At 62.6% G+C, this 115,343-nt stretch carries 106 protein-coding genes and 1 tRNA gene (2 of these 107 only partly in view); 77 read left to right on the forward strand and 30 right to left on the reverse strand.

The annotated features are described in order from the left end of the window. From ftsW to IGW03_RS01140, 8 genes are all read left to right on the forward strand, one after another. A protein-coding gene (gene ftsW / locus IGW03_RS01105; protein ID WP_194720658.1) for a putative lipid II flippase FtsW crosses the window boundary here: on the forward strand, positions 1-17 show its end. The gene continues 1,192 nt to the left of window position 1, outside the view; only the last 17 of its 1,209 coding nucleotides appear in the window; its start codon lies off the left edge, out of view; the stop codon is at positions 15-17. Continuing rightward, positions 14-1,108, forward strand: coding sequence for an undecaprenyldiphospho-muramoylpentapeptide beta-N-acetylglucosaminyltransferase (gene murG, locus IGW03_RS01110; protein WP_194720659.1), 1,095 nt, complete (start codon positions 14-16; stop codon positions 1,106-1,108). The genes ftsW and murG overlap by 4 nt, the downstream gene beginning before the upstream one ends. Next, the gene (gene murC / locus IGW03_RS01115; protein WP_194720660.1) at positions 1,105-2,487 is read left to right on the forward strand and encodes a UDP-N-acetylmuramate--L-alanine ligase; all 1,383 of its coding nucleotides are present in this window, start codon (positions 1,105-1,107) and stop codon (positions 2,485-2,487) included. Before murG ends, murC begins: the two co-directional genes overlap by 4 nt. A gap of 100 nt (positions 2,488-2,587) precedes the next feature. Then, complete coding sequence (locus tag IGW03_RS01120; RefSeq protein ID WP_194720661.1) at positions 2,588-3,559, forward strand: D-alanine--D-alanine ligase; 972 nt, start codon at positions 2,588-2,590, stop codon at positions 3,557-3,559. 17 nt (positions 3,560-3,576) lie between these two features. Continuing rightward, the gene (locus IGW03_RS01125; protein WP_194720662.1) at positions 3,577-4,350 is read left to right on the forward strand and encodes a cell division protein FtsQ/DivIB; all 774 of its coding nucleotides are present in this window, start codon (positions 3,577-3,579) and stop codon (positions 4,348-4,350) included. A 2-nt stretch (positions 4,351-4,352) separates the two neighbouring features. Beyond that, positions 4,353-5,585, forward strand: coding sequence for a cell division protein FtsA (gene ftsA / locus IGW03_RS01130; protein ID WP_194720663.1), 1,233 nt, complete (start codon positions 4,353-4,355; stop codon positions 5,583-5,585). A gap of 101 nt (positions 5,586-5,686) precedes the next feature. Next, positions 5,687-6,871: a cell division protein FtsZ gene (gene ftsZ, locus IGW03_RS01135; protein WP_194720664.1), complete on the forward strand. Its 1,185-nt coding sequence runs from the start codon at positions 5,687-5,689 to the stop codon at positions 6,869-6,871. 214 nt (positions 6,872-7,085) lie between these two features. Next, the gene (locus IGW03_RS01140) at positions 7,086-7,592 is read left to right on the forward strand and encodes a peroxiredoxin (protein ID WP_194720665.1); all 507 of its coding nucleotides are present in this window, start codon (positions 7,086-7,088) and stop codon (positions 7,590-7,592) included. A gap of 78 nt (positions 7,593-7,670) precedes the next feature. Here the strand turns inward: IGW03_RS01140 and IGW03_RS01145 are convergent, their stop codons facing one another. Continuing rightward, entirely contained in the window at positions 7,671-8,438 is a 768-nt protein-coding gene (locus IGW03_RS01145; protein WP_194720666.1) for a DeoR/GlpR family DNA-binding transcription regulator, read from the reverse strand. A 150-nt stretch (positions 8,439-8,588) separates the two neighbouring features. Here IGW03_RS01145 and glpD point away from each other — a divergent pair, with 150 nt between their 5' ends. From glpD to lpxC, 9 genes are all read left to right on the forward strand, one after another. Further along, on the forward strand, positions 8,589-10,130 hold the full coding sequence (glpD, locus tag IGW03_RS01150) for a glycerol-3-phosphate dehydrogenase (RefSeq protein WP_194720667.1): 1,542 nt from the start codon (positions 8,589-8,591) through the stop codon (positions 10,128-10,130). A 75-nt stretch (positions 10,131-10,205) separates the two neighbouring features. Beyond that, the gene (locus tag IGW03_RS01155) at positions 10,206-11,306 is read left to right on the forward strand and encodes an ABC transporter ATP-binding protein (protein WP_194720668.1); all 1,101 of its coding nucleotides are present in this window, start codon (positions 10,206-10,208) and stop codon (positions 11,304-11,306) included. Positions 11,307-11,308: 2 nt separating this feature from the next. Beyond that, a complete protein-coding gene (locus IGW03_RS01160) occupies positions 11,309-12,394 on the forward strand; it encodes an ABC transporter ATP-binding protein (RefSeq protein WP_194720669.1) in 1,086 nt (361 codons plus the stop codon). A gap of 1 nt (position 12,395) precedes the next feature. After that, on the forward strand, positions 12,396-13,265 hold the full coding sequence (locus IGW03_RS01165) for a carbohydrate ABC transporter permease (protein ID WP_194720670.1): 870 nt from the start codon (positions 12,396-12,398) through the stop codon (positions 13,263-13,265). Continuing rightward, complete coding sequence (locus tag IGW03_RS01170; protein ID WP_194721184.1) at positions 13,265-14,068, forward strand: carbohydrate ABC transporter permease; 804 nt, start codon at positions 13,265-13,267, stop codon at positions 14,066-14,068. Before IGW03_RS01165 ends, IGW03_RS01170 begins: the two co-directional genes overlap by 1 nt. A 1-nt stretch (position 14,069) precedes the next feature. Beyond that, positions 14,070-14,354 (forward strand): DUF2160 domain-containing protein, encoded by a 285-nt coding sequence (locus IGW03_RS01175; RefSeq protein WP_194720671.1) that lies wholly within the window; start codon positions 14,070-14,072, stop codon positions 14,352-14,354. An 88-nt stretch (positions 14,355-14,442) separates the two neighbouring features. Continuing rightward, positions 14,443-16,167, forward strand: a complete 1,725-nt coding sequence (locus tag IGW03_RS01180) for an ABC transporter substrate-binding protein (protein ID WP_194720672.1) — start codon at positions 14,443-14,445, stop codon at positions 16,165-16,167. A 124-nt stretch (positions 16,168-16,291) separates the two neighbouring features. Further along, positions 16,292-17,776, forward strand: a complete 1,485-nt coding sequence (glpK, locus tag IGW03_RS01185) for a glycerol kinase GlpK (RefSeq protein WP_194720673.1) — start codon at positions 16,292-16,294, stop codon at positions 17,774-17,776. Positions 17,777-17,936: 160 nt separating this feature from the next. Beyond that, positions 17,937-18,872 carry a UDP-3-O-acyl-N-acetylglucosamine deacetylase gene (gene lpxC, locus IGW03_RS01190; protein WP_194720674.1) on the forward strand — a complete coding sequence of 312 codons (936 nt, stop codon included), beginning with the start codon at positions 17,937-17,939 and terminating at the stop codon, positions 18,870-18,872. A 66-nt stretch (positions 18,873-18,938) separates the two neighbouring features. On the opposite strand, the gene IGW03_RS01195 is transcribed toward lpxC, so the two are convergent. Continuing rightward, a complete protein-coding gene (locus tag IGW03_RS01195; protein ID WP_194720675.1) occupies positions 18,939-19,451 on the reverse strand; it encodes a DciA family protein in 513 nt (170 codons plus the stop codon). Positions 19,452-19,503: 52 nt separating this feature from the next. On the opposite strand from IGW03_RS01195, the gene IGW03_RS01200 reads away from it, so the two are divergent. The 8 genes from IGW03_RS01200 to IGW03_RS01235 all read left to right on the forward strand — a co-directional run bounded on the left by IGW03_RS01200 (position 19,504) and on the right by IGW03_RS01235 (position 29,910). Next, positions 19,504-20,457, forward strand: a complete 954-nt coding sequence (locus IGW03_RS01200; protein WP_194720676.1) for a M23 family metallopeptidase — start codon at positions 19,504-19,506, stop codon at positions 20,455-20,457. Positions 20,458-20,673: 216 nt separating this feature from the next. Next, positions 20,674-23,439, forward strand: coding sequence for a preprotein translocase subunit SecA (gene secA, locus IGW03_RS01205; RefSeq protein WP_194720677.1), 2,766 nt, complete (start codon positions 20,674-20,676; stop codon positions 23,437-23,439). 167 nt (positions 23,440-23,606) lie between these two features. After that, entirely contained in the window at positions 23,607-24,845 is a 1,239-nt protein-coding gene (argJ, locus tag IGW03_RS01210) for a bifunctional glutamate N-acetyltransferase/amino-acid acetyltransferase ArgJ (RefSeq protein ID WP_194720678.1), read from the forward strand. Between the two features lie 17 nt (positions 24,846-24,862). Further along, positions 24,863-25,738 carry an ATP-binding protein gene (locus IGW03_RS01215; RefSeq protein WP_194720679.1) on the forward strand — a complete coding sequence of 292 codons (876 nt, stop codon included), beginning with the start codon at positions 24,863-24,865 and terminating at the stop codon, positions 25,736-25,738. Between the two features lie 12 nt (positions 25,739-25,750). Next, complete coding sequence (locus IGW03_RS01220; RefSeq protein WP_194720680.1) at positions 25,751-26,158, forward strand: NUDIX domain-containing protein; 408 nt, start codon at positions 25,751-25,753, stop codon at positions 26,156-26,158. A gap of 272 nt (positions 26,159-26,430) precedes the next feature. Next, positions 26,431-27,726, forward strand: a complete 1,296-nt coding sequence (locus tag IGW03_RS01225) for a D-amino acid dehydrogenase (RefSeq protein ID WP_194720681.1) — start codon at positions 26,431-26,433, stop codon at positions 27,724-27,726. After that, positions 27,723-28,247, forward strand: coding sequence for an Rrf2 family transcriptional regulator (locus IGW03_RS01230; protein WP_194720682.1), 525 nt, complete (start codon positions 27,723-27,725; stop codon positions 28,245-28,247). Before IGW03_RS01225 ends, IGW03_RS01230 begins: the two co-directional genes overlap by 4 nt. Positions 28,248-28,332: 85 nt before the next feature. Then, complete coding sequence (locus IGW03_RS01235; protein WP_194720683.1) at positions 28,333-29,910, forward strand: sigma 54-interacting transcriptional regulator; 1,578 nt, start codon at positions 28,333-28,335, stop codon at positions 29,908-29,910. A 34-nt stretch (positions 29,911-29,944) separates the two neighbouring features. On the opposite strand, the gene yacG is transcribed toward IGW03_RS01235, so the two are convergent. The 9 genes from yacG to ispB all read right to left on the reverse strand — a co-directional run bounded on the left by yacG (position 29,945) and on the right by ispB (position 38,173). Further along, complete coding sequence (gene yacG / locus IGW03_RS01240; RefSeq protein ID WP_194720684.1) at positions 29,945-30,130, reverse strand: DNA gyrase inhibitor YacG; 186 nt, start codon at positions 30,128-30,130, stop codon at positions 29,945-29,947. Between the two features lie 8 nt (positions 30,131-30,138). Beyond that, positions 30,139-30,894, reverse strand: a complete 756-nt coding sequence (gene zapD, locus IGW03_RS01245) for a cell division protein ZapD (protein ID WP_194720685.1) — start codon at positions 30,892-30,894, stop codon at positions 30,139-30,141. A gap of 139 nt (positions 30,895-31,033) precedes the next feature. Continuing rightward, entirely contained in the window at positions 31,034-31,660 is a 627-nt protein-coding gene (coaE, locus tag IGW03_RS01250) for a dephospho-CoA kinase (RefSeq protein WP_194720686.1), read from the reverse strand. A gap of 20 nt (positions 31,661-31,680) precedes the next feature. Next, positions 31,681-32,547, reverse strand: coding sequence for a prepilin peptidase (locus IGW03_RS01255; RefSeq protein WP_194720687.1), 867 nt, complete (start codon positions 32,545-32,547; stop codon positions 31,681-31,683). Next, positions 32,547-33,779 carry a type II secretion system F family protein gene (locus tag IGW03_RS01260; protein ID WP_194720688.1) on the reverse strand — a complete coding sequence of 411 codons (1,233 nt, stop codon included), beginning with the start codon at positions 33,777-33,779 and terminating at the stop codon, positions 32,547-32,549. The genes IGW03_RS01255 and IGW03_RS01260 overlap by 1 nt, the downstream gene beginning before the upstream one ends. Before the next feature lie 16 nt (positions 33,780-33,795). After that, the gene (pilB, locus tag IGW03_RS01265; RefSeq protein WP_228534883.1) at positions 33,796-35,487 is read right to left on the reverse strand and encodes a type IV-A pilus assembly ATPase PilB; all 1,692 of its coding nucleotides are present in this window, start codon (positions 35,485-35,487) and stop codon (positions 33,796-33,798) included. Positions 35,488-35,716: 229 nt separating this feature from the next. Beyond that, positions 35,717-36,982 (reverse strand): HlyC/CorC family transporter, encoded by a 1,266-nt coding sequence (locus IGW03_RS01270; RefSeq protein WP_194720690.1) that lies wholly within the window; start codon positions 36,980-36,982, stop codon positions 35,717-35,719. A gap of 128 nt (positions 36,983-37,110) precedes the next feature. Beyond that, a tRNA-Pro gene (locus tag IGW03_RS01275) sits at positions 37,111-37,187 on the reverse strand. 35 nt (positions 37,188-37,222) lie between these two features. Further along, the gene (gene ispB, locus IGW03_RS01280) at positions 37,223-38,173 is read right to left on the reverse strand and encodes an octaprenyl diphosphate synthase (protein ID WP_194721185.1); all 951 of its coding nucleotides are present in this window, start codon (positions 38,171-38,173) and stop codon (positions 37,223-37,225) included. Positions 38,174-38,449: 276 nt separating this feature from the next. Here ispB and rplU point away from each other — a divergent pair, with 276 nt between their 5' ends. The 4 genes from rplU (at position 38,450) to proB (ending at position 41,507) form a co-directional block, all read left to right on the forward strand. Beyond that, positions 38,450-38,761: a 50S ribosomal protein L21 gene (gene rplU / locus IGW03_RS01285; RefSeq protein WP_057290114.1), complete on the forward strand. Its 312-nt coding sequence runs from the start codon at positions 38,450-38,452 to the stop codon at positions 38,759-38,761. Positions 38,762-38,797: 36 nt separating this feature from the next. Next, positions 38,798-39,055 carry a 50S ribosomal protein L27 gene (gene rpmA / locus IGW03_RS01290; protein ID WP_194720691.1) on the forward strand — a complete coding sequence of 86 codons (258 nt, stop codon included), beginning with the start codon at positions 38,798-38,800 and terminating at the stop codon, positions 39,053-39,055. 103 nt (positions 39,056-39,158) lie between these two features. Continuing rightward, the gene (gene obgE, locus IGW03_RS01295; RefSeq protein WP_194720692.1) at positions 39,159-40,268 is read left to right on the forward strand and encodes a GTPase ObgE; all 1,110 of its coding nucleotides are present in this window, start codon (positions 39,159-39,161) and stop codon (positions 40,266-40,268) included. 120 nt (positions 40,269-40,388) lie between these two features. Then, complete coding sequence (gene proB, locus IGW03_RS01300) at positions 40,389-41,507, forward strand: glutamate 5-kinase (RefSeq protein ID WP_194720693.1); 1,119 nt, start codon at positions 40,389-40,391, stop codon at positions 41,505-41,507. 90 nt (positions 41,508-41,597) lie between these two features. Here the strand turns inward: proB and IGW03_RS01305 are convergent, their stop codons facing one another. Together IGW03_RS01305 and IGW03_RS01310 are read right to left on the reverse strand one after the other, a co-directional pair. Further along, positions 41,598-42,134 carry a CNP1-like family protein gene (locus tag IGW03_RS01305; RefSeq protein WP_228534887.1) on the reverse strand — a complete coding sequence of 179 codons (537 nt, stop codon included), beginning with the start codon at positions 42,132-42,134 and terminating at the stop codon, positions 41,598-41,600. Positions 42,135-42,186: 52 nt separating this feature from the next. Next, entirely contained in the window at positions 42,187-42,762 is a 576-nt protein-coding gene (locus IGW03_RS01310; protein ID WP_194720694.1) for an RNA pyrophosphohydrolase, read from the reverse strand. Between the two features lie 197 nt (positions 42,763-42,959). Between IGW03_RS01310 and IGW03_RS01315 the strand changes: the two genes are divergently transcribed. Both IGW03_RS01315 and IGW03_RS01320 read left to right on the forward strand, forming a co-directional pair. After that, positions 42,960-44,684 carry a proline--tRNA ligase gene (locus IGW03_RS01315; RefSeq protein WP_194720695.1) on the forward strand — a complete coding sequence of 575 codons (1,725 nt, stop codon included), beginning with the start codon at positions 42,960-42,962 and terminating at the stop codon, positions 44,682-44,684. 50 nt (positions 44,685-44,734) lie between these two features. After that, complete coding sequence (locus tag IGW03_RS01320) at positions 44,735-45,301, forward strand: lytic transglycosylase domain-containing protein (RefSeq protein ID WP_194721187.1); 567 nt, start codon at positions 44,735-44,737, stop codon at positions 45,299-45,301. A 121-nt stretch (positions 45,302-45,422) separates the two neighbouring features. Here IGW03_RS01320 and IGW03_RS01325 read toward each other — a convergent pair whose 3' ends face one another. Then, complete coding sequence (locus IGW03_RS01325) at positions 45,423-45,929, reverse strand: SWIB/MDM2 domain-containing protein (protein ID WP_194720696.1); 507 nt, start codon at positions 45,927-45,929, stop codon at positions 45,423-45,425. A 398-nt stretch (positions 45,930-46,327) separates the two neighbouring features. Further along, positions 46,328-47,695 (reverse strand): signal recognition particle protein, encoded by a 1,368-nt coding sequence (ffh, locus tag IGW03_RS01330; protein ID WP_194720697.1) that lies wholly within the window; start codon positions 47,693-47,695, stop codon positions 46,328-46,330. 271 nt (positions 47,696-47,966) lie between these two features. On the opposite strand from ffh, the gene IGW03_RS01335 reads away from it, so the two are divergent. The 10 genes from IGW03_RS01335 to IGW03_RS01380 all read left to right on the forward strand — a co-directional run bounded on the left by IGW03_RS01335 (position 47,967) and on the right by IGW03_RS01380 (position 59,338). Then, the gene (locus tag IGW03_RS01335) at positions 47,967-48,776 is read left to right on the forward strand and encodes a cytochrome C assembly family protein (RefSeq protein WP_194720698.1); all 810 of its coding nucleotides are present in this window, start codon (positions 47,967-47,969) and stop codon (positions 48,774-48,776) included. Then, a complete protein-coding gene (locus IGW03_RS01340) occupies positions 48,773-49,033 on the forward strand; it encodes a PP0621 family protein (protein ID WP_194720699.1) in 261 nt (86 codons plus the stop codon). The genes IGW03_RS01335 and IGW03_RS01340 overlap by 4 nt, the downstream gene beginning before the upstream one ends. A 44-nt stretch (positions 49,034-49,077) precedes the next feature. Beyond that, positions 49,078-50,766 carry a sensor histidine kinase gene (locus IGW03_RS01345; protein ID WP_194720700.1) on the forward strand — a complete coding sequence of 563 codons (1,689 nt, stop codon included), beginning with the start codon at positions 49,078-49,080 and terminating at the stop codon, positions 50,764-50,766. Between the two features lie 29 nt (positions 50,767-50,795). After that, complete coding sequence (locus IGW03_RS01350; RefSeq protein ID WP_194720701.1) at positions 50,796-52,280, forward strand: sigma-54-dependent transcriptional regulator; 1,485 nt, start codon at positions 50,796-50,798, stop codon at positions 52,278-52,280. After that, positions 52,277-52,882 carry a 1,6-anhydro-N-acetylmuramyl-L-alanine amidase AmpD gene (gene ampD, locus IGW03_RS01355; RefSeq protein WP_194720702.1) on the forward strand — a complete coding sequence of 202 codons (606 nt, stop codon included), beginning with the start codon at positions 52,277-52,279 and terminating at the stop codon, positions 52,880-52,882. Before IGW03_RS01350 ends, ampD begins: the two co-directional genes overlap by 4 nt. Before the next feature lie 375 nt (positions 52,883-53,257). Next, complete coding sequence (locus IGW03_RS01360) at positions 53,258-56,215, forward strand: ribonucleoside-diphosphate reductase subunit alpha (RefSeq protein ID WP_194720703.1); 2,958 nt, start codon at positions 53,258-53,260, stop codon at positions 56,213-56,215. A gap of 89 nt (positions 56,216-56,304) precedes the next feature. Further along, positions 56,305-57,486, forward strand: a complete 1,182-nt coding sequence (locus IGW03_RS01365; RefSeq protein WP_194720704.1) for a ribonucleotide-diphosphate reductase subunit beta — start codon at positions 56,305-56,307, stop codon at positions 57,484-57,486. 113 nt (positions 57,487-57,599) lie between these two features. After that, the gene (locus tag IGW03_RS01370) at positions 57,600-57,779 is read left to right on the forward strand and encodes a hypothetical protein (RefSeq protein WP_194720705.1); all 180 of its coding nucleotides are present in this window, start codon (positions 57,600-57,602) and stop codon (positions 57,777-57,779) included. A 233-nt stretch (positions 57,780-58,012) separates the two neighbouring features. Beyond that, positions 58,013-58,699 (forward strand): histone, encoded by a 687-nt coding sequence (locus IGW03_RS01375; protein WP_194720706.1) that lies wholly within the window; start codon positions 58,013-58,015, stop codon positions 58,697-58,699. Positions 58,700-58,795: 96 nt separating this feature from the next. Further along, on the forward strand, positions 58,796-59,338 hold the full coding sequence (locus IGW03_RS01380; protein ID WP_194720707.1) for a YggT family protein: 543 nt from the start codon (positions 58,796-58,798) through the stop codon (positions 59,336-59,338). 142 nt (positions 59,339-59,480) lie between these two features. On the opposite strand, the gene IGW03_RS01385 is transcribed toward IGW03_RS01380, so the two are convergent. The 9 genes from IGW03_RS01385 to IGW03_RS01425 form a co-directional block, all read right to left on the reverse strand. After that, positions 59,481-59,939 (reverse strand): outer membrane lipoprotein, encoded by a 459-nt coding sequence (locus IGW03_RS01385; RefSeq protein ID WP_194720708.1) that lies wholly within the window; start codon positions 59,937-59,939, stop codon positions 59,481-59,483. Between the two features lie 23 nt (positions 59,940-59,962). Beyond that, positions 59,963-60,904, reverse strand: coding sequence for a carbohydrate kinase family protein (locus IGW03_RS01390; protein ID WP_194720709.1), 942 nt, complete (start codon positions 60,902-60,904; stop codon positions 59,963-59,965). A 47-nt stretch (positions 60,905-60,951) separates the two neighbouring features. Next, positions 60,952-62,142 carry a DUF3426 domain-containing protein gene (locus tag IGW03_RS01395; RefSeq protein WP_194721188.1) on the reverse strand — a complete coding sequence of 397 codons (1,191 nt, stop codon included), beginning with the start codon at positions 62,140-62,142 and terminating at the stop codon, positions 60,952-60,954. Between the two features lie 5 nt (positions 62,143-62,147). Beyond that, entirely contained in the window at positions 62,148-63,056 is a 909-nt protein-coding gene (prmA, locus tag IGW03_RS01400) for a 50S ribosomal protein L11 methyltransferase (RefSeq protein WP_194720710.1), read from the reverse strand. Positions 63,057-63,073: 17 nt separating this feature from the next. Continuing rightward, complete coding sequence (accC, locus tag IGW03_RS01405; protein ID WP_194720711.1) at positions 63,074-64,453, reverse strand: acetyl-CoA carboxylase biotin carboxylase subunit; 1,380 nt, start codon at positions 64,451-64,453, stop codon at positions 63,074-63,076. 102 nt (positions 64,454-64,555) lie between these two features. After that, positions 64,556-65,029, reverse strand: coding sequence for an acetyl-CoA carboxylase biotin carboxyl carrier protein (gene accB, locus IGW03_RS01410; RefSeq protein WP_194720712.1), 474 nt, complete (start codon positions 65,027-65,029; stop codon positions 64,556-64,558). Between the two features lie 81 nt (positions 65,030-65,110). Continuing rightward, entirely contained in the window at positions 65,111-65,548 is a 438-nt protein-coding gene (gene aroQ / locus IGW03_RS01415; RefSeq protein ID WP_194720713.1) for a type II 3-dehydroquinate dehydratase, read from the reverse strand. An 81-nt stretch (positions 65,549-65,629) separates the two neighbouring features. Beyond that, positions 65,630-66,154, reverse strand: coding sequence for a TlpA family protein disulfide reductase (locus IGW03_RS01420; protein ID WP_194720714.1), 525 nt, complete (start codon positions 66,152-66,154; stop codon positions 65,630-65,632). Continuing rightward, positions 66,151-66,765, reverse strand: a complete 615-nt coding sequence (locus tag IGW03_RS01425) for a hypothetical protein (protein WP_194720715.1) — start codon at positions 66,763-66,765, stop codon at positions 66,151-66,153. Before IGW03_RS01425 ends, IGW03_RS01420 begins: the two co-directional genes overlap by 4 nt. Positions 66,766-66,917: 152 nt before the next feature. Between IGW03_RS01425 and mpl the strand changes: the two genes are divergently transcribed. The 8 genes from mpl (at position 66,918) to corA (ending at position 75,284) form a co-directional block, all read left to right on the forward strand. Continuing rightward, positions 66,918-68,303, forward strand: coding sequence for a UDP-N-acetylmuramate:L-alanyl-gamma-D-glutamyl-meso-diaminopimelate ligase (mpl, locus tag IGW03_RS01430; protein WP_194720716.1), 1,386 nt, complete (start codon positions 66,918-66,920; stop codon positions 68,301-68,303). Beyond that, positions 68,300-68,884: a YqiA/YcfP family alpha/beta fold hydrolase gene (locus IGW03_RS01435; protein WP_194720717.1), complete on the forward strand. Its 585-nt coding sequence runs from the start codon at positions 68,300-68,302 to the stop codon at positions 68,882-68,884. Before mpl ends, IGW03_RS01435 begins: the two co-directional genes overlap by 4 nt. Beyond that, complete coding sequence (locus IGW03_RS01440) at positions 68,881-69,489, forward strand: chorismate--pyruvate lyase family protein (RefSeq protein ID WP_194720718.1); 609 nt, start codon at positions 68,881-68,883, stop codon at positions 69,487-69,489. Before IGW03_RS01435 ends, IGW03_RS01440 begins: the two co-directional genes overlap by 4 nt. 15 nt (positions 69,490-69,504) lie before the next feature. Then, on the forward strand, positions 69,505-71,496 hold the full coding sequence (locus tag IGW03_RS01445) for a ribonuclease catalytic domain-containing protein (protein ID WP_194720719.1): 1,992 nt from the start codon (positions 69,505-69,507) through the stop codon (positions 71,494-71,496). A 71-nt stretch (positions 71,497-71,567) separates the two neighbouring features. Beyond that, positions 71,568-72,470, forward strand: a complete 903-nt coding sequence (locus IGW03_RS01450; RefSeq protein WP_194720720.1) for a TonB C-terminal domain-containing protein — start codon at positions 71,568-71,570, stop codon at positions 72,468-72,470. Continuing rightward, on the forward strand, positions 72,467-73,285 hold the full coding sequence (gene aroE / locus IGW03_RS01455) for a shikimate dehydrogenase (RefSeq protein WP_194720721.1): 819 nt from the start codon (positions 72,467-72,469) through the stop codon (positions 73,283-73,285). Before IGW03_RS01450 ends, aroE begins: the two co-directional genes overlap by 4 nt. A 5-nt stretch (positions 73,286-73,290) precedes the next feature. Further along, entirely contained in the window at positions 73,291-73,986 is a 696-nt protein-coding gene (gene mtgA / locus IGW03_RS01460) for a monofunctional biosynthetic peptidoglycan transglycosylase (RefSeq protein WP_194720722.1), read from the forward strand. Positions 73,987-74,318: 332 nt separating this feature from the next. Next, a complete protein-coding gene (gene corA / locus IGW03_RS01465; RefSeq protein WP_194720723.1) occupies positions 74,319-75,284 on the forward strand; it encodes a magnesium/cobalt transporter CorA in 966 nt (321 codons plus the stop codon). Positions 75,285-75,350: 66 nt separating this feature from the next. Here the strand turns inward: corA and hemL are convergent, their stop codons facing one another. Beyond that, positions 75,351-76,640, reverse strand: a complete 1,290-nt coding sequence (gene hemL / locus IGW03_RS01470; RefSeq protein WP_194720724.1) for a glutamate-1-semialdehyde 2,1-aminomutase — start codon at positions 76,638-76,640, stop codon at positions 75,351-75,353. Positions 76,641-76,654: 14 nt separating this feature from the next. Then, the gene (thiD, locus tag IGW03_RS01475) at positions 76,655-77,488 is read right to left on the reverse strand and encodes a bifunctional hydroxymethylpyrimidine kinase/phosphomethylpyrimidine kinase (RefSeq protein ID WP_194720725.1); all 834 of its coding nucleotides are present in this window, start codon (positions 77,486-77,488) and stop codon (positions 76,655-76,657) included. Between the two features lie 96 nt (positions 77,489-77,584). Here thiD and IGW03_RS01480 point away from each other — a divergent pair, with 96 nt between their 5' ends. From IGW03_RS01480 to IGW03_RS37850, 6 genes are all read left to right on the forward strand, one after another. Further along, a complete protein-coding gene (locus IGW03_RS01480) occupies positions 77,585-77,737 on the forward strand; it encodes a rubredoxin (protein ID WP_151635843.1) in 153 nt (50 codons plus the stop codon). 189 nt (positions 77,738-77,926) lie between these two features. Next, positions 77,927-78,328, forward strand: coding sequence for a response regulator (locus IGW03_RS01485; protein WP_194720726.1), 402 nt, complete (start codon positions 77,927-77,929; stop codon positions 78,326-78,328). A gap of 24 nt (positions 78,329-78,352) precedes the next feature. Continuing rightward, a complete protein-coding gene (locus IGW03_RS01490) occupies positions 78,353-78,718 on the forward strand; it encodes a response regulator transcription factor (RefSeq protein ID WP_228534891.1) in 366 nt (121 codons plus the stop codon). A gap of 7 nt (positions 78,719-78,725) precedes the next feature. Next, the gene (locus IGW03_RS01495; protein WP_194720727.1) at positions 78,726-79,307 is read left to right on the forward strand and encodes a chemotaxis protein CheW; all 582 of its coding nucleotides are present in this window, start codon (positions 78,726-78,728) and stop codon (positions 79,305-79,307) included. Positions 79,308-79,371: 64 nt separating this feature from the next. Further along, positions 79,372-81,699 carry a methyl-accepting chemotaxis protein gene (locus IGW03_RS01500; RefSeq protein WP_194720728.1) on the forward strand — a complete coding sequence of 776 codons (2,328 nt, stop codon included), beginning with the start codon at positions 79,372-79,374 and terminating at the stop codon, positions 81,697-81,699. A 160-nt stretch (positions 81,700-81,859) separates the two neighbouring features. Then, entirely contained in the window at positions 81,860-88,102 is a 6,243-nt protein-coding gene (locus IGW03_RS37850) for a FimL-related protein (RefSeq protein ID WP_228534893.1), read from the forward strand. An 87-nt stretch (positions 88,103-88,189) separates the two neighbouring features. Here IGW03_RS37850 and IGW03_RS01515 read toward each other — a convergent pair whose 3' ends face one another. Then, positions 88,190-89,722 carry a cryptochrome/photolyase family protein gene (locus tag IGW03_RS01515; protein ID WP_194720729.1) on the reverse strand — a complete coding sequence of 511 codons (1,533 nt, stop codon included), beginning with the start codon at positions 89,720-89,722 and terminating at the stop codon, positions 88,190-88,192. 77 nt (positions 89,723-89,799) lie between these two features. Between IGW03_RS01515 and IGW03_RS01520 the strand changes: the two genes are divergently transcribed. The 6 genes from IGW03_RS01520 to IGW03_RS01545 are packed head-to-tail and all read left to right on the forward strand — an operon-like array spanning position 89,800 to position 94,373. Then, entirely contained in the window at positions 89,800-90,474 is a 675-nt protein-coding gene (locus IGW03_RS01520; protein ID WP_438943613.1) for a YqgE/AlgH family protein, read from the forward strand. A gap of 2 nt (positions 90,475-90,476) precedes the next feature. Continuing rightward, positions 90,477-90,866: a Holliday junction resolvase RuvX gene (gene ruvX / locus IGW03_RS01525; RefSeq protein WP_194720731.1), complete on the forward strand. Its 390-nt coding sequence runs from the start codon at positions 90,477-90,479 to the stop codon at positions 90,864-90,866. Further along, the gene (pyrR, locus tag IGW03_RS01530; protein ID WP_194721191.1) at positions 90,853-91,365 is read left to right on the forward strand and encodes a bifunctional pyr operon transcriptional regulator/uracil phosphoribosyltransferase PyrR; all 513 of its coding nucleotides are present in this window, start codon (positions 90,853-90,855) and stop codon (positions 91,363-91,365) included. Before ruvX ends, pyrR begins: the two co-directional genes overlap by 14 nt. Further along, positions 91,358-92,317: an aspartate carbamoyltransferase catalytic subunit gene (locus tag IGW03_RS01535; protein WP_194720732.1), complete on the forward strand. Its 960-nt coding sequence runs from the start codon at positions 91,358-91,360 to the stop codon at positions 92,315-92,317. The genes pyrR and IGW03_RS01535 overlap by 8 nt, the downstream gene beginning before the upstream one ends. A gap of 3 nt (positions 92,318-92,320) precedes the next feature. Next, the gene (locus tag IGW03_RS01540) at positions 92,321-93,607 is read left to right on the forward strand and encodes a dihydroorotase (protein ID WP_194720733.1); all 1,287 of its coding nucleotides are present in this window, start codon (positions 92,321-92,323) and stop codon (positions 93,605-93,607) included. Positions 93,608-93,614: 7 nt separating this feature from the next. After that, entirely contained in the window at positions 93,615-94,373 is a 759-nt protein-coding gene (locus IGW03_RS01545) for a lysophospholipid acyltransferase family protein (RefSeq protein WP_194720734.1), read from the forward strand. 61 nt (positions 94,374-94,434) lie between these two features. Here the strand turns inward: IGW03_RS01545 and IGW03_RS01550 are convergent, their stop codons facing one another. Then, positions 94,435-95,259: a symmetrical bis(5'-nucleosyl)-tetraphosphatase gene (locus tag IGW03_RS01550; RefSeq protein WP_194720735.1), complete on the reverse strand. Its 825-nt coding sequence runs from the start codon at positions 95,257-95,259 to the stop codon at positions 94,435-94,437. A 221-nt stretch (positions 95,260-95,480) separates the two neighbouring features. Between IGW03_RS01550 and rfbB the strand changes: the two genes are divergently transcribed. From rfbB to IGW03_RS01605, 11 genes are all read left to right on the forward strand, one after another. After that, the gene (gene rfbB, locus IGW03_RS01555) at positions 95,481-96,560 is read left to right on the forward strand and encodes a dTDP-glucose 4,6-dehydratase (RefSeq protein ID WP_194720736.1); all 1,080 of its coding nucleotides are present in this window, start codon (positions 95,481-95,483) and stop codon (positions 96,558-96,560) included. After that, complete coding sequence (gene rfbA, locus IGW03_RS01560) at positions 96,557-97,444, forward strand: glucose-1-phosphate thymidylyltransferase RfbA (protein WP_194720737.1); 888 nt, start codon at positions 96,557-96,559, stop codon at positions 97,442-97,444. The genes rfbB and rfbA overlap by 4 nt, the downstream gene beginning before the upstream one ends. Further along, positions 97,441-97,998 (forward strand): dTDP-4-dehydrorhamnose 3,5-epimerase, encoded by a 558-nt coding sequence (rfbC, locus tag IGW03_RS01565; RefSeq protein WP_194720738.1) that lies wholly within the window; start codon positions 97,441-97,443, stop codon positions 97,996-97,998. The genes rfbA and rfbC overlap by 4 nt, the downstream gene beginning before the upstream one ends. Next, positions 97,995-98,876, forward strand: coding sequence for a dTDP-4-dehydrorhamnose reductase (gene rfbD, locus IGW03_RS01570; RefSeq protein ID WP_194720739.1), 882 nt, complete (start codon positions 97,995-97,997; stop codon positions 98,874-98,876). Before rfbC ends, rfbD begins: the two co-directional genes overlap by 4 nt. A 77-nt stretch (positions 98,877-98,953) precedes the next feature. Beyond that, positions 98,954-100,363, forward strand: coding sequence for a mannose-1-phosphate guanylyltransferase/mannose-6-phosphate isomerase (locus IGW03_RS01575; protein ID WP_194720740.1), 1,410 nt, complete (start codon positions 98,954-98,956; stop codon positions 100,361-100,363). Between the two features lie 649 nt (positions 100,364-101,012). Continuing rightward, positions 101,013-102,056, forward strand: a complete 1,044-nt coding sequence (gmd, locus tag IGW03_RS01580; protein WP_194720741.1) for a GDP-mannose 4,6-dehydratase — start codon at positions 101,013-101,015, stop codon at positions 102,054-102,056. After that, entirely contained in the window at positions 102,040-102,966 is a 927-nt protein-coding gene (locus IGW03_RS01585; protein ID WP_194720742.1) for a GDP-mannose 4,6-dehydratase, read from the forward strand. Before gmd ends, IGW03_RS01585 begins: the two co-directional genes overlap by 17 nt. 79 nt (positions 102,967-103,045) lie before the next feature. Continuing rightward, positions 103,046-104,191, forward strand: a complete 1,146-nt coding sequence (locus IGW03_RS01590) for a glycosyltransferase family 4 protein (RefSeq protein ID WP_194720743.1) — start codon at positions 103,046-103,048, stop codon at positions 104,189-104,191. A 46-nt stretch (positions 104,192-104,237) separates the two neighbouring features. Beyond that, the gene (locus IGW03_RS01595) at positions 104,238-105,128 is read left to right on the forward strand and encodes a glycosyltransferase family 2 protein (RefSeq protein WP_194720744.1); all 891 of its coding nucleotides are present in this window, start codon (positions 104,238-104,240) and stop codon (positions 105,126-105,128) included. An 11-nt stretch (positions 105,129-105,139) separates the two neighbouring features. Next, positions 105,140-106,297: a glycosyltransferase family 4 protein gene (locus tag IGW03_RS01600; RefSeq protein WP_194720745.1), complete on the forward strand. Its 1,158-nt coding sequence runs from the start codon at positions 105,140-105,142 to the stop codon at positions 106,295-106,297. Positions 106,298-106,322: 25 nt separating this feature from the next. Continuing rightward, positions 106,323-107,792 carry a flippase gene (locus IGW03_RS01605; RefSeq protein WP_194720746.1) on the forward strand — a complete coding sequence of 490 codons (1,470 nt, stop codon included), beginning with the start codon at positions 106,323-106,325 and terminating at the stop codon, positions 107,790-107,792. A 46-nt stretch (positions 107,793-107,838) separates the two neighbouring features. On the opposite strand, the gene IGW03_RS01610 is transcribed toward IGW03_RS01605, so the two are convergent. Beyond that, positions 107,839-108,018 (reverse strand): hypothetical protein, encoded by a 180-nt coding sequence (locus IGW03_RS01610; RefSeq protein WP_194720747.1) that lies wholly within the window; start codon positions 108,016-108,018, stop codon positions 107,839-107,841. Between IGW03_RS01610 and IGW03_RS01615 the strand changes: the two genes are divergently transcribed. From IGW03_RS01615 to waaA, 4 genes are all read left to right on the forward strand, one after another. After that, positions 108,017-109,147: an MraY family glycosyltransferase gene (locus IGW03_RS01615; RefSeq protein ID WP_194720748.1), complete on the forward strand. Its 1,131-nt coding sequence runs from the start codon at positions 108,017-108,019 to the stop codon at positions 109,145-109,147. The two genes, IGW03_RS01610 and IGW03_RS01615, sit on opposite strands and share 2 nt — an antisense overlap. A 75-nt stretch (positions 109,148-109,222) precedes the next feature. After that, complete coding sequence (locus IGW03_RS01620; protein WP_194720749.1) at positions 109,223-110,599, forward strand: phosphomannomutase/phosphoglucomutase; 1,377 nt, start codon at positions 109,223-109,225, stop codon at positions 110,597-110,599. Positions 110,600-110,620: 21 nt separating this feature from the next. Continuing rightward, positions 110,621-111,628, forward strand: coding sequence for a lipopolysaccharide heptosyltransferase I (gene waaC, locus IGW03_RS01625; protein WP_194720750.1), 1,008 nt, complete (start codon positions 110,621-110,623; stop codon positions 111,626-111,628). Between the two features lie 13 nt (positions 111,629-111,641). After that, positions 111,642-112,916, forward strand: a complete 1,275-nt coding sequence (waaA, locus tag IGW03_RS01630) for a lipid IV(A) 3-deoxy-D-manno-octulosonic acid transferase (RefSeq protein ID WP_194720751.1) — start codon at positions 111,642-111,644, stop codon at positions 112,914-112,916. Here the strand turns inward: waaA and IGW03_RS01635 are convergent. Beyond that, positions 112,913-113,935 (reverse strand): hypothetical protein, encoded by a 1,023-nt coding sequence (locus tag IGW03_RS01635; protein ID WP_194720752.1) that lies wholly within the window; start codon positions 113,933-113,935, stop codon positions 112,913-112,915. The genes waaA and IGW03_RS01635 overlap by 4 nt on opposite strands. A 557-nt stretch (positions 113,936-114,492) precedes the next feature. On the opposite strand from IGW03_RS01635, the gene IGW03_RS01640 reads away from it, so the two are divergent. Then, a protein-coding gene (locus tag IGW03_RS01640; RefSeq protein ID WP_194720753.1) for a protein kinase domain-containing protein crosses the window boundary here: on the forward strand, positions 114,493-115,343 show its 5' portion. Its footprint extends 451 nt past the window's final position; the window shows 851 of its 1,302 coding nt (coding positions 1-851); its start codon is at positions 114,493-114,495; its stop codon lies off the right edge, out of view.

Consider the following 115,343-nt stretch of genomic DNA (forward strand, 5'->3'; position numbering starts at 1 on the left):
GGGGAGGGCGCATATGACACAAGCCAAGCACCCCAAGCGCCTGATGATCATGGCGGCCGGCACCGGCGGCCATATCTTCCCGGGCCTCGCGATTGCGCAGACCATGCGCGCGCGCGGCTGGGAAGTCAGCTGGCTCGGCACCATGCACGGCATGGAGCGTGACCTCGTGCCCAGGCACCGCATCGAGATGGATTCGATCGACTTCGCCGGCCTGCGCGGCAAGGGCCTCAAGCACACCCTGCGCGGGGCCTTCAAGATGGCGGCCGGCTTCGCTTCCTGCTTCGGCATCATCGGCCGGCGCCAGCCGAGCGTGGTGCTCGGCATGGGCGGCTATGTGACGGTTCCCGGCGGCATGATGGCCAGGCTGCGCGGCGTGCCGCTGGCCCTGGTCAATGCCGATGCCGCGCTGCTGCTGTCGAACAAGACGCTGGCGCCGGCCGCTCAGAAAGTGCTGTTCGGCTTCCCGGCCGATTTCGGCAGCGCCGCCGCCAAGGCGCTGGTCACCGGCAACCCGGTGCGCCAGGAAATCATCGACGTGGCGCTGCCCGAGCAGCGCTATGCGGCGCGCACCGGCCCGCTCAAGCTGCTGGTGGTCGGCGGCAGCCTCGGCGCCAAGGCGCTGAACGATTGCCTGCCCGCCGCGCTGGCAATGATCCCGGAAGGCATCAGGCCGACCGTCACGCATCAGTCGGGCAAGCAGCATATCGATGTGCTGCGCACCGCCTACGGCAATGCGCAGGTGCAGGCGGAAGTGGTCGACTTCATCGACGACATGCCGCGCCGCTATGCCGAAGCCGACCTCGTGATCTGCCGCGCCGGCGCGATCACCGTGTCCGAACTCACCGCGGCCGGCGTGCCCAGCGTGCTGGTGCCGCTGGTCGCCTCGACCACCTCGCACCAGCGCGACAACGCACAGTGGATGGCCAAACAGCAGGCTGCCATCCATTTGCCGCAAGGCGAAATGACGCCCCAGAAAATGGCGGAACTACTGCAATCGATGACGCGCGAGCGCTGCCTTGCCATGGCGCAGGCCGCTTACCGCATCGGACGACGCGAGGCCAATGAAGCCATCGCGAATGTACTGGAAGAATTGGCAAACAAAGCATGAAGCACAAAGTCAAAAACATTCACTTCGTCGGCATCGGCGGTTCGGGCATGAGCGGCATCGCCGAAGTGCTGCTCAACCTCGGCTATACCGTGTCCGGCTCCGACCTCGGCAGCAATGCCGCCACCAAGCGCCTGGCCGAACTCGGCGCCAAGGTGACGCAGGGCCACGCCGCCGAGAACGTACAGAATGCCGACGCCATCGTCACCTCGACCGCGGTCAAGGGCGACAATCCGGAAGTCATCGCCGCGCGCGCCAAGCACATTCCCATCGTGCCGCGCGCCGTCATGCTGGCCGAACTGATGCGCCTGAAGCAGGGCATCGCGATTGCTGGCACCCACGGCAAGACCACCACCACCAGCCTGGTCGCCAGCGTGCTGGCCGAAGGCGGGCTCGATCCGACCTTCGTCATCGGCGGCCGACTGAATAGCGCAGGCGCCAACGCCAAGCTGGGCGCGGGCGACTTCATCGTCGCCGAAGCCGACGAGTCGGATGCGTCCTTCCTCAACCTGTCGCCGTGCATCGAAGTCATCACCAACATCGATGCCGACCACATGGAGACCTACGACCACAGCTTCGCCAAGCTCAAGCAGGCCTTCGTCGAATTCACCCAGCGCCTGCCGTTCTACGGCGTGGCCATGCTGTGCATCGACGACGCCAGCGTGCGCGAGATCATGCCCTTCATCTCCAAGCCCATCCTGACCTACGGCTTCCACCAGGACGCGCAGGTGCGCGCGGTGGATGCGCAGGCGGTCGACGGCAAGATGGAATTTACCGTGCTGCAGGAAGGCTACGCGCCGCTGGCGGTGCAGCTGAACCAGCCCGGCATGCACAACGTGCAGAACGCCTGCGCGGCGATCGCGATCGCACGCGAACTCGGCGTGGCCGATACCGCAACCCAGAAGGCGCTGCGCGAATTCAACGGCGTCGGACGCCGCTTCACCCGCTACGGCGACGTCAAGCTGCCCGACGGCGGCTCCTTCACGCTGGTCGACGACTACGGCCATCACCCGGTGGAAACCGCGGCCACGCTGGCGGCGGCGCGCGGCGCCTATCCGGGCCGCCGGCTGGTGCTGGCTTTCCAGCCGCACCGCTACACCCGCACGCGCGACCTGTTCGAGGACTTCGTCAAGGTACTGTCGAGCGCGGATGCGCTGGTGCTGGGCGAAGTCTATGCGGCGGGCGAACAGCCCATCGTCGCCGCCGACGGCCGCGCGCTGGCGCATGCGCTGCGCGTGGTGGGCAAGGTCGAGCCGATCTTCGTGGAAGACATCGCCGATATGCCCGGCACCATCATGAACATGGCCAGGGACGGCGACGTGGTGATCACGATGGGCGCGGGTTCGATCAGCGGCGTGCCGGGCAAGCTGGCGCAGGTTTAAGTCGTTGGAAAAGCATTCCCTTGCCGCGCAGGCGGCAGGGAAACAGGCAGCAAGACAGGCAGCAAGACAGGCAGCACAAACTTTATTGAGTGAGTTGGTAATGGCAAGTGATTTTGGAAAAGTCGGCGTTCTGTTCGGCGGTCGCTCCGCAGAGCGGGAAGTGTCGCTGATGTCCGGCAAGGGCGTCCTCGCGGCGCTGCGCAGCAAGGGCATCGACGCGCACGGCTTTGATCCGGCGGAGCGCAGCATCGCCGAACTGGCGGCGCAGAAGTTCGACCGCGTGTTCATCGCGCTGCACGGCCGCTACGGTGAAGACGGCACGCTGCAGGGCGTGCTGGAGCAGCTCGGCCTGCCTTATACCGGCTCGGGCGTGATGGCGTCCTCAATCGGCATGGACAAGATCATGACCAAGCGCATCTGGCTCAGCCACGGCCTGCCGACGCCGCGTTTCGCCGTGCTCGACGCCAAGGAGACCACGCGCGAAGACCTGCGCAAGGTGCCCGACGAACTCGGCCTGCCGTTGATGCTGAAGGCGCCGCATGAAGGTTCGACCATCGGCATCAGCAAGGTGATCGGCTATTCCGACATGCAGGACGGCTTCGACCTGTGTGCGAAGTACGACGAAGTGGTGCTGGCCGAGGAATTCATCACCGGCCGCGAACTGACGGTACCGGTGCTAGGCACCGGCCGCAATGCGCGCGCGCTGCCCATCGTCGAGATCCGCGCGCCGCAGGGCAACTACGATTACGAGCACAAGTACTTCAGCGACGACACGCAGTACCTGTGCCCGGCGCCGCTGGACGAGGAACTGACCAAGCGCATCCAGTCGCTGGCCGTGCGCGCCTTCAATGCGGTCGGCAGTTCCGGCTGGGCGCGCGTCGACTTCATGCTGCGCGCCGCCGACAACGAACCCTTCCTGCTGGAGATCAATACTTCGCCGGGCATGACCGGCCATTCTCTCGTGCCCATGGCGGCCAAGGCCGCCGGCGTGAGCTATGAAGACTTGTGCGTCGAGATCCTGCGTTCCGCGGACCTCGACCTGAAGCCGTCGCAAGACTGGAAACCGGCGTAAGGAAAAGAGCAGAAACCATGTGGCACGACGTCCGAATGCTCAACGCAACCACCAACACCCTGCTCGGGCTGCTGGTGCTGAGCCTGCTCGGCACGGGTTTGTGGTGGGTCGCGCATCGGCCGATGTTTACGCTCAAGACAATTCAGGTCGAAGGTGTCGGCGAAACGTCGCTGCGGCACGTTAATGCTTCCACGGTGCGCACGACCGCGCTGCCGCGCATCAAGGGCAACTTCTTCACCGCCGACCTCGACGATGTGCGGCAGGCGTTCGAAGCGGTGCCCTGGGTGCGCAAGGCGGCGATCCGCCGCGAATGGCCGAACAAGCTGATCGTGCAGGTGGAGGAGCATCTGCCGCTGGCTACCTGGGGCGACGACGGCAAGCTGGTGTCGGTCAAGGGCGACATCTTCACCGCCAACCTCGACGAGGCCGAAGAGGATGGCGCGCTGCCGGAGTTCGACGGACCGGACGGCAGCGAGAAGGAAATCGTGGCGCGCTACCGCGAGCTGACCGAATGGTTCAAGCCGGTCAGCCTGGTGCCCGAGAGCGTGCAGCTGTCGAGCCGCTATGCCTGGTCGGTGAAGCTGAACAACGGCATGACGGTCGAATTCGGCCGCGAACAGAGCAAGACGACCTTGAAGGACCGGGTCGACCGGCTGATCGGGATTTATCCGCAGCTTGTCAGCCGCCTGCAGGACAAGATTGAAAGTGTGGATATGCGGTACCCGAACGGATTGGCGTTGAAAGCGCCTGGCATCAAGTTCGCGCCGGAAAGCAAAAAAGCAAAGCGATAATCATGACAAAAGACGCAAAAAACCTGATCGTCGGCCTCGACATCGGCACCTCGAAAGTGGTGGCGGTGGTGGCCGAGGTAATGCCTAACGGGAGGCATGAGGTCATCGGACTCGGACAGCACGAGTCCAAGGGACTGAAGAAGGGGGTAGTGGTCAACATCGAGACGACGGTCGAGTCGATCCAGCGTGCGCTGGAAGAGGCCGAGCTGATGGCTGACTGCAAGATCAAGAACGTCTTCACCGGCATTGCCGGCAGCCATATCCGCAGCTTCAACTCCAGCGGCATGGTCGCCATCAAGGACAAGGAAGTCACGCCCACCGACGTGGCGCGCGTGATCGAAACCGCGAAGGCGGTCAACATCCCGACCGACCAGCAGCTGCTGCACACGGTGCCGCAGGAATTCATCGTCGACAGCCAGGACGACGTGCGGGAGCCGATCGGCATGAGCGGCATCCGCCTCGAAGTGAAGGTGCATATCGTCACCGGCGCGGTGTCGGCGGTGCAGAACATCGTCAAGTGCGTGCGCCGCTGCGGCCTGGAAGTCTCCGACCTGATCCTGCAGCCGATGGCATCCGCCGACGCGGTGCTCACGCCCGACGAGAAGGAGCTCGGCGTGGTGCTGATCGACATCGGCGGCGGCACCACCGACGTGGCCATCTTCACCGAAGGCGCGATCCGCCACACCGCCGTGATCCCGATCGCCGGCGACCAGATCACCAACGACATCGCGATGGCGCTGCGCACGCCGACCGCCGAAGCCGAAGAAATCAAGCTGCGCTTCGGCGTGGCCAAGCAGGTGCTGGCCGATCCGGGCGAGACGCTGGAAGTGCCCGGCCTCGGCGACCGCGGTCCGCGCAGCCTGTCGCGCCAGGCGCTGGCCGCCGTGATCGAGCCGCGCGTCGAAGAATTGTTTGCCCTCGTGCACCAGGTGGTGCGCGAGTCCGGTTACGAAGAAGTTCTGTCGTCAGGCCTGGTCCTGACCGGCGGCTCGGCGATGATGCCGGGCATGGTCGAACTGGCAGAGGATATTTTCCTCAAGCCGGCGCGGCTTGGAGTGCCCGAGTACAGCGGTCAACTGGCGGACGTGGTGCGAAGCCCCCGCTATTCGACCGTGCTCGGTTTGTTGCTGGAAGCGAAGAAGCAGTACCTGCGCGGCCACATCGTCACCAGCCAGGACGGTTCGGTGAAGGCGGTATGGCAGCGCATGAAAGAATGGTTTTTGGGTAATTTTTAACGTTTATTATTTTCGGCATCAACTGCAGTTTGCAGTGGCTAGTCGCCACACCGCGTGGTGATTATCGACTGAAAACTGCATCATCATCTAAGGGAGTCATCATGGAAATCGATATGATCGATAACGCAAACCTGGGCACGGTGATCAAGGTCGTCGGTGTCGGTGGCGCAGGCGGCAACGCAGTTCAGCACATGATCAACAAGGGCGTGTCCGGCGTTGAATTCATCGCGGCCAACACCGATGCGCAGGCATTGGCGGAATCGAAGGCCCACAACGTCATCCAGATCGGCGAAAGCGGCCTGGGCGCAGGCATGAAGCCGGAAGTCGGCCGCCAGCTGGCGGAAGAATCCCGCAGCCGCATCGTGGACGCGCTGCGCGGCGCGCACATGGTCTTCATCGCCGCCGGCATGGGCGGCGGCACCGGCACCGGCGCCGCACCGATCGTGGCCGAAGTCGCCAAGGAACTCGGCGCGCTGACCGTCGCCGTGGTCTCCAAGCCCTTCTCCTATGAAGGCGCGAAGTGCATGGAAATCGCCGACGAAGGCCTGGACGCGCTGTCCCAGCACGTCGATTCGCTGATCGTCATCCTCAACGAGAAGCTGGAAGAGATCTACGAAGACGACAGCATGATCGAATGGCTGCAGCATGCCGACGACGTGCTCAACAACGCAGTCGCCGGCATTGCCGAGATCATCAACGTGCCGGGCCACATCAATGTCGACTTCAACGACGTCAAGACCATCATGGGCGAGCAGGGCAAGGCGATGATGGGTACCGCCACTGCCAACGGCGTCGACCGTGCGCGCATCGCTGCCGAGCAGGCGGTCGCATCGCCGCTGCTCGACGGCATCGACCTGTCCGGCGCGCGCGGCGTGCTGGTCAACGTCACCGCCAGCCGCAGCCTCAAGGGCAAGGAAATCAAGGAAGTCATGGCCACCGTGCGCGCCTTCGCCGCTCCGGATGCGTCGATCGCGCAGGGTATCGCCTACGACGACGCCATGGGCGACAACATCCGCGTCACCGTGGTCGCCACCGGCCTGGGCCGCGCGCGCAAGAACGTGCAGCTGGTGCAGACACCGGTGCTGCGTACCGGCACCCACAACGAGCCGATCATGCAGGGCGGCCTGATGGGCCAGGGCGCTGCACAGGGCGCGGGTTCCTTCCAGGGCCTGAGCAAGCCGGCCGTCTGGCGCCGCGAGTCGGCTTCCGACACCGTGCGCGCACTGGAAAAGAACGGCATGGAAACCTACGACATCCCGGCCTTCCTGCGCAAGCAAGCCGACTAAGATCTCTTCCGCCCGAACCCGCCGGTCCGGCTTCATGCAGGACCGGCAATAACAGGGCATACTGCGGTCTGTACGCCGCGCTCCTCGTGAAAACGGGCGGCGCGGCGTTTTCATTGGCGCTGCCGCATCGGCGTATCGATGCAGGCCTTTGCGTCATACCCCGGCAACACCACAGACGCTATACAACACAAGACACATTACAAGAGGACACATCATGACCATCAAAGTCGGCGACAGCCTGCCTGAAGGCAATCTCTCGGAATTCATCGAAGTGGAATCGGAAGGCTGCTCGCTCGGCCCGAACACCTTCAACGTCGGCGAACTGGCCAAGGGCAAGAAAATCGCGATCTTCGGCCTGCCGGGCGCGTTCACGCCGACCTGCTCGGCCAAGCATGTGCCGGGCTATGTCGCCAATGCCGAACAGCTCAAGGCCAAGGGCGTGGACGAAATCTGGTGCATCTCGGTCAACGACCCGTTCGTGATGGGCGCCTGGGGCCGCGAGCAGAAGTCGACCGGCATCGTGCGCATGATGGCCGACGGCGATGCATCGTTCAGCCGGGCAATGGGCCTGGTCGCCGATGTGCCGCGCTTCGGCATGGGGACGCGCTCGCAGCGCTACTCGATGCTGGTCGAGGACGGCGTGGTCAAGCAGCTGAACGTGGAACAGCCGGGCAAGTTCGAAGTCTCCAATGCGGAAACCCTGCTGGGCCAGCTGGCCTGAGCTTCCGCCGAGCTGTGATTTGAAAGGCCGGAGGGCGCATGCTCTCCGGCCTTTGCTTTTTTTACGGCCGTAAAGGAATCAGGCGGCGGGCGCCACCACTACCTTCACCTGCGCCTCCTTCAGCACCTTCATCAGGGCTTCCGGCGGTTTTGCATCGGTGAACAGCATATCCACCTGCGACAGATGCGCCATCCTCACCAGCGCCTGCCGTCCGAACTTGTCGTGATCGGCCACCAGCCAGACTTCACGCGACTGCTCGATGATGGTCTGCGCGACCTTGACTTCGCGCGCATCGAAGTCGCGCAGCGTGCCGTCGGCCTCGATGCTGGAAATGCCGATGATGCCGATGTCGACCCTGAACTGCCGGATGAAGTCGATGGTCGCTTCGCCGACGATGCCGCGGTCGCGCCCGCGCACCACGCCGCCGGCAATGATGACTTCGCAGCCGGTGTTGTCGGCGAGGATGGCCGCCACGTTCAGGTTGTTGGTCACCACATGCAGGCCATGGTGATGCGACAGCGCCCGGGCCACTTCCTCGGTGGTGGTGCCGATATTGATCAGCAGCGAGCAGCCGGACGGCACCTGTTTCGCCACCTCGCCGGCAATGCGCCGCTTGGCGTCGATGTTCATGACCTGGCGCTGGCTGTAGTCGATGTTTTCCACCGACGACGGCAGGCCGACGCCGCCGTGATACCTCGCCAGCAGCTTGGCTTCCTCCATCTGCTTGACGTCGCGGCGCACCGTCTGCGGAGTGACGTCCAGTTCCTGCGCCAGTTCCTCCACCGACATCGTCACGCGCCGCCGTACCGCTTCCAGCAAGCGCCTTTGACGTGGATTAAGAGTCATTCCTTTTCTCCAACCTTGAGTGGTTTCCTACTTAAAATACCAAAACGAACAGAAACGAACAAATAAAAACAATAAAGCTGTTGATTTTGGTTCGAATGGCGTATCTTGTCGGTGTCATCTTACCGGGAATAAATATCAGGGGCGAGACGGATGGAAAACAGTCAGCACAGCCTGGAATGCGACCTGCTGGTCGTGGGCGGCGGCATCAACGGCGCCGGCATCGCGCGCGATGCCGCCGGCCGCGGCCTGAGTGTCATCCTGTGCGAAAAGGACGATCTCGCCGCACATACCTCGTCCGCCTCGACCAAGCTCATCCATGGCGGCCTGCGCTACCTGGAACACTACGAATTCAACCTCGTGCGCAAGGCGCTGATCGAGCGCGAAGTGCTGCTGCGCTCGGCGCCGCACATCATGTGGCCGCTGCGCTTCGTGATGCCGCATGACAAGGGCCAGCGGCCGGGCTGGATGATCCGCGCCGGGCTGTTCCTCTACGACCGCCTCGCCCGGCGCGAACTGCTGCCCGGCTCGGAGAGCATCGACCTGCGTACCCATCCGGCGGGCGCGCCGCTCAAGCCCGAATTTACGCGCGGCTTCGTCTATTCCGACGGCTGGGTCGACGACGCCCGCCTGGTGGTCTTGAATGCAATCGATGCCGCCGAAAAGGGCGCCAGGGTATTCACCCGGATGGCCTGCGAATCGGCCAGGCGCGAGGGCGGGCACTGGATCGCGCGGCTGCGCGGGCCGGACGGAGCCGCCGTCCATGTCAGGGCGCGCAGCCTGGTCAACGCCGCCGGGCCCTGGACCGCGCATTTCCTGCAGAGCGCCGCGCAGCGCCCTTCGGCCAAGTCGCTGCGGCTGATCAAGGGCAGCCATATTGTCGTGCGCCGCCTGTTCGATCATCCTTACGCTTACATCTTCCAGCATCCCGACGGCCGCATCGTGTTCACCATTCCCTACGAACAGGAGTTCACGCTGGTCGGCACCACCGACATCGATTACCAGGGCGACGCCGGCAAGGTCGCGATCGACCAGCAGGAGATCGGCTACCTGTGCGAACTGGCCAGCCGTTATTTCCGCACGGAGATTACGCCCGACGACGTGGTCTGGAGCTATTCCGGCGTGCGCCCGCTGGTCGAGGACGAAGCCGCCAGTGCTTCCGCCGTGACGCGAGACTACCGGCTCGAGCTGGATGGCGAAGGAGACAGCGCGCCGCTGCTGTCGGTGTTCGGCGGCAAGATCACCACCTTCCGCAAACTGGCCGAGGAAGCGGTCGACATGCTGGCCTCCCGCTTGCCGGTCCGTAACGGCGCATGGACGGAACAGGCCTGCCTGCCGGGCGGCGACCTGTTCGGACCCGAGCCCAACAACCGCGCGGTGAGCGAATTCGACAGCTTCGTGCATGCTGTGCAGCGCGAATATGCATGGCTGCCGCCACTGCTGGTGACGCGCTATGTGCGCGCCTACGGCACGCGCATCCATGCATTGCTGAGCGGGTGCACCCGCATCGCCGACATGGGGCAGGAAATCGCTCCCGGCCTGTTCGCCGCCGAGGTGAATTACCTGATGCGCAAGGAATGGGCAACGACCGCCGGCGACATCCTATGGCGGCGCTCCAAGCTCGGCCTGCACGTGCCGGCCGGTACAGAAGCCGTGCTGGATGCCTGGATGCAGGCGAGGAGGGTGGCGGCATAAGGAAAGGCAAGAACCAGAGGGACGGATTACGCAAGCAAGGATAACAACCGACAAGAACCCGAGGAGACAGACAGCGTGCATCTGGCATTGGAAAACGTGAGCAGGAAGCAGGGCGCGGAAGATCACATCTATCCGCTGTCGCTTGCGCTGGAACCCGGCACCATCAACGTGCTGCTGGGCACCACGCGCGCCGGCAAGACATCGCTGATGCGGCTCATGGCGGGACTCGACCGGCCCAGCGGCGGACGCGTGCTGGCCGACGGCCGCGACGTCACCGGCGTGCCGGTGCGCGAACGCGACCTGGCCATGGTCTACCAGCAGTTCATCAACTATCCCTCGTTCACCGTTTTCGACAACATCGCCTCGCCGCTGCGCATCAAGCGCGTGCCGGAAGCCGAAGTGAAGAAGCGCGTGACCGCCATGGCCGAGCGCCTGCACATCACGCCTTACCTGCAGCGCTCGCCGGCGGAACTGTCCGGCGGTCAGCAGCAGCGCACCGCGCTGGCACGCGCGCTGATCAAGGATGCGGGCCTGCTGCTGCTCGACGAGCCGCTGGTCAATCTCGATTACAAGCTGCGCGAGGAACTGCGGCGCGAACTGACCGAACTCTTTTCCGAAGGCAGGACCACGGTCGTGTATGCGACCACCGAGCCGCTGGAAGCGCTGCAGCTCGGCGGCCATGTCGCCGTCCTGCATGAGGGACGGCTGCTGCAGAACGGCCCGACGGTCGACGTCTTCAACACGCCCAACTCCATCCAGTCGGCGCGCACCTTCAGCGATCCGCCGATCAACCTGATTCCGGCCAGCATCGATGCCGACGGCCGCGCGCGCCTCGGCAACGAACTGGCGATACCGCTGAACGCCGCGCAGCTGCAGGCGGCCGCAAGCCATCCTCACCTCATGGCCGGCATACGCGCGCACAGCCTGCGCCTGCAGGCCCGCCATGCCGACGATGCAGCCATCGATGCGCAGGTCGAGCTGTCCGAGATCAGCGGTTCGGAAACCTATCTCCATGTGCATCGCGGCGACATCAAGCTGGTCGCGCAGCTGCCCGGCGTGCACGACCTCGAACTCGGTTCGCGCTGCAGCATGCATTTCCGGCCGGGCGAGCTGTTCCTCTTCGCTTCCGACGGCACGCTGCTGTTCGCGCCGTCGCAAGTTTCGGCGGGAGCATAGGCATGGCCCGCATCGAACTCAAGGACCTGGCCCATGCCTACAAGCCCAATCCCGCCGGGCCGGCAGACTATGCATTGCATCCGATGAACATGCAGTGGGACGACGGCGGCGCCTACGCGCTGCTCGGCCCGTCCGGCTGCGGCAAGACCACGCTGCTCAACATCATTTCCGGACTGGTGCGGCCCTCGCACGGCCGGGTGCTGTTCGACGGCAAGGACGTGACCGACCTGCCGCCGGAAGCCCGCAACATCGCCCAGGTGTTCCAGTTCCCCGTCATCTACGACACCATGACGGTGTTCGACAATCTCGCCTTCCCGCTGCGCAACCGCGGCTGGAAGACGGCCGACATCAACCGCCGCGTGCAGCAGGTGGCCGAGATGCTGGAACTGGCGCCGGACCTGAAGCATCGCGCCAGCGGCCTGTCTGTCGATGCGAAGCAGAAGATTTCGCTCGGCCGCGGCCTGGTGCGCCCGGACGTGGCCGCCGTGCTGTTCGACGAACCGCTGACCGTGATCGATCCGCACCTGAAGTGGCTGCTGCGCCGCAAGCTCAAGGAAATCCACCAGGAACTCAAGCTCTCGCTGATCTACGTCACCCACGACCAGGTCGAAGCGCTGACCTTCGCCGACAAGGTAGTAGTGATGACCCAGGGCGAAGTGGTGCAGGCCGGCAGCGCCCAGGAATTGTTCGAGCAGCCGGCGCATACCTTCGTCGGCTACTTCATCGGCAATCCCGGCATGAACCTGCTGCCCTGCCTGGTGCGCGACGGCGTTGCCCATGTCGACGGCGCCAGCATCGCGCTGGCGCCGGAAGCTGCAGGCAGACTGCAGGGTGCCCAGGGTGAGGTCAAGCTCGGAATCCGGCCTGAATTCATCGAGTGCGAAGCGCAGCCAAGGCCCGGCACGGTGGCCGCCACAGCCGCGACGGTACGCAATCTCGGCACCCACATCCTTGCCGAATTCCGGCTCGGCGACCATGTTCTCGCCGCCAAGCTGCGGCATCTCGATGCGAAGGCGGGCGATACCGTGCATCTGCGCCTGCCGCCGGAAAGAACGCTGTACTACGTCAACGACAAGCGGGTGGCCTGACATGAAAACCCAGAACAATCGCGCCTGGTTCCTGATCCTGCCGGTGATCCTCTGCGTCGCCTTCTCGGCCATCGTGCCGCTGATGACCATCGTCAACTACTCGGTGCAGGACATCCTGAGTCCGACCCAGCATGTGTTCGTCGGCACCGAATGGTTCAAGATGGTGATGCGCGACAGCGAACTGCACGGCGCGCTGTACCGGCAGATGCTGTTCTCGCTGTCGGTGCTCGCAATCCAGATTCCGCTGGGCATCCTGATTGCATTGAGCATGCCGGCGCAAGGCTGGAAGGCATCGCTGTCGCTGGTGCTGATCGCCTTGCCGCTGCTGATTCCCTGGAACGTGGTCGGCACCATCTGGCAGATCTTCGGCCGCGGCGACATCGGCCTGCTCGGCTACGGCATCAACAGCCTCGGCATGAACTACAACTACACCGGCGATTCGCTCGATGCCTGGATCACCGTGCTGGTGATGGATATCTGGCACTGGACGCCGCTGGTGGTGCTGCTGTGCTACGCCGGCCTGCGCGCCATTCCCGATGCCTACTACCAGGCGGCGCGCATCGACGGCGCCTCGCGCTGGGCGGTGTTCCGTTTCATTCAGCTGCCCAAGCTGCGCAACGTGCTGATGATCGCGGTGCTGCTGCGCTTCATGGACAGTTTCATGATCTACACCGAACCCTTCGTGCTCACCGGCGGCGGGCCCGGCAATGCCACCACCTTCCTGTCGCAGTACCTGACGCAGAAGGCGGTCGGCCAGTTCGACCTCGGACCGGCGGCGGCCTTCTCGCTGATCTACTTCCTGATCATTCTGCTGTTCTGCTTCCTGCTCTACAACTGGATGCAGCGCGTCGGCACGGGAGACCAGAAATGATGAGCAAACGCCTGACCGCACCGATCCTGATCGTCTACCTGCTGCTGTCGCTGCTGCCGATCTACTGGATGCTCAACATGTCGCTCAAGACCAATGAGGAAATCACTGGCGCGCTGACGATGTGGCCGAGCCACCTGACCTTCGACAACTTCAAGACCATCTTCACCGATCCGTCCTGGTATGACGGCTATATCAATTCCATCATCTACGTGGCCATCAACATGGTGCTGTCGGTGGCGGTGGCCCTGCCTGCGGCGTATGCGTTCTCGCGCTATACCTTCCTCGGCGACAAGCACCTGTTTTTCTGGCTGCTGACCAACCGCATGACGCCGCCGGCGGTATTCCTGCTGCCGTTCTTCCAGCTGTATTCGACGGTCGGCCTGATGGATACCCACCTGGCGGTGGCGCTGGCGCACATGGTGTTCAACGTGCCACTGGCGGTATGGATTCTGGAAGGCTTCATGTCCGGCATTCCGAAGGAGATCGACGAGACCGCCTACATCGACGGCTACAGCTTCCCGAAATTCTTCATCAGGATCTTCCTGCCGATGATCAAGTCGGGCGTCGGCGTGACGATGTTCTTCTGCTTCATGTTCAGCTGGGTCGAGCTGTTGCTGGCGCGCACGCTGACCTCGGTCAACGCCAAGCCGATCGCCGCGACCATGACGCGCACCGTGTCGGCGGCCGGCATGGACTGGGGCGTGCTGGCCGCGGCCGGCGTGCTGACCATCGTGCCCGGCGCGCTGGTGATCTGGTTCGTCCGGCACTACATCGCCAAGGGCTTCGCCATGGGGAGGGTGTGACATGGAAAACATGCTGGCCTGGATGGCCTGGACGCCGCCGGTGGCCGTCTTCTTCAGCCTGATCGTGCTGATGCTGATCGTCATGACGGTCTGGGAAATGCGCGTGCCGACGGTGGAGCGCAAGGGCTTTCTGCCCATCAGCACCACCCGCGGCGACCGCCTGTTCATCGGCTTGCTGACCGCCGCCTACATCAACCTGATCTGGGCCGGCCTGACCGACCTGCATCAGGCCGTCGGCGCGGTCATCGGATTTGTCGTGTTGTTGATTGTGATGCGCTGGGGCTGACCCAGGTTATGGGCTTGCCGGCGCGGGGCGGATTCCTTTCCGCCGCCTCGCGCTCCCTTCTGTGGGAAGGATATAAAAAGGTGGAGATATGAAACTCAAACTGACAGCATTTGCGGCGGCGGCCATGCTGGCTTCGGGCGCATCCTGGGCCGACATGCAGGCTGCCCAGAAATGGGTGGACCAGGAATTCCAGCCGTCCACGTTGAGCAAGCAGCAGCAGCTCGAAGAGATGAAGTGGTTCATCGCCGCCGCGGACAAGCTCAAGGCCAAGGGTGTCAAGGAAATCAGCGTGGTGTCGGAAACCATCGACACCCACGTCTATGAATCCAAGACCCTGGCCAAGGCCTTTACCGAAATCACCGGCATCACCGTCAGGCACGACCTGATCCAGGAAGGCGACGTCGTCGAGAAGCTGCAGACCTCGATGCAGTCGGGCAAGAGCATCTACGACGGCTGGATTTCGGATTCCGACTTGATCGGCACCCATTACCGCTACGGCGCGATCGAACCGCTGTCGGACTACATGAACGGCAAGGGCAAGGAATTCACCAACCCCAACCTCGACCTCAAGGATTTCATCGGCACCAGCTTCACCACTGCGCCCGACGGCAAGCTCTACCAGCTGCCCGACCAGCAATTCGCCAACCTCTACTGGTTCCGCGCCGACTGGTTCGAGCGCCAGGACCTGAAGGACAAGTTCAAGGCCAAGTACGGCTACGATCTCGGTGTGCCGGTCAACTGGTCGGCCTATGAAGACATCGCCAACTTCTTCACCAACGACGTCAAGGAAATCGACGGCAAGAAGGTCTACGGCCACATGGACTACGGCAAGAAGGACCCGTCGCTCGGCTGGCGCTTCACCGATGCCTGGCTGTCGATGGCCGGCACCGCCGACAAGGGCATCCCGAACGGGCTGCCGGTTGACGAATGGGGCATCCGCGTCGCCAACGACAAGTGCACGCCGGTCGGCGCCTCGGTTTCTCGCGGCGGCGCCACCAATTCGCCGGCGGCCGTGTATGCGCTGACCAAGTATGTCGACTGGATGAAGAAATACGCGCCGCCGCAGGCCAACGGCATGACCTTCTCCGAAGCCGGCCCGGTGCCGGGGCAGGGCGAGATCGCGCAGCAGATCTTCTGGTACACCGCCTTCACCGCGCCGATGACCAAGGCCGCCGCCGTCATCAACCAGGATGGCACGCCGAAGTGGCGCATGGCTCCCGGACCGCACGGCCCCTACTGGAAGGACGGCATGCAGAACGGCTACCAGGACGTCGGCTCCTGGACCTTCTTCAAGTCGACGCCGGATGACCGCAAGGCGGCCGCCTGGCTGTATGCGCAGTTCGTCAATGCCAAGACCACGTCGCTGAAGAAGTCGATTGTCGGCGTGACCTTCGTGCGCGACTCCGACATCCGCCATGAATACTTCACCAAGAATGCGGCGAAGTACGGCGGCCTGATCGAGTTCTACCGCAGCCCGGCGCGCGTGGCATGGACGCCGACCGGCACCAACGTGCCCGACTATCCGAAGCTGGCGCAGCTGTGGTGGAAGAATGTCGCCACCGCGGTCACCGGCGAGAAGACGCCGCAGGCGGCGATGGATACGCTGGCCGAGGAAATGGATCAGGTGATGGCGCGCCTGGAACGCGCGGGCATGAAGAACTGCGCGCCCAAGCTCAATCCGAAGGGCGATCCGAACAAGTACCTGTCCGATACCGGCGCGCCGTGGAAGAAGCTGGCCAACGAAAAGCCGAAGGGCGAAACCATTGCCTATGACAAGCTGCTGCAGGCCTGGAAGGAAGGCCGCGTGAAGTAATATCATGCGCTTTGGAAGTTGAAGCGCGAAGGCAGATGGCAGGTGCGGCGCAAGCCGTGCCTGCCGCTTACGTTGTCTGGTTTGTCCGTCGTTCCGCAATCGGCATCATCATGGAGTGTCACCGGTGACTCAATACATCCTTGCCCTCGACCAGGGCACCACCAGCTCGCGCGCCATCCTGTTCGACCATGCGGGCGTGCCGCGGGGCGTCGCGCAGCGCGAATTTCGGCAGATCTTTCCGCACTCCGGCTGGGTGGAGCACGATGCCGGCGAAATCTGGCAGAGCCAGCTGGCGGTGGCGCAGCAGGTGTTGAAGGAGAGCGGCGTCGCTGCCTCCGACATCGCAGCCATCGGCATCACCAACCAGCGCGAGACCGTCGTGCTGTGGGACCGCAGGAGCGGCGAGCCGGTCGCCAATGCCATCGTCTGGCAGGACCATAGAACCGCCGGCCTGTGCGATGCGCTGCGCGAACAGGGCAAGGGTGAAATCTTCCAGCAGAAGACAGGCCTGGTGGTGGATGCCTATTTCTCGGGCACCAAGCTGAAATGGCTGCTCGACAATACGCCCGGCGCCCGTGCGCGGGCCGAGCGCGGCGAACTCGCCTTCGGCACCGTCGATTCCTGGCTGATCTATAAGCTGTGCGGACGGCATGTGGCCGATACCAGCAATGCTTCGCGCACCCTGCTGTTCAACATCCACACCATGCAATGGGACGAGGAACTGCTGGCCCTGCTCGACGTGCCTGCCAGCCTGCTGCCCGAGGTCGTGCCGAGCAGCGGCATCGTCCGCGAATGCAATCCGGACCTGTTCGGCGCGGCGATTCCGATTGCCGGCATCGCAGGCGACCAGCAGGCCGCCACCTTCGGGCAGGCCTGCCACCGGCCCGGCATGGCGAAGAACACCTACGGCACCGGCTGTTTCATGCTGCTCAATACCGGCAAGCAGGCGATCGCCTCGCGCAACAACCTGCTGACCACGGTCGGCTGGACGATCGGCGGCCAGTCGGACTACATGCTCGAAGGCAGCGTCTTCAATGCCGGCGCGGCGGTGCAGTGGCTGCGCGACGGCCTCGGCATCATCAACACCTCGGCCGAGGTCGAGGCGCTTGCGCAGAGCGTGCCCGACACTGGCGGCGTCTTCTTCGTGCCCGCGTTCGCCGGCCTCGGCGCGCCGTACTGGGATGCCTATGCGCGCGGCACCATCGTCGGCATCAGCCGCGGCACTACCAAGGCGCATATCGCGCGGGCCACGCTCGCCGGCATCGCCTACCAGAGCGCGGATGTGCTGGAAGCGATGCAGCGCGACGCCGCGATCGAATTGACCGAGCTGCGCGTGGACGGCGGCGCGGCGCGCAACGACCTGCTGATGCAGTTCCAGGCCGACGTGCTCGGCGTACCGGTGGTGCGGCCCACCGTCACCGAAACCACTTCCCTGGGCGCGGCCTATCTGGCCGGGCTCGCGGTCGGCTACTGGCAGTCTCAGGAGGAAATCGCTTCGCAATGGCAGGCGGAAAAGCGCTTCGAACCGGTGATGCCGGCCGACGAGCGGGCCGAGCGGCTGGCGCAATGGCGGCGCGCGGTGCAGCGTTCCCAGCAGTGGCTGGAATGACATCCGGAAACTGCACAAACCGCATGGCGCGCACCCGCGCCATGGCATTGCCTGTCGTTTCACCAATGCTCTTGCCGGGAAGTACTTAATCGTGGTGTAAGTCCAACAGGGCTTACATCCCTTAACAACTGACCCATGGGTTAGTTGCTATACTTCCACGATGCTCACACAAAGAACCGTCAAACAACTTGTCAAGACCACCGGCGTCGGTCTGCACTCCGGCACCAAGGTCGAGCTCACCCTGCGCCCGGCGGCGCCGGATACCGGCATCGTCTTCCGCCGCGTCGACCTGAATCCTCCGGTCGACCTGCCCGCGAGCGCCACCGGCGTCGGCGATACCCGCATGGCTTCGGTGCTCGATCGCGACGGGGCAAGGGTTTCGACGGTAGAGCATCTGATGTCGGCCTGCGCCGGACTCGGCATCGACAACCTGTATGTCGACGTCACCGCCGAAGAAATCCCCATCATGGACGGCTCGGCCGCTTCATTCGTCTTCCTGCTGCAGCAGGCGGGGCTGCAGGAACAGAACGTTCCCAAGAAATTCATCCGGGTAAAAAAGCCGGTGGAAGTCCGCGAAGGCAAGGGCGCGCAGGAAAAGTGGGCGCGCCTCGAGCCATACGACGGTTTCCGCCTGAAGTTCTTCATCGAATTCAATCATCCCGCCGTCGATGCCACCGGCCAGTATGCGGAAGTCGATTTCGAGGCGGAATCCTATGTCAAGGAAATCGCGCGCGCCCGCACCTTCGGCTTCATGCAGGACGTGGAAACCCTGCGCGGCATGGGTCTGGCACGCGGCGGTTCGCTGGAAAACGCGATCGTGATGGATGAGTACCGCATCCTCAACGCCGACGGTCTCCGCTATGACAATGAATTCGTGCGGCACAAGATCCTCGACGCCATCGGCGACCTGTACCTGATTGGCCATCCGCTGCTGGCCAGCTATACCGCCCACAAATCCGGGCATACGCTCAACAATCTCCTGCTGCGCGAATTGCTGGCCCATCCCGATGCTTACGAGATCGTCACCTTTTCCTCGGTCGAAGGCGCACCGCTTGCCTATGCGCAGCAGACGCGGCAGGAATGGGCATTCAACTGATTTTATAAACTGATCAAGTCGTCACGCACCGCAGACGCGTCCTGCCTGTGCGGCGCCATGCGGCGCTCAGCGATTGCCGTGATGCCGCTTCACCATCGCGTCCAGCGCCGCCTTCAGCGCTTCGTTCTGCGGGGAATCTTCCAGCGATTCCTTGAGATTGGCGAGCGCCGACAGGGCCTGCGAAGGCAGCTTCAGCTGCTTGACCGGCCTTGGCCTTTCGACAGCCTTTCTGACTTGCACTTTTAACCTTATTGCGCTAACCTGCCAGCCCCGCTGCAGCAGGGCCTCTTGCAATTTCGGCAACTGCTGCTTGAGCCTTGCCGCAAGCGCGGCGTTCGGTATCGAAAAAACAAGTTGTCCGGCGTCGAACTGCACCACGGAACAGACGTCAAACACCGCGGGAAGAATTGCCCTGCAATCCTGTTGCAGAGCGGACATCCGTTTCACTGCAGGCAACAGCGCAGCCATCTTGTCATCGGCGCGCAAATAATCGGTTACGCCTTGAGCGGTTCGTTTAGATGAACCGCGCGTTGTTCTTGTGGCTGGCTGAAAGTTGAGAAATGAGGGCGGGCGAGTCATGCCCGGAACCTTATCACACCTCATCCATGATGGACGAATCGCAGGAGTCGTAATGCAAATTATCCTGTTGCACCCGCGTTTTAACGCCAAGTCTGTCACGCTTACCCATTGGCATCTGCTGCTTGCCGCATTGGCTTTCATCACCGCAGTCATCGCATCGGCTTCGCTCTTCTACTACTTCACCTTCCGCCACGCCACCGAACTTGATATTCCCCTGGTCAAGGAAGCACTGGTCTCCGCCACCCAGGACGACACCGACAGAAAAGACAGATACGTCAAGGAAAACCTGACGGCCATGGCCACGAAGCTCGGGGAAATGCAGGCCCAGCTGATGCGCCTCGATGCGCTCGGCGAGCGGGTGCAGGGACTGGCCGGCGTCAAGCCGCAGGAATTCAACTTCAGGGAATTGCCGGGGCGGGGAGGGGCCGAACCGTCGGGCGTCAAGGACAAGCCCCTGAGCATGAATGAATTCCAGCAACTGCTGGAAGCCACCGCAAAGGACGTGGAACACCGGGCGGACTACATGAACGTGGTGGAAAGCACGCTCATGAGCCAGAAGATCCGGTCCAAGCTGCTGCCTACCACCCAGCCGGTCAATGTCAGCTACAACGCTTCCGGCTTTGGCTGGCGCCTCGATCCTTTCACCGGCCGCAGCACCTTTCATGAAGGCATCGACTTCGCAGCGATGCCGGGCACGCCCATCGTGGCAGCCGCCGGCGGCGTCGTGATCGCGGCGGAATACCATCACCAGTTCGGCAACATGCTCGAAATCGACCACGGCAACGACATGGTCACGCGCTATGCCCATGCCTCCCGCCTGCATGCGAAGCTCGGCGACATCGTCAATCGCGGCCAGCATGTCGCCGACATTGGCTCGACCGGGCGCTCCACCGGCGCGCACCTGCACTTCGAAGTGCTGGTCAAGGGCGTGCAGCAGGACCCGCACAAATTCCTGGCCGCAGGTGCGGACCAGGCCAAGCTGGCTGCGCTGGCAGCCAGGAATTGATGCCGCCGGCGATATTGTCGATGCGGCTATTGTTTCCCGCCCATCAATCCCCATGTTCCCCTGCAACAAGCAGACGGCGCCCGCCTGCAAGGGTCTGATTCCGGATCAAGCTGAGCTTGGCGGGCTGCATGATAGAATCCGCAATTTAGCCAAGGTTCGGACACTGCGAGCTTATGCCACTCCCGAGACTCGCGGGCCATTAATCAGAATTCAAGCATGTCATTACTGACCCAGATTTTCGGCAGTCGCAACCAGCGACTGGTCAAGCAATACCAAAAGACCGTCCGCGAGATCAACGCGCTCGAGCCGGCCATGGAAAAGCTGTCGGATGCGGAGCTTCAGGCGAAGACGCCGGAGTTCAAGGAACGCATCGCCAAGGGCACTTCCCTCGACGACATCCTGCCGGAGGCCTTCGCGGTCTGCCGCGAGGCCAGCAAGCGCGTGCTCAAGATGCGCCACTTCGACGTGCAGCTGATCGGCGGCATGGTGCTCCACTACGGCAAGATTGCCGAAATGGGAACAGGCGAGGGCAAGACCCTGATGGCGACGCTGGCGGCCTATCTCAATGCGCTGTCCGGCAAGGGCGTGCACGTGGTGACCGTCAACGATTACCTCGCCCAGCGCGACGCCGAATGGATGGGCAGGCTGTACGGCTGGCTGGGCCTGACCACCGGCATCAACCTGTCGCAGATGGCGCATGACGTCAAGCAGGCCGCCTACGCTTCCGACATCACCTACGGCACCAACAACGAGTTCGGCTTCGATTATCTGCGCGACAACATGGTCTACGATACGAACGACCGCGTGCAGCGCAGCCTGAATTTTGCGATCGTCGATGAAGTCGACTCCATCCTGATCGACGAGGCGCGCACGCCGCTGATCATTTCCGGCCAAGCCGAAGACCATACCGACCTGTACGTCAAGATGAACGACGTGCCGCCGCAATTGACGCTGCAGATCGGCGAAGAAACGCCGGACGGCAAGGGCAAGGTCGAAGTGCCCGGCGACTATACCAAGGACGAGAAAGCCCACCAGGTGCTGCTGACCGAGGCCGGCCACGAGAAGGCCGAGCAGATCCTGACCCGCATGGGCCTGCTGCCGGAAGGCGCCTCGCTGTACGACCCGGCCAACATCACCCTGATCCATCACCTGTACGCCGCGCTGCGCGCCCACACGCTGTACCACAAGGACCAGCATTACGTGGTGCAGAACGGCGAAGTGGTGATCGTCGACGAATTCACCGGCCGCCTGATGACCGGCCGCCGCTGGTCGGAAGGCCTGCACCAGGCGGTCGAAGCCAAGGAACGCGTCAAGATCCAGAACGAGAACCAGACGCTGGCCTCGATCACCTTCCAGAACTACTTCCGCATGTACGGCAAGCTGGCCGGCATGACCGGCACCGCCGATACCGAAGCCTACGAATTCCAGGAAATCTACGGCTTGGAGACCGTGGTCATTCCGCCCAACCGTCCGAGCCAGCGCAAGGACCGCCAGGACCAGGTGTACAAGAGCGCGCAGGAGAAGTACAACGCGATGCTCGCAGACATCCAGGACTGCTACGAGCGCGGCCAGCCGGTGCTGGTGGGCACCACATCGATCGAGAACTCCGAACTCCTGTCGGGCATCCTGACCAAGGCGCAGCTGCCGCACAACGTGCTGAATGCAAAGCAGCATGCACGCGAGGCGGAAATCGTCGCCCAGGCCGGACGTCCGAAGATGATCACCATCGCCACCAACATGGCGGGCCGCGGCACCGACATCGTCCTGGGCGGCAATGTCGAGAAACAGATCCAGATCATCGAAAGCGATCCCAACCTGAGCGAGGCCGACAAGGCGGCGCAGGCGAAGACCCTGCGCGATGAATGGCAGTCGCTGCACGATCATGTCGTGTCCGCAGGCGGCCTGCATATCATTGGTACCGAGCGCCATGAATCGCGGCGCGTCGACAACCAGCTGCGCGGCCGTTCCGGACGCCAGGGCGACCCGGGCTCCTCCCGCTTCTACCTGTCGCTCGACGATCCGCTGCTGCGCATCTTCGCCGGCGACCGCGTGCGCGCCATCATGGACCGCCTCAAGATGCCCGAAGGCGAGCCGATCGAGGCCGGCATCGTGAGCCGCTCGATCGAATCCGCGCAGCGCAAGGTGGAAGCCCGCAACTTCGATATCCGCAAGCAGCTGCTCGAATACGACGACGTCGCCAACGACCAGCGCAAGGTGATCTACCAGCAGCGCAACGAGCTGCTGGAAGCGCACGAAGTCTCCGAGATGATCGCCGCGCTGCGCCAGGGCATGTTCAGCGACCTGTTCCGCGAATACGTTCCGGCCGACTCGATGGAAGAGCAGTGGGACATCAAGGGACTTGAGACCTTGCTGGCCAATGAGTGGCAGCTCGAGGTCCCGCTGTCGAAGATGCTGGAAGCCGAACCCAACCTGACCGATGAAGACCTGCTGGAGCGCGTGCTGAAGGCTGCCGACGATGCCTACAACGCCAAGGTCGAAGTCATCGGCAAGGAAGCCTTCGGCGGCTTCGAGCGCAGCGTCATGCTGCAGAGTATCGATACCCACTGGCGCGAGCACCTGGCGGCGCTGGACCATCTGCGCCAGGGCATCCATCTGCGCGGCTATGCGCAGAAGAATCCGAAGCAGGAATACAAGCGTGAAGCCTTCGAACTGTTCGGCCAGATGCTGGACCTGATCAAGAACGAGGTGGTGCGCATCGTGATGACGGTCCGCATCCAGTCGCGCGAGGAAATCGATGCCGTCGAGGAGCAGCTGTCGCATTCGCAGGTGGAAAACATGCATTTCCAGCATGCCGACTTCAATCCGAATGCGGCGCCGGAAGAGCTGATGGCGCCTGTGGCGACCGCCGACGAGGCGCAGCGGCAGGCCGAAGCCGCGAACCTGCCCAAGGTCGGACGCAACGATCCCTGCCCCTGCGGCAGCGGCAAGAAGTACAAGCAGTGCCACGGCAAGCTGAGCTGATCGTCGCAGTTGCACTGCGCGAATGAAGCAGGCATGAAAGGGCAGGGCAACCTGCCCTTTTTTCATTGCCGGCCTCGCATGCGCCTGATGCTGCAGCACCGGCGCATCAAGCGCCCGATGCGTTTACAATAACGCTCTTGTCCAATTGCCCCGCGAGCAACGCTGCCATGGCCGTCAATCTTCCGCTTCCCGTTCCCGCCAACCTGAAACCCGTCGCCGGCATCGAGCTCGGCCATGCCGAGGCCGGCGTCCGCAAGGCCAACCGCAAGGACCTGCTGGTGATGCGTCTGGCGCCGACGGCAACCGTTGCCGGCGTCTTCACCAAGAACCGTTTCTGCGCGGCACCCGTGCAGATCTGCAAAACGCATCTCGAAAAACTGGCATCGTCCTCCGCGCCCATCCGCGCGCTGCTGATCAACACCGGCAATGCCAACGCCGGTACCGGCGAGACCGGCCTGGCCAATGCCAATGCCACTTGCGCCGCGCTGGCGGAACTGCTCGGCTGCGATGCGTCGCAGATCCTGCCGTTCTCCACCGGCGTGATCCTGGAACCCCTGCCGGTCGACCGCATCAAGGCCGGCATGCCGCAGGCCATCGCCAATCTCAAGACCGACAACTGGTACAACGCGGCCGAGTCCATCATGACCACCGACACGCAGCCGAAGGCGGCATCGCGCACCGTGACCATCGCCGGCAAGAGCGTCACGATGACCGGCATCAGCAAGGGTGCAGGCATGATCAAGCCCAACATGGCCACCATGCTCGGCTATCTCGCGATGGATGCGAAGGTGCCCCAGCCGCTGCTCGAGCGCATGGTGAAGGAGGCTGCCGACAAGTCCTTCAACTGCATTACCATCGACGGCGATACCTCGACCAACGACTCCTTCATGCTGATCGCCACCGGCGCCGGCCAGCTCGAAGTGACCGATGCCGGCTCGGCCGAATATGCGGAGCTGTCAGCCGCGGTCACGGCGATTTCGCAGGAACTGGCACAGATGATCGTGCGCGACGGCGAGGGTGCGACCAAGTTCATGACCATCACGGTGGAAGAGGGCAGCAGCACCGACGAGTGCCGCCAGATCGCCTATTCGATCGGTCACTCGCCGCTGGTCAAGACGGCGTTCTACGCCTCCGACCCCAACCTCGGCCGCATTCTCGCGGCGATCGGCTATGCGGGCATCGGCGATCTCGACGTCAGCAAGATCAACCTCTATCTGGACGATGTCTGGGTCGCCAAGGATGGCGGCCGCAATCCCGACTACAAGGAAGAAGACGGCCAGCGCGTGATGAAGCAGAGCGAAATCACGATCCGCGTCAGGCTGGCGCGCGGCAGTGCCGCGGCGACCATCTGGACCTGCGACCTGTCGCATGACTATGTCAGCATCAACGCCGATTACCGTTCCTGACCGTACCGATCGACTCCATGACGCAACTCGACCAGTTCCTGGCGCGGGCAGAAGCGCTGCTCGCCCGCATAGAAACCTATCTTCCCTCTGCCACCCCGGCACCCGACTGGAACGCGGGCACCGCATTCCGCTGGCGCAAGCAGGGCGGCAAGAATGGGCGCGGCTACCTGCAGCCAGTGGCCCATCCGGCGCGCATCGCGCTGTCCGACCTGCACAACATCGAAGCGCAGAAGCAGCAGATCGAGCAGAACACCCGGCAGTTCGTCGAAGGCCGCCCGGCCAACAACGTGCTGCTGACGGGCGCGCGCGGCACCGGCAAGTCTTCGCTGATCAAGGCCTGCCTGAACCAGTTCGCCGACCGCGGCCTGCGCCTGATCGAAGTCGACAAGGATGATCTCGGCGACCTGCCCGACATCGTTGACTTGGTGGCGTCCCGCCCCGAGCGCTTCGTGATCTTTTGCGATGACCTGTCCTTCGAGGAAGGCGAGAGCGGCTACAAGGCATTGAAGGTGGCGCTCGACGGCAGCATCGCCGCACAGTCGGACAACGTGCTGATCTATGCGACGTCGAACCGCCGCCACCTGCTGCCCGAGCGCATGTCTGACAACGCCGGCTATACCCATACCGAAGACGGCGACCTGCATCCCGGCGAAACGGTGGAAGAGAAGATTTCCCTGTCCGAGCGTTTCGGCCTGTGGGTCTCGTTCTACCCGTTCAAGCAGGACGACTATCTCGATATCGTCGCCCACTGGCTGCGCCATTTCGGCTGCAATGACCGGCAGGTCGAGGAATCCCGCGCCGACGCGCTGCGCTGGGCGCTGCAGCGCGGTTCCCGCTCCGGCCGCGTCGCGTTTCAATTCGCCCGCGACCACGCAGGCAAGACGGCACGCTAAGCTGTTTTTCTCATGACCGCCAAGTCCGCTTCACCCATCGACGTCGCCGTCGGCATCCTGATGAAACCCAACGGCGACGTTCTGCTCGGCCAGCGTCCGGACGGCAAGCCTTATGCCGGTTACTGGGAATTCCCGGGCGGCAAGGTCGAGCCGGACGAATCGATACTCGATGCGCTCAAGCGCGAGTTCGTCGAGGAACTGGGTATCGACATCGTTTCGGCCGAGCCCTGGTGCGGCGTCGAGCATGTCTACCCGCACGCCCATGTCCGTCTGCATTTCTACATCAGCCGCGAATGGGCCGGCGAGCCGCAAAGCTTGGAAGGCCAGGCGTTTGCCTGGCAGGGCACGCTCGGTGTCGAGCCTCTGCTGCCCGCTACCATTCCTCTCATCGAATGGCTGGACAAGGTGCGTTACGCCTGAATCCTTCCAACCTCATCACATGCTGTATTCATTTCAATACGCTGTACACATACGTATACGCGCGTCCAAGCCATTGAAACAAAAGAGAAAAATGGCCAAGAGAACAGCGGTGTATCGATTCGTGTACGGCTGATCCGCGCCGCTGTCCGGGTTTCTTGACTAAGTCCTTGAATCCGCAAGGGTTTTTCCTTTGGCACATATGTTGCTGAAATGCTTTCCAACGGCGCGGCCGGTTTCCGTCACGGCCGCCAACACTGATTGGGGAAAGCATTGTGAAAATCATCGTACTCGGCAGCGGCGTGATCGGCACCGCCACGGCGCATTACCTGGCGAATGCCGGACATGAAGTGACCGTCATCGACCGCCAGCCGGCGGCCGCGCTGGAAACCAGCTATGCCAATGCGGGAGAAGTTTCTCCCGGTTATTCCGCGCCCTGGGCGGCACCCGGCATTCCGGTCAAGGCCCTGAAGTGGCTGCTGATGCGCCACAGCCCGCTGGTGATCCGCCCTTCGCTGGACCGCGACATGTGGCGCTGGGTTTTCCAGATGCTGCTCAACTGTACCGCCGCCCGCTACGAAACCAACAAGGGCCGCATGGTGCGCCTGGCCGAGTACAGCCGCGACTGCCTGATCGACCTGCGCGCCGCAACCGGCATCCGCTATGACGAGCGCACCCAGGGCACCCTGCAGCTGTTCCGCACCCAGAAGCAGCTCGACGCATCGGCACAGGACATCGCCGTGCTGCAGCGCTATGGCGTCCCCTACGAAGTGCTCGACCCGCGCGGCTGCATCGGGGTGGAGCCGGCGCTGGCCCATGTGCAGGGGAAATTCGTCGGCGCGCTGCGCCTGCCGAATGATGAAACCGGCGACTGCTTCAAGTTCACCCAGCGCCTTGCGGAACTTGCCGAAGCGGCGGGCGTGAACTTCCGCTATGGCGTGTCGATCGAGCGGCTGATTGCGGAAGGCGGGCGGATCACCGGCGTCAGGACCGCGCAGGGCGACCTGAAGGCCGACAGCTATGTGGTGGCGCTCGGCAGCTATTCTCCGCTGCTGCTGCGCGATATCGGCATCCGCATTCCCGTCTATCCGATCAAGGGCTATTCAATCACGGTACCGATTCATGACGCCGCCCATGCGCCCGAATCCACGATCATGGATGAAACCTACAAGGTCGCGATCACCCGCCTCGGCGACCGCATCCGGGTCGGCGGCACGGCCGAGATCGCCGGCTATGACCTCAGCCTTCACAATTCGCGGCGCGAAACTCTTGAACATTCGGTAGTGGACCTGTTCCCGCTCGGCGGCGACGTGGCGCGTGCCGAGTTCTGGTCCGGCCTGCGGCCGATGACGCCCGACGGCACGCCGGTGGTAGGTCCGACGCCTTACCGCAACCTGTTCCTCAATACCGGCCACGGCACGCTGGGCTGGACCATGGCCTGCGGATCGGGGCGCCTGGTGGCGGATCTCGTTTCGGGCAGACGGCCGGAAATCGATACCGAAGGCCTCTTCCTCAACCGCTACGGCAGCGCCGGCGCGTCCATCTCCTCACCGCAAGAGGCGCATGCATGAACGCCCGCGCCATGGAACCCGTCCTGCAGGAATTCATCCTTGGTGATTTGTTGTTGCACACACGTTTTTCCATGGCGATCGAACTGCTCGCCCGCCTTGTGCTGGCCAGTCCGCGAGCATTGACGGCGGGGCAGCTGGCCGAAGCCTGCGGGCAATCCCCGCGTACCGTGCGGACTCTGCTCGCCTCCCTGCGCGAATCCGGCCTGGTCATCGTCGACGGCAAGTGCAAGGATGCCTGGAGCTGTCCCTGCGCACCTGAATCATTCACGCTGGCCGACGTCTTTCTTTCCGTGTCGGCGGCAAAGACCGAGCCGCCATCGGCAAGAAAGCGCAGTGACGCGGACGGCGCAGCCCATGCCGGCGTCGAGCTGCTGCTGATGCAGGCCACCATGGCCGTCAACCAGCTCGTCCTGCAGCATCTGCAGTCGTTCGACCTGTCGCGCCTGAAAGCGATGTCGCATGCCTCCGGCTGGCATGCCGGCCTGTCGGCGTCGCGCGGCTACCAGACCGAGCCGATATAGAGAATCCGCCGGACTTGCCCTATGATGGCAGTCACATTGCAGGTGCCGTAAAAGGCACCGCCTGCGCAACCTCATACCGGAACCCATGCGGATAGATGTCCAGTTTGCCGACCGCGTCGGCATCGCCCACGAGATCCTCGCCGTGCTCGCCCGCCGCAACATGAACGTGGTGGCGGTAGAGGTCGATTCCTCCGATGTCTTCATCGATATTCCGCAGCTGACTTCCGAACTGCTTCCCTCGCTGCGCCAGGACTTTCTCGGCATTGCCGGCGTACTCAATGTCGTTGTCGTCGACGTGCTGCCCGGCGCGCGGCGGCGCCTGCATCTCGATACGCTCATGACCGTGATGGCCGATCCGGTGATGGCGGTCGATGCGGCGGGGCGGGTCGTCGCCGCCAATGCCGCCGCGGCTTCGGTCACGCATCTGCAGGAGACTGAACTGGAAGGAAAGGCGCTGGAGGAGCTGTTCGGCGAGGCGGCGCTGCAGGAAGAACTCCTGGCCGGCAATTTCCTGGCGCCTGCGCGCGAAGTCCGGCTGCACGGCGAGCCCTTCCTGCTGGAAGTGACGCCGGTATCCGAGGCGCTCGACTCCGCGCTCGGCCAGACCATCGGCGGCGTCATCACCCTGCATGCGCCGCGCCGCCTCGGCGGGCGGCTGCATGCGCTGCAGCACGGCGGCGGCGGCTTCGATGTCCTCATCGGCGATGCGGAGCCGATACGGGCGCTCAAGGCCCGCGCCGCACGGGTGGCGACCGTCGATGCGCCCCTGCTGATCGTCGGCGAGACAGGCACGGGCAAGGAGCTCGTTGCCCAGGCTTGCCATGCCGCCAGCCAGCGCGCCAATGCGCCGTTCCTGGCATTGAACTGCGCGGCGCTGCCCGAGAGCCTGGCGGAGAGCGAACTGTTCGGCTACATGTCCGGCGCCTTCACCGGCGCCCAGCGCGGCGGCAAGCCCGGACTGATCGAAATGGCCGATGGCGGCACCGTCTTCCTCGACGAGATCGGCGAGATGTCGCTTTATCTGCAGGCCAAGCTGCTGCGCTTCCTGAACGACGGCAAATTCCGCCGCATCGGCAGCGACCGCGAGATCAGGGTCAACGTGCGCATCATCAGCGCCACCCACCGCAACCTGCGCAAGATGGTGGCCGAAGGCGCATTTCGCGAAGACCTGTATTACCGGCTCAATGTGCTGCAGCTCGAAGTGCCGCCGCTGCGCGAACGGCCGGATGACATCCTGCCGCTGGCCCGCCATTTCATCGAGCGCGCTTCCGCCCAGGCGCAGAAGCCTGTTTGCAGGCTGGGTGCGCAGGCCTGCGCCGCCCTGGTCTCCTACCACTGGCCCGGCAACGTGCGGCAATTGCAGAATGTAATGTTTCGCGCCATTACGATGACCGACAAGCGCGTGCTCGACGAAACCGATCTGGATCTCGCGGAAGGGGGAGTGCGCCCGGCGGCCGGCACGGAGCGGGGATGGGCAATGCAGGCGGCGCAGGCATCGGAAGACTGGGACAACTCGGTGGCGAATTTCGAGCGGAGCCTGCTGGAAAAGCTCTATCCGCAGTATCCGTCGAGCCGCAAGCTGGCGGTGCGGCTGAAGACTTCGCATTCGATGATCGCCAACAAGCTGCGCAAATATGGCATCCCGAAGGCATCGGGAAACTAGAAGTCGGCACGCCGGAAGCGGAGCCGATAGGCGATCAGCGCGGCGTGCCGTCTTCGTCGAAATCCTTCGGGGGATTCACCGCCGGAATCGAATATTTTTCCTCGGCCCAGGCGCCGAGGTCAATCTGCTTGCAGCGCTCCGAGCAGAACGGGCGATACTTGTTCGCTTCGGTCCATTCGACCTTTTTGCCGCAGGTCGGGCAATCCACTACGGTCGGCATCGCATACCTCAAAAATTGCAAAGAGTGAGTTCAAAAGGAATGTCGCTTTCGAACGGCTTGGGTTTCATGTCGCCGTCCTGCAGCGTAAATCGCACCCACAGCATGTACTTGTTGGCCGACATCTCCGGAATCGCACCCAGCGATTCATCGATGGTCAGGCGCAGCATCTGGTAGATCTTGCCTTGCAACATCTGCTGGAAGCTGCCGGCCTGCGCGATCATGGTCGTCGTCTTGCCGGACTCGCGCAGCAGGCGCAGCACCAGGCCGATCGCGTCGAACAGCGGCGCCAGCGGCGCAAACCAGCTGGAGATGTCGTCGTAGCGCTGCTGCGGGCTGCGATGCTGCCAGGCGTAATAGGACGGCAAATCGAACTCGCAGGCGCCGCCCGGAATGATGGTGCGCCCGCGGATGCTCATCAGCCATTCGTTGTCGCGGACGTTCTGCCCGGTCTTGCCCTGGGTGGAGATCAGCGCGGCGCTGCTGCGGTCGATGTCGGCAAGCACTGCATCAAGGCGCTCGGACAGCACGTTGGGATTGGCCTTGAAGCCGAGCAGCGTCTGCTTCTGGCGTTCCAGTTCCTGCAGCAGATCGGACTTGAGGTCCGCGCGGCCGGCGACTTCCAGCATCTCGAATATCGTCGACAGTGCGACATGGTGATGCTGCGGATGTTCCTGATGCAGGAAAAAAACGAATTTCTCGTACAGGTCTTCCAGCCGCAACAGTGTGCGAATACGCTCGTTGAAAGGGTATTCGTAGGTGATCAAAATGGCTTCCCTTTGGGCAAGAGGTGGGCTGGAAATAATTACGTGATTCTGAACGAAGCCATGAAAAAATACAAATAGACCGGACGCCGAAAAGAGTAACGAAACATGACCCGTGCGGTCATCCGCGCTGCCGGCGCGCTTATTCCCTTGCCAGCCTGCTATACAAGAGATGAAGCTTGTCGACCTGCGGTTCAAGCGCAGCGGTGTCGCGGTCGTTGTCGATGACATCATCGGCTGCAGCTAGGCGCTGCGCGCGCGTTGCCTGTGCCGCCATGATGGCGCGAACCTGCGGTTCGGGCAAGCCGCTGCGGCTGATGACTCGCCGCACCTGGGTTTCCTCGGAGCAGTCGACCACCAGCACGCGGGAGACGCGCGCCTTCCAGCCGGACGATTCCACCAGCAGGGGAACGACGAAGATCAGGTAGGCGGCTTGCGCCGCATGGGCCGTGTCCGCTGCGCGTTCGGTCTCGATGCGGATCAGCGGATGGAGAATTGCCTCCAGCCTCGACTTGGCCTGGGGATCGGAGAACACGAATTGCCGCATGCGGCTGCGGTCCAGCGCACCTTCGGCGGTCAGGAAGGCGGCGCCGAACTGGGCATGGATCTCGGGGATGGCCCCGCCGCCGGGAGCGGTCAGCTGATGGGCGATGAGGTCGGTGTCGATCAATGCCGCGCCGCGCTCGGCGAACATGTTCGCCACGGTCGTCTTGCCGCTGCCGATGCCGCCGGTCAGGCCGATCGAGAATCTGCGTTTGCCTAGTTCCATGCCCGCGATTCTACATGCCATTAAACCGCGAAGCCGAGATAGGCTTGCGTCAGCTGCTTGCCGTAGAGCAGCGCAATCATGCCGGCGACGGCGAGATAGGGACCGAAGGGAATGGGATTGTTGCGGCCGTGCTTGGCAAATGCAATCAGCGCGATGCCGACCGCCGCGCCGACCAGCGAAGACAGCAGGATGATAACCGGAAGCATTTTCCAGCCGAGCCAGGCGCCGAGTGCGGCCAGCAGCTTGAAATCGCCGTAGCCCATGCCTTCCTTGCCGGTGGCAAGCTTGAACAGCCAGTAGACCGACCACAGCACCAGATAGCCGGCAGCGGCGCCGATCACGGCGTCGGACAGCGGCACGAAGGTACCGTTCAGGTTGACCAGCAAACCGCACCACAGCAGCGGCAGGGTGAGGTCGTCGGGAAGCAGCTGGGTATCGGCATCGATGAAGGTCATCGCGATCAGCAGCCAGGCGAACAGCAGGGTTGCCAGGCCCGCCAGGCCGCTGCCGAAGCGCCAGATGAGGAACGCGGACAGTGCGCCCGTCAGCAGCTCCACGGCCGGATAACGCGCCGAGATCGGCGCCTTGCATTCGGCGCACTTGCCGCGCAGGACGAGGTAGCTCAACACCGGGATGTTCTCCATCGCGGTGATGCGATGGCCGCAATGCGGGCAGGCCGAGCGCGGCACCATCAGGTTGTAGCGGTCGGTGTGCGGCAGCGGCTTTCCGCTTTCATGGGCGACGTAGTTGTCGGACTCCCGCTGCATCATCCTGGGTACGCGGTGGATCACCACGTTGAGGAAGCTGCCGATCAGGAGGCCGAGCACGCCGGCGAATACGGTAGGAATGACGCTGGCCGGCGGTGCAAACAGATACGGATCGAACATCAGACCACGGCTCCCAGCTTGAAGATGGGCAGGTACATCGCAATGACGAGACCGCCGATCAGCACGCCGAGGATCGCCATGATGAGCGGTTCCATCAGGCTCGACAGCGATTCGACGGCTTCATCGACTTCCGCCTCGAAGAAATCGGCCACCTTGCCGAGCATCTGGTCGAGCGCGCCGGACTCTTCGCCGATGGCCACCATCTGCGTCACCATGTTGGGGAAGACGTTCGAATTCTGCATTGCTGCGGTCAGGCTGGTGCCGGTGCTGACTTCGGTCTGGATCTTCTTGGTCGCATCGATATAGATGGTGTTGCCCGAGGCGCCACCGACCGAGTCGAGCGACTCCACCAGGGGCACGCCGGCGGCGAACATGGTGGCCAGCGTGCGAGTCCAGCGGGCGATGGTCGCCTTGCGGATGACTTCTCCGAAAATCGGCGCCTGCAGCAGCACCTTGTCCATCACGCGCTGCACCTGGGGCGAGCGCTTCCACGACTGGAAGAACAGATAGAGGCCGGCAAACAGCCCGCCGAAAATGATGTACCAGTTGGCGACGAAGAAATCCGAAATCGCCATCACGAACAGCGTGGGCGCCGGAAGGTCGGCGCCGAAGCTCTTGAACACATCCTTGAACGCCGGCACCACCCAGATCATGATCACCGAGGTGACGACGAAGGCCACCACCAGAATGGAGACCGGATAGAACAGTGCCGACTTGATCTTGCCCTTGATGGCCTGGGTCTTTTCCTTGTAGACCGCGAGGCGGGTCAGCAGGTCTTCCAGGATGCCGGCCTGCTCGCCGGCGGCGACGAGGTTGCAGAACAGGCTGTCGAAATACAGGGGAAACTTGCGGAACGCCTGGTTCAGGCTGCTGCCGGTTTCGATGTCGGTGCGGATGTCGTGAATCAGCTTGGCGACGGAAGGATTGGCATGGCCCTTGGCCACGATGTCGAAGGATTGCAGCAGCGGCACGCCGGCCTTCATCATCGTTGCCAGCTGGCGGGTGAACAGGGTGATGTCCTTGTCGGTGATCTTCTTGCCGCTGGAAAAAGTCTTCTTCTTGACCTTGGTGACGAGGATGCCCTGGCGGCGCAGCGTCACGTTGACGATGGTTTCGCTGTTGGCGCGCAGCTCGCCCTTGACGATCTTGCCGGACTTGTCCTTGCCTTCCCACAGATAGACCTGTTCCTTGACGCCTGCGGCGCCGGCGCTTCTGCTGGCCGTGATTGCCATCGTTTTCTCCCTGTTGCTATTCGTTGGTGCAGCCGAGCACTTCTTCCAGGCTCGTCAATCCCTGCTTGACCTTGACCAGTCCGGATTCCCGCAGCGTCTTCACGCCGTCGCGCCGCGACTGCTCCTCGATTTCCATGGCCGTGCCGTGGGCGAGAATGATGCGCTCGATGTCCTCGGAGATCGGCATGATCTGGTAGATGCCGACGCGGCCCTTGTAGCCGCTGCCGCTGCAGCGCTCGCAGCCCACCGGCTTGTAGGGCGTCCAGGTGCCGTCCAGCTCGTCTTCCCTGAAGCCCGCTTCCAGCAGCGCCTCGTCGGGTATGACCACCGGCTGTTTGCAGGTGCACAGGCGGCGCGCAAGCCGCTGCGCGGTGATCATGATGACCGACGACGCGATGTTGAACGGCGCCACGCCCATGTTCATCAGGCGCGTCAGCGTCGACGGCGCATCGTTGGTGTGCAGCGTGGAAAACACCATGTGGCCGGTCTGCGCCGCCTTGATGGCGATGTCGGCCGTTTCGAGATCGCGGATCTCGCCCACCATGATGATGTCCGGATCCTGGCGCAGGAAGGCCTTGAGCGCAGCGGCGAAGGTCAGGCCGGCGCGGTCGTTGACATTGACCTGGTTGACGCCGGGCAGATTGATTTCGGCGGGATCTTCCGCCGTCGAAATGTTGATGCCCGGCTTGTTCAGGATGTTCAGGCAGGTGTAGAGCGAGACCGTCTTGCCCGAGCCGGTCGGGCCGGTCACCAGCACCATGCCGTAGGGGCGTTCGATTGCCTTGAGCAGCAATTCCTTCTGGTCCGGATCGTAACCCAGCGCATCGATGCCCAGCTGCGCCTGGCTCGGGTCCAGGATACGCATCACGATCTTTTCGCCGAACAGCGTCGGCAGCGTGCTGACCCGGAAATCGATCGCCTTGTTCTTGGAAACCACCAGCTTCATGCGCCCGTCCTGGGGCACGCGCTTTTCCGAGATGTCCAGCTTGGAAATGACCTTGATGCGCGACGCCAGCTTTTCCTTGATCGCCAGCGGCGGCTGCGCAATCTCGCGCAGGACCCCATCGACCCGGAAGCGGATGCGGTAGAACTTCTCGAACGGCTCGAAGTGCAAGTCCGATGCGCCCATGTTGATCGCATCCATCAGCACCTTCTGCAGGAACCTGACGACCGGGGCATCGTCGATATCTGCATTCAGCGTTTCGCCCGACGGCGGCGCGGCGGCCTCCACTTCACTGAGATCGATGTCGAGGTCGTCGCCGATCAGTTCGTCGAGGTTTTCCTCGGCGGTCTTGCCCAGCTTTTCGATCAGCTGCACCAGAACCGGATGTTCGACGATGATGGGTTCCACCGTCAGTTCGGTCTGGAACTTGATCTGATCCAGGATATGGGTGTTGGTCGGATCGGATATCGCGACCGCCACCTTGTTTCCGCGCTTGGAAAGGGCGATGACGCGCTGTTTCTGCGCCAGCTTGGCGTCGATGATGTTCTGCGGCAGATGATTCAGATTGAAGGCGGTGAAATCCGCCATCGGATAGCCGAAGGTCTCGGAGCAGAATGCAGCGAGCGCGCGGGCATCGATGCTGCCGCTTTGCAGGAGGACATCGATGAAGGGCAGCTTTTCAGCCGCAGCCTGCTTGCCGAGCGTGTCGGCCTGCTGCGAGGTCAGCTTGCCGGCTTGCACAAGCGCGCGCGCAAGGCCGGACATCACCGCATTTGCTGCCTGATTGGGGAGAACCGCCGCCATGGTGATAAGTGAGCCGGGATGAGGTCAGAGTCGTCCAAATTGCATTAGATGATGCCTATAGGCATCTGATTTGTAAAGTAAATGTGACAAACTGATATCAATAGTGCACGCCATCTGTCACATCCTGGGAACGATCCGCTTCCCCTGGACTGCCGCCTTGCGGGAAATGCCGAGCGCGCGGGAAGCGTGCTCAGGGCTTGATCAGCTTGACGACCTTGATCGCCTGGTTCTGGACCTGGATGATTTCAATGATGCAGCCGCTCATCTTGAGGCCGACGCTGGCTTCCGGAATGTCGCGCAGCTCTTCAAGAAGAAGGCCGTTCACCGTTTTCGGCCCGTCGAGAGGGAAATTCAGGCCGAGATGCTTGTTGAGGTCGCGCAGCGTGGTTACGCCTTCGACCAGGCATTCGCCTTTCTCGTCCCAGGCGAAGGCGTCCGCCCGCGTCGTGCCCGGCATCGAGGTGGTGAACTCTCCGATCATTTCCTCAATGATGTCTTCGAGCGTCACCAGGCCCTGCACCTCGCCGTATTCGTCGACGATGAGGCCCAGCCTTTCATGATTCTCCTGGAAGTACTGGAGCTGGGCAAAGACGCCGGTATCTTCGGGAATGAAGTAGGGCGGCGTCAGCAGCTGCCGGAAGTGCTCCGATGTCAGTTCGGCTTCCTGCTCGAGCAGCGCGATGGCCTTGCGCACATGCAGGATGCCGACGATGCGGTTGATTTCGCCTTCGTACACCGGCAGCTTGTTGTGATAGCAGGTGGCAAGCTGATGCCTGATGTCTTCGACCGGCATGGACAGGTTCAGCGCCTCGATCTGGGCGCGCGGCGTCATCACATCCTCGACCGACAGGTCTTCCAGCGCAAACAGGTTCAGCAAAATGCTCTTGTGCTTTTGCGGGATGAAATGGCCGCTTTCCAGCACGATGGAGCGCAGCTCTTCCGTCGACACCGAGCTCTCCGAACTTTTCTCGGGAATGCGCATCAGGCGCAGCAGGAACTTGACGATCAGGTTGGTCAGCCAGACCAGCGGATTCATCACCACCATCAGAAAGCGCAGAATCGGCGCGACGAACATGGCGATGTGTTCCGGATAGGCTGCCCCGATGACCTTCGGCGTGATCTCGGCAAAGATGATGATTGCGAACGACACGGCGGTCGACGCCAGCGCCAGCGCATACTTGCTTTCGCCGAAGTAGTAGATGGCAAATGTCGCCGCCAGTGCCGACGCGGCCGAATTGATCAGGTTATTGCCGAGCAGGATGACGCCGAGCAGGCGCTCCGTCTGTTCGAGAAGGTGCAGAACAAGCTTGGCGCGCCTGCTGCCGGCCGAAGCCAGATGCCGCATGCGAAAGCGGCTCAGCGCCATCATTGCCGTTTCGGATATGGAGAAAAAACCGGAAAGAAATAAGAGGAAGGCGAGACCCAGTAGCTGGGCCCATAAGGGGACTGAGTCCAACGGATCATCCGATGAAAGTGTGCATGAAGACCGCTTGAAAACGAATCCCGGCTGGTGGCTATACGGAAAAACCGTAATCGCCGGGAAGTTTTCTGTGGAAGTTTTGGAACTCCATGCCAATGCAAGATTGGTCGGGGTGAGAGGATTCGAACCTCCGGCCTCTACGTCCCGAACGTAGCGCTCTACCAGGCTAAGCTACACCCCGCTTGCAATTCGCCGAATCGGCCGTGCTAAAACCGGCTAGTGATTTCGGTCGACTGCGAAAGCGCACAATTGTAGCAAAGAATCCTTGAATTGGCTATTTCCGAATGCAGCAATCGCATTCGCGGCACGGTCGGCCGCTTTCTCGGCTTCCCGCTTCGTATAGTCGAGCGCGCCGGACGTGGTGATGGCGGAAAGAATTTCATCGAAATGCTGTTCATCGCCGTTCGTGATGCAGGCGCGCACCAGTTCCCGCTGCTGCGCGGTGCCGTGCTGCATCAGATGGATCAGCGGCAGGGTGGGCTTGCCTTCGCGCAGGTCGTCGCCGATGTTCTTGCCGATGTCGCCGGCATTGCCGGAGTAGTCCAGCACATCGTCGATCAGCTGAAAGGCGGTGCCGAGCGAGCGCCCGTATTCGGCGGCGGCGGCAATGTCCGTCTCGGAGGCGCCGGCAATCAGGGCGCCCAGTTCGGCGGCGGCCTCGAACAGCTTGGCGGTCTTGGAGCGGATGACCTGCAGGTAACGTTCCTCGGTCACATCCGGATCGTGCATGTTGAGCAGTTGGAGCACTTCGCCTTCGGCGATCACATTGGTTGCGTCCGCGAGAATCTGCATCACGCGCATGTTCTGCACCGCCACCATGATCTGGAAAGCCCTTGAGTACACGAAGTCGCCCACCAGGACCGATGCGGCATTCCCGAACATCGCATTCGCGGTTTCGCGGCCCCTGCGCATCGAGGACTCATCCACCACATCGTCATGCAGCAGCGTGGCGGTATGGATGAATTCCACCACGGCCGCGAGGTCATGGTGATGGGTGCCGCGGTAGCCGAATGCATTTGCGGTCAGCAGCACCAGCATGGGGCGGATGCGTTTTCCGCCGGCGCTGATGATGTATTCCGCAATCTGGTTGACCAGCGGAACCGTCGAATGCAGCTGCTGGCGGATAACGGTATTGACGGCCTCCATGTCGGAGGCAATCGGCTGGATGACGCTTTGTTGAAACGATGGCTGGGAGGGAGCAGACAAGATGAAACCTGCGAAATCATGAATTTCCGGAATTATACGATGACAAGCATCGCTGTCCGCGAACTGCTTCCCGGAGTTTTCGAAGCGTCAAGTACCGGCAGTATCGCCAAACGGAAGCTCAAAGCATTTTGACGCTCATCCTAAGTCCATGTATAATCAGGGGTTTTCCCGATTGCGGATATGCAAGTTTTCGCGGCGGGAGAAAAAGTTCTTTTATCCTATCTGATGAGGTTTCACATGTACGCGGTCATAAAAACCGGCGGCAAGCAATATAAGGTTGCAGCTGGCGAAAAACTTAAAGTAGAACAGATACCGGCAGACATTGGTTCCGAAATCACCCTTGATCAAGTGCTCGCAGTGGGCGCTGGTGACACCATCAAATTTGGTGCGCCGCTGGTTGAAGGTGCCAAGGTCCAGGCTACGGTAGTGGCGCACGGTCGCCACGACAAGGTGAAAATTTTCAAGATGCGCCGCCGCAAGCACTACCAGAAGCGCCAGGGCCATCGTCAAAACTACACCGAATTGCAAATCGTCTCGATCAACGCTTAATCGTTGACGAGCTAACCGGATACCAAGGAGTCTGAAATGGCACACAAAAAAGGCGGCGGCACCACGCGCAACGGCCGCGATTCCGAGTCGAAACGACTGGGCGTCAAGGTCTACGGCGGCCAGGCAATCAATGCCGGCGGCATCATCGTTCGTCAGCGCGGCACACGCCTGCACGCTGGTGAAAATGTCGGCATGGGCAAGGATCACACCCTGTTCGCGCTGATCGACGGCAAGGTGAAGTTCACCACCAAGGGCGCTCAGCAGCGTCACACTGTCATCGTCGAGCCGGCATAAGCCTGACAAGACGAAGCAGCAGCAAGGCGAAAGCCTTCCATCAAAAAGGCTCTGCCGGCGGTAGGGCCTTTTTAGTTTTTACAGCAATTTTTGGCGGCAAATCATGAAATTTATCGACGAAGCAAAAATTGAAGTCATTGCTGGGGACGGCGGTAACGGCGTCGCGTCGTTTTGCCGCGAAAAATTCCGTCCTTTCGGCGGTCCCGACGGCGGCGACGGCGGCAAGGGCGGCAGCATCTGGGCGGTGGCCGACCGCAACATCAATACGCTGGTGGATTACCGGTATTCCAAGCTGCACAAGGCGAAGAACGGGGAAAACGGCCGCGGTTCGGACTGCTACGGCAAGGGCGCCGACGACGTGACCCTGCGCATGCCGGTCGGCACGCTCGTCAGCGATTACAACACCGGCGAAATCATCGCCGACCTGACCGATCACGGCCAGACGGTACTGCTGGCCAAGGGCGGCGAAGGCGGCTGGGGCAATATCCATTTCAAGTCCTCGACCAACCGCGCTCCGCGCCAGAAGACCGACGGCAAGGAAGGCGAACGCCGTGAACTCAAGCTGGAATTGAAGGTGCTGGCCGATGTCGGCCTGCTCGGCATGCCGAATGCGGGCAAGTCCACTTTCATTACGGCGGTCTCCAACGCGCGCCCGAAGATTGCGGATTATCCGTTTACCACCCTCCATCCCAATCTCGGCGTGGTGCGCGTCAGCCATGAAAAGAGTTTCGTCATCGCCGACATCCCGGGGCTGATCGAAGGCGCGGCCGAAGGAGCGGGCCTGGGACACCAGTTCCTGCGTCATCTGCAGCGTACCCGCGTGCTGCTGCATATCGTCGATCTCGCTCCGTTCGAGGAAACGGTGGATCCGGTCAAGGAAGCCAAGGCGATCGTCAAGGAGCTGAAGAAATACGATGAATCGCTCCATGACAAGCCGCGCTGGCTGGTGCTGAACAAGCTCGACATGGTGCCGGAAGACGAGCGCAAGAAGCGGGTCAAGGACTTCATCAAGCGTTTCGGCTGGAAGGGACCTGTTTTCGAGATATCGGCATTGACGCGCGAAGGCTGCGAAGACCTCATCATGGCCATCTACGAATACCTCGCGGAGCAGCGGCAGCAGGAGTTCCGGTCCGAGGAGACCCAGATCGCCGAGCAGGCAAGGGCCATCAGCTCCATCGATCCGGATGACCCGCGCTTCAAAGTCATGGAATAATGTTTCCGGCCGGCTGGCCGAACGCGCGAATACGGCGCGTCGCGGCGCCGGTTCCCGGGGCTGCCGCTTCTGCGGCGAGGCCTCTGGCGTATTCTTCGCGTGTATCCGATTCCATTACCTATGAATTCTGTCATCCAGAAGGCCAAACGTCTCATCATCAAGGTCGGCTCCTCGCTGGTCACCAATGACGGCAAGGGGCTCGACGCCGCTGCAATCGCGAAGTGGGCGGAGCAGATTGCGCAGCTGCGCGCGCTTGGCAAGGAAGTGGTGCTGGTCAGTTCCGGCGCGATCGCCGAAGGCATGCAGCGTCTCGGCTTCGATCGCCGTCCGACCTCCATTCATGAACTGCAGGCCTGTGCGGCGGTCGGCCAGATGGGTCTTGCGCAAATCTACGAGACCAGTTTCCGGCACCATGCGCTGCGCACCGCCCAGGTTCTGCTCACCCATGCCGACCTGGCCGACAGGGAGCGCTATCTGAATGCGCGCTCGACCCTGTTCACGCTCCTGCATCTGGGCGTCATTCCCATCATCAACGAGAACGACACGGTAGTCACCGATGAAATCAAGTTCGGCGACAACGATACGCTGGGCGCCCTGGTCGCCAACCTGATCGAAGGCGATGCGCTGGTGATCCTGACCGATCAGAAGGGACTCTATACCGCCGATCCGCGCAAGGACCCCGCGGCGCAATTCGTGCACGAGGCCAAGGCCGGCGATCCGACGCTTGAAGCGATGGCGGGCGGGGCCGGCACCGGCATCGGGCGAGGCGGCATGCTGACCAAGATCCTGGCCGCCAAGCGCGCCGCGACCTCCGGAGCACATACCGTCATTGCCTGGGGAAGGGAAGACCAGGTGCTGACGCGTCTGGCGGGAGGCGAGGCCATCGGCACCCAGCTGGTCGCGCAGACGGCGCAGCTGACAGCCCGCAAGCAGTGGATGGCAGATCATCTGCAAACCGCAGGCCGGGTCGTGCTCGACGCCGGCGCCGTGCAGAAACTGACGGGCGAGGGCAAGTCGCTGCTGCCGATCGGCGTCATTGAAGTCGCCGGCGATTTCGGCCGCGGCGATGTCATCACCTGCATCGATGAACAGGGACGCGCAGTCGCGCGTGGCATGAGCAATTACACCAGTTCGGAAGCGCGGCGGATCATGCGGCGTCCTTCGACGGAAATCCTGTCCATACTCGGCTTCATGGAAGACCCGGAACTGATTCACCGGGACAATATGGTGTTGCTCTGAGCACACCAGCTCCCGGCTCCGGCTGAGTAAACATGCAAAAAAGCCGGACAAGCCGATCTGCGGCTTGTCCGGCTTTTCCTTTTTCAGGCGCTACTTGTAGAGCTGCGAGCTCATCGGCCGCTTGTCGCGGATTCTGGCCACCATCTGCTCTGCCGTTCCCGCTACGGTAAGCTGCTCGCAGAAATAATCCCTGGCCAGTACCGCATGCTGGCGCTGCAGCGTATTGTTGGAAATCCTTTCCCACTGATCCCGCCGGGAGCGGGACCAGGTGCCGTCGGCCTGCCCGAATGCATAGAGCTTGCGTTCGTAGTTCTCGCAGCGGATGCCTTCATAACTGACGTTGCGCGCTCCCCCATTGCTGACGGATACCAGCGTATAGCGCACGACATTGTCAGTCCCGCGCGAAACGGAAGCGGGATCGATGGCGAATGACTGGGTTCCGCTCTCGTTGGAGTAGAACGGCAACAGATTCTCGGGCTTCGGCGGGGCTGGCAGCTGAATGGCGATTTCCTGCCAGGGCTTGTCCTTGTCGTCGAATTCTTCCTCGAATCGGGACTGGCTTTGTGCGCTGGCGGCAAGAAGCATCAGGCCTCCCGCCACCGCCGCACGGAAACATCCTGCGGTCATTGAATATCCTCTCTGGAATGCGGTGCAGGCCGTGTGCACGGCCTGCCTGATCTCATTCTGTTTTCGGCTTGGCCGCGGGCTGCATGTCGATCGCATTGCGGCTGCCATGGTTCTGGCGCAGATAACGCGCGCCGCCATGCCGCTGGCCATGGGGCGGCCTGTTCAGAAAGCGCGACAATTCCTGCAGCGCCTTCTGGTAGACCTCGCGCTTGAACTCGATCACCACATCCAGCGGCACCCAGTAATCGTGCCAGCGCCACGCATCGAACTCGGGATGGTCGGTGCCCCTGAGATTGATGTCGCAGTCGCGGCCGACCATGCGCAGCAGGAACCAGATCTGCTTCTGCCCCTTGTAGTGTCCGCGGATCTCGCGCTTGATGAAGCGATCCGGGACTTCATAGCGCAGCCAGTCGCGCGTGCGACCGATGATTTTTACATGTTCGGCCTTCAGGCCAACTTCTTCCTCCAGTTCGCGGTACATCGCCTGCTCGGGAGTCTCCCCGAACTTGATGCCGCCTTGCGGAAATTGCCACGAATGTTCGCGCACCCTTTTACCCCACCACACCTCGTTATGGGTATTAAGCAGGATAATGCCGACGTTCGGGCGGAAGCCTTCCCGGTCCAGCATGTTGCACCTCAAAACTTTCTGCGGCTAGATGACCCTCATCGTTACAAATTTTGCATGCCCCGCGCCGCTGCGTACCTGCCTCGGCAGGACGGAAGCGCATGCGTGAATCAAATGTGTCGGTAATGGATGCATCAGCCAGCTAATCCTTTAAAATTGAGTCGATTATAACCCTCTCTTTTTAAAAAGAATTCACCGCCATGCGCGCATCACGATTTTTTATTTCCACTCTAAAAGAAGCTCCCTCCGACGCCGAAATCATCAGCCACAAACTGATGATGCGCGCCGGGATGATCAAACGTCTCGGTTCCGGCATCTATACCTACATGCCGATGGGCCTGCGCGTGATCCGCAAGGTGGAAAACATCGTGCGCGAGGAAATGAACCGTGCGGGCGCGGTGGAACTGCTGATGCCGGTGGTCCAGCCTGCGGAACTGTGGCAGGAGACCGGCCGCTGGGACAAGATGGGCCCCGAACTGATGCGCGTGAAGGACCGCCACGGCCGCGATTACGCGATCCAGCCGACCTCGGAAGAGGTGATCACCGATGTGGTTCGCACCGAAATCCGGTCTTACCGCCAGTTGCCCGTCAACTTCTACCATATCCAGACCAAGTTCCGCGACGAGCGCCGTCCCCGCTTCGGTCTCATGCGCGGCCGGGAATTCACGATGAAGGATGCCTATTCCTTCGACCGCGATGTGGAAGGAATGCAAGACTCCTACCAGGCGATGTACGACGCCTACGTGCGCATCTTCGACCGTTTCGGCCTGCAATTCCGGGCGGTGGCTGCCGACAACGGCGCCATCGGCGGCTCGGGTTCGCATGAATTCCACGTCATCGCCGATACCGGCGAGGACGCGCTGGTCTACTGCCCCGAATCCGACTACGCGGCCAATATCGAGGCGGCCGAGGCGCTGGCGCCCACGGGCAAGCGTCCCGCGGCAGCCCAGCCGCTGGCCAAGACGCCCACGCCGGGCAAGGCCAAGTGCGAGCATGTGGCCGAACTGCTCGGCCTGCCGCTGGCGCAGACCGTCAAATCCATCGTCCTCGCCGTGGAGAAGGAAGATGCGGAAAAGGAAATCTGGCTGCTCCTGTTGCGCGGCGACCATGAATTGAACGAGATCAAGGCGGCCAAGGTGGCCGGTCTTTCCGGCTACCGTTTCGCCAGCGAAGGCGAAATCCTGGAATGGTTCGGCACCAAGCCCGGCTATCTCGGCCCGATCGGCACGAAGAAACCGGTGAAGGTCGTGGCCGACCGCACCGTGGCGCAGATGGCCGATTTCGTCTGCGGCGCCAACGAGGAAGATTTCCACTATACCGGCGTCAACTGGGGCCGCGATCTGCCCGAACCGGTGGTGGCCGACCTGCGCAACGTGGTCGCCGGCGATGCATCCCCCGACGGCAAGGGCAGCCTCGCCATTCAGCGCGGCATCGAGGTGGGCCATGTTTTCCAGCTCGGCACCCGTTATTCCGAGGACATGAAGGCTACCTATCTCGACGAGACCGGCAAGCCGCAGCTGATGCAGATGGGCTGCTACGGCATCGGCGTCACCCGTATCCTGGGCGCCGCCATTGAACAGAATTTCGACGACAAGGGCATCATCTGGCCGGCGTCGATCGCGCCGTTCGAGATCGTCCTGTGCCCGATGGGCTATGACCGCAGCGAAGCCGTCAAGGCCGAAACCGACAGGCTGTACGAAGGCCTGCTGGCCGCGGGAGCGGATGTGATCGTGGATGACCGCGGCGAACGCCCGGGCGTCATGTTTGCCGACTGGGAACTGATTGGCGTGCCGCATCGCATCGTCGTCGGCGACCGCGGCCTCAAGGAAGGCAAGCTCGAATACCAGGGCCGGCGCGATGCTGCGGCAACGCCGGTTCCTGTAGCCGAGATGCTCGACTTCATCAAGGCCAAGCTCGCCTCCTGAGCCGCAGCGTGAAGTGTCTGTCCCTGCGCCGTCTGGCCGCGCTCGCGGCCATGGCGGCAAGTCTCTGCGCGCATGCCGGCAATCAGAAGGAGGAGGCGCTGGCCGATTCGGTCCGCCTCGCCCTTGCTCGGTCCATCAGCGATGCCCGTCCGCCGAAGCCGGAATTTCCCGATATCGAGGAGCGCATCAAGTATCTGCACTGGCTGGGAGAAATGTCCGAGCGGCTCAAGAAGCGCCTGCCCGACATGCAGGTCAGGCGGGAATTCCTGCAGACCGCCTGGTACGAGGCCAAGCGGGCCGGGCTCGATCCGGCCATGGTGCTCGGCCTGATCCAGGTCGAATCCGGCTTCCGCAAGTACGCGGTCTCGCATGTGGGTGCCCACGGCTACATGCAGGTGATGCCCTTCTGGACCCGCGTCATCGGCGACGGCGACCGCAGGAAGCTGTTCAACATGCAGACCAACCTGCGCTATGGATGTTCGATCCTGCGGCTCTACCTGGACATGGAGAAGGGCGACCTGTATCTGGCGCTCGGGCGCTATAACGGCAGCCGGGGCAGGCCCGAGTATCCCAATGCCGTGCTGGCGGCATGGAAGCGCTGGGAATTCAAGCAATAGGCAAACAATGAGGTGGGCCTGGCAGCGCTGTACCTGATGCACCCTACAAAGGCCGTCCCGCCCCACAAACAAAAACGCCCGCGCGATGCGGGCGTTTTTGTTTGGCTTCCGGAAAGACAAATTATTGCAGGTGGCTGGAAATGAGTTTGGTCATTTCGAACATCGACACTTGCTTCTTCCCGCCAAACACGGCTTTCAACTTGTCGTCTGCATTGATCATGCGCTTGTTCGCATCATCCTGCAGCTTGTTCTTCTTGATGTAGTCCCAGACCTTCTTGGTGACTTCAGTGCGAGGCAGCGGATTGGCGCCGATCACTGCGCCCAGCGTTTCGGACGGAGTCAGGGGCTTCATGAATGCAGCGTTGGGCTTGCGGGGCGCTTTCGCGGCCTTCTTTGCCGGAGCGGCTTTCTTGGCGGGTGCTGCGGCCTTCTTCGCCGGAGCGGCTGCCTTCTTCGCTACGGGCTTTGCTGCTGCCTTCTTTGCTGCCGGTTTTGCGGCTGCCTTCTTGGCGGGTGCCGCGGCCTTCTTTGCCGGAGCTGCTTTCTTTGCTGCGGGTTTTGCCGCTGCCTTCTTCGCTGCGGGCTTCTTGGCGGCCGTCTTGGCCGCGGGTTTCTTGGCTGTTGCCATCTTCAAGCCTCCTTCACAAAGTGTGTGGGAAATTGCGTCATATCACGCAACGCTAATAGTGGTGCGGTTTCACGTGGTATGCAAGTGTTTTTTGATCGTTTTGTTATGAATTCTCCAGAGGGCGTCAAGGCTTTTCTTCATAGGGGAAAACGCATGAATTCAAACGGTCTTCGGATGCGCTCCGTTCGGACCGAAAACAGGCATCCGATTCGATGAACCCGAGGGGCCGGAAAGCAGGAGGAAGCGACGACAAAGCCATCGCATGACGGGCAGGGCAGGTGAAGCCGAGGAGGCCGAGAGGAGGGGAAGAAACGAGGAAAAGCAGGGAAGAACGCGGGAGGGAAGGAAGGCCGCGGCGGCTCAGAAGGCCGCCGCGAATCAAGGAAGGCCGCTGGCGATTACCTCGCGCCGGGCATCATTCCCTTCATGCTGCGCATCATTTTCATCATGCCGCCGCCCTTGAGCTTCTTCATCATGGATTGCATCTGCTCGAACTGCGACAGCATGCGGTTGACTTCCTGGACCTGCACGCCGGCCCCCGCCGCGATGCGGCGCTTGCGCGATGCCTTGATCAGTTCGGGCTTGGCGCGTTCCTGCGGCGTCATGGAATTGATGATGCCCTCCATGCGGCGCACCTGCTTTTCCGCCTGGTCCATGTCGGCATTGCCTGCCGCCTGCTGGAATTGCGCGGGAAGCTTGTCGATGAGGCCGGACAGTCCGCCCATCTTCTTCATCTGGCTGAGCTGCGACTTGAAGTCGTTGAGGTCGAACTTGCCGCCGCCCTTGATCTTGTCGGCCAGATCCTTCGCGGCTTCGACATCGACGCCCTTGCGGGCTTCCTCGACCAGGGCCAGGATGTCGCCCATGCCGAGGATGCGATTGGCCATGCGGTTCGGATCGAAAGGCTCCAGACCGTCCAGCTTTTCGGCCACGCCGGCGAATTTGACCGGCTTGCCGGTGATGTGCCGCACCGACAGCGCCGCTCCGCCCCGGGCGTCGCCGTCGAGCTTGGTCAGCACGACGCCGGTCAGGGGCAGGGCGTCATTGAAGGCCTTGGCGGTATTGATGGCATCCTGGCCCAGCATGGCGTCGACGACGAACAGGGTTTCGATTGGCTTGAGCGCAGCGTGCAGGGCAGCGATTTCCTGCATCATCGCCTCGTCGATACCCAGGCGGCCGGCGGTATCGACGATCAGCACGTCGTGATAATGCTTCTTCGCATAGTCGAGCGCGGCGAGCGCGATGTCGACCGGCTTGTCGGTCGGCTGGGACGGGAAGAAGTCGGCGCCGACCTGGCCGGTCACCGTCTGCAGCTGGCCGATCGCGGCCGGGCGGTAGACGTCGGCGGAAACGGTGAGGACCTTTTTCTTCTTCTGTTCCCTGAGAAATTTGGCAAGCTTGCCGACGGTGGTGGTCTTGCCGGCGCCCTGCAGGCCGGCCATCAGGATGATCGCCGGCGGCTGGGTTGCAAAATTGAGCTGGGACGCTTCGGGACCGAGGTCGCCGCCCATGATGGCGGCCAGCTCGCGCTGCACCACGCCCACCAGCGCCTGGCCCGGCGTCAGCGAGCCGATGACTTCCTCGCCCATCGCCTTTTCCTTGACGCGGGCAATGAATTCGCGCACCGCGGGCAGCGCGACGTCGGCTTCGAGCAGCGCCAGGCGGACCTCGCGCAGCATCTCCGCGGTATTGGATTCGGTCAGGCGCGCTTCACCGCGCATCGTTTTGACGACTTTGGCAAGCCGTTGGGTAAGATTGTCGAGCATGGGAGGACGGGTTTTCTGCAGTTGAACGGGCGCCGCGCCGAAGGGGCAGCGGAAAACATTCATTCTACCCGATGCCGCTTTTTCCTCCCGCTGCAAGGCCCGTACGGTCTGCACGGTCTGCACGGTCTGCCCGATGTCACGCCGGCATGCCAGGATGCAAAGCCTGCAAGCGTGCCGCCGGCGGCCTTTCCGCCCGCACCTGACACACGCGGTGTAGTAAACTCACCCGGAACTCCAATGAATCCGGCCCCGGCCAATATCTCCCTGCATAATGCATACCTATTTTTTCGTACTGGCAGCCCTGCTCTATGCGGCCGGTGCCGCCCTGCCATCGAAGCAGCGCGTGGCCATTTCCGTGGCGACCGCGACCGGCTGGGCGCTGCACGGCGGAGCATTGTGGGCGGACATGCTCAGTCCGGGCACGCTGCGGATCGGCTTTGCCATCGTGCTGTCGGCCACCTTGTGGATTTCGGTTGCCGCCTACTGGCTTGAAAACCGCAATTTCTCGCTCGACGGCTTGCGCGTGCTGGTGCTGCCGACGGCTGCGCTGGCGGTCGTCCTTCCTGTTGTCTTCCCGGGCAGCCTGATACCGCTGGAGGGACGCTCCGCCCTGTTTCCGTGGCATGTCGCCATCGCCATCCTGGCCTACAGCTCGCTGACGATTGCCGCGTTTCATGCGGTGCTGATGGCCCTGCAGGAGTCGCAGCTGCATGCGCCGCCAGGAGAGGCGCGCGGCCGCTGGCTGGCGGTGGCGATCGAGCGCCTGCCGGCCTTGCTGACCATGGAAAGGCTGCTGTTTCGCCTGATCAGCTTCGGTTTCGCTCTGCTGACGCTGACGGTATTGTCGGGCGTGTTTTTCTCGGAAGAGCTGTTCGGCACCGCCTTCCGCTGGGACCACAAGACCATCTTCACCATGCTGTCCTGGGCGCTGTTCGGCCTGCTGCTGGCGGGCCGGTTCTGGCGCGGCTGGCGCGGCAAGACGGCGCTGCGCTTTACGCTGACCGGCTTCGCCACGCTGCTGCTTGCCTATGTCGGCAGCCGTTTCGTGCTGGAAGTGGTGCTTCACCGGAGCCTGGCATGAAGCTGCTGATCTGGGTGCTGGTTGCGGCGCTGGTCGTGTTCTGGATTTTCCTCTCGCGGAAAAAGCAGCAGGCATCCCGCAAGTCTGGTCCGGATCGGGCATCGCCCTCGGCCGGCCGGCCGGGTCCCGGCGATGGGGAAGTAATGATTGCCTGCACCCGATGCGGCATCTATCTGCCTTATTCCGAAGCCGTGATCGGCGCCACCGGCGCTCCCTTCTGCAGCGAAGATCACCGCCTTGAACATGAGCGGCGGTAGGTTCGGCCCGGCCGTGGTCCGGAAGCCGGCCGGACAATAATCCGATGCATCCGATTTCCGCCCTGCCGCTGGAAAGCCGCGATACGTTCTGGCGCACGCTCCAGACCTTCTGCATGACGCGCATTCTCATCACCGTGGTGCTGCTGGTCTATTTCGGCATCAGCGCCATCAGGGGAGAACAGGCGTCCGACCGGTTTGCCGACTGGCAAACCTGCCTGCTGTACCTGCTGCTTGCGATCGGTTTCGGCCTGATGTCGGCTTATGTGAAGCGGCGCTTCATGCTGCAGCTGCTGACCCAGCTGGTCATCGATATCGGGGCGATTTCATTGCTCTACGTCTTCGCCGGCGGCGCGCGCAGCGGTCTTGCGATTCTCTATCTGTTCCCGCTGTCGGGCGCAGCCATTCTCGCGCCGCTGGTAATAGCGCTGTTTTTCGTCTCCATCGTTACGCTGGTGCTGCTGGGCGAGAGCGTTTACCAGACGTTCACTTCGATGGCCGATGTCTCGCCGTCGCAAGCCGGACTGTATGGCGCGGCCTTCTTCGCCGCCATCTTCCTGATCAACCGTCTGGCGGCTCGGCTGATCAAGCAGGAGGCACTGGCAGCGCAGCGCGGCAGGGACCTGCAATTGCAGGAAGCCATCAACCGGCTGGTGATTGCCGACATGGGCGACGGCATTCTCGTGGTCGGCGACGACACCGAGGTATTCGCCGGCAATCCCGCGGCCGAACGCATGCTGGGCATGTCGGTTGCCTACGGCCGGCCTCGCTACAAGCTGGCCGACCTGCCCGCGCTGGGGCCGATCGCCGATGCGTTCGCAGCATGGCGCAAGGGCGATTCCCTGCGCATGGCGCATGACGGGTCATCGTCGATCTATGTCACCGTCAAGCCCGTGGGCGGCAACACGCGCGGCAATACCCGCGATGGCCGCCGCGATCTCGCCTCGCATCTCAAGCTGCGTTTCGCCACGGTCGAGGGTGTCGGCCTGACCAACGACCGCACCGTCATCTTCCTGCAGGACGTCAGCGAAATAGAAAACCAGGCGCAGCAGCTGAAACTGGCGTCCATGGGGCGCCTGACGGCCAGCATCGCGCATGAAGTGCGCAATCCGCTGTCGGCGATTTCGCATGCGGCGTCGCTGCTGGGTGAAGACGCGCTGGACCCGACCCAGAAGCGCCTGCTCAATATCGTCAGCGACAACGTGGTGCGGCTGAACCGCCTGATCGAAGACATCCTGAAACTGTCGCGCAAGGCACATGCGCAGACCGACCCCGTGCGGCTCGCGCCTTTCCTGTCCGAGCTCGTGAGCGAACTCGGCGCGACGCACAAGATGGCGCCGGGCCTGATCAGGCTGGAAGACACCGCACACCTGCAGGTGCGCTTCGACCCGCTTCATCTGCGCGAGATCGTCGTCAACCTGCTCACCAATGCGCTTCGCTACGCCAGCGGCCGGCCGGGCAGCATTTCCATCCATGCGGTGTTACCGACGGCCAACCGCCTGGAACTTCACATTCAGGATGACGGTCCAGCCATTACGCCCGAGGTCCGCGCGCATCTGTTCGAGCCTTTCTACACCACGTCGAGCAAGGGCACCGGCCTGGGTCTCTACGTCGCGCGCGAATTGTGCTTGAATAACGGCGCAATGCTGGATTACGAATACCGCACGGATCTGCCGGGCGGCGGACAGGATGCGGGCGAGCCCAGCGGACGCTTCGTGATCACCTTCGCCATCTAGGCTCCGGCCACCCCACTATATATATAGACATGACCGCACCCCGTATCCTGGTAGTCGATGATGAAGCCGACCTGCGCGAATTGCTCGAGATCACGCTGATCAAGATGGGCCTCGATGTCGACAGCGCCGATTGCCTGGCTGCCGCGCGCAGCCGGCTCATGCAAAACGAGTACGGCCTGGTCCTGACTGACATGCGCCTGCCGGACGGATTGGGCATCGAACTGGTGCGCGAGGTCAGCGCGCAATACAGGAATACGCCGATCGCGGTCATCACCGCCTACGGCAGCACCGACAATGCGGTATCGGCGCTGAAGGCGGGCGCCTTCGACTATCTCAGCAAGCCGGTGGCCCTCGACCAGCTGCGGCTGATGGTGCAGTCGGCCTTGCGCATCCGCAAAGCCGATGTCCCTGCCGGCGCGGCTGCGGCACCGGCCGGCGGAGTCGCATCGCCGCTGGTGGGGCAGTCCGCGGTGATGCAGGACCTGCGCGCGCAGATCGTCAGGCTCGCGCGCAGCATGGCGCCGGTCGCCATCACCGGCGAGTCGGGCAGCGGCAAGGAACTGGCCGCGCGCGACATCCATGCGCACAGCGCACGGGCGGACAAGCCCTTCATCGCCGTCAATTGCGGAGCGATTCCGGAAGCCCTGATGGAAGCCGAGTTCTTCGGCTACCGCAAGGGTGCATTCACCGGCGCCAACGACGATCGCGAAGGCTTCTTCCAGGCGGCCAATGGCGGCACGCTGATGCTGGACGAAGTCGCCGACCTGCCCCTGCCGATGCAGGTCAAGCTGCTGCGCGCGATCCAGGAGCGGCGCGTGCGCAAGGTGGGCGCAACCACCGAGGAGCCGGTCGACGTGCGCCTGGTCAGCGCAACGCACCAGAACCTGGCCGAGTGCGTCGAGCAGGGCAGGTTCCGCCAGGATCTCTACTACCGGCTCAATGTGATCGAACTGCGCCTGCCGCCGCTGCGCGAACGGCTAGACGACATCGCATTGCTCGCCGACGCGATTCTTGCCCGCCTCTCCGGTCCGGGCACGCCGACGGTATTGTCGCCGGCGGCATTGGATGCGCTGCGAGGCTATTCGTTTCCTGGAAACGTGCGCGAACTTGAGAACGTGCTCGAACGCGCGATCGCGTTTGCCAATGACGGCGTGATCGAAGTGGCGGACCTCGCACTCAAGCGCGGCGCCTCGGGAGTGCCCGATTCGCCCCAGCCCGCAGGCCGGCCGGCGGCGCCTGTGACGGCACCTGCTTCTGACCCTGCTCCCGCTGCGGCGCCATTGGCCGCTCAGGCAGCTCCTGCTTTGCCTTCCGCATCCGCAGTCGTTGCGGCTGAAGTGCCGCAGCCGGCTTCCCTGCTCGATCAGCTGGACAAGGTCGAGCGCCAGATCATCGAGCGCACGCTGCAAAGCGTAGGCTTCGACCCGTTGCAGGCGGCGGAAAAGCTCGGGCTGAGCCGCCGCCAGATGCAATACCGCATGCGACGCCTCTCGATTTCCCACTCAGAACAATGAAACGCTACTTCATCAACGAAGACGGCTGGGCAAGCGATGTCGAGCGCCAGCCTTCGCCGAATTTCGACGCGCGCCAGCCGGACACCGTCATCGACCTGCTCGTCATCCATAACATCAGCCTGCCGCCCGAACAGTTCGGCGGCCCCTATATCGCCGACCTGTTCGGCAATCGCCTCGACTGCGATGCGCATCCGTATTTCGATCTGCTGCGGACGCTGAAGGTCTCTGCGCATTTCCTGATTCGCCGCGACGGCCACATCATGCAGTTCGTGTCGGCCAACGACCGGGCGTGGCATGCAGGGCTGTCATCGTTCTGCGGCCGCGAGCGGTGCAACGACTTCTCGATCGGCATCGAGCTCGAAGGCAGCGACTTCCAGCCCTTCGAGCCGGCGCAGTATGAAGCGCTCTCGGCATTGACCTCGGCGCTGATGCAGCGCTATCCGCTGGCCGCCGTGGCGGGCCATGAACACATCGCGCCCGGCCGCAAGACCGATCCCGGTCCATTCTTCGACTGGGAGGGTTATCGCAAGTCATTGATTCATCAAACAGTCGGGCAAACGGCTGAACCATCCTCCTTAAAAACGCTCGTCTTTCCTGCGTGAATCGTGCAAAAAGTCAAGTCCAAAGCTTGTCTATTTTTATTGCGGATCAAACAAAAAGGGTTGCATACCTCCAAACCCGGCACTAGAATTAGTATCAATCGAGGCATGCACCACTAGATCTAGTAGTCACCCCCGATACTCCCCAACAAGGGCTGTTCAAGTAGTTCCTCAGTGTAAAACACGCAGTGACGGGTGGGCAGCGAACAGCTCTCCCATACGAATGCAAGCCGAACGGCACGATGCCAGACCCCGGGCAGGGCGTCGCTCGCGCCGCTGGGACCGGCTTGCTTCGGACACGCGAACGTTGCCTGCAAGGGGCGTTCTAATTGATAACCATCGCAGCTGCATAGCTGTCGCGATACGTCTGGAGGCGAGATGCACTCAACGCAAGAAGTTTCACAAAAGTCCGGCACCGAATTCGGCCTGGTCCCTCCTCATGCTCCTACCTCGGCTTCCACCGCCAACATGAACATCAACCTCGGCGACTACAAGATCATCCGCCGCAATGGCGCGGTGGTTGGCTTCGAGCCGTCGAAGATCTCCATTGCGATGACCAAGGCTTTCCTCGCCGTGAACGGCGGACAGGGCGCGGCATCGGCGCGCGTGCGCGAGCTGGTCGAGCAGCTCACCGCCGGCGTGGTATCGGCGCTGGTGCGCCGCCAGCCGGCAGGCGGGACCTTCCATATCGAAGACGTGCAGGACCAGGTGGAACTGGCGCTGATGCGTTCCGGCGAACATGACGTGGCCCGCGCCTACGTGCTGTATCGCGCCAAGCGCATGGAAGAACGCGCGCAGCAGCAAGCCGCCAAGCCGTCCGATGCGCCGCAGCTGCACGTGACCGAAGACGGCCAGCGCCGCCTGCTCGACCTCGGCGAAGTGCGCAGCCTGATCACCGCCGCCTGCGTCGGCCTGGAAAAGCACGTCGATGCGGAAGCCATCCTGGCCGAAACCGTCAAGAATCTGTACGACGGCGTCCCTGTCGAAGAGCTGTACAAGTCCGCCATCCTGGCTGCCCGCGCGCTGATGGAAAAAGATCCGGCCTACAGCAAGGTCACCGCTCGCCTGCTGATGCACACCATCCGCAAGGAAGTCTTCGGCCAGGAAGTCGCGCAGGCCGATGCCGCCGCGCACTACCTCGACTACTTCCCGAAATACATCAAGAAGGGCATCGAGGCGGAACTGCTCGACACCAAGCTGGCCCAGTTCGATCTCGCCAAGCTGGCCGAGGCGCTGCAGCCGGAACGCGACCTGCAGTTCGGCTACCTCGGCCTGCAGACCCTGTACGACCGCTACTTCCTGCACATCGAAGGCACCCGCATCGAAATGCCGCAGGCGTTCTACATGCGCGTCGCGATGGGTCTCGCGCTCAACGAGATCAACCGCGAAGCGCGCGCCATCGAGTTCTACAACCTGCTGTCCTCGTTCGACTTCATGAGCTCGACGCCGACGCTGTTCAATTCCGGCACACAACGTTCGCAGCTCTCGTCCTGCTACCTGACCACCGTCGCCGACGACCTCGACGGCATCTATGAAGCGATCAAGGAAAACGCATTGCTGGCCAAGTTCGCCGGCGGCCTGGGCAACGACTGGACGCCGGTGCGCGCGCTCGGCGCCCACATCAAGGGCACCAACGGCAAGTCGCAGGGCGTGGTCCCCTTCCTGAAAGTGGTCAATGACACCGCCGTCGCGGTCAACCAGGGCGGCAAGCGCAAGGGCGCCGTCTGTGCCTACCTGGAAACCTGGCACATGGACATCGAGGAATTCCTCGACCTGCGCAAGAACACCGGCGACGACCGCCGCCGCACCCACGACATGAATACCGCGAACTGGATTCCCGACCTGTTCATGAAGCGCGTGATGGAGAAGGGCGAATGGACGCTGTTCTCGCCCTCCGACGTTCCCGACTTGCACGAGAAATACGGCAAGGCCTTCGAGGAAGCCTACACCGGCTACGAAGCGAAGGCTGCACGCGGCGAGCTCAAGCTGTTCAAGAAGGTGCAGGCGCTCGACCTGTGGCGCAAGATGCTGTCGATGCTGTTCGAGACCGGCCATCCGTGGATCACGTTCAAGGATCCCTGCAATATCCGTTCTCCGCAGCAGCACGTCGGCGTCGTCCACAGCTCCAACCTGTGCACGGAGATCACGCTCAACACCAACGACTCCGAAATCGCGGTCTGCAACCTCGGCTCGGTCAACCTGCCTGCCCACATGAAGGACGGCAAGCTGGACCATGCCAAGCTGGAGAAGACCATCCGCACCGCGATGCGCATGCTCGACAACGTGATCGACATCAACTATTACGCGGTCAAGAAGGCGCGCGATTCCAACCTGCGCCATCGTCCGGTCGGCATGGGCATCATGGGATTCCAGGACTGCCTGCACATGATGCGTATCCCGTATGCATCGATGGATGCGGTGGAATTCGCCGACCGTTCGATGGAAGCCGTCTGCTACTACGCCTACTGGGCATCGACCGAACTGGCGGAAGAGCGCGGCCGTTACAGCTCCTATCGCGGCTCGCTGTGGGATCGCGGCATCCTGCCCCAGGATTCCCTGCGCCTGCTGGCCGAGGAACGCGGCGGCTATCTCGAGGTCGATACTACGGAGTCCATGGACTGGACGGCACTGCGCGCCCGCATCAAGGAGTTCGGCATGCGCAATTCGAACTGCGTGGCGATCGCGCCGACGGCGACCATCTCGAACATCATCGACGTGTCCGCCTGCATCGAGCCGACCTACCAGAACCTGTATGTGAAGTCGAACCTGTCGGGCGAATTTACCGAGATCAACGAACACCTGGTGCGCGACCTGAAGGCACGCGGCCTGTGGGATGAAGTGATGGTCGCCGATCTCAAGTACTTCGACGGCAGCCTCGCCAAGATCGACCGCATTCCGGAAGATCTGCGCGAGATCTACGCGACCGCGTTCGAAGTCGAGCCGAAGTGGCTGGTGGAAGCCGCATCGCGCCGCCAGAAATGGATTGATCAGGCGCAATCGTTGAACATCTACATGGCCGGCGCATCGGGCAAGAAGCTGGACGAGACCTACAAGCTGGCATGGCTGCGCGGTCTGAAGACCACCTACTACCTGCGCACCATCGGCGCCACCCATGCCGAGAAGTCGACCACCAAGGCCGGCGCGCTCAACGCGGTATCGGTGACTTCCGGCGTCGGCAGCGGCATGGCGGCAGCGGCATCTGCGGCATCTGCGGCATCCGCTTCGGCAGCTCCGGCAGTGCAGGCAGGAGCGGTCGCCGAAGAGGAGCTCGCAGGACCGGCGTGCATGCTGCGTCCGGGCGACCCCGGCTTCGATGAGTGCGAAGCCTGCCAGTAATATTCGGCATGAAGCCGGCGCGCAAAGTTTGCGGCGCCGGCTTGAACATCACGCTAGTACCACTACAATATTCGTAAGGAAGAACAACCATGCTCAGTTGGGATGACGAAGTAACTCCAGCCGCCAAACCCGCTCAGGCTCCGCAACCGATGCTGGCGCCGGCCGCTCCGTCGGCATCGCAATCCCTCGGCGCCCAGTTCGCCAGCGCCGGACTGAATCCGTCGCAGCCCACGGCTCAATCCGCGGATGCATCGCGCCGCGTCAATGCCGCCGACAAGCGCATCATCAACGGCCAGACCGACGTCAACCAGCTCGTCCCCTTCAAGTACAAATGGGCGTGGGACAAGTATCTGGCCGGCTGTGCCAACCACTGGATGCCGCAGGAAATCAACATGCAGCGCGACATCGAGCTGTGGAAGAATCCGAACGGCCTGACCGAAGACGAGCGCCGCCTCGTCAAGCGCAACCTCGGCTTTTTCGTGACGGCCGACTCGCTCGCCGCCAACAACATCGTGCTGGGCACCTACCGCCACATCACCGCGCCCGAGTGCCGCCAGTATCTGCTGCGCCAGGCATTCGAGGAAGCAATTCACACGCATGCCTACCAGTACATCGTGGAATCGCTCGGTCTCGACGAAGGCGAAATCTTCAACGCGTATCACGAAGTCCCGTCGATCCGCGACAAGGATGAATTCCTGATCCCGTTCATCGACGTGCTGACCAATCCGGAGTTCAAGACCGGTACCGTCGAAGCGGATCAGACGCTGCTGCGTTCGCTGATCGTGTTCGCCTGCCTGATGGAAGGCCTGTTCTTCTATGTGGGCTTCACGCAGATCCTCGCGCTCGGCCGTCAGAACAAGATGATGGGTGCAGCTGAGCAGTATCAATACATCCTGCGCGATGAGTCGATGCACTGCAACTTCGGGATCGATCTCATCAATACAATCAAGCTCGAGAATCCGCATCTGTGGACTGCCGAATTCCGCGAAGAGATTAAATCGTTGTTTTTGCGCGCTGTGGAGTTGGAATATCGCTACGCAGAGGATACAATGCCGCGTGGAGTGCTTGGTTTGAATGCGACGATGTTCAAAGGGTACCTGAGGTTCATCGCAAATCGTCGAGCACAACAGATCGGTCTTGATCCGATGTTCCCGCAGGAAGAGAATCCCTTCCCGTGGATGAGCGAGATGATCGACCTGAAGAAGGAGCGCAACTTCTTCGAGACTCGCGTGATCGAATACCAGACCGGTGGCGCACTGAGCTGGGAATAAAAAATCTCGACTCGTTATGAGCGAGGTGATGGAGATAAAGCGGTCAGCCAACAAGGTACCGGATGCGGAACAAGAAAAGCTGACCGATCACCCAAGGACTATCACCAAATTTGATGGACAGTAGACGAACGACAGGATCATCACTGTTAACGCCGCTGAGCCCGACGCTGTCGGGCAAGGCGGCTTTTTCTCTGAAAAATCTGGTGGTTTTTCAGAAAGCGTATTCCCTCGCCGGCATTGTTGCCGGCGTTTTTTTTGGCTACGGCAACCGCAGCGCCAATTGCGCGCGGTAAGAAGTCCTCCGTCATTGCTGACGCGCAGCAGTGATTTGCAGAAGAGAGGCGTAGCTGAAAGAGGCTGAAGTGCTGCATGTTTGAGGTGATGCAGCAGTTCAGCTGGTGCCGAATTCATTAGTGCAAGCAGACGCTTGCTTGTGCCGATGAATAATCCGCATGGCTCATCGCGATGGGACAGGCGGGTTTACAACCTCGAAGTTTGAATTTTCCATCACGTGAAGGAGAAACAAATGGCAACAGCAAAGAAAGCGGCTGCTAAGAAGGCAGCCCCGGCGAAGAAGCCGGCAGCAGCGAAGAAGGCAGCAGCTCCGAAGAAAGCCGCAGCAGCCAAGAAGCCGGCAGCAGCGAAGAAGGCAGCAGCTCCGAAGAAAGCCGCAGCAGCCAAGAAGCCGGTAGCGAAGAAAGCAGCAGCTCCGAAGAAAGCCGCAGCAGCCAAGAAGCCGGTAGCGAAGAAAGCAGCAGCTCCGAAGAAAGCCGCAGCAGCCAAGAAGCCGGTAGCGAAGAAGGCAGCAGCTCCGAAGAAAGCCGCAGCAGCCAAGAAGCCGGTAGCGAAGAAAGCAGCAGCTCCGAAGAAAGCCGCAGCAGCCAAGAAGCCGGCAGCGAAGAAAGCAGCAGCTCCTAAGAAAGCCGCAGCAGCCAAGAAGCCGGCAGCGAAGAAAGCAGCAGCTCCTAAGAAAGCCGCAGCAGCCAAGAAGCCGGCAGCGAAGAAGGCAGCAGCTCCTAAGAAAGCCGCAGCAGCCAAGAAGCCGGCAGCGAAGAAGGCAGCAGCTCCCAAGAAAGCCGCCGCTCCCAAGAAAGCTGCAGCAGCCAAGAAGCCGGCTGCCAAGCCTGCCGCCAAACCGGCTGCAGCGCCTGCAGTAAAGACTGTGTTGAACCCGGCAGCGGCCTGGCCGTTTCCGACCGGCACACGTCCCTAACGCTGAGCTTGCTCACGCGCCTGATTAACTTCAGGCAAAATGCCCGTTGCGTGGCCCTTAGCCGCACAACGGGCTTTTTCTTGTGGAGACCAGATAGTGCTGACTAGCATACTTACCTTGATCGTCGATACCATTGCAAGTGTATTGGGTGGTGTCCTGTTGCTGCGTTTTTGGATGCAGGTAGTAAGGGTAAGACCCCCGACTTCCCTCGGGCAGTTCATCTTTCAACTGACCGATTGGCTCGTGCGACCCCTGCGGCGCCTGCTGCCGGGCGTGGGCGGCTACGACTGGGCCAGCCTGATCGGTGCAGTCCTGATCATCGTGCTTTCGATCGCCATCGATCTTGCGATCGCATCCCGCCTCGCGCCGGATTTCCTCGTGGTGCTGTCGCTGCTGCGCCTCTGTGAATGGATCTTCTATGGCTTCATCGGCCTGCTCATCATCGAAGCCATCTTCAGCTGGGTGAATCCGCATGCGCCGCTCGCGCCTTTCATCCGTGCGTTGAACGACCCGCTGCTGCGTCCGCTGCGCCGTGTCGTGCCGCTGGTCGGCAATATCGACCTGAGCCCCCTGGTGGCCCTCATTCTTTTGCAGATTGCGATGATGGTGGCAAGGGCGGTGATTACTTCCCTGCTGTGAGGCAGACAGGCGCAGTCACATCGGTGCCGCGCCTGCGTGATGATGCTTCCGGCATCCGGCTGAAGGCGCCGCAGCCAGAGGCCAGTCGGCACGGCATGAGGTATGCCTTGCCGGCCCATTCCAAACCGTGAAAAGAAGCGAATCAGCGCGTGACGCGCACCACGCCATTATTGGTGGACACGCGCACCGTCTCGCCGACGCGGAAATTGTCTTCCGGTGCGACGGCATAAGTCCGGGCTTCTCCATTGTCCAGGCGCACCGTGACTTCCGTGCCGGTGGTCCTTGAACCCGATTGTTCGGCGTGCTGGCCGGCCATGCCGCCCGCGATCGCGCCGCCGATGCCTGCCACGGCGCTGCCGGTGCCGCTGCCTATGTTGCTTCCCGCGATGCCGCCGAGAATGCTGCCGACGAAGGAGCCGAGGCCCGTGCTGCGGCCGTCATGGCGGGTGATGTCCCTCACTTCGGTGACCTGCCCCGTCTGGACGACGGTGACCCCTTGGGTCGAGGAGGTGATGGGATGGGACGGCGGATTGGAAGTGCAGGAGGCCAGCGTGAATGCCGAGAGCAGTATCGCGGTCCGTGACAGACCCTTGACGCACATGCTTCCTCCTGCAAAAAAGTTGGTTACGCCGGTTGGAAACGGTAGCCGAATGCCTGTTCGAAGCGGGCCTCGATGTCGGCGCGCGTCGGCGCATGATTCTGGCCGCCCTGGTGCGCGATCTTGATCGCCCCCATGAGGCTTGCCAGACGGCCGGTGGTTTCCCAATCCATGCCGTGGCTCAGGCCGTACAGCAGTCCGGCGCGGAAGGCATCGCCGCATCCGGTCGGGTCGACCACGCTGTCGGCCTTCACGCAGGGAATCTCGACGTGCCTGCCGCCGGTGAAGATGTCGGCGCCTTGTTCGCCGCGCGTCACGATCAGTGCCGATACGCGTTCCGCGATCTGCGCGAGCGACAGGCCGGTCCGCTCGGTCAGCAGTTCCGCTTCATAATCATTGACTGCAACATAAGTGGCCAGTTCAATGAAACGTTCCAGCTCCGGGCCGTTAAACATCGGCAAGCCCTGACCCGGATCAAAAATGAACGGAATATCCAGGTCGGCGCAGTCCTGCGCATGCTGCAGCATGCCGTCGCGGCCATCCGGCGCGACGATCGCGATGCTGACCTTGCCGGCGTCGGCCACCTTGTTCTGATGCGACATGGTCATCGCTCCCGGATGGAAGGCGGTGATCTGGTTGTTGTCGGCATCGGTGGTGATGAAGGCCTGCGCGGTATAGGCATCGTCGACGAGACGGACGCAGCGGCGCGAAATCTGCAGCCGGTCGAGCCTTTCGATATACGGCGCGCTGTCCTGGCCGACCGTCGCCATAATCAGGGGATCGCCGCCCAGCAGCTTCAGGTTGTACCCGATGTTGCCCGCGCAGCCGCCGAATTCGCGGCGCATCTCCGGCACCAGAAAGGCCACGTTGATCTTGTGCAGCTGGTCGGCGAGGAGGGCTTCGGAAAAGCGTCCGCCGAACTGCATGATGGAATCGAACGCCAGCGAACCGCAGATGAGGGATGTCATGGTGATGTTATTCGGTGATGTAAAAAGGATGGGAACTGACGAAGCGGTCAGGGATAGAACACATACACGCGGTAACCGGCTGCTTTCAGCTGCGTGAGGCTGAAATGAATCTTGACCGCCTGTTCGGATTTTGCGGGGAAGCCCTGGTTCAGGTCCTGGCCCGTCGGCAGGTAATCGCGCGGCGAGAAAACGCGGCGCAGCAAGGGCTTTTCGGCAGCATCGTTGAGCGTCAGCTCGATACTGGGCCAGGCCTGGGCGGTATTGCCGCGGTTCCTCAGGAGCAGCGACAGGCTGAAGCTGTCGCTGTCGGGCGCCAGGGCCTGCAGTTCGCTGGACTCGATCGAAACCGCCTCGACCTGTGCTGGCAGGCCTACCTGGCATCCGCTGCGCTCGCAGGCCGCCGCGAGCAGAGGCTGGGCGCCCGGGAAGTAGGCGGCGATCTTGTCACGGAAGACGTAAGCTGCCTGGGCCAGGAATATTCCCAGCAGGAGCGCCGACGCCAGCACCATGAATATATTCAGGCCGCGCGAGATGCGCTGCTTGCGCCGCGCCTCGCGGACGAAGCCGGGCTCTTCGTAATCGGCGGCATCGGCCTGGTCGAGCGCATCGCCAGCATCCGATTCGACCGGTTTGCTTCTCCACGGCTTGGCTTGCAGATCGTCGATGGCCTGTTCCACCGGATCATGCGCGGCGTTCGCATCCGGCGCTTCCGTGTCGTCGCGGGAAGGGCGCAGCGGAAGGTGCGCGATATCCATCAGCGTCATGCGCAGCAGGGGGTCGGGCTTGTCTTCCGTTCCGGTTGCACCGTCCACTTGCGGCGCGCCGGCAGCAGCGGGTGCCGGGGGACCCTGTGGATCATCTGCATCGCTGCTGATGCTGGATGGCGCCGATGCCTGTTCCGCTGCGGGAGGAGAAAACTGGCCGCCTGCGTCCGGATCGGCATCTGTTTCCGCCGGCGCCGGCGAAGCCGAGGTATCGCCCCAGGCTTGTCCGGGTACAGGAGAATCGGCAGGCGGGGAGGGCGGCGTGGAGAAAGGCGTGGAACTTGGCGGCACTGCGGAGGTGGCACCTTGCGGCTTGCCGGCGGCCTGCAGTTCTTCCGGCCGCAGCAGGTTTTCGATGCCGTTGAAAATCTGCTTGCAGGCGCCGCAGCGTACCAGTCCGGCACGCAGCTTCAGTTGGTCATGCGCGACCCGGAATGTCGTATGGCAATGCGGACATTGGGTAGCAAGCGCCATTGCAGTCAGCGGCTGGCCACGCGGCCCACGAGCGCTATCCAGCCCTCGCGTTCCGCCCAGACCGACATGGAGAGGAAGGGCGCATAGGCCGCCGCGACTTCATCGGCCTGGCGCTCCAGGATGCCGGACAGCACCAGCATGCCGCCAGGCGCCACGCGTGACGACAGCATGGGGGCCATCAGTTTCAGCGGGCTGGAAAGAATGTTGGCAACGACGACGTCGAAGGTCTGCGGATGCTCCGCACCGGCGAAGGCCTCGGGCAGGTGGTACTCAATCTCGCAGTGATTGCGTTCGCTGTTGTAGCGCGCGGACTCGATCGCCTGCGGATCGATGTCGACGCCATACACCTTGTCCGCACCCAGCTTCTTCGCCACCAGCGCCAGAATGCCGGAACCGCAGCCGTAGTCGAGCACCGTGGCGCCTTGCGGCGGATGGCTTTCCAGCCACTCCATGCACAGGCGGGTTGTCGGATGGCTGCCGGTGCCGAAGGCGAGACCGGGATCGAGTTCGAGCACCAGGCCATTCGGATCGGGAGCGTCGTGCCAGCTGGGCACGACCCAGATATTCTTGCCGATATGGATGGGCTCGAACTGCGACTGGGTCAGCCTGACCCAGTCCTGCTCGGCCACCGGGCGCAGCACGAACTTCGGCGGCTCGATGCCGCAGGCGGCGGCCGCTTCGGCGACGATCGCACCATGGTCGGCATCCAGGTCCGACAGCGCAACCACGCGGCTGTGATCCCAGGCCGTTTCGGTAGGCTCCATGCCCGGCTCGCCGAAAAGCGGACGTTCGGCATCGGTGCCTTCGTCGGCATCCTCCACGGATACCGACAGCGCTCCGGCTTCCATCAGCGCGTCGGACAGCGCCTCCGCATGGTCGCGTGCCACTTCGATGACGATTTCAGTCCAGCTCATGATGCGCCTTGTCAGGGTTACTTGCCGCCCTTGGCGGTTGCCTTTTGCAGATCCGGCTTGGCGGCCAGCTTCTGCTCAAGATAGTGGATGTTGGTGCCGCCTTCGAAGAAGCGGGCATCGACCATCAGCTCGCGGTGCAGCGGGATGTTGGTCTGGATGCCCTCGACCACCATTTCCGACAGCGCGATCTGCATGCGGCGGATGGCCTGCTCGCGCGTGGCGCCGTAGGCGATCACCTTGCCGACCATCGAGTCGTAGGTCGGCGGCACGAAATAGCCGGCATAGGCATGCGAATCGACGCGGATGCCGGGGCCGCCCGGCGCATGCCATGCCACGATCCTGCCTGGAGAAGGCGTGAACTTGAACGGGTCTTCCGCATTGATGCGGCACTCGATCGCATGGCCGGACAGTTCGATGTCGCGCTGGCGGAAGCGCAGCTTCTCGCCGCAGGCGACGCGGATCTGTTCCTGCACCAGGTCGACGCCGGTAATCATTTCGGTGACCGGATGCTCCACCTGGATACGGGTGTTCATTTCGATGAAATAGAACTCGCCGTTCTCGTAAAGAAACTCGAAGGTGCCCGCGCCGCGGTAACCGATCTTGCGGCAGGCTTCCGCGCAGCGGTCGCCGATGCGCTCGATCAGCTTGCGCGGAATGCCGGGCGCCGGTGCTTCTTCGATCACTTTTTGATGGCGGCGTTGCATCGAACAGTCGCGTTCGCCTAGCCAGATCGCATTCTTGTACTCGTCGGCCAGGATCTGGATTTCCACGTGGCGCGGATTCTCCAGGTATTTCTCCATGTAGACCTCGGGATTGCCGAAGGCGGTGCCGGCTTCGGTACGGGTCATGGTGACGGCATTGAGCAGTGCGGCTTCGGTATGGACCACGCGCATGCCGCGTCCGCCGCCGCCGCCGGCCGCCTTGATGATGACCGGATAGCCGACCTTGCGGGCGATGCGGATGATTTCCTTCGGGTCTTCCGGCAGGGCGCCGTCGGAACCGGGCACGCAGGGCACGCCGGCCTTGATCATGGCCTGCTTGGCCGAGACCTTGTCGCCCATCATGCGGATCGATTCCGGACGCGGGCCGATGAAGACGAAGCCGGATTTTTCCACGCGCTCGGCGAAGTCGGCATTCTCGGAGAGGAAACCGTAGCCGGGATGGATCGCCTCGGCATCGGTGACTTCCGCGGCGCTGATGATGGCCGGCATGTTGAGGTAGCTTTGCGCCGAGGGCGCCGGGCCGATGCAGACCGATTCGTCGGCGAGCTTGACGTATTTCGCTTCGCGGTCGGCCTCGGAATGGACGACGACGGTCTTGATGCCCATTTCGCGGCACGCGCGCTGAATGCGCAGCGCGATTTCACCACGATTGGCAATGAGAATTTTTTCGAACATGGTGGGGGTGAATTGCGTTGTGATGCGTTGGTGTGCGTTCGGAGACTGTCTTGCGGTGCGGCGGGCGCCATGACGGCGTCATGGAGGCCCGCTGCCGAACGCTCAGCCGATCACAAACAGCGGCTGGCCGAATTCCACCGGCTGGCCGTTCTCCACCAGAATTTGCTTGATGACGCCGGAAGCGTCGGCGTCGATTTCATTGAGCAGCTTCATCGCTTCGATGATGCACAGGGTATCGCCTTCCTTGACCGTGGCGCCGACTTCGACGAACGGAGGATTGCCGGGAGCGGAGGCGCGGTAGAAAGTGCCGACCATCGGCGACTTGACCACGTGGCCTTCCGGCTCGGCTGCTGCGGCGGGAGCGACCGGCGCGCTGGCGGCCAGCGGAGCGGCGGCAGGCGCGGGAACCGAAACGGTCTGCGGCATGGACTGCGGCTGCATCATCACGACCTGGCTTTGCGGTGCTCCGGAGGATTTGACGATACGGACTTTGCTTTCGCCTTCTGTCACTTCCAGTTCGGCGATGTCTGATTCGGCCACGAGGTCGATCAGCGTCTTGAGTTTTCGTAGATCCATATAGAAATCCCTCAGATTAATATTTTTTTTACCAATTGGAGCCGCCACGATTATAAGTGGTTCGTGGCGAGATAAGGAAACTTAAAGCTTTTTGAGCGCGAAATCGATGGCAGCGCCATAACCGTCCACGCCCAGGCCGCAAATGACGCCCACGGCGATCCCGGACAGGAAGGAGTGATGGCGGAATTCCTCGCGCTTGTGGATATTGGAGATGTGGACTTCGACAAAGGGAATGGCGACGCCGGCAAGCGCATCGCGCAGCGCGACGCTGGTGTGCGTCAGGCCGGCGGGATTGATGATGATGGCATCGACACCTTCGTTGCGTGCGGCATGGATGCGGTCGATCAGCGCGCCTTCATGATTGCTCTGAAAGCTGGCAAGGACCGCGCCGGCAGCAGCAGCCTGGGCGGCGGCGGCATGCTCCACATCGGCAAGCGTCGTCGATCCGTACACCTCCGGTTCACGTGTGCCCAGCAGATTCAGGTTCGGGCCATTGACCAGAAGAAGTTTTTTTGCCATCTAGATCAGACTCCGTTTGACGACGATGCCGCATTTTGCCGCCAAATAATGCTGATTGGCAAGAAAAAGTTGGCGGCATGATTATAAGCTGGCGATATCCTTGCGCAACTCGTCCATTTTCAGCCGGCCGAGATAGGATTTGCGGACCTTGCCGTTGCCGTCGATGAGCACGGTGAACGGGAGGCCGCCGGCCTGGTTCCCCAGTTGCCTGGACAGCTCCGTGCCGCTGAGCCCCCCGACATAGATGGGATAGGCAATCTTGTATTTGCCGATGAATTCGGCGATGTTCGATGGTGAATCGATGCCAATGCCGATGATCTGGACTTTTTTCCCGGCATCGAGCTCGGTCTGGAGTTCGGACAGTTCCGGCATTTCCTCGACGCACGGCGCGCACCAGGTCGCCCAGAAATTCACGACCAGCGGACGGCTCTTCCATTGCGATAATTCCTGCGGCTTGCCGTGCGCATCCGGCATCGACTGCGACAGCAGCGACGCTACGGCCGCATTGTCGGCTTGCTGAGGAGAGGTCTGCTTATGTCCTATGAAAACGCCCAAACCGATGCAAATAACGGCAACTGCGGCGAAAATTCCCCAAGTTTTTTTCATGTCCCTTCGCTTTCCGCGATTAATTGACGCACCGCCTCGATGCTGGCGCGCGCCATTTTACCGTCGGACGGCAATTTCAGCGCACCGCGCAGATCATCGGTCTCGTAAAGAGCCAGATGCACGCCTTCGTTGTGCCACATGAAGCTGACCGTTTCCACCGGTTCGCCCCGTCCCTTGAAGTGGGCGGTTTCGGAAACCTCGAAGTCCATGTTCTTGTTGATCAGGAAAATTTCCACATCCTTGGCGCTTTCCGGGAACAGTTGCAGATGGATGTCCGAATGCTCGCCTGCGGTACCGTTGAGAACGGCGCCGGTGAGGTAAGGCGAAAAGGCTTGCAGATCCGACATCAGGCGCAACGCCAGCTTGCGCAGGTGCAGCAGGCGGGCCGGCTGGGTGTCGCCGAAGAACAATTCATTGTAGGCGCGCACTTCGTCTTCTATCTGGGCATTGTCCGGCATGTATTCACCACGCACCTTGGTGTTGCCCAGAAGCTGCTTGGCCGCCTTGCGCTTGGCGGTGGCATAGTCGGCGCCGTCTTCGGCGATCATGCGGGCGGCTGCGGCGGCGATTTCCGCGCGCAGCGTGTCGAGATTGTTATTAAATTGACTCATTTTGCTGATGATACTCTGTAAGGGGAGTGAACGCGGCGGGACGCCGGTCGGGTAAAATTCCGGATTCGCCGGCTTCCGCCGATTTGACCGTTTGCGATTGGACCTTTCTTCCGGCAATCCAGTCAGACTTCCTTTTCATTTGAAACAGCACAATGCATATCCACGTTCTCGGCATCTGCGGCACCTTTATGGGCGGACTTGCAGTTCTGGCAAAACAGGCCGGCCACAAGGTCACCGGCTGCGACGCCAATGTCTATCCGCCGATGAGCACGCAACTGCAGGCGCAGGGCATCGAACTGATTGAAGGTTTCGACCCCGGCCAGATCAGCCTCCAGCCCGACCTGTTTGTGATCGGCAATGTCGTCTCGCGCGGCAATCCCCTGATGGAAGAAATCCTCAACCGCGGCCTGGCCTATGTTTCCGGCCCGCAGTGGATAGGCGAGCACATCCTGCGCAACAAGTGGGTATTGTCGGTCGCGGGCACGCACGGCAAGACGACCACCTCCTCGATGCTGGCGTGGATACTGGAAGATGCCGGCTACGACCCCGGCTTCCTGATCGGCGGCGTGCCGATGAACTTCGGCATTTCCGCACGGCTTTCCGGCAAGGGCGGCGAGTCGCCGTTCTTCGTGATCGAGGCCGATGAATACGACACCGCCTTCTTCGACAAGCGCAGCAAGTTCGTTCACTACCGCACCAAGACCGCGGTCCTGAACAACCTGGAATACGACCATGCCGACATCTTTCCCGATCTCGGCGCGATCGAAACCCAGTTCCATCACCTGGTCCGCACCGTGCCCGGCGTGGGACGACTGATCGTCAACGGACGAGAAGAGTCGCTGCGTCGCGTCGTGGCCCGCGGATGCTGGAGCGAGCAGGAATGGTTCGGCGTCGGCGTTGATCAGGAGGGGCAGGGCTGGTCGCTCAAGGAGCATGAGGACGGCAGCTTCGACGTGCTGTTCAATAATGAATTGCAGGGCACCGTCAACTGGTCGCTCACCGGCGAGCACAACCGCATGAATGCGCTGGCTGCAATCGCCGCCGCGCGCCATGTCGGCGTCGTGCCGGCGATTGCCATCGAAGCGCTCTCGAAGTTCGAAAACGTCAAGCGCCGCATGGAAGTGCGCGGCGCGGTGCGCGAGATCACGGTCTATGACGACTTCGCCCATCATCCTACGGCGATTGCAACCACCGTCGCCGGCCTGCGCAGGAAAGTCGGCTCGTCCCGCATTCTCGCCGTGCTGGAACCGCGCTCGAACACGATGAAGCTCGGCACCATGAAGGAAGCGCTGCCGGGCAGCCTCGGCGATGCCGACCTTGTGTTCGGCTACGGCGCAAAGTCCGGCAAGGATGCGCTCGGCTGGAACCTGGGCGAGGCGCTGGCTCCGCTCGGACAGAAGGCGTCCGCCTATGACGATATCGGCGTGCTGGTGCAGGCGATCGTGAAGGCTGCGCGCCCGGGCGACCATGTGCTGGTGATGAGCAACGGCGGCTTCGGCGGCGTACATCAGAAGATCCTGGACGCACTGGCGCAATGATTCTCTACCTGCACGGCTTCCGCTCGTCGCCGCAGTCGTTCAAGGCGCGTATTCTGGCGCAGAGGATGCAGGCGCTCGGCCGTTCGTCAGAGTATGAATGTCCGCAGCTGCCGGCATCGCCGCGCGAAGCCGTCGCGCTGGCGCGCCGCATCGCCGGCGGCGCAAAGCCCGAAGAACTCACGCTGATCGGCTCGTCGCTGGGCGGCTACTACGCTACGCATCTCGCCGAAGCGCTAGGCTGCCGCGCGGTGCTGCTCAATCCTGCCGTGCAGCCGCCGCGCGACCTGGAGAAATATGTCGGCGTCACGACCGCCTATCATTCGGACGAGCGCTTCGAGTTCAAGCATGCATATATTGATGAACTGAAATCGCTGGCAGTGGAAAGAATCAGCTTGCCGCAGCGCTACTTTTTGATTGCCGCAACTGGCGATGAAGTGCTCGACTGGCAGGAAATGGTGGCGCATTATCCGGGAGCGCGGCACATCGTCATCAACGGCAGCGATCACGGCATTTCCGAATTCGAGGCATATGCCGACCGTGTCTTGCAGTTCTGCGGCATCGAGACTGGGTCGTCGCAGTGACCGCACGTTCCCTGACGCATGCGCGCTGGAGCGCGCATGTCAATGCCGTGCGTCCGGAACCGGCCATACGCGGCTGGCTGGTGGACGACATGTCGCTGACACAAAAGCTGTCGCACCGCGGGCAGTTTCGCGTGCAGCGCCTGCGCCAGGCGCGCGGCCCGTGCCTGCGGGATGAATATGCATTCGCGGGCTTGCCGCGTCCGCTGCAGGTGCAGGAGAGGGATGTGCTGCTGCGCTGCGACGGCCGGCCGGTCGTCTTCGCGCATACCGTCGTGCCTCTGGACGCGAGCGCGGCCGACTGGCCTTGCTTCGGCACTCTCGGCGAGCGCTCGCTCGGCACCACGCTGTTCGGCGATCCGCGCGTGGTGCGCGGCAGGCTGCATTATGCAAGGCTGCCTGCGCAGCATCCGCTGACCCGGCGCGCAAGCCGCGCACTCGAAGGGCAAGTATTTGCATCGCCGCTGTTTGCGCGCCGATGCCTGTATCAAAGAAACAAAGGCGTGCTGCTGGTGACCGAAGTCTTTCTTCCCGCCATCGCCGACCTCGAACCGTCCCAGGGCAGATGCCAGGGCGACACAACGAATCAAAACGCTGACATACGCTGACAAGCGAAGCCATCCATGAATCTATTTTTTGAAGAGTCCGGCGATTTCAAGGCCGGCGCGGTTCTTTCCCAGCAAGGCGAGGCCTATCAGGTCGAGATGCAATCCGGCAAGCGGACCAAGGTCAAGGCGCGCGATGTGCTGCTGCAGTTCTCCTCGCCCGACCCCGTGCAGCTGCTGGCCGATGCCAAGACCATCGCCGAGGAAATCGATCTGGATTTCCTGTGGGAAGTCGCCGGCCAGGAGGAATTCGGATTCGCCGAACTTGGTACCGAATATTTCGGTCACGACCCCAAGCCGCATGAAGCGGCCGGCCTGCTGCTGCGCCTGCATAACGCACCCATCTATTTCTACAAGAAGGGCAAGGGACGCTACAAGGCGGCGCCGGAGGATTCGCTGAAGGCGGCGCTGGCGGGCATCGAAAAGAAGAAGCAGCAAGCCCTGATCCAGGCGCAGTACGTGGAAGAGCTGAAGGCCGGCCGCCTTCCGGAGAGCTTCAAGCCCATCGTGATGCAGCTGCTGTTCAAGCCCGACAAGAACGGCATCGAATACAAGGCGCTGGACGCCGCCTGCTCGGAACTGCAGACCACGCCGCAGCGCCTGATGCTTGCCGTCGGCGGCCTCGACTCGGCAAAGCAGCTGCACATGATGCGCTTCCTGCAGGAGTATTTTCCCAAGGGCACGGGCTTTCCGTCCATCGCCATTCCGCAGGTATCGCAGCCATTGCCGGTGGCGGAGGTCAAGGCCTTTTCCATCGATGACGTCACCACGACCGAGATCGACGATGCCCTGTCGGTGACGGATCTGGGCGACGGCAAGGTCCGCGTCGGCATTCACATCGCTGCGCCGGGGCTGGGCATCCATCGCGGCGATGCCATCGATGCCATTGCCCGCCAGCGCATGTCGACCGTCTACATGCCCGGCGACAAGATCACGATGCTGCCCGATGAATTGGTCGATGCCTTCACGCTGGGCGAGGGCCGCAACTGTCCCGCACTGTCGCTGTATGCCACGCTCGATACCGCCGACTGGTCGGTCATCTCCACCGAAACGCGTGCCGAGGCGGTGCCGATTGCAGCCAACCTGCGCCACAACGACCTCGATGCGCTGGTGACCGAAGAGAATCTCGCTGCGGGTGCCGGCGACTATCCGCACAAGAGCGATATCGCGCTGCTGTGGCAATGGGCGCAGGTGCTCGAGCAGGGCCGCATGGTCAAGCGCGAGAGTTTCGGTCTCAAGCCGGAGCAGAACAACCGCGTCGACTTCAATTTCTATGTCGAGGACGATATCGTGTCCATCGTGCGCCGCAAGCGCGGCGCGCCGCTCGACAAGATCGTGGCCGAACTGATGATCTTCGCCAACAGCACCTGGGGCAAGCTGATGCACGACCACGGCGTGCCCGGCATCTACCGCAGCCAGGGCGCCTCCGGCGGCGGATGGGCCGCCAAGATGCAGGTGCGCATGGTCACCCATGCGGCGCCGCACCAGGGACTGGGCGTCGACCAGTATGCCTGGAGCACCTCGCCGCTGCGCCGCTATACCGACCTCGTCAACCAGTGGCAGATCCTGGCCTGCATCGAACACGGCGTGACCGCGCCGCTGGCGGCGCCTTTCAAGCCCAAGGACGCCGACCTGTTCGCCGTCGTGTCTGCCTTCGACGCCGCCTACGGCGCCTATGCCGACTTCCAGAACAACATGGAGCGCTTCTGGTGCCTGCGCTGGCTGTCGCAGGAGAACGCCAAACATGTCGACGCGGTCGTGCTCAAGGATGAGGTTCTCAGGCTGGTTGACATTCCGCTCATCATCCGCCTGCCCGGCATGCCGCAGGCCGCGCGCGGCACTCAGGTCAAGCTGGACCTGATCCGCTGGGATGAGGTCGACCTGCATATCGAGGCGCGCCTGATCGAACTGACAAGCGCCACCGTGCCGGAAGTTGAAAGTACGGAAACCATCGAGGGCGAAATTGCCACAAGCGAGACGGAAGCAGGCGCCGAGTCTGTTTCTGAGTGAAAAAGAGCGGTTGGGCGGGGCCGGCTTTATCGTAAAATCCCAAGCTCCTGCAATCGCTTTTTCCTAGCTGCGTGAAGTTACTTTTTCCACAAAACCGCACCCTGTCGATCGCCATCGCGGCTTCCGTGCTGGTGCACGGGGCGCTGCTGGCGGTGCGGTTCGCGGCCCCCGACGCCTTCAAGTTCAAGCCGGCTGACCCTGGCCTCGAAGTCATCCTGGTCAATGCCAAGCACGACCGCGCGCCGCTGAAGGCCGAGGCGCTCGCCCAGGCCAACCTCGACGGCGGCGGCAATGCCGAAGCCGGACGCTCGACGTCGCCGCTGCCCGACATGCGGCGCAGCGAAGACGGCGACGGCATGAAGACCATGCAGCGTCGCATCGAGGAACTGGAGAAGCAGCAGCGCATGCTGACCCAGATGAACAAGAAGTCCAAGGTGACGTCGCCGCCGAGCAAGGAGCAGCCCCATCCTCAGGTCGCCCAGCCCCAGCCGAACGCCGCCGATGCTGCCGAAAACGCCAAGGAAATCCTGCGGCGCGAGGCGGAAATCGCCAAGCGCATCGAAGACGAGAACAAGCGTCCGAAAAAAACCTTCATCTCGCCCAGCACGCGTGAAGTCGGCTACGCGATGTACTTCAACAGCGTGCGCGAGAAGATCGAAAAGGTCGGCACCGTCAATTTCCCGCAGAAGGACGGCAAGAAGATGTACGGCGAACTGACGCTGTCGATTTCCATCTTCCAGGACGGCAGCATCTACGTGAACGACAAGGACGAGGGCATCGCCGTCGAGCGGTCTTCCGGCAATCCGGCGCTCGATGACGCGGCCCGCCGCATCGTGCGCCGCGCCGCGCCGTTCGGTGCCTTCGCCAAGAACATGCGGTCGAGCGACAAGGAAGACGTGTGGGTCATGACCACCCGCTTCAAATTCACAAGAGAAAACGCGCTTGAAGCGGAAATGCAGGGAGGCAGTCATTGAGCGCAGCAGACCGTTACGGCGTGATCGGCAATCCGGTCGCGCACAGCAAATCGCCGGATATCCACGCGGCCTTCGCCAAACAGACGGCGCAGGCGCTGAGCTATGAACGGCTGCTCGCGCCGCTCGACGGTTTCGCGTCGACTGTGCGAAATCTGGTAGAGCAGGGCTTCAAGGGCGCCAATGTCACCGTGCCGTTCAAGCTTGAGGCCTTTGCGCTGGCAGACGTATTGAGCGAGCGCGCCGAGGCCGCGGGTGCGGTCAATACCCTGAAATTCGAAGGCGGCGGGATTGCCGCTGACAACACCGACGGCGTCGGTCTCGTCACCGACATCGTGGTCAATGCCGGCGTGGCGATGCGCGGCAAGCGCATCCTGCTGCTGGGCGCCGGCGGCGCCGCGCGCGGCGTGGTGCTGCCCATCCTGGCGGAGTCGCCGGAGCAGCTGGTAATCGCCAACCGCACCGAATCGAAAGCGGCGGAACTGGCGGCGCAATTTTCCGGCAAGGGAGCTGTCGCGGCCAGCGATTTTCCGTCGCTGCAGAGCCGCTTCGATGTGATCATCAATGCTACGTCGGCCAGCCTGTCGGCCGACCTGCCGCCGGTGCCGGCATGCGTGTTCGGCGAAAGCTGCCTGGCCTATGACATGATGTACGGGCCGGCGCCGACAGTCTTCATGGCTTTCGCGCAACAGCACGGCGCGGCGACGCGAGACGGACTCGGCATGCTGGTGGAGCAGGCCGCCGAATCCTTTCATGTCTGGCGCGGCGTGCGTCCCGATACCCGGACGGTATACGCCGACCTGCGCTCCAAGCTCTGAGCGCCATGAAATTCCTGCGCAAACTGCTGCTGTGGCTGATCGTCACGCCGATCCTCGTCGTGCTCGCGATGCAGCTGTATTTTCTTGTGCAGATCTGGTGGTGGATCGATCACAACCCCGGTTCGACCAGCTTCATGAACCGGCAGCTTGCGGTGCTGCGCGAAAAGAATCCGGATGCCAGGCTCAAGCACAAGTGGGTGCCGTACGACCGCATATCGAACCACCTGAAGCGGGCCATCATTGCCGCCGAGGACTCGAATTTTTCCGAGCATGAAGGTGTGGACTGGGAGGCGATGCAGAAGGCCTATGAAAGAAACACCAGGAAGGGCAAGGTCATCGCCGGCGGTTCCACCATCACCCAGCAGCTCGCCAAGAACCTGTTCCTGTCCGGCGAGCGCAGCTACCTGCGCAAGGCCCAGGAAGTGATCATTACCTACATGCTTGAAAACCTGATGGACAAGGAAAGGATCTTCGAGATCTACCTGAACGTCGTCGAATGGGGCGTCGGCGTGTTCGGCGCGGAAGCCGCAGCCCAGCATTACTACGGCGTGCCGGCCGCCAGCCTGAACGCTTACCAGGCCGCGCGGCTGGCGGTGATGCTGCCGCGCCCGCGCTTCTACGACAAGAACCGCAACTCCGCCTACCTCGCGCGGCGCACGGATCTGATCCTGCGGCGCATGGGTGCGGCGGCGCTGCCCTAGCACTGCCGCGGCGACCGGTATGAACCATCGCAAAGCCTGCTTCGACTTGCCCGCAACTCGCTTGCCTGCCGTCGCCTATCTCAGTACACTTGCGGAGTTTTCATTTCCGGAGACCCGTCTTGGGTAGTCCCAGTACACATAGTCGACCGTCGGATGGCGGTCAACCGGCGAGTTAGCGCTGCCCTTGCATCTCCAGCGTCTACTCGCCACACAAGCTGGTGGGCGGACGCGTCATGGCCAATCCCGTGGCCGCGTTCCCTGAAAAATCAATCAGCCTGCGGTCATCCCCGCAGGTGGCTGTAGCCTGACAGAGGCCGCAGCCGGGAGAGCACATGATTAATGTATTCGTCTTGCAGAACGGGCGCCTGAACCAGGTCAATATTGAATCCCGGAACGACCTGGAAAAGGCGGCGCCGGTATGGGTCGATCTGACCGATCCCAACGATGAAGAACGCGCGTGGGTCAAGAGCATCTACGGCGTGACGCTGCCCGGTGAAGACGAAGTCAAGGACATCGAAGCCTCGGCCCGTTATTACGAAGCCGAGAACGGCGATCTGCACCTGCGCACCGACTTCCTGCTGGAAGAAGACGACGGACCTTCGCGTGTCGTCACCGTGGCCTTTATCCTGGCGCGCAACATGCTGTTTTCAGTGCATAACGACGACCTGCCGGTATTCCGGCTGGTGCGCATGCGCGCGCGTTCGCGCCCCGGTTCGATCGGCGATTACAAGGATGTGCTGCTCGACCTGTACGCCACCGATGCCGAGTATTCCGCGGATGCGCTGGAAGGCATCTATCAAAGTCTCGAAGAAGTCAGCCGGCGCGTGCTGCAGAAGCAGCTGACCGACCAGAATGCCGCCGATGCCCTTAGCTCGATTGCGCAGGAAGAGGACTTGAACGGACGCATCCGCCGCAACATGATGGATACGCGCCGCGCCGTCAGCTTCCTGATGCGCGGACGGCTGCTCAATACCGAGCAGTTCGAAGAAGCGCGCCAGATCCTGCGCGACATCGAATCGCTGGACGGCCATACCGCCTTTCTCTTCGACAAGATCAACTTCCTGATGGATGCCACCGTCGGCTTCATCAACATCAACCAGAACAAGATCATCAAGATCTTCTCAGTGGCCAGCGTCGCCTTCCTGCCGCCGACCCTGATCGCCAGCATCTACGGCATGAACTTCCGCGTCCTGCCGGAACTGAACTGGAGCATGGGGTATCCGTTTGCGCTGACCCTGATGCTGGGCAGCGCGATTGCGCCGTTCTGGTATTTCCGCCGCCGCGGCTGGCTGAACTGATCCGCTACCGTTGAAGGTTGTGCCATGCCGGCGCCTCAGCGCCGGCATGGCTTTCAAGCTTGTGGGTTAGGCTTGAGCGATTTTCCCGAAAGCCTCGCGCGCCGCCTCGACGGTGGCGCCGATCGCCGCGTCGTCATGCGCGGCCGAGACGAAGCCGGCTTCAAACGCCGACGGTGCAAGATAGACGCCGAGATCCAGCATCGCATGGAAGAAGCGGTTGAACTTCTCCTTGTCGCACGCCATGATTTCCTTGAAGCTGGCAGGCACCTTTTCGCCGAAGTAGAGACCGAACATGCCGCCGACCGCATCCGCGCAGAAGGCGACTCCTGCTTCTGCGGCTGCCTCCGACAGACCCTGCGCCAGCTTCGCCGTCTGCGCCGACAGCGATTCGTAGAAGCCCGGCTGCTGGATCAGCTTGAGGGTGGCCATGCCTGCCGCGACCGCTACCGGATTTCCCGACAGCGTGCCGGCCTGGTACACCGGTCCCATCGGCGCGAGGAAATTCATCAGTTCCTTGCGGCCGCCGAACGCCGCCACCGGCAGGCCGCCGCCGATCACCTTGCCGAGCACCGTCAAGTCGGGCGTGATGCCGTACATGCCCTGCGCGCCGGTCAGGCCGACGCGGAAACCGCACATGACTTCGTCGAAGATCAGCACCGCGCCGTGCCGGCTGCACAGGCGCCGCATGGTTTGCAGGAATGCCTCCGTGGCGCGCACCAGGTTCATGTTGCCCGCGACCGGCTCCACGATGACGCAGGCGATCTGGTCACCCATCCGGCCGAACACTTCCTCGAGCTGCTGCGCATCGTTGTAGTCGAGCACCAGCGTATGCTTGGCGAAATCCTCGGGTACGCCCGCCGATGTCGGGTTGCCGAAGGTGAGCAGGCCGCTGCCGGCCTTGACCAGCAGGGAATCGGCATGGCCGTGATAGCAGCCTTCGAACTTGATGATCTTGTCGCGGCCAGTCGCGCCGCGCGCCAGTCGCAGCGCGCTCATCGCCGCTTCGGTGCCGCTCGAAACCAGACGCACCTGTTCCACCGACGGAAGAATGCGGCAGATCTCTTCCGCCATCACGATCTCGCCTTCGGTCGGCGCGCCGAAGCTCAGGCCGCGGGCGGCGGCTTCCTGCACCGCCCGGATCACGTCCGGATGCGAATGCCCGACGATGGCCGGTCCCCAGGAGCCGATGTAGTCGATGTAGCGCTTGTCATCGGCGTCCCAGAAGAAGGGGCCGTCGGCGCGGGTAATGAAGCGCGGCGTGCCGCCGACCGAGCGGAAGGCGCGTACCGGGGAATTGACGCCGCCCGGCGTGGTCGTCTGCGCACGGGCAAACAGGGTGTCGTTCTTTGAAGTCATACGTTCAACGGTGATTAGGAGGATTTGGTGTCGGCGTCGGATTCGCGTGCCCAGAAGTAACGGTCGGGCGTGAGCTTGCCCATGCCCAGACGGTGCGCATTCGACAGTGCGGCGTAGGTGAATTCCTGGGCTTCGAATACCGCTTCGGGCACGTCGACGCCGTTGGCGAGCAGGGCGGCGATCGTGGCCGACAGGGCGCTGCCGGCGCCGCTGAACGATCCGGGCAGGCGCTGCCAGGCATCCTGGCGCACCGCTCCCGATTCGTCGAACAGCGTATTGCTGACTTCATGCACGTCGCCGGGCGTGCCGGTGATGAGCAGGTATTCGCAGCCCATTTCGATGACCTTCATGACGTCGGCCAGCATGACGTCCTCGGAAGCCGGTTCGCGCCAGCTTTCGGCGAAGCGCCCCAGCTCCATGGCCGATGCGAGGAACAGGGTGGTCTGGGGAATCAGCAGCTCGCGGATGGCGATCAGCATGTCTTCGCTGTCCTGTCCCTGGTCCGGCATGGCCGCCAGAAACGGATCGAGAATCAGCGGAACGTCAGGGTAGTCGGAAACGACTTCGGCAATGACCGACACGTTTTCTATGCTGGAAACGGCGCCGACCTTGAAGGCGGCCACCGGCATGTCTTCCAGGATGACGCGCGCCTGGTCCGCGACCCAGTCGGCATCGATGGGCTGCACATCCTCGATGCGCGCGGTATCGCCGATCAGGATGGACGTGACCACGGAAAGACCGTGGCACCCCATGGCCGCGAACGAAGCGAGATCAGCCTGGATACCGAATGCGCCCACCGGATCGGTTGCGCCGAAGGTCAGTATCAGGGGAGGAGTTTGGTTTTGCACGGCGGGTAGATTAAGATATGCGACTTTGCATTTTACTTGATTGAAGGGCAGTCAACTGTGAGCAACGCGACACCGAACGAGGAATTCAAGACCTGGATGTGCCTGATCTGCGGCTGGGTATACGACGAGGAAGCCGGCTTGCCCGACGAAGGCATCGCTCCCGGCACGCGCTGGGCCGACGTGCCGATGAACTGGACCTGTCCGGAGTGCGGCGCGCGCAAGGAAGATTTTGAAATGGTAGCAATTTGATATTGTCTTTAATCAATATCAAATTTCCACGAAGTAATTCGTCATGATTCTCCATGGCAATGGTATGGTCGATTTCGTTTTCGCATAAATACCACGTTGCAAAAAAATCAACGGTAATATTGTTCTAAAGCATCTTGCTTTTTGTTAAAGTTGGATTCTATTTCGGCGAACGGCAAACGAGATTAGCTCATGACAACATCCGTGGAGAACAGCAGTCTCAAGATCATGGTGATCGACGACAGCAGCACCATTCGTCGGTCAGCAGAGATCTTTCTCGGACAGGCCGGGTATCAGGTGGTTCTTGCAGACGACGGTTTCGACGCGCTTGCAAAGATGAACGACCATCGTCCGGCCCTCATCTTCTGCGACATTCTGATGCCCCGGCTGGACGGCTATCAGACCTGCGCGCTGATCAAGAAAAGCTCCCGCTTTCATTCCACCCCGGTCATCATGCTGTCGTCGAAAGACGGCCTCTTCGACCGCGCGCGTGGCGCGATGGTCGGCTCCGATGCCTATCTCACCAAGCCGTTCACCAAGGACAGCCTGCTCAAGACGGTGCGCGAACACACGGCGCCCGCGCTTGCGCGGTAATTTTTCAGCTTCAAAGGTAAAAGAATGCCCATACAGAAAATTCTTGTGGTGGACGACTCTCCAACCGAGCGTTACTTCCTGACCGACATTCTCATCAAGAATGGTTTTTCGGTTTCCACCGCGGAGAGCGGCGAAGAGGCATTGCTCAAGGTCAAGGCCGACAAGCCGCAGCTGATCCTGATGGATGTCGTGATGCCCGGGCAGAACGGTTTCCAGATCACCCGCTCCATCGCACGCGATCCCGAAACCCAGGAAGTGCCGATCATCATCTGCACCAGCAAGGGACAGGAAACCGACCGCATCTGGGGACTTAGGCAAGGCGCGCGTGACTATATCGTCAAGCCTGTGAATCCCCAGGAGCTTCTGTCCAAGATCGCCGCGCTTGGCTGAGCCTGCCATGAGCGAGTCTTCTCTGGACAGCAGACCCCGGGCCGCACTGAAGGAGAGCGACGGCGGCGCGCGCCGCAATCGCCTTCGCGAATTCCAGGCTCAGCTGGTCGAGCGCATGCAGGCCGCCAGCAGCGGCGCGCAGACCCAGGCCAGCAAGCTCGGCGTGATGATCGGCGAAACGCGCTGGCTGCTCAATCTGCAGGAGGCGGGCGAGATCGTCTCCGTCGGCGCGGTGACGCCGGTTCCGCTCACCAGGGACTGGTTCCTGGGCCTGATCAATGTCCGGGGCAACCTTGTCAGCGTGATCGACCTGGCGCGTTTTCGCGGCATGGCGGCCACGCCGGTGGAGAAGGACAGCCGGGTCATCGCATTCGCGCCTTCCCTGTCGTTCAACTGCGGCCTCCTGGTGTCGCGCGTGATGGGCCTGCGCAATGTCGCCGACATGGAAATACAGGCGCAGCCGCAGGCACCTTCCGCAGACAGTCCCTGGATAGCGCAGCGCTATCTGGACCGTGATTCCCACGTCTGGAACGAACTCAATCTTTCTTTAATCGTGCAGGATCCGCAATTCCTGCAGATCGGTGTCTGAAGCGGCCTGCGCAACAACGTATGCCCGCCTTTCACCCCATTCCGTAATTCGAGGAGACCCCGCAATGGCGTTCAAAGTACCGTTCATGTCGAAAGAGAAGAAGCAGGACTCCAACGACGATGCCGTCACGGTTGCTGCATTCACGATAGACAGCACGCCCGCCGGGGCCGATTTTTCCATGCCCGATGCCGCGCCGTATTCGCCGGGCGGTGCGCAGCCGCACGCTCAGGTCCGTGCCGCTGCTGCGGAGCGCAGCATGAATGCAACCTTCATCGGAGACGCGCTGCAGAAGGGCGGTGACATCCGCCTGCCGTTCATCGGCAACCTGCCCCTGCAGCAGCAGGTGCGGCTGCTGCTCGGCACGCTGGGCGCCTCTCTGGTACTGGGCGCCGGCTTCGTCTGGATCAATTCGAATCATTCCTCGCTGACCTCGACGCAGACGCAGATCGCCGGCGACGCACTGATGCATTCGCAGCGCGTCGGCAAGGCCGCGCCCAACGCGATTCAGGGCAATCTGGCGGCGTTCAAGCAGCTCGAGGAGAGCCGCCGCGAATTCAATCGCGACCTGAGCGTGCTGCTGAACGGCGGCGACTACCAGGGCCGCGACGTCTCCGCGCCAAGCGCGGAAATGGAATATCTGCTGAAGGAAACACAGAAGGTCTGGGCAAGCTCGGACAAGGCAGCCGAAACCATCCTCAAGCTCAAGGAAGAGCTGACCGGTTTCGGCACCACGCTGCAGAAGCTGAACAGCCTGTCGCCGGTGCTGCTCGAATTGACGGAACAGATCGCCACCCTCAAGGCGCAGGGCGGCGCCACGCCGCGCGAGATTTCCGCCGCCGGCCAGCTTGTGATGCTGACCCAGCGCCTGGGCCGCAGCGCCAATGAATTCCTGACTTCCGAGGGCGTGAATCCGGAGACCGCCTTCCTGCTCGGCAAGGACACCAACACCTTCCGCGACATCACCGACGGCTTCCTCGCCGGCAGCGACGTGCTGCGTCTGGGTGCAACCAAGGATGCCGACACCCGTGAAAAACTGGAAGAGCTGAAGAAGGTCTTCGCCGAGTACCAGGAATCGGTGGCGGCGATCCTCGGCAACCTGCAAAACTTCATCGCCGCGAAACAGTCCGAACAGCTGATCTTCGCCGAAAACGAAACCCTCAAGCAGCGCATTACCAACCTGCAGAATGCCTACCGCGGAGAGGAGGATGCGCAGCACTGGTCTTCATGGCTGATGACGGTGAGCGCCGTAACGGCCCTGCTGTCCGCGCTCGGCATTGCACTGGTGCTGCTGCAGGATAGCCGCAACCGCACCAAGGAAGCGGACCAGCGCCGCCAGGAAGCGGAAGAGCAGCGTCTGCAGGCGATCCGGCAGGAAGAGGAAGCCAAGCAAGCCAACGACCAGAACCAGGCGGCGATTCTGCGCCTGATGAACGAATTGCAGGAAGTCGCCGACGGCGACCTCACGATCCAGGCAACCGTGTCCGAAGACATCACCGGCGCCATCGCCGACTCGGTGAACTACACCGTGGAGGAATTGCGCGGACTGGTAGGACGCGTTACCAAGACGGCCGAACAGGTTACCGCCGCATCCAACCAGGCGCAGACGATTTCCAGCGAACTGATGCAGGCGTCGCAGAAGCAGTCCCGCGAAATCCAGGAAACCGGCCAGGCGGTGCTGGAAATGGCGGTGCAGATTACCGACGTTTCGCGTTCCGCGACCGAGTCGGCAGAGGTTGCGCGCCAGTCGGTGTCCGCAGCCGAGCAGGGCGCACGCGCGGTGGAAGATGCGATCAAGGGTATGAACGAGATCCGCGAACAGATCCAGGAAACCTCCAAGCGCATCAAGCGTCTCGGCGAATCGTCGCAGGAGATCGGGGAAATCACCGAGCTGATCTCCGACATTACCGAACAGACCAACGTGCTGGCGCTCAATGCGGCGATCCAGGCCGCATCGGCCGGCGAGGCGGGACGCGGCTTCTCGGTGGTTGCCGAAGAAGTGCAGCGCCTGGCGGAACGTTCCGGCGAGGCGACCAAGCAGATCGGCGCGCTGGTGCGCACGATTCAGACCGATACGCACGACGCCGTGGCCGCGATGGAAAAATCCACCCAGGGCGTGGTCGAGGGAGCCAAGCTGTCCGACGCCGCCGGCGCCGCGCTGTCCGAGATCCGCAGCGTCTCGAACCGGCTCGCCGACCTGATCCAGAGCATTTCCGCCGCCACCGAGCAGCAGGCCACATCGGCCAATGGCGTGGCGCAGAGCATCCAGAACATCCTGAACGTCACCGAGCAGACGCAGCAGGGCACCAGGCAGACCACCGACTCGATTCGCGAACTGTCCAAGCTGGCCGAGGAACTCAAGAACTCCGTGTCGCGATTCCGTGTGTCCGCCTGACGTCCCCGGGCGACCGACTTCTGCATTGCCGTTCATGCCTGAAACGGAAACATCGTTATCGCGTTATCGTCGTGCGGCGCGCTCGCTGCGAGCGCGCCCATTCAAGTTGCATCGCGGTGAAGCCGCGCGACCCACCGCTTTTTGACCCCGCGAGGCAGTCATGACTACCTTTTCCTCCCTCTCACCGCAAGAAGCCAGGGAAACCTTCGACACCGGCCCGCTATCGTGGGTCATGGGAGAGATCCGCGAAGCATTGAACCGGTCCAGGGAATCGCTGCGTGAAGCTTCCGCGCAAGAGGCGGGCGTGCAGACCACGGCGTTGCGCCATGCCAAAAGCTATCTGCATCAGGCGCACGGCGCGCTGCAGATCGTCGATGTGGACGGCGTCGCCATCATCACCGAAACCGTGGAAGACCTGCTCGACCGCGCCGACAGCGGCCAGCTGACGATGAGCCCCGAACTGGCCGGCGTGATCGGCAACGCCTACCAGGCGCTGGTCGAGTATCTGGATGAACTGCTGGCAGGCTTGCCGCATCAGCCGGTGCGGCTGTTTCCCTATTACCGGACTCTGCTGGAAGCGCGCGGCGCCGAACGCATCCACCCGGCGGACCTGTTCTTTCCCAATCTCGCCGTTCGTCCCAGCTTTCCCGCGGCCACCCCCCCGGGCGAGGTACAGCCGGCTCACTATACCGGGCTGCGCCAGCGCTTCGAAAAGGCCCTGCTGCCTTTTCTAAAGAGCAGCGACCGCAGTGCCGAGCTGGCCAATGCCGCCGTCATGCGCGACGTGGTGGGGGAGATCGAAAACCTGCAGGCAAATCCGCAGGCGCGGGCGTTCTGGTGGGTCATGCACGGGCTGGCGGAAGCGGTTGCCGCCGACCAGATTCCGAATGAAATCTACGTCAAGCAGCTCTTCGCGCGCATCAACCTGCAGATCCGGCGCCTGTGCCAGGGTTCGTCCAGCATCGCGGAACGCCTGCTGCGCGATGCACTGTTTTTCATCGCCCGCATCAAGGAACCCGCCGAGCGCGGCAGGCAGATTCGCGAAACCTATCAGCTCGACGGGCTTGTGCCGGCCGATTATGAAAAGAAGCGCTACGGACAGGTGGACCCGGATATTCTGGCCGGTGCCAGGGAAAGACTGTCCCAGGCAAAGAACATCTGGAACCGCATCGCCGGCGGCGATGCCGGCATGGCCGATACCTTCGAGCATGAAATGCGCATGCTTGCCGATGCCGGCTCCCGTCTCAATTCCGCGCCGCTGTCGAAGCTGCTGCGCGAACTCAAGGGCATTGCTCGCCACGCGGCACACGCCAGGCCGGGTGAGATGCTCGGCCTGGAAATGGCGACCAGCCTCCTGTTCGTCGAAAACTCGCTGAACCAGATCGGACACCTGCCCGACAACTTCGCCGAGCGCGCCGACGCCATGACCGCGCGCCTGCTCGCCGTGGTCACCGGCGAGCAGCCGGTGCAGCCGGCCACATGGCTGGACGACATGTCGCGCCAGGCGCTGCAGCAGCAGACCATGACTGCGCTGGCAGGCGAAATGCAGGGCAATCTGCGCCAGGTCGAGAAAATGCTGGACGAGTTTTTCCGCGACCCCGCGCAGCATGAAGCCCTCGCTCAGCTTGCCCAGCTCGACCAGATGCTGCATCAGATCGAGGGCGCGATGGCCGTCCTCGACCAGCACGATGCCATGCAGGCGGTCCGCCATACGCGCGAGGCGGTGCGGCGCTTTCAGCCGGCGGGCGAAGCCGGCACGCATGCGGCCGATGTCGAGGAATTCCAGCATGTGGCCCAAAATATCGGCGCGCTCAGTTTCTTCATCGAGACACTGCAGCACCAGCCGGACAATGCAGGAAAGCGCTTCACTTTCGACCAGGAAAAGGGCCTGTTTCGCGCCAACCTGATTGAGCAGGGCGGCAAGCAAACCGCCGAGCAGGCGGAGAGCGAGGCTGTGCACGCTGCAGCGGATGCGCCGATCCTCGACGCCGGTACCGGCGACACGACGAGCGAAATGCCGCTATCGACGGTGGAAGACGAGCTGGCCTTCCACCAGCAGAAATCGGCCGAGATTGCCATGTCGCTGAGCGCCGAGCCGGACAACCAGGCATTGCAGGCGCAGCTCAAGGAGTCGCTTGAAAAGATCAGGATGGATGCCACCCTGGTCGACAATCCGGAAGCCAACGACCGCGCCCAGGCCGGCATTGATGCGCTGAAGCGGCCGGATTTCGCGGAGTCGACCGAAGCGCTGGCCGAGATCATCACCGCCACCGTGCCGGCGATGCCCGCAAGCGAAGCGCTGCCGCCCGTCATTGCTCCGGCGACGGACGAGGCCATCGATGCCGAACTGCTGGAAATCTTCCTGATGGAAGCCGAAGAGGTCCTGGGCGCGGTGCGCGAGACCATGCCGGAAGCCCGCAACCAGCCGAGCAACCAGGAACACCTGACGACCTTGCGCCGGTCTTTCCATACGCTCAAGGGCAGCGGACGCATGGTCGGCCTGACGGCCTTCGGCGAAGCGGCCTGGAGCATCGAGCAGGTGCTGAACCTGCGTCTGGCGGAATCCCGCGGCGGCGACCCTGAGCTGTTCGGCCTTCTCGACAAGGCGGCGGAAGTGCTCGACGCCTGGGTTCGGGACCTCAAATTGCACGGCAGGTCTGCCCGCACGCCGGATGCGATCGTGGCCGCCGCCGAGCGCATCAAATCCGGCGGACAGTTCCACTACGAAGAGACGGGGGAAGCTGCGGTAGAGGAAGACGCAGTGGAAACGGCAGTAACGGCAGACGAAGCACCCTTGGCAGCAGCGCAGGCCGAAGAGCAGGAATCGTTCGGCGATCACGCTGAGCAGCCGGATCAGGCGCCGGCGTCCGAACAGATGCCGGGCCCTGCGGAAACCGCAGTTGCCCTCGATTGCGCAGAAACCTTCGAGACCGGGCGGACTGCTGCGATGGAATTCGTGCCGCTGCCGGGCGAGCACGACCTCGCGGACGCCGACTTGGATGTCTCCCAGCTTGAGCTGCAGCAAGAAGTCGAGCTTGCGTCTGCCTTGCCTGATTTCGGAGCGGAAGTTTCAGCCGCCGATAGCGCCAATACCCTTGAATCCGAACAGATTGCCATCCCCGAGGAGCCGGAGGAACTGCAGCTGTCCGATGCGGAACTGCTGGCGCAGTTCGGCGACATGAATGCGCCGGCGGCAGCGCAAACGGAGGTGGCAGCAGAGGAAAGCGGTGATGCAGCGGCGGACATGCTTGCGGATGCGCCTTCTGTCGAACCGCCGGACGCGCCGGCGCCGCAGTTGGCGGAAGACACGCCTTTGGCGGCGGGAGCGGAAGTCATCAGTTTTCCCACCGTGCATCCGCCCCAGCCGCGGAACAACGATAACGTCAAGCGCATCGGCGACCTGGAAATCAGCGTGCCGCTGCACAATATCTATCTCGCGGAAACCGACGAACTGGTGCGCGTGCTGGCGCAGGACATCGCCGAATGGAGCCATGAACCCGACCGCGCCGTGAGCGTGCAGTCGGTGCATGCCGCGCATTCGCTGGCCGGCAGTTCGGCCACCGTCGGATTCACCGCGCTGCATGAGCTTGCGCATGCGCTGGAAATGGTCCTGCAATTCCTGATGCGCAAGCCGGTGAAGCTGCAATCCCATGAGTTTGCGGTCCTGTCGGAAAGCATCGACCGCCTCAAGCTGATGCTGCAGAAATTCGCGCTTGGCGACATGCCGGACAATCAGCCTGAGTATGTGCGTCTACTGCAAAGCCTGCGGCAGGATCTGGAATTGCGGTCCGAGATGGCCGAGCTGACAGCCGCAAGCCCGGAGACGATTCTGGCGGATGCGGAGTTGACAGAGCTGCCCGAGCTGCCTGAACTGGCGGATCTGACCCAAGACTTGCCGGCCGCGCTCGATGCCGAACACGAAATCATGGCCGAGTCGACCGCCGAGGCATCCTCGGCCTCCGCGACGGATGAAGACGCAAGTGCAGGCGGCAGCTTCACCCCGCAGCTTCGCGACGAACTCGATGCCGACCTGCTGCCTGTGTTCCTGGAAGAAGGGCGCGACATGTTCCCGCAGATGGGCACGGCGCTGCGCGGCTGGCAGGAGCGGCCCGGAGACATCGCATTGCCGCAGTCGGTGCTGCGACTGCTGCATACGCTCAAGGGCAGCGCACGCATGGCGGGCGCAATGAATCTGGGCCAGCATCTGCACGACATGGAAACCCGCATCGAGAACATCATGCATCTCGGCACGCCGGAACTGCTGGCCATCGAAGATCTGCTGATCCGTTACGACCAGGCGCTGCAGATGTTTGAACTGTTACAGCACCCGGCAGCGGAGCCGGTTTCTTCCGAAGCGGCCGCCGAAACGCAGCAGCCGCCAGTAACTGCATCGGACGAGGGCGTGGCGCTTGCGCCGCTGGTTCCTCATATGTCCCAAATGCCGTCGCCGACGCATCCGCTGATGGACAAGGCGCACAAGGGCATGGCTCAGAACCAAGGACAGGTCGTGCCTGCAGCCGCAGCGCCGCTGGTGCGAGTTCGCGCCGACATTCTCGATCGCCTCGTCAACCAGGCGGGTGAAGTCTCGATCTCCCGTTCCAGGCTGGAAAACGAAGTCGGCAGCCTGCAGCAATCGCTGTCCGAACTGACCGACAACGTCGCCCGCCTGCGCGATCAGCTTCGTGAAATCGAAATGCAGGCGGAAACCCAGATCACCTCGCGCATGGCCCACTCGGCCGACCGCGAATTCGATCCGCTGGAGTTCGACCGCTTCACCCGCCTGCAGGAATTGACCCGCATGATGGCCGAAAGCGTCAACGACGTCGGCTCAGTCCACCAGAACCTGAGCCGCACGCTCGACAGCGCAGTGGCCGATCTGTCGGCGCAGGCCCGGCTGACCCGTGAATTGCAGCAGGACCTGATGCGCGCGCGCATGGTGCAGTTCGCCAGCATCTCGGAGCGCCTGTTCCGCGTGACGCGTCAGACCGCGAAGGAAATCGACAAGCGCGTCAATCTCGACATCCGCGGCGGCGCGGTCGAAATGGATCGCGGCGTGCTGGAAAAAATGACCGGCCCGTTCGAACACCTGCTGCGCAATGCCATCGTGCATGGCGTGGAGGCGAGGGAAGCGCGCCGCGCCGCAGGCAAGCCGGAAACCGGCGAACTGCTCATCGAGGTGCGTCAGGAAGGCAATGAAGTCGTCATCCAGTTCTCCGATGACGGCCAGGGCCTCGACCTCGCCCGCATCCGTGACAAGGCAGCCAAGATCGGCCTGCTTGCCGACGATGCCCGGCTGACGGACGAGGAAGCCGGCGACCTGATCTTCCATCCCGGCTTTTCCACCGCCGAGGAAATCACCGAACTCGCCGGCCGCGGTGTCGGCATGGATGTGGTCCGTTCGGAAGCGGCGTCGCTCGGCGGCCGTGTATCGACATGGAGCGAATCGGGCAAGGGCACGCAGTTCGCCATCCGCCTGCCGCTGACGCTGGCCGTCACCCAGGTCGTGCTGCTGTCGACCGGCGGCATGACGTATGCGGTGCCATCTGTACTGGTCGAACAGGTGCAGCAGCTCAAGGCCAATGCCCTGGCGGCCGCCTACAACGACGGCGCGGTGGTGTGGCAGGGGCAGCGGGTGGCGCTGCATTACCTCTCCACGCTGCTCGGCAATACCCAGGCTTCGCCGGTGTCGCAGCAGTATTCGTCGCTGCTGATTCTCAAGAGCGGCAGCGACCGCGTGGCCGTGCATGTCGATGAAGTGATCGGTAACCGCGAGGTGGTGGTCAAGAACATCGGCCCGCAACTGTCGCGAATGGTCGGCATTGCCGGTGCGACGGTGCTCGGTTCCGGCGATATCGTCCTGATTCTCAATCCTGTTCCGCTGGCCCAGCGGCTGGCACAGGACAACTTGCGCGCTCCGCGCCTGGCGCCGGCCGACGTGCCTGATGCCTTGGGAGCGGTCGCCGAAATGCGAGCCGATCAGCCGTCGTCGCCCGACAGCGGGCCGGTGCAGGGCTTGCGCCGCCAGCCCGTGGTAATGGTGGTCGACGACTCGCTGACGGTGAGGCGCGTGACCCAGCGCCTGCTGTCACGGGAAAACTACCAGGTGGTGCTGGCCAAGGACGGCGTCGACGCACTGCAGCATCTGCAATCGATCACGCCCGACGTGATGCTGGTCGATATCGAGATGCCGCGCATGGACGGCTTTGACCTGACGCGCAATGTGCGCGGCGACGAGCGGACCCGTCACATTCCGATCATCATGATCACGTCGCGCACCGCCGAGAAGCATCGCAACTATGCGCTGGAACTGGGCGTCAACGACTATCTTGGAAAACCTTACCAGGAGGAGCGCCTGCTCGAACTGATCGCCGGTTTTGTCGGCAAGGACGCGGCGGTGGGTTGATGCCGTCCTGAAATTGCCCTGAAATTTGTCGGGCAGCCGGCAAGGCGCTGAAAAGCCCGCATGTCATTTCATGCGGGCTTTTTTATTTCAGTCGCGTGCGCTGCTTTCGTCTTCGACTTCACTTTCTTCATCGAGGTCTTCCGAGGCAACGCGCGCCTTCTTCACCACCGCATAGCGCGCCAGCGTGCGCAGGCGAGCTTCGTCATGTTGCACGACCGGCGCCGGATAGTGATGTCCGACGGCGATGCCGGCCTGCTGCAGCACCCCGGCCGGCGCCAGCCAGGGCGCATGGATATGCTTTTCCGGCAGCGCCGCGAGTTCCGGCAGGTAATGGCGGATGAACGTTCCCTGCGCATCGAACTTGCGCGACTGCGTCACCGGATTGAAGATGCGAAAGTAGGGTTGGGCATCGCAGCCGGATGACGCCGCCCATTGCCAGCCGCCGTTGTTCGACGACATTTCGTAGTCGGTCAGTTCCCGGGCAAAATAGGCTTCGCCCCGCCGCCAGTCGATGCCCAAGTCCTTGATCAGGAAGCAGGCGGTCACCATGCGCAGGCGGTTGTGCATGTAGCCGGTCAGCTTCAGCTGCCGCATCGCCGCGTCCACCAGCGGATAGCCGGTGCGGCCTTCGCACCAGGCGGCAAACAGTTCGTCCGCATGGTCGCCGCTTTCCCACTGCACCGCATCGTATTCAGGCTTGAACGCCCGCTCGGCCACGCGCGGATGATGGTGCAGCACCATGAAGTAGAAGTCGCGCCAGATCAGTTCGGACAGCCAGGTCGCCGCACCCTGGCCGCCTTCCGGCCGGCGCATCAGTTCAGCGGCCTGGCGCGCCAGACCGCGTATCGACACCGTGCCGAAGCGCAGATGCGCCGACAGGAAGGACGAGCCTTTCACCGCCGGAAATTCCCTGGCTTCATGGTAGCGCCCAAGCCGGTCGTAGAAATCCTCGAACAGCTGCTCGCCGCCGGACATGCCGGGATGGATGCCGATCTGGAGCAGGTTGGTGGGCTCGAATCCAAGCTGGGCCAGCGTCGGCACCTGGGTAGCGATGCTGGCGGGCGCGGGCGCCAGGCGGGATGCATGCGGCGCTATCGGATAGGCCTTCAGGTAAAAGTCGTCGTCTTGGGCATGCAGCTTTTTCAGCCATGCATTCTTGTAGGGCGTGAAGACGGAAAACGGCTTGCCCGCCAGCGACAGGACTTCATCCTTCTCGAAAATCGTCTGATCCTTGAAGCCGTGGAAAGCGGTGCCGTCCTTGCCGAGCGCGTCGGCGATCCGCGCATCCCGCTGCACGGCGGCCGGCTCATAGTCGTGATTCGCAAAGACCGCATCGACGGCCAGTTTCGCGGCGAGCCGCGGAATTTCCTCTTCCGCATGGCCGTGCAGCACGATCAGGTCGCCGCCCATGCCGCGCAGCGCCTCGGCAAGTTCCTTGACGCTGCTCAGAATGAATTCCACCCGGCGGTCGGCGCGCGGCAACATATCCAGGATAGCCTTGTCGAAAAGGAAGGCGCAGTAGACGGCCCGGCTTTGCCTGAGCGCATGGTAAAGCGCCGCATGATCGAAGTTGCGCAGGTCGCGGCGGAACCAGACGAGAGATCTGTCATAAGCTTGCATGAATTGCCTTTGGCCGGAAGCTGGTCCGGAGATGTTTGCGGCCCGTTTCGGGAATATCGCAGGTCAAAACTGTTAAAATGCCCATTATGGTTAAACCAAGCAAGTCACGCACGAGTTCTCTGACTCCCGGCAGCGCCCGGGGAGTGGCCGGCTATTCCGCATCGACGGATGAGGCGCCCGCCGCCCAGTTCACTCTCGCAGACCATTTCTTAATCGCCATGCCATCGATGCTCGATCCGGTATTCGGCGGCACCGTCGTGTATATCTGCGAGCACAATACCGACGGCGCGCTTGGCGTCATTGTCAACAAGACAACCGACATGACGATGGATGTGCTGCTGGAGCGCATCGATCTCGGCGCCGATCCGTCCGCCGGAAGGATGCTGGTCGACAAGAAGCCGGTGATGTTCGGCGGCCCGGTGCAGGTGGAGCGCGGTTTCGTGCTGCACTCGCCGCACGGCGAGTATTCCTCGATGATGAAAGTCAACGAAACCGTTGCCCTGACCACCTCCAAGGATGTGCTGGAGGCGGTAGCCTCAGGCAGGGGGCCGGAACGCATCCTGGTCACGCTCGGCTGCGCAGGCTGGAGCGCGGGACAGCTGGAAGAGGAAATCGTGCGCAATGGCTGGCTGACTGTGCGCGCCGAACCCCGCATCATCTTCGATGTGCCGGCGGAACTGCGTTTCACGGCAGCCATGAAACTGCTCGGCATCGACCCCATGATGCTCACCGGCGACGCGGGGCATGCCTGACGGTGGAAACGGTACTGGCATTTGATTTCGGCCTCAAGCGTATCGGCGTGGCAGTCGGCAATACCCTGCTCAGGCAAGCCCAGCCGCTGACTGTCATCACTTCCCTGACCAATGAAGCGAAATTCGCCGACATCGCCGCCCTGATCAATGAATGGCAGCCTGGCCGCTGCGTGGTCGGCCTGCCCAGCCATCCCGACGGCGCCGAGCATGAAATGACGGTGCGCTGCCGCCGTTTCGCCAATCAGCTCAATGGCCGTTTCGGCGTCGCCACCTCCCTGGTCGACGAGCGCTATTCTTCCGCCGTGCTGACGCAGCGCCGGGGGGAGATGATCGATGCCGAAGCCGCCGCAATCATCCTGCAACAATACTTCAATGAACATGCCGAATCCTGAATTCGATGCCGAAGCGCTGTACCGGACATTGTCCGGCAGCGTCAAGGCTGGCCTGGAACAGGCCGAGAACGTTGCCATCGTGGGCATTTATTCCGGGGGCGCCTGGCTGGCCGAGCGGCTCGCCGCCGAAATGAAGCTGGAGGCGCGCCTTGGCTTCATCGACGTGTCGTTCTACCGCGACGACTATGCCGAAAAAGGCCTGCACGCCGAGGTCAAGCCGACCCAGATCCCGTTCGAGGTGGAAGGCGCCACCATCCTCCTCGTCGACGACGTGCTGTACACCGGCCGCACAACGCGGGCGGCGATCAACGAACTCTTCGATTACGGGCGTCCGGCGAAAATCATGCTGGCGGCGCTGGTGGACCGCGGCGGCAGGGAACTCCCGATCGCCGCCGATTTCGTTGCCCACAGCCTCGACATCGCGCTTCCCGCAGCACAGCATCTCGTATTAGGCCGCGCCGACGACGGCCGGTTATCCCTCACGGTGGATCATGCATAACCCGCAATTGAACAAGAACGGCGAGCTCCAGCACCTGCTCACCATCGAAGGCCTGCCGAAGGCGGTCATCAACCATATCCTCGATACCGCATCGTCCTTCGTCAGCGTCAGCGACCGCGAAGTGAAGAAGGTGCCGCTGATGCGCGGCAAGAGCGTGTTCAACCTGTTCTTCGAGAACTCCACGCGTACCCGCACTACCTTCGAGATCGCGTCCAAGCGCCTGTCGGCCGACGTGATCAATCTCAACATTTCCGCTTCCAGCACCAGCAAGGGCGAGTCGCTGCTCGACACCATCGACAACCTGGCGGCCATGCATGCCGACATGTTCGTCGTGCGCCATGCGCAGTCCGGCGCACCCTACCTGATCGCCAAGCACCTGATCGACACCGCCCAGTCGCACGTCCACGTGGTCAATGCCGGCGACGGCCGCCATGCGCATCCGACGCAGGGCCTGCTCGACATGTACACGATCCGGCATTACAAGAAGGATTTCAGCAACCTGACGGTGGCCATCGTCGGCGACATCCTGCACAGCCGCGTCGCCCGTTCCGACATCCATGCGCTGACCACGCTCGGCGTGCCCGAAGTGCGCGCCATCGGACCGCGCACGCTGCTGCCCGGCGGCCTGGAGCAGATGGGCGTGCGCGTATTCACCGACATGAACGAGGGCCTCAAGGGCGTCGACGTCATCATCATGCTGCGCCTGCAGAACGAGCGCATGACCGGAGCTCTGCTGCCTTCGGCGCAGGAATTCTTCAAGAGCTACGGCCTGACGCCCGAGCGTCTGGCCCTCGCCAAGCCGGATGCGATCGTCATGCATCCGGGACCGATGAACCGCGGCGTGGAAATCGATTCCGCGGTGGCCGACGGTGCGCAGGCGGTGATCCTGCCGCAGGTGACCTTCGGAATTGCGGTACGCATGGCGGTCATGAGCATTTTGGCGGGAAATTAAGCAATGAAACTTCATATCAAGAATGGCCGCGTGATCGACCCGGCCAACGGCATCGATGCGCAGATGGATGTGTATGTCGCCGACGGCAGGATCGCCGCGCTCGGCAAGGCGCCGGAAGGCTTCGAGGCGGAACGGACTATCGACGCCGCCGGCCTCGTGGTGGCGCCTGGCCTGGTGGACCTGAGCGCCCGCCTGCGCGAGCCCGGCTATGAATACAAGGCCACGCTGGAATCGGAAATGCAGGCCGCGATGCAGGGCGGCGTGACCAGCCTGGTCTGCCCGCCCGACACCGACCCGGTGCTCGACGAGCCCGGCCTGGTCGAAATGCTCAAGTACCGCGCCAAGAGCCTGAACCAGGCGCATGTCTACCCGCTCGGCGCGCTCACCGCCGGCCTCAAGGGACAGGCCCTGACCGAAATGGCCGAACTGACCGAAGCCGGCTGCATCGGCTTCTCCCAGGCGGAGGAAACCATCGTCGATACGACGGTCCTGCTGCGCGCGCTGCAGTATGCGAAAACCTTCAACTTCACCGTCTGGCTGCGGCCGCAGGATCCGCATCTCGGCCGCGGCGGCATCGCCCACAGCGGCCCGGTGGCTTCCCGCCTCGGCCTGTCGGGCGTGCCGGTGATGGCCGAAACCATTGCGCTGCACACCATTTTTGAATTGATGCGCCTGACGGGCACGCGCGTGCATCTGTGCCGCATGTCGTCCGCCGCCGGCCTGGAACTGGTGCGCGCCGCCAAGAAGGAAGGCCTGCCGGTCACCTGCGACGTGGGTGCCCACCATGTGCATCTCACCGACATCGACATCGGATTCTTCGATCCCAATGCCCGCCTGACGCCGCCGCTGCGCGCCATGCGCGACCGCGATGCGATCCGCCAGGGCCTGCTCGACGGCACCGTCGATGCGATCTGCTCGGACCATACGCCGGTCGACGACGATGAAAAGCTGCTGCCATTCGGTGAAGCTTCGCCCGGTGCGACGGGTCTCGAACTGCTCCTGCCGCTGGCCCTGAAATGGGCCGACGAATCGCTGGGCAAGGCTGAAAACCAGCTGTCCAGGGCGATCGCCAAGATCACTTCCGATGCCGCCAGGGTGGCCGGCCTGCCTTTCGGCGGACTGGCGGTGGGCAGCAGCGCCGATATCTGCGTCTTTGATCCGGAAGCGCGGTGGAAGGTCGATGCCAAGGCGCTCGCCAGCCAGGGCAAGCACACGCCTTTCCTCGGCTATGAGATGCAGGGCCAGGTGAAGGCAACGGTCGTTGCCGGCTGCGTCGCCTACCAGCGCTGAAGCGCGCATGCCGGCGTTCCGCCTCCTGCGCGTGGTGCTGCACCTGTTCCAGGGGCTGGCTACCTGCGCCTTCGTCTTTCCGCTGCTCGGCCATGCCGGGCGGCAGGAACGCATCAAGCGCTGGTCGGCCAAGCTGGTGGCGCTCGCCGGCGTCGAGGTGCGCGTCGCCAGCCGTCCGGGCGTGCAGCCGGCCGCGCGGGCATTGATCGTTTCCAATCATGTCTCCTGGCTCGACATCTTCGTGATCAACTCGATCGAGCCTTGCCGGTTCGTCGCGAAATCGGATATCCGGGACTGGCCGCTCATCGGCTGGCTGTGCGAAAAGACGGGAACGATCTTTATTTCACGCGGCAAGCTGCGGGATGTGCGCCGCATCTACCAGGGTCTGGTTGCGAGTCTCCACGCCGGAGAACGAGTGGCCTTCTTTCCCGAAGGAACCACGGCGGCGCAGGGCACGCTGCTGCCTTTCCATGCCAATCTCTTTGAAGCCGCGGTCGAGGCGGAGGTGCCGGTGCAGCCTTACGCGGTGCGTTATGCCGACAAGTCGGGCAAGCTGCATGCGGCCGCCGACTTCGTCGGCGAGATGACTTTCGTCGAAAGCATGATCAGCGTGCTCAAATCCGGCGGCATGGTGGCGCACCTGGAGCTGCTTGCGCCCATCGAGACGCGTGCCGACAGCCACAGGCGTGAACTTGCGGATGCGGCCCACCGGGAAATTGCCGAAGCCCTGGGCATGGCGGAAGGTCGCGAAGCCAGCCGGGCATAGCACTATTCCGCACCGCTTGCGCCGTGCGGTGAAAGAGGCACGGCTATGCCCGGATCTCGTGTCAGATCGATCCCGGCTTCTGATATTGCGGGCACTGAACCTGCAGGACGCTGCGGTCTTGCAGACAGACGGCGCTCAGCTTGCCGCCCCAGAGGCAGCCGGTGTCGAGGCTGATGATATTGGGCAGCATGGTGAGCCCCAGCGTCGACCAGTGTCCGAATACCACGGTGACATCCTCCGTCTTGCGGCCGGGCACGTCGAACCAGCGCATGTAGCCGGGCACTTCGATTTCCGTTCCCTTCGACGTCGCAAGGTCCATGGTGCCGTCTTCCGTGCAGAAGCGCAGGCGGGTCAGGGCATTGACGATGCAGCGCAGGCGGTCGGGGCCTTGCAGGGAATCGTCCCAGCGTGCCGGGGCATTTCCGTACATCTGGCGCAGGAAATCCACCCAGTTCGGGCCTTGCAGGACGGCCTCGACTTCAGCCGCCAGTTCCATGGTCTGCCGGGCGGTCCATTGCGGCAGCACGCCGGCGTGCACCAGCAGATGATTGTCTTCGAAGATGGCCAGCGGCCGGTGGCGCAGCCAGTCGAGCAGTTCGTCGCGGTCAGGCGCGTCCAGGATGTCGTTGATCGTGTCGGAGTGATGGGCGCGGCGGATGCCGTGTGCAACCGCCAGCAGATGCAGATCATGATTGCCGAGTACCACATTCGTGGTATCGCCGAGCGCCTTGACTTCGCGTAAAGTCTCGAGCGACTGCGGGCCCCGGTTGACGAGGTCGCCGACAAAGATGAGGCGGGGTTCGGGGCAGGAAAGCCGGATCTTGTCCAGCAGTTCGGCAAGCTTGCCGCGGCAGCCTTGGAGGTCGCCGATAGCGTAAGTGGGCATGGTTTTCTTTGATAACGAGTCGTGCCTTGCGGGAAGGCGAACCACGCATTATAGAAAATCGCTCCCGATCCTGCCGGCTACAAACCCTATACAAACGGGTAACAATCGATTACGCCTGTATGGACGCTTTTCTGCTGTAATGCACAAAACCTTCGATCGGGTAATTAATTTTTTAGTAAAATCATGGGTTTATCGGAAATTTCCGAAGCGGGGGGCATTGCATGATTCTAGTGACAGGCGGGGCGGGCTTCATCGGCGCCAATTTCGTTCTGGACTGGATGGCTTCGAGTGACGAGTCCATTGTCAATCTGGACAAGCTCACCTATGCCGGCAACCTCGGCAATCTGGCTTCGGTTCGCGACGATGCGCGTCACACCTTCGTCAAGGGCGACATCTGCGACGGCACCCTGGTGGCGTCGCTGCTCGACAGGTACCGTCCGCGGGCGATCGTGCATTTCGCCGCGGAGAGCCATGTCGACCGCTCGATTCATGCGCCGGGCGACTTCATCACGACCAATGTCAACGGGACCTTCAGCCTGCTGGAAGCCGCGCGCGCCTACGTGTCGCGCCTGCCGGCCGGCGAGCAGCCGGCGTTCCGGTTCCTTCACGTGTCCACCGACGAAGTGTACGGCTCCCTGAATGCCGGCGATCCCCCATTCATGGAAAGCACCCCTTACGCGCCCAACAGTCCCTATTCGGCCTCCAAGGCGGCATCCGACCACCTGGTCCGCGCCTATCACCATACCTATGGCCTGGCCACGCTGACCGGCAACTGTTCCAACAACTACGGCCCTTGCCAGTTTCCCGAAAAGCTGATCCCGCTGGTGATCGCCAATGCGCTGGCCGGCAAGACATTGCCCATCTACGGCGACGGCAGCAATGTGCGCGACTGGCTGTATGTGGGCGACCACTGCGCGGCGCTCCGGCGCGTGCTGGAGGCCGGCAGGCCGGGGGAGACATACAACATCGGCGGCTGCAATGAAAAGACCAATCTCGAGGTGGTGCATGCCCTGTGCGACGTCCTCGACAGCCTGGCGCCGGCGGCGGCAAGCTACCGGCAGCTGATTGGTTTCGTGCAGGACCGGCCCGGCCATGACCGCCGCTACGCGATCGATGCAGGCAAGATCGAACGCGAACTCGGCTGGCGTCCGGCGGAAAGCTTCGAGACCGGCATCCGCAAGACGGTGCGCTGGTACCTCGACCATCCGGACTGGGTGAAGGACATCCAGTCGGGCGCCTACCTGCAGTGGGTCGAAAGGAACTACGGCGACCGGCCTTCCCTTCCCGGGAGGCGCGCATGACGACTTCGCGCAAGGGCATCATTCTGGCAGGCGGTTCCGGCACCCGGCTATATCCGGTGACGATGTCGATTTCCAAGCAGCTGCTTCCGGTGTACGACAAGCCGATGATCTACTATCCGCTGACCACGCTGATGCTGGCCGGCATACGCGACATCCTCATCATCACGACGCCGGTGGACCGCTCGCGCTTTTCCGAGCTGCTGGGCGACGGCAGCCAGTGGGGCATCAGCCTGAGCTATGCCGAGCAGCCCGCGCCGGAAGGCCTGGCGCAGGCTTTCATCATCGGACGCCAATTCATCGGCGGCGCGCAGTCCGCGCTCATCCTGGGCGACAACATCTATTACGGCCACGACTTCGCCGCCCAGCTGAAGAGCGCCTGTTCCGCATCGAGCGGCGCCACGGTGTTCGCCTATCACGTGCTCGATCCCGAGCGCTACGGCGTGGTCGAGTTCGACAGCGACAACCGCGCGGCCAGCATCGTCGAAAAGCCGGCGGTGCCCAAATCCAATTACGCGGTCACCGGTCTCTACTTCTACGACGAGCAGGTCTGCGACATTGCCGCCGGCATCCGGCCTTCCGCGCGCGGCGAACTGGAAATCACCGACGTCAACCAGGCTTACCTGGACCGCGGCCAGCTCACCGTCGAGGTCATGGGCCGCGGCACGGCCTGGCTCGACACCGGCACCCACGATTCGCTGCTCGACGCCGCGCAGTTCATCGCGACACTGGAAAAGCGCCAGGGCCTGAAAGTGGCATGTCCCGAGGAGATTGCCTACCGCATGGGCTACATCACGGCGGAGCACCTGGAAACGCTGGCGCAGCCGCTCATGAAGAACGGCTACGGCCAATATCTGCTGCACATACTCAGGGACAAGGTGTTTTGATCATGCAGGTGACAGCAACCACCATTGCCGATGTGAAGATCATCAAGCCCGACGTGTTCGGAGACGAGCGCGGCTTTTTCTTCGAAAGCTTCAACCAGCGCGAATTCGCCGAGCTGGTCAACGGCGGCAGGGCAGTGGATTTTGTGCAGGACAACCATTCGCGGTCTTCGAAAGGCGTATTGCGCGGGCTGCATTACCAGATCGAGCAAGCCCAGGGCAAGCTGGTACGCGTCATCGCCGGCGAAGTCTTCGATGTGGCGGTTGACATCCGCAAGGGATCGCCCACCTTCGGCAAATGGGTGGGAGCGGTGCTTTCCGCCGACAACAAGCTGCAGATGTGGGTGCCGCCCGGCTTCGCGCACGGCTTCGTGGTGACCAGCGATTCCGCCGAATTCCTCTACAAGACCACCGATTACTGGGCAAGGGAGCACGAGCGCTGCATCGCCTGGAACGATCCGGAAGTTGGCATCGAGTGGCCGATCGGCTTCGAGCCGGTGCTGTCGGAGAAGGACCGCAGCGGCAAGCTGCTCAGGAATGCCGAGGTCTATTCATGAAAATACTGCTGACGGGGAAGACCGGCCAGGTCGGTTACGAGCTGGAGCGCAGCCTGCAGGGCTTGGGCGAAGTCATCGCCCTGGATCGCGCCGCGATGGACCTGGCCGACCTGGACCAGGTCCGCGAGACGATACTCGAGCTGCGCCCGGCGCTGATCGTCAATCCTGCTGCCTATACCGCAGTGGACAAGGCCGAGTCCGAACCCGAGCTGGCCATGCGCATCAATGGCGAGGCGCCGGCGGTGATGGCCGAGGCAGCGCGCAAGGTCGGCGCGGCGATGATCCACTACTCGACCGATTACGTGTTCGACGGCAGCAAGTCCGGCGCCTATACGGAAGACGATGCGACCGGACCGATCAATGTCTACGGCCGCACCAAGCTCGCGGGCGAGCAGGCGATCGAAGCCAGCGGCATCCCATGCCTGATCTTCCGCACCAGCTGGGTGTACGGCAGGCGAGGGCACAATTTTCTGCTGACCGTGCAGCGCCTGGCTGGCGAGCGGGACGAATTGCGCATTGTTGCGGATCAATACGGCGCGCCGACCTGGTGCCGCACCATCGCCGACACGACCGCACATGTTGTAGCGGCCCTACAGTCCGAGGCCGGCGGCGCGGGGCTTGACGAGGCGCGCTGGCGCGAAAAGGCCGGCCTCTATCATCTTGCTGCGCAAGGTCAAACCACCTGGCATGGTTTCGCGCAGACTATTGTTGCACAGAGGCCATCAAGCACGAAACCGCTGGTTCTGCCCATAACGACGAAGGATTACCCGCTGCCTGCACGGCGGCCGGCGAATTCGGTGCTGTCCTGCGACAAGCTGATCCGCACATTCTGCGGACTGCCTGCCTGGGACAGTGCGTTGAAACTATGTCTCGATTGACGAAGGCAATGCCGAACAGGCGCCGCTCACAAGGCGGTGCCGCCAGCCTGAATGAATTCAAAACAGTGAGATAAATTATGCTGATTCCCATCATCCTTTCCGGCGGTGCCGGTACCCGACTCTGGCCTGTTTCCCGCGAAGCGCATCCCAAGCCCTTCATGCGCATCGGCGACGGCAAGAGCCTGCTGACGCAAACCCATGAGCGCGCGCTCGCGGTGTCGGGCAATACCGCGCCGCTGATCGTCACCAACCGCGACTACTATTTCCTGTCGCACGACGAACTCGATGACCAGGAAGTAAAGCCTCACTACCTGCTCGAGCCGACCGGCCGCAACACCGCGCCAGCCATCGCGCTTGCCGCGATGTGGGCCATGCAGCAGAAACCCGACGCCTGCATGCTGGTGCTGCCGGCCGATCACCTGATCAAGGATACGCCGTCGTTCTACACGGCGGTGCAGCACGCCGAGAACCTGGCCAAGGACGGCTTCCTGGTCCTGTTCGGCATCAAGCCGAAGGCTCCCGAAACCGGCTTCGGCTACATCGAGATGGGCAACAAGGTCAGCGAGCATGCCCAGATGGTGCAGCGCTTCGTCGAAAAGCCGGATGCGGTCACCGCGGCGCGCTACCTCGCCGAAGGCAACTATGTCTGGAACAGCGGCATGTTCTGCTTCAAGGCCAGCACCATCCTGGATGCCTTCGCCACCTACAATCCGGCCCTGCTGGAAGCCGCCCGCAACGTATGGAACAGCACGAAGGCGGTCGGCGACAAGATGGAGCTTCCGGCCTCGTTCAACACGCTGGAAAACATTTCCATCGACTATGCGGTGATGGAAAAGGCGAAGAACATCGCCGTCATCCCCGGCGATTTCGACTGGAGCGACATCGGTGCCTGGAAAGCCGTGGCGGAAGCCATTCCGGCGGACGAGGCGGGCAACACCAACAACAATTGCCAGACCATCGTCATCGACAGCCGCAACACCCACATCCAGACCACCGACCGCCTGGTCGCGGTGATCGGCCTGGACAACCTGCTGGTGATCGACACGCCGGATGCGCTGCTGGTGGCCGACAAGGCGCGCAGCCAGGAAGTCAAGGAAGTGGTGACCCGCCTCAAGGCGGCGGGTCATGAAGCCCACAAGACCCACCGCACCGTATCGCGCCCCTGGGGTACCTACACCGTGCTGCAGGATGCGCCCGGCTTCAAGATCAAGCGCATCGAGGTCAAGCCCGGCGCCTCGCTGTCGCTGCAGATGCATCACCACCGCAGCGAACACTGGGTCGTTGTCTCCGGCAAGGCCGAGGTCGTCAATGGCGAGGATACGATCACCCTGCAAGCCAATGAATCGACCTATATCCCTGCCGGCAACAAGCATCGCCTCACCAACGTCGGCGACGCGGAGCTGGCCCTGATCGAGGTACAATGCGGCTCCTATCTGGGCGAGGATGACATCGTCCGTTTCGAAGACATCTACGGCAGGGCACAATAATTGTGATCGGGCTTGTTCGTCCGATGTGCCGCTTCCCGGCGTCATGTCGGACAGCTTCTGGCAGGATCAATTGCGGCCTGCAACCGGCCAAGCGGCTGCTGACCGAGAGTTGCCGGGCTCGCTGATCGCAGCTCCTTGCGGCATATTCACGCGAGGAGCGCCTGCTCCGAAAAAATTTTCCTGACATGACCCGGCATGGGCGTGGGACCAGGCGGACTTGAATCCGACGGCAACGCCGGCGTATCGACGTTTTTCCGGAGCGCTCCCGTTCTGAACGAACCGGAAAGGTCCTGGGCCAAGCGCAGCAGCCCCCTGGCGGACAGCGGCACTCCGCTTTTGTCCCGCAATGACAAAAATAGCGGAACCGGCTTGTCGGGGTTATATAATCGCGTTCTTCACAAAGCAACATGATGGCTGCACTGCGGCTGAGAAAGACAGGCCAAGGCGAACCGGTTCCAGGGCGTGACGTCGTGAACGGAATGTCATGCAATATTGAAACAACTTTGATTTCCGTTATCACGAACAATATTGATTTCCACTAATTTGTGCAGGTGCTCGGAAAGCGTTTCCACAATTGCCATGAAGAGCCGTGCTGCCGACGCAAGTTGGTTTCCTCTTTTTCCTTTTTCCAGACTTCACCAAGCTTAAAATGACTAAACCATCTATCGCAGTCATCACCGGCATCACCGGTCAGGATGGCGCCTATCTCGCCGAACTTCTGCTCAACAAGGGCTATGTCGTCCATGGCACCTACCGCCGCACCAGCTCGGTCAACTTCTGGCGGATCGAAGAACTGGGCATCGAAAAGCATCCCAACCTGCACCTCGTCGAATACGACCTGACCGACCTCAGCGCGAGCATCCGCCTGCTGCAGTCGACCGGCGCCACCGAGGTCTACAACCTTGCTGCGCAGAGCTTCGTCGGCGTGTCCTTCGACCAGCCCGCGACCACGGCGGAAATCACCGGCATCGGCCCGCTCAATCTGCTCGAAGCCATTCGCATCGTCAACCCGAACATCCGTTTCTACCAGGCATCGACCTCCGAAATGTTCGGCAAGGTGCAAGCCATTCCGCAGATCGAAAGCACGCCTTTCTATCCGCGCAGCCCCTATGGCGTGGCCAAGCTCTACGGTCACTGGATCACCATCAACTACCGCGAGTCGTACAACATCTTCGGCTCCAGCGGCATCCTGTTCAATCATGAATCCCCGCTGCGCGGCCGCGAATTCGTCACCCGCAAGATCACCGACACCGTCGCCAAGATCCGTCTCGGCAAGCAGGATGTACTGGAGCTGGGCAACATGGACGCCAAGCGCGACTGGGGTTATGCGAAGGAATACGTGGAAGGCATGTGGCGCATGCTGCAGGCCGACGAGCCGGATACCTTCGTGCTCGCCACCAACCGTACCGAAACCGTGCGCGACTTCGTCACCATGGCCTTCAAGGCCGCCGACATGCCGCTGGAATGGCGCGGCTCTGGCGAGGATGAAGTGGCGGTCGATGCCAACAGCGGCAAGATCGTCGTGCGCGTCAATCCCAAGTTCTACCGTCCCGCCGAAGTCGATCTGCTGATCGGCAACCCGGCCAAGGCCATGGAAAAGCTGGGCTGGGCGCCCAAGACGACGCTGGAGCAGTTGTGCCAGATGATGGTACAGGCCGATCTGCGGAGAAACGAGCGTGGGTTCTCCTTCTAATGCGGCAACCGGCCATCGCGGCCGGGTGCTGCTGACCGGCGCCAACGGCTTCACCGGCAAGTATGTCCGGGCGGAGCTGGAGGCAGCCGGCTATTCGGTCTGCGGCGCGCTGGTCGGCGCCGCCAAGGGACCGCATGAAATGACGCTGGACATCACCTCGCTGGACGACTGCCGGCGGGTGATGGAAAAGGTGCGTCCGGACTACCTCGTGCATCTTGCCGCCATCAGCTTTGTCGCGCATGCCGACGCCGATGCCTTCTACCGCGTCAACGTCATCGGCACCATGAACCTGCTGCAGGCGTTCGCCGACACGAAGCTGTCGCCCAAGCGCGTACTGGTGGCCAGCAGCGCCAATGTGTACGGCAATGCCACCGAAGGCATGATCGCAGAAACCCAGCCGCCGCAGCCGGTGAACCACTATGCGGCCAGCAAGCTGGCGATGGAGCACCTGGTGCGTACCTGGTCGGACCGCATGCCGATCGTTATCACACGTCCGTTCAACTATACCGGCGTGGGGCAGCAGCCCAATTTTCTCGTGCCGAAGATCGTTTCCCATTTCGTCCAGCGCGCGCCGGTGATCGAACTCGGCAACCTGGATGTCGAACGCGATTTCTCCGACGTGCGCATGGTGGCCTCCGCCTACCATGGCCTGCTCGAAAACAACTGTGCCGGCGAAACCGTCAATGTCTGCAGCGGCAGGCCGTACTCCCTGCGTTCCATCATCGAGATGATGCAGGAGATCGCCGGTTATGAAATCGAGGTGCGCGTCAATCCGGCCTTCGTTCGCCAGTCCGAGGTCAAGGTACTGATCGGCTCGCCGGACAAGCTGCGCTCCATCGTCGGCGACATGGAAACCCATACCCTGGACGATACCCTGCGCTGGATGTATTCGGCCGGCATCGGCGCCTGACAACGTGCTGACCAGGCTTCAGACAATCGACCCGCAGGCGGCGGCACCCCTGGCTTGTCCTGGGCGACGGGAGGTAAGCATGGATCCATTGAACGGCATGCGCGTGGGGATCAATGCCGTACCGCTGCTCGGGCCGCTGACCGGCGTCGGACAGTACACCTACCGCCTGGTTTCGGAAATGCAGCAATTGCTCCCGCTTCAGCCGTGGCTGTTCTACGGCACCAACTGGAGCCAGGAATTGCGCACCGCCGCGCCGCCGGCGGCGCGCCGGATCAACGACGCGATCAAGCGCTACCTGCCCAATCCGCTGGTGCTCACCCGCCTGCTCAAGCAGGTGCGCTTTTCCGGAGGCGCGCGCAGGCACGGGATCTCGCTGTATCACGAGCCCGCCTATCTTGCTCTGCGTTACCGCGGACCCACGGTTGTCACCGTTCACGATATTTCCTGGGTTCGCTATCCCGAGACGCATCCGGCCGAGCGGGTTCGGGAAATGAACCGGGTCTTGCCTTCCGTGCTGAGGCGCGCCGACCATATCGTGGTCGATTCCGAATTCGTCAGGCAGGAAGTGATCGATCATTACGGCCTTGCTCCGGAGCGGGTCACGACCATTCTGCTTGGCGTAGCGCCGGAATTTTGTCCGATAGCGGCATCCGGCGCCGTGCTGGCGCAGCATGGCCTGCAAGCCGGGCGGTACATCCTTGCCGTCGGCACGCTGGAGCCGCGCAAGAACCTTTCCACCGTCATCGCCGCCTTCAGCCGCCTGCCCGACGGCGTGCGGCGTCAAACGCCGCTGGTGATCGTCGGCATGCACGGCTGGGGCATGGAAAAGTTTTCCGCCGGGCTTCAGCAAATGATTTCACGAGGCGAAGTCGTGCTGACCGGCTTTGTTGCGCAGGGCGACCTGCCTGCGCTGTATTCGGGCGCGAGAATGTTCGTCTATCCGTCGATCTACGAAGGATTCGGCCTGCCGCCGCTGGAAGCCATGGCTTGCGGCACGCCGGTAATCGCCTCCAACCGCGCATCGCTGCCGGAAGTCGTCGGCGAGGCCGGCCTGCTGGTGGAGCCGCTCGACGACGAAGCGATCACACGGCACATGCGCTTGCTGCTGGAAGACGACGCCATGCATGCGCAGCTGGCGCAGGCCGGCAGGGAACGCGCCGCCTCCTTTACCTGGCGCCGCTTCGCCCTGCAGACGCTCGATGTCTACCGCAAGGTACTCACCTGAGCCGCAGCCGGTTAGAATCAGGCCAGACCCATCATTTCCAGGCATCATGCAGATCAGTTGCGCCATCGTCAGCTATCACAACCCTCCCGAGCAGATCGCGGAGGTGCTGCGCAGCGCCGCGTCCAGCGCGATGGATGTCGCGATCTACCTGGTCGACAATTCTTCCGACGACACGCTGGCGGAGGTGGCACGCCGCTTCGGCGCCCGCTACATTCATCGTCCGGACAATCCCGGATTCGGCGCCGCCCACAACCTTGCGATGCGCGAAGCGCTGTCACAGGGCACGCGCTACCACGCGGTGCTCAATCCGGACATCTCCTTCGGCCCCGAGGTGTTGCCGGCCCTGCATGCCTACATGGAGGCACACCAGGACATCGGCCTCATCATGCCCGACATCCGCTATCCCGACGGCAGCCGCCAGCATCTCTGCAAGCTGCTGCCGACGCCGGCCGACCTGTGGGTGCGGCGCTTCCTGCCCGGTCTTTACAAGGCCAGCGGCCGGCTCGATACCTATGAAATGCGCGGGAGCGGCTATGACGGCATCATGGATGTGCCGGCACTCTCGGGCTGCTTCATGTTCCTGCGCGCGCCGGTGCTGGAGCGGGTCGGCGGCTTCGACGAGCGCTTTTTCATGTACCTGGAAGACGTGGACCTGTCGCGCCGCATCGGCCGGGTTGCGCGGACGGTCTTCTATCCGAAGGTATCCATCGTCCATGCGTACCAGAAGGGTTCCTACAAGAACAGCGCGCTGCTGAAGCGCCATATCCGCTCCGCCGTTCAGTATTTCAGCAAATGGGGCTGGATATTCGATGCCGAACGCCACGCCGTCAATCGCAGGGCGCTGCGGCAGATGACCCGGGGCCAGGCGCCTGATGAAGAGCAGGCTGCTGCCTCAGCCGCTTCGGCGTCCGACTCGCTGGCCGACCGCAAGTCATGAACGGGCAGCGCATGAAGAAAGTCCTGATCGACCTCACCCAGCTGCCGCTGCAGCGCACCGGCGTGGGCATCTATGCGCTCAACTACATCCGCTGCCTGCAGGCGGCGGCGCCCGGCCTGCAGCTGCATTTCCTCGTGCTCGACGACGATGCCGAACTGCTGCGCGAGACGCGGCGTGTTCCCGGTGCGGTCGTCAAGCCGCTCAAGGCATCAATTTTCCGCCGCCTGGCTTTGCGCGTCGTGCTGGAGCAGGCTTATATCCCCGGCTATGCGCTGGCCAAGGGCATCGCCGCGGTGCATTCGCTGCATTACAGCTTTCCCTTGCTCTCGTTCGGACGCTACAAGCGCATCGTCACCGTCTGCGACATGTCCTTCTTCCTGTTTCCGCAGCTGCATGTGCCGGTCAAGCGCCTGTTCTTCCAGTACTTCATCCGCAAGCTGCGCGGCACCGAAGGACTGCTGTTCATCTCCGAATCGACGCTGCGCGACTTCAAGCGCTACTTTCCCGATTCGCGTGCGCCGGAGCAGGTCATCCCGCTCGGCGCCGATCTGGCGCGGCTGGCATCGGCGCCGGATGCGGCGCTGGTCGATTCGCTGCGCAAGCGGTTCGACATCGACCGCTATGTGCTGTATGTCGGCACCATCGAGCCGCGCAAGAACATCCTTGGCCTGGTCAAGGCGTTCGAAGCGGTGGCCGCTGCCCATCCCGACGTCAAGCTGGTCATCGCCGGCAAGCTCGGATGGGATTACGAAGACGTGCTCGGCCATATCGACGCCTCGCCGGTACGCGAACGCATCGTGCTGACCGGCTATATCAACGAGGCGGAAAAGCATGCGCTGCTGAAGTCGGCGCTGCTGTTCACCTATGTGTCGTTCTACGAGGGCTTCGGCCTGCCACCCCTCGAAGGCATGGCCGCAGGCGTACCCACCATCACCAGCAATATCTCCTCCATGCCGGAAGTCGCCGGACAGGCGGCGATCCAGGTCGATCCCGGCGATCACGGGCAGATCGCCGCAGCCATGGACCGCCTGCTGGGCGACCCCGAAGAGCGTGCGCGCCTGATCGAACGCGGCCTGCAGCAGAGCCGGCTGTTTACCTGGGAAGGCATGACCGCGACTTCGCTCGCCTTCTACGATGCGGTGCTGGAACCATCGATGGTGACCACCTGATGCCCGTCCGCTGATTGCATCCGCCATGGCTACGGTGCGCTTCTTCGCCTTCAATCTTCTCGGCCATGTGGCGCCGATGCTGGTCGCGCTGCTGTCGGTGCCGGTGATCGCGCATGCGGCCGGCGTCGAACGGCTGGGCGCGCTCGGCGTGGTCTGGGCGCTGGTCGGCTATTTCGGTTTCCTGGATTTCGGGCTCGGCCGGGTAGTGACGCGACGCGTCGCCAGCGCCTCGCAGGAAGGCAGGCTGACCGAGGAACTGGGAGAGCTGCGCAGCTTCCTCTGGCAGAAGGCGCTGCCCGGACTGATCATCATCGGCCTGCTGATTCTCGGCGCGCGCTTCCTGTTCCAAGGTTTTCTGCCTGCCGGTCCGCTCGGCCGGGAAATGGCGGCCGGATGGAACTGGATCGCAATCGGCGTGCCGGCCACGCTGGCCACCAACTGGCTGCGCGGCGTACTGGAAGGGGTGCACCGCTTCGCCCGCGTCAACCTGCTGCGCACCGTGTTCGGCGCCTGGACCTATGCCGCGCCGGCGCTGGCCGCGGTGGTCTGGTCGACCCTGGACATGCTGATCGCGGCCATCGTCGTCGGCCGCGTATTGTCGATGCTCGCCCATGCGCTGGCCTGCCTGCGGGTGGACCGGGGCATCCTGATCGGAGCGCTGCAGCCGACCAGCCTGCGCGCCTTCTTCCAGGAGGGCGGCTGGATTACCGTGTCGAACATCGTCGGTCCGCTGATGGTCTATTCCGACCGTTTCGTGCTGGCGGCGCTGCTCACGCCCACGGCAGTCGCCTGGTATGTCACCTCGCAGGAAGTGATGCTGCGCACGCTGGTGATTCCCGGCGCTTTGGCCGGCGTGCTGTTTCCCAAGTTCGCCGGACGCCAGGGCGAGAACGGCGTGGCGCTGTCGGAGCTCTACCAGCGCGGCGTGAGGGTGATCGCCGCGCTGATGCTGCCGATGTGCATGCTGGCGGCGGTCGGCGCCTATGACGGCCTGCGCCTCTGGCTCGGCCCGGACTTCGCGCAAAACGGGTATCAGGTGGTGGAAATCGTTGCGGTAGGCATTTTCGTCAATGCCGTGTCCTACCTGCCTTTGGCCTGGCTGCAGGCCCATGAGCGTTCTGAAATCACGGCCAAGCTCCACATGATCGAGTTTCCCCTGTATGCGATTGCCCTGGCGGCTGCTGTTGCCGCCTGGGGCATCATCGGCGCCGCCGTTGCCTGGACCTTCCGCGTGTCCATCGACTGCCTGCTGCTGCTGCGGCTGGTCGGTCCCGGCAGCGCAAAACCGGCCGTCAAGCCGCTGGCGCTCGGCATCCTGCTCATTTCCGCCGCCGGCATCTGTTCGCAGCCGGACTGGCCGCTGCAGTGGCGGGCGCTGGCCGGCGCGGCGGCGGCCGTAACGGCACTTGCGCTGGCTTGGCTGGTTTTCCTGAACGCTTCCGACCGCAAACAGCCGCTGATCTCACCCTCTACCTCCGGGAGAGGACCGGGGTGAGGGGAGCCGGCCTGACCCATTTTCGGGCCGGATCAATAGCAGTCTGTTAAGTCATTGAAATATTGCGTAAAAAGCCAGTGTTTTTGATGATAAACGCCTGGCAATAATTTAGACTGTCACCTTTCTTCGCCCGGCCCGCCGCCATCCATGGATGCCGCCACTTGTACGCCGTCGTCAGCGACGCAGCGCACGCGGCACGATCGCAGCGGCCATTGCTCAACTTCATGTCGTCTTTTCTCATCAGTTTCATCGTTTCCGTCCTTCTGACGCTGTTCATCATCAAGCAGGCGCGCCGGCACCATGCGGTGTTCGACCATGATCTTGACGGCGTGCAGAAGGTGCATGTGCGCGCCGTGCCCCGCATCGGCGGCGCAGGCATTTTCATGGCCGTGGTGATCACGGCGGCCATTGCCATGCTGCGCACGCCGCACATCGGGCAGGGCATCCTGATGCTGCTGGTCTGTTCCAGCGTCGCCTTCGCAGGCGGTTTCGTGGAAGACCTGACCAAGAACGTCAGTCCCGCGCGGCGCCTGCTGCTGACCATGGTGGCCGCCGTCATGGGCTTCTACCTGCTCGGTGCGCGCATCGAGCGCATCGACTGGCCGTATGCGACCTGGACCTTCAGCTACATCTGGCTGGCGCTGCCGCTGACGGTGCTGGCGGTGGCGGGCATCGCCAACGCGGTCAACATCATCGACGGCTTCAATGGCCTGGCCACCGTGGTCAGCATCACCATGCTGCTCTCGCTCGGCTATGTCGCGCTGCAGGTCAACGACACCTTCATCGTGGTGGCCGCGCTCGTGGTCGCCGGCGCCGCCGCCGGATTCCTGGTCTGGAATTATCCGGCAGGCCTGATCTTCCTCGGCGACGGCGGCGCCTATTTCCTCGGTTTCATGCTGGGAGAACTGTCGGTGCTGCTGGTGATGCGCAATCCCGAAGTCTCGACCTGGTACGCGGTGCTGCTCCTGATCTACCCGGTCTTCGAAACCCTGTTTTCCGCTTATCGCCGGCTGTTCCTGCGCGGCCAGTCGCCTGGCGCGCCGGACGGCATCCACCTGCACAGCCTGATCTTCCGCCGCGTCGTGGTCTGGGCCGTCGGCCGGCATGATGCACGGGCGCTCAACCTCGGCAATGCGATGACTTCGCCTTATCTATGGATGCTGTCGCTGATGGCGGTGGTGCCGGCGACGCTGTTCTGGCGCCATACCTGGGTGCTGATGGGCATGGCGCTCCTGTTCGTCGTCAGCTATGTCTGGCTCTATGCCCGCATCGTGCGCTTCCGTTCGCCGCGCTGGATGATTGTTCGAAGGAAAAAGCTGCCTCGCCACAAGAAACGCGATCCAAAAAAGGATTAGCGCTGGCAACATCGCCGCTTCCTGCAGCATTCCTCCGCATTCCGTATAGTTTCCCTTTTTTGCACTTCTTCGATCATGACCACTCTTTCCCAAAGCATCTTCAAGGCATACGACATCCGCGGCATCGTCGGCAAGACACTCGACAACGACGTTGCCGGCAGGATCGGACAGGCATTCGGCACCGCAGCCGCCAGGAAGGGCGAGCAGACCGTGGTCATTGGCCGCGACGGCCGCCTCTCGGGGCCCGAACTCGCTGCGGCGCTGGCGGCCGGTCTGCAGCGCGCCGGCGTCAATGTCATCGATCTCGGCGTGGTTGCCACGCCGATGCTGTACTTTGCGACTCATGTCCTCGATGCGCAGTCCGGCATCATGGTCACCGGCAGCCACAACCCGCCCGACTACAACGGCTTCAAGATGGTGCTCGCCGGCGAGGCCATCTACGGCGACGCCATCCAGGGCCTGTACCAGACCATCGTCAAGGGCGACTTCGCCCAGGGCAGCGGCAGCTACCGCACCCACGACATCAAGGCGGCCTATCTCGAGCGCATCACCAGCGATGTGAAACTCTCGCGCAAGATGAAGATCGCTGTCGACTGCGGCAACGGCGTGGCCGGCGCCTTCGCCCCCGAACTCTACAAGGCCATGGGCTGCGAGGTCGTCGAACTGTTCTGCGAAGTCGACGGCAACTTCCCCAACCACCATCCCGACCCCGCCCACCCGGAAAACCTGCAGGACCTCATCCGCTGCCTGCAGGAGACCGATGCCGAGATCGGCCTGGCCTTCGACGGCGACGGCGACCGCCTCGGCGTGGTCACCAAGGACGGCCAGATCATCTATCCCGACCGCCAGCTGATGCTGTTCGCGGCCGACGTGCTGACCCGCCATCCGGGCAAGGAAATCCTTTACGACGTCAAGTGCACCCGGCATATCGGGCCTTGGGTGAAGCAGCACGGCGGCGTGCCGCTGATGTGGAAGACCGGGCATTCGCTGGTCAAGGCCAAGCTGCGCGAAACGGGCGCGCCGCTGGGCGGGGAGATGAGCGGGCATGTGTTCTTCAAGGACCGCTGGTACGGCTTCGATGACGGCCTGTATGCGGGCGCACGCATGCTGGAGCTGCTGTCGCGCCTGGACGATCCGTCGGCGGTGCTCAATGCCTTGCCGCAGTCGAGCAGCACGCCGGAGCTGCACCTGCACCTGGAAGAGGGCGAGAACGTGTCGCTGATTGCGAAGCTGCAGCAGGAGGCGAAGTTTGCCGATGCGCAGGAGATCGTGACGATCGACGGCTTGCGGGTGGAGTATGCGGACGGTTTCGGGCTGGCGCGCTCGTCGAACACGACGCCGGTAGTGGTGATGCGTTTCGAGGGCGAGTCGCAGGAAGCGCTGGCGCGCATCCAGAACGACTTCAAGCGCGCCATTCTTGCAGCCAAGCCCGACGCCGAGCTGCCGTTCTGAGGCAGCGTTCCGGTACCGGTCATGAAGATCCTGATCGTCCGCGTCTCCTCGCTCGGCGACGTGGTGCACAACATGCCGATGGTGGCCGACATCCTGCGCCATCATCCGGATGCGCAGATCGACTGGGTGGTGGAGGAAGCCTACACCAGCCTGGTGCGGCTTAACACCGGCGTGCGCCATGTGATCCCGTTCGCGCTGCGGCGCTGGCGCAAGAGCCTGCTGGCCTCGCAGACGCGAGCCGAGATCCGCCGCTTCCGGGAGCGCCTGCGCGAAGACGCTTATGACTTCGTGTTCGATACCCAGGGCCTGACCAAGACCGGCATCGTCATGCGCATGGCAAGGCTGGCGCCGGGCGGCATGCGCTTCGGGCTGGCCAATGGCACCGAAGGCTCGGGGTACGAAGGCGTCTCGCGCATCTTTCATCACAAGAGCATTCCGGTCGACGTCCGTACGCATGCGGTCCTGCGCGGACGCCTGGTGGCCGCCGCGGCGTTCGGCTACAAGGTCGACACGCCCGCCAATTTCCTGTTGGCGCCGCCGCAAGTGGAACAGACGCCCGGATGGCTGCAGGAAGGCCGGTATGCCGTCTTCTTCCATGCCACCGCACGCGCCTCCAAGCAATGGGCGCCGGAAAACTGGGTGGAAACCGCCGGCCTGCTGGCCGAGCGCGGCCTGCCGGTGCTGCTGGCCTGGGGCAGCGATGCCGAAAAAGAGGATGCGCAGCGTCTTGCCGCGCAGATGGTCAATGCCACCGTACTGCCGAAACTCTCGATGATGGAAGCCGTGCTGCTGGCGCAGCGCGCGACGCTTGCCATCGGCGTCGATACCGGCCTCACCCACATCGCCGCCGCCTACGAGCGGCCCACCATCGAACTGTACTGCGATTCGCCACGCTGGAAGACCGAGGGCAACTGGTCTTCCAGCATCATCAACCTCGGCGACCAGGGCGCGCCGCCCTCGGTGGCCGATGTCGCCAGCGCCATCACCAGCCTGCTGGGCGCGGCCGATGCCCGGCGCGCGCCGGCCTGAATCGGACGGCTCGATGCGTCTTCTCTATTCCCTCGCATGGTGGCTGGCGCTACCTCTGGTGCTCGCCCGCCTGTGGCTGCGCGGCCGCAAGGAACCGGGCTACCGCCGGCATCTGGCCGAACGCTTCGGCTTCTATTCGCCGCCGCCGACGCGGCCGCTGCTGTGGGTGCATGCCGTCTCGGTCGGGGAAACCCGCGCCGCCGAACCGCTGATCGATGCGCTGCTGGCCGCCTATCCGCGTCACGCCATCCTGCTGACTCACATGACGCCCACCGGCCGCGCCACCGGGCAGGCGCTGTACGGCAAGCACGGCGAGCGCCTGCGTCAGTGCTATCTGCCCTATGACACCAACTGGATGGTCGGCCGCTTCCTGCGCTACTTCAGGCCCGCCATCTGCATCCTGATGGAAACCGAAGTCTGGCCGAACGTGATGGCGCAATGCCGCCGCCATCAGGTGCCGGTGGCGCTGGTCAATGCCCGCCTGTCCGAGCGCTCGCTGGCCAAGGCGCAGCGCCTGTCGGCCTTGATGACTGAAGCGGCGCGCAGCATGGCCTGCGTCGCCGCGCAGACCGAGGCCGACGCGCAGCGGCTGCGTTCGCTCGGCGCGCCGCATGTGGCGGTGACCGGCAGCGTCAAGTTCGACGTCACGCCGCCGCAGGCCGCCGTGGACAAGGGGCTGGCAATGCGCGCGCTGATCGGCGCGCGGCCGGTCTTCCTCTGCGCCAGTACGCGCGAAGGCGAGGAAAGCCTGATCCTTGATGCATGGAAGGAAGCCGGGTCCGGCGATGCCTTGCTGCTGATCGTGCCGCGCCATCCGCAGCGCTTCGACGAGGTGGCGCGCATGGCGCAGGAACGCGGGTTCGCAGTGCTGCGCCGCACGGCCATGGATGACCGTCCCGCCCCCGCCGATGTGCAGGTCTTGCTGGGCGACTCCATGGGCGAGATGTTCGCCTATTACGCAGCCTGCGACTTGGCCTTCATCGGCGGCAGCCTGCTGCCCCTGGGCGGGCAGAACCTGATCGAGGCCTGCGCGGTCGGCAAGCCGGTGCTGATCGGGCCGCATACCTTCAATTTCGCGGCAGTGAGCGAGGACGCCGTCGCCGCCGGCGCGGCATTGCGGGTCGGGGATGCCGGGGCGATGGTGAGTGAAGCCCAGCGCCTGCTGAAAGAGGCCGGGCAGCGCGAGGCGATGGCAGAGAGGGCGCTTGCCTTCGCACGCCAGCATCGCGGCGCGACCGCGCGCACCATGGTATTGCTGCGCGAGCTGATCGAACGCCGTCTGTCTTAATCAAGGCGACCGGCGTGTGCCGCCGCAGCCTGGCCGGTACTCTCTCTGCCGAAGGCCTGAAAGTCGTCGATGAATTCACAGTTGAGCCCGGAGAGTTCCCTGGCGTTCTCCGGCGGCGGAAGATAAGTGCCCGATTGCCGGGTTGCGCTCACTTCCTTCCCTTTTTCGAAAATCACTTCGCCGGCATATTTCACATAGGGCGCATAGCCTGAAACTTGCGCATGTCCATTGCCACCGGATGCCTGCGGGCACACGCGGACGGTACTATCCGGCATGGTTACGAAAATATATTTTCGCCCATCAACAGGCGGCGCCGTATTCCTGGTCCTTGCATCTTCAAGAAGGCAGGCGCCGCCGGGTTGCCGGATCAAGGTGGAATGAAATTTCGTGTTTTTGTTGTATTGCAGCTCGGGGAATTTGATCAAGGCGGCCGCAGCCATGCGATATACAGCATCCGCTGCGCCGGTGCCTGCGTTTTCTCTCTTCATCCGGATCAGCCCGGCTCTTTCGCCGTTCTTCCAGAAATCAGTTTGTTCGTACTGCGCAGCCAATGTCTGCCTGTCGGAACCTGCCTTGGCAAGCGCCCCCGCATCGTCGGCGGTCAGAGCATTCCAGCCCCGGGCTTTCAACGACTTCTCTTGCAAAACGCTGGTAGAGGCCGCATGCCTTAACACGGGGAGGCCGACCGGCTTTTCCGGAAACAGGCCGGGCGGCGATTCCAGGCAGGCCGATCTCGGCGCCTGGCTGATTCGTCCACACTCCGCGGCCAGCTCACCGGCGTCCCGTGACGGGAAGCGTTTGTGTCCGCCTTGTCTCTCCGGAACAGATAGAGGACTCAAGGCGCGCAGTTTGGCTGCGGTGGCAGCGCGAGACATTGCCGGACGCGCCGAAGCCGTAGTACTGGAGGCGACAGCGGTGGCTTGCGATGTTGCAGCCACAGAGGGAGATGGTGATTCGGTTCGATCGGGAGAGGAGGGAGACGCCAGCGAAGGCGGGTGTGAAATGATCGAAGGAATCATGGCTTTATTTCTTCAGGAGGCGGCAACCTGGATGAGTGGCCGAGTCCCATGGATAGTTCCGTCTCGCCTGCAGAATAGGGCAACCGGAGCACCTTGTCTTCCAGAACACTTTCACACGCAACGCTCCTATCTGCTCGTACGAACTTTTCGACAAATTCACCGCTTGGGCCGTAGAACCCTTTGCATATCCAAAGGCGGAAGACAGGTGCCGCTTGAGGAGTTGCTCGAACACCTTTCCGAGGATGGATGTCCGGAACTTCAATGAGTGCGGCTGCACGGCACAGCGTTTCATCGGCGGCATTTTCATAAGCGCTAATGGAACTCCGCGTCGTGTGGTGCTACCCATGATACCGACTTTCAAGTGTTGAAAGCCCGGGTTTTCCCATTCGACATTACGATGGCACTTCAATTGTCACCATGTTTTCCAAATTATCGACCTTGACCGCTTTCCGCCTTGGCAACGTCACCAGCCCTTCATCAGGCGGCATCGCCTCGCATCCAGCTGAACAGCGTCAATCGCCGCTTCGGCAGTTCCTGTGCAGGAATTGACGCCGTCATTGGCTGAAGAACGCAGTCGCCGCATTCAGGAATCGGACTCGGCACGGCTGCGGCTCTTCAACAATCTTCCCTCTCCGCCGACCTATGTGCGGGGCCGCATGTCCCGGTTGCATATGCTCGAAAGCAAGGACTGGCGTGCCGTCAAGAATGAGCTCAAACAAGCATGGATTAGCCGTCAATGGCAAGGAATGGTCTCGTCCGAATCGGCGGTACAAGCAGTCCATCACGCTGCAGGCGAACTTCGCAATCGCATTGATAATCCCGACGCATCGTTCACTGTCCCCGAACGCCTGCGAACGAAAGCGCATGCCTATATCGATCGCAAGACAACGTCGCCGTCCTATCACAGTGAAGCGCGTGGAGCGATATTCCTATGCAAGGGCACTGACCTTGCTGCCGACATCATTCGTTCGGAAAATAATGAGTTCTTTCGTGAGGTGACTGACAATAAAAAGAAATTGCGGCAACGTGTCCAGCGTGAGCAGCAGGTGCGGGCGAATGTTGGAAAAAAACTGGGCCAAGGAGATTTCGGCGAAGTGCGCATCTTCGAGCACCTTGCCAAAGACGGTGCAAAACTTGTCGCTGCCAAGATTCCCAAGCTGCGTAATGCGAACGGCGACCGGATTCGGAACGATTCTATCGAACACGAATACAACATACTGACCCGCCTTGGGAGTGAGCCCGGCTTCTCCGAGCTTCGCGACTTCGCAAGGATTCGCGAACTTGATTATCTTTTCATGGACCTTCAGATACGGGGAGGCCTTGACAAGGTATTGAATGAATTAAGGAGACGTACCGATCTGACGAATGAGCAGAAGAGCATCATTGTGCGCAGCCTTGCGCAACAGAT

It is taken from the genome of Noviherbaspirillum malthae (assembly GCF_015352985.1).
In the GTDB taxonomy this organism is placed as follows: domain Bacteria; phylum Pseudomonadota; class Gammaproteobacteria; order Burkholderiales; family Burkholderiaceae_D; genus Noviherbaspirillum; species Noviherbaspirillum malthae.

Excerpts from the sequence above, each read along its gene's own strand:
- IGW03_RS01145 (WP_194720666.1), bottom strand. The coding sequence starts at position 8,438 with ATGACTCTTAATCCACGTCAAAGGCGCTTGCTGGAAGCGGTACGGCGG.
- secA (WP_194720677.1), top strand. The coding sequence starts at position 20,674 with ATGTCATTACTGACCCAGATTTTCGGCAGTCGCAACCAGCGACTGGTC.
- IGW03_RS01600 (WP_194720745.1), top strand. The coding sequence starts at position 105,140 with ATGAAGAAAGTCCTGATCGACCTCACCCAGCTGCCGCTGCAGCGCACC.
- IGW03_RS01350 (WP_194720701.1), top strand. The coding sequence starts at position 50,796 with ATGACCGCACCCCGTATCCTGGTAGTCGATGATGAAGCCGACCTGCGC.
- IGW03_RS01215 (WP_194720679.1), top strand. The coding sequence starts at position 24,863 with ATGACGCAACTCGACCAGTTCCTGGCGCGGGCAGAAGCGCTGCTCGCC.
- IGW03_RS01310 (WP_194720694.1), bottom strand. The coding sequence starts at position 42,762 with ATGCTGGACCGGGAAGGCTTCCGCCCGAACGTCGGCATTATCCTGCTT.
- IGW03_RS01235 (WP_194720683.1), top strand. The coding sequence starts at position 28,333 with ATGCGGATAGATGTCCAGTTTGCCGACCGCGTCGGCATCGCCCACGAG.
- IGW03_RS01370 (WP_194720705.1), top strand. The coding sequence starts at position 57,600 with ATGGACAGTAGACGAACGACAGGATCATCACTGTTAACGCCGCTGAGC.
- IGW03_RS01175 (WP_194720671.1), top strand. The coding sequence starts at position 14,070 with ATGGAAAACATGCTGGCCTGGATGGCCTGGACGCCGCCGGTGGCCGTC.
- accB (WP_194720712.1), bottom strand. The coding sequence starts at position 65,029 with ATGGATCTACGAAAACTCAAGACGCTGATCGACCTCGTGGCCGAATCA.
- IGW03_RS01425 (WP_194720715.1), bottom strand. The coding sequence starts at position 66,765 with ATGAGTCAATTTAATAACAATCTCGACACGCTGCGCGCGGAAATCGCC.
- IGW03_RS01610 (WP_194720747.1), bottom strand. The coding sequence starts at position 108,018 with ATGAAGTTGAGCAATGGCCGCTGCGATCGTGCCGCGTGCGCTGCGTCG.
- IGW03_RS01140 (WP_194720665.1), top strand. The coding sequence starts at position 7,086 with ATGACCATCAAAGTCGGCGACAGCCTGCCTGAAGGCAATCTCTCGGAA.
- prmA (WP_194720710.1), bottom strand. The coding sequence starts at position 63,056 with ATGAGCTGGACTGAAATCGTCATCGAAGTGGCACGCGACCATGCGGAG.
- IGW03_RS01480 (WP_151635843.1), top strand. The coding sequence starts at position 77,585 with ATGTGCCTGATCTGCGGCTGGGTATACGACGAGGAAGCCGGCTTGCCC.
- IGW03_RS01120 (WP_194720661.1), top strand. The coding sequence starts at position 2,588 with ATGGCAAGTGATTTTGGAAAAGTCGGCGTTCTGTTCGGCGGTCGCTCC.
- rfbA (WP_194720737.1), top strand. The coding sequence starts at position 96,557 with ATGACGACTTCGCGCAAGGGCATCATTCTGGCAGGCGGTTCCGGCACC.
- IGW03_RS01345 (WP_194720700.1), top strand. The coding sequence starts at position 49,078 with ATGCATCCGATTTCCGCCCTGCCGCTGGAAAGCCGCGATACGTTCTGG.
- mtgA (WP_194720722.1), top strand. The coding sequence starts at position 73,291 with ATGAAATTCCTGCGCAAACTGCTGCTGTGGCTGATCGTCACGCCGATC.
- ftsZ (WP_194720664.1), top strand. The coding sequence starts at position 5,687 with ATGGAAATCGATATGATCGATAACGCAAACCTGGGCACGGTGATCAAG.
- IGW03_RS01435 (WP_194720717.1), top strand. The coding sequence starts at position 68,300 with ATGATTCTCTACCTGCACGGCTTCCGCTCGTCGCCGCAGTCGTTCAAG.
- IGW03_RS01260 (WP_194720688.1), bottom strand. The coding sequence starts at position 33,779 with ATGGCAATCACGGCCAGCAGAAGCGCCGGCGCCGCAGGCGTCAAGGAA.
- ampD (WP_194720702.1), top strand. The coding sequence starts at position 52,277 with ATGAAACGCTACTTCATCAACGAAGACGGCTGGGCAAGCGATGTCGAG.
- IGW03_RS01520 (WP_438943613.1), top strand. The coding sequence starts at position 89,800 with ATGCCCATTATGGTTAAACCAAGCAAGTCACGCACGAGTTCTCTGACT.
- glpD (WP_194720667.1), top strand. The coding sequence starts at position 8,589 with ATGGAAAACAGTCAGCACAGCCTGGAATGCGACCTGCTGGTCGTGGGC.
- rfbD (WP_194720739.1), top strand. The coding sequence starts at position 97,995 with ATGAAAATACTGCTGACGGGGAAGACCGGCCAGGTCGGTTACGAGCTG.
- accC (WP_194720711.1), bottom strand. The coding sequence starts at position 64,453 with ATGTTCGAAAAAATTCTCATTGCCAATCGTGGTGAAATCGCGCTGCGC.
- gmd (WP_194720741.1), top strand. The coding sequence starts at position 101,013 with ATGACTAAACCATCTATCGCAGTCATCACCGGCATCACCGGTCAGGAT.
- IGW03_RS01320 (WP_194721187.1), top strand. The coding sequence starts at position 44,735 with ATGGCGGCAAGTCTCTGCGCGCATGCCGGCAATCAGAAGGAGGAGGCG.
- IGW03_RS01165 (WP_194720670.1), top strand. The coding sequence starts at position 12,396 with ATGAAAACCCAGAACAATCGCGCCTGGTTCCTGATCCTGCCGGTGATC.
- IGW03_RS01605 (WP_194720746.1), top strand. The coding sequence starts at position 106,323 with ATGGCTACGGTGCGCTTCTTCGCCTTCAATCTTCTCGGCCATGTGGCG.
- IGW03_RS01445 (WP_194720719.1), top strand. The coding sequence starts at position 69,505 with ATGAATCTATTTTTTGAAGAGTCCGGCGATTTCAAGGCCGGCGCGGTT.
- IGW03_RS01390 (WP_194720709.1), bottom strand. The coding sequence starts at position 60,904 with ATGACATCCCTCATCTGCGGTTCGCTGGCGTTCGATTCCATCATGCAG.
- aroQ (WP_194720713.1), bottom strand. The coding sequence starts at position 65,548 with ATGGCAAAAAAACTTCTTCTGGTCAATGGCCCGAACCTGAATCTGCTG.
- rpmA (WP_194720691.1), top strand. The coding sequence starts at position 38,798 with ATGGCACACAAAAAAGGCGGCGGCACCACGCGCAACGGCCGCGATTCC.
- IGW03_RS01420 (WP_194720714.1), bottom strand. The coding sequence starts at position 66,154 with ATGAAAAAAACTTGGGGAATTTTCGCCGCAGTTGCCGTTATTTGCATC.
- ffh (WP_194720697.1), bottom strand. The coding sequence starts at position 47,695 with ATGCTCGACAATCTTACCCAACGGCTTGCCAAAGTCGTCAAAACGATG.
- murG (WP_194720659.1), top strand. The coding sequence starts at position 14 with ATGACACAAGCCAAGCACCCCAAGCGCCTGATGATCATGGCGGCCGGC.
- IGW03_RS01315 (WP_194720695.1), top strand. The coding sequence starts at position 42,960 with ATGCGCGCATCACGATTTTTTATTTCCACTCTAAAAGAAGCTCCCTCC.
- pyrR (WP_194721191.1), top strand. The coding sequence starts at position 90,853 with ATGCCGAATCCTGAATTCGATGCCGAAGCGCTGTACCGGACATTGTCC.
- IGW03_RS01495 (WP_194720727.1), top strand. The coding sequence starts at position 78,726 with ATGAGCGAGTCTTCTCTGGACAGCAGACCCCGGGCCGCACTGAAGGAG.
- proB (WP_194720693.1), top strand. The coding sequence starts at position 40,389 with ATGAATTCTGTCATCCAGAAGGCCAAACGTCTCATCATCAAGGTCGGC.
- murC (WP_194720660.1), top strand. The coding sequence starts at position 1,105 with ATGAAGCACAAAGTCAAAAACATTCACTTCGTCGGCATCGGCGGTTCG.
- IGW03_RS01325 (WP_194720696.1), bottom strand. The coding sequence starts at position 45,929 with ATGGCAACAGCCAAGAAACCCGCGGCCAAGACGGCCGCCAAGAAGCCC.
- IGW03_RS01635 (WP_194720752.1), bottom strand. The coding sequence starts at position 113,935 with ATGATTCCTTCGATCATTTCACACCCGCCTTCGCTGGCGTCTCCCTCC.
- rfbB (WP_194720736.1), top strand. The coding sequence starts at position 95,481 with ATGATTCTAGTGACAGGCGGGGCGGGCTTCATCGGCGCCAATTTCGTT.
- IGW03_RS01230 (WP_194720682.1), top strand. The coding sequence starts at position 27,723 with ATGAACGCCCGCGCCATGGAACCCGTCCTGCAGGAATTCATCCTTGGT.
- IGW03_RS01180 (WP_194720672.1), top strand. The coding sequence starts at position 14,443 with ATGAAACTCAAACTGACAGCATTTGCGGCGGCGGCCATGCTGGCTTCG.
- IGW03_RS01515 (WP_194720729.1), bottom strand. The coding sequence starts at position 89,722 with ATGCAAGCTTATGACAGATCTCTCGTCTGGTTCCGCCGCGACCTGCGC.
- coaE (WP_194720686.1), bottom strand. The coding sequence starts at position 31,660 with ATGGAACTAGGCAAACGCAGATTCTCGATCGGCCTGACCGGCGGCATC.
- IGW03_RS01160 (WP_194720669.1), top strand. The coding sequence starts at position 11,309 with ATGGCCCGCATCGAACTCAAGGACCTGGCCCATGCCTACAAGCCCAAT.
- IGW03_RS01615 (WP_194720748.1), top strand. The coding sequence starts at position 108,017 with ATGTCGTCTTTTCTCATCAGTTTCATCGTTTCCGTCCTTCTGACGCTG.
- IGW03_RS01500 (WP_194720728.1), top strand. The coding sequence starts at position 79,372 with ATGGCGTTCAAAGTACCGTTCATGTCGAAAGAGAAGAAGCAGGACTCC.
- hemL (WP_194720724.1), bottom strand. The coding sequence starts at position 76,640 with ATGACTTCAAAGAACGACACCCTGTTTGCCCGTGCGCAGACGACCACG.
- IGW03_RS01375 (WP_194720706.1), top strand. The coding sequence starts at position 58,013 with ATGGCAACAGCAAAGAAAGCGGCTGCTAAGAAGGCAGCCCCGGCGAAG.
- IGW03_RS01365 (WP_194720704.1), top strand. The coding sequence starts at position 56,305 with ATGCTCAGTTGGGATGACGAAGTAACTCCAGCCGCCAAACCCGCTCAG.
- IGW03_RS01385 (WP_194720708.1), bottom strand. The coding sequence starts at position 59,939 with ATGTGCGTCAAGGGTCTGTCACGGACCGCGATACTGCTCTCGGCATTC.
- IGW03_RS01170 (WP_194721184.1), top strand. The coding sequence starts at position 13,265 with ATGAGCAAACGCCTGACCGCACCGATCCTGATCGTCTACCTGCTGCTG.
- argJ (WP_194720678.1), top strand. The coding sequence starts at position 23,607 with ATGGCCGTCAATCTTCCGCTTCCCGTTCCCGCCAACCTGAAACCCGTC.
- IGW03_RS01575 (WP_194720740.1), top strand. The coding sequence starts at position 98,954 with ATGCTGATTCCCATCATCCTTTCCGGCGGTGCCGGTACCCGACTCTGG.
- IGW03_RS37850 (WP_228534893.1), top strand. The coding sequence starts at position 81,860 with ATGACTACCTTTTCCTCCCTCTCACCGCAAGAAGCCAGGGAAACCTTC.
- IGW03_RS01395 (WP_194721188.1), bottom strand. The coding sequence starts at position 62,142 with ATGGCGCTTGCTACCCAATGTCCGCATTGCCATACGACATTCCGGGTC.
- IGW03_RS01535 (WP_194720732.1), top strand. The coding sequence starts at position 91,358 with ATGCATAACCCGCAATTGAACAAGAACGGCGAGCTCCAGCACCTGCTC.
- ftsA (WP_194720663.1), top strand. The coding sequence starts at position 4,353 with ATGACAAAAGACGCAAAAAACCTGATCGTCGGCCTCGACATCGGCACC.
- IGW03_RS01590 (WP_194720743.1), top strand. The coding sequence starts at position 103,046 with ATGGATCCATTGAACGGCATGCGCGTGGGGATCAATGCCGTACCGCTG.
- IGW03_RS01485 (WP_194720726.1), top strand. The coding sequence starts at position 77,927 with ATGACAACATCCGTGGAGAACAGCAGTCTCAAGATCATGGTGATCGAC.
- IGW03_RS01620 (WP_194720749.1), top strand. The coding sequence starts at position 109,223 with ATGACCACTCTTTCCCAAAGCATCTTCAAGGCATACGACATCCGCGGC.
- IGW03_RS01305 (WP_228534887.1), bottom strand. The coding sequence starts at position 42,134 with ATGACCGCAGGATGTTTCCGTGCGGCGGTGGCGGGAGGCCTGATGCTT.
- pilB (WP_228534883.1), bottom strand. The coding sequence starts at position 35,487 with ATGTCCGGCCTTGCGCGCGCGCTTGTGCAAGCCGGCAAGCTGACCTCG.
- IGW03_RS01550 (WP_194720735.1), bottom strand. The coding sequence starts at position 95,259 with ATGCCCACTTACGCTATCGGCGACCTCCAAGGCTGCCGCGGCAAGCTT.
- yacG (WP_194720684.1), bottom strand. The coding sequence starts at position 30,130 with ATGCCGACCGTAGTGGATTGCCCGACCTGCGGCAAAAAGGTCGAATGG.
- lpxC (WP_194720674.1), top strand. The coding sequence starts at position 17,937 with ATGCTCACACAAAGAACCGTCAAACAACTTGTCAAGACCACCGGCGTC.
- IGW03_RS01360 (WP_194720703.1), top strand. The coding sequence starts at position 53,258 with ATGCACTCAACGCAAGAAGTTTCACAAAAGTCCGGCACCGAATTCGGC.
- IGW03_RS01340 (WP_194720699.1), top strand. The coding sequence starts at position 48,773 with ATGAAGCTGCTGATCTGGGTGCTGGTTGCGGCGCTGGTCGTGTTCTGG.
- IGW03_RS01195 (WP_194720675.1), bottom strand. The coding sequence starts at position 19,451 with ATGACTCGCCCGCCCTCATTTCTCAACTTTCAGCCAGCCACAAGAACA.
- IGW03_RS01200 (WP_194720676.1), top strand. The coding sequence starts at position 19,504 with ATGCAAATTATCCTGTTGCACCCGCGTTTTAACGCCAAGTCTGTCACG.
- IGW03_RS01125 (WP_194720662.1), top strand. The coding sequence starts at position 3,577 with ATGTGGCACGACGTCCGAATGCTCAACGCAACCACCAACACCCTGCTC.
- rplU (WP_057290114.1), top strand. The coding sequence starts at position 38,450 with ATGTACGCGGTCATAAAAACCGGCGGCAAGCAATATAAGGTTGCAGCT.
- obgE (WP_194720692.1), top strand. The coding sequence starts at position 39,159 with ATGAAATTTATCGACGAAGCAAAAATTGAAGTCATTGCTGGGGACGGC.
- mpl (WP_194720716.1), top strand. The coding sequence starts at position 66,918 with ATGCATATCCACGTTCTCGGCATCTGCGGCACCTTTATGGGCGGACTT.
- IGW03_RS01540 (WP_194720733.1), top strand. The coding sequence starts at position 92,321 with ATGAAACTTCATATCAAGAATGGCCGCGTGATCGACCCGGCCAACGGC.
- IGW03_RS01335 (WP_194720698.1), top strand. The coding sequence starts at position 47,967 with ATGCATACCTATTTTTTCGTACTGGCAGCCCTGCTCTATGCGGCCGGT.
- IGW03_RS01595 (WP_194720744.1), top strand. The coding sequence starts at position 104,238 with ATGCAGATCAGTTGCGCCATCGTCAGCTATCACAACCCTCCCGAGCAG.
- IGW03_RS01220 (WP_194720680.1), top strand. The coding sequence starts at position 25,751 with ATGACCGCCAAGTCCGCTTCACCCATCGACGTCGCCGTCGGCATCCTG.
- waaA (WP_194720751.1), top strand. The coding sequence starts at position 111,642 with ATGCGTCTTCTCTATTCCCTCGCATGGTGGCTGGCGCTACCTCTGGTG.
- waaC (WP_194720750.1), top strand. The coding sequence starts at position 110,621 with ATGAAGATCCTGATCGTCCGCGTCTCCTCGCTCGGCGACGTGGTGCAC.
- corA (WP_194720723.1), top strand. The coding sequence starts at position 74,319 with ATGATTAATGTATTCGTCTTGCAGAACGGGCGCCTGAACCAGGTCAAT.
- IGW03_RS01255 (WP_194720687.1), bottom strand. The coding sequence starts at position 32,547 with ATGTTCGATCCGTATCTGTTTGCACCGCCGGCCAGCGTCATTCCTACC.
- IGW03_RS01545 (WP_194720734.1), top strand. The coding sequence starts at position 93,615 with ATGCCGGCGTTCCGCCTCCTGCGCGTGGTGCTGCACCTGTTCCAGGGG.
- IGW03_RS01490 (WP_228534891.1), top strand. The coding sequence starts at position 78,353 with ATGCCCATACAGAAAATTCTTGTGGTGGACGACTCTCCAACCGAGCGT.